This is a genomic window from uncultured Thermomonas sp. (genome assembly GCF_937872235.1).
In the GTDB taxonomy this organism is placed as follows: domain Bacteria; phylum Pseudomonadota; class Gammaproteobacteria; order Xanthomonadales; family Xanthomonadaceae; genus Thermomonas; species Thermomonas beijingensis.
Genome location: NZ_CALMPC010000108.1, coordinates 1 through 90,855, shown reverse-complemented (window position 1 = coordinate 90,855; position 90,855 = coordinate 1). Strand labels below are relative to the sequence as shown.

75 protein-coding genes, 2 tRNA genes, 1 pseudogene and 1 riboswitch are annotated in these 90,855 nt (G+C 60.5%); of the genes and pseudogenes, 36 read left to right on the top strand and 42 right to left on the bottom strand.

Annotated elements, in window-relative coordinates; translation table 11 throughout:
- The 5 genes from tssA to QWB57_RS09945 all read right to left on the bottom strand — a co-directional run.
- The coding region (tssA, locus tag QWB57_RS09965; protein WP_288969370.1) for a type VI secretion system protein TssA at positions 1 to 913 on the bottom strand (913 nt) is incomplete at its 3' end.
- 18 nt (positions 914 to 931) lie between these two features.
- Positions 932 to 4,540, bottom strand: coding sequence for a type VI secretion protein IcmF/TssM N-terminal domain-containing protein (locus QWB57_RS09960; protein ID WP_288969368.1), 3,609 nt, complete (start codon positions 4,538 to 4,540; stop codon positions 932 to 934).
- On the bottom strand, positions 4,537 to 5,952 hold the full coding sequence (locus QWB57_RS09955; protein WP_223628253.1) for a DotU family type IV/VI secretion system protein: 1,416 nt from the start codon (positions 5,950 to 5,952) through the stop codon (positions 4,537 to 4,539). Before QWB57_RS09955 ends, QWB57_RS09960 begins: the two co-directional genes overlap by 4 nt.
- A 3-nt stretch (positions 5,953 to 5,955) precedes the next feature.
- On the bottom strand, positions 5,956 to 7,374 hold the full coding sequence (gene tssK / locus QWB57_RS09950; RefSeq protein ID WP_288969367.1) for a type VI secretion system baseplate subunit TssK: 1,419 nt from the start codon (positions 7,372 to 7,374) through the stop codon (positions 5,956 to 5,958).
- Between the two features lie 86 nt (positions 7,375 to 7,460).
- The gene (locus QWB57_RS09945) at positions 7,461 to 8,597 is read right to left on the bottom strand and encodes a TraB/GumN family protein (RefSeq protein ID WP_288969365.1); all 1,137 of its coding nucleotides are present in this window, start codon (positions 8,595 to 8,597) and stop codon (positions 7,461 to 7,463) included.
- A gap of 259 nt (positions 8,598 to 8,856) precedes the next feature.
- On the opposite strand from QWB57_RS09945, the gene QWB57_RS09940 reads away from it, so the two are divergent.
- The 9 genes from QWB57_RS09940 to QWB57_RS09900 all read left to right on the top strand — a co-directional run bounded on the left by QWB57_RS09940 (position 8,857) and on the right by QWB57_RS09900 (position 22,302).
- Positions 8,857 to 9,588, top strand: coding sequence for a response regulator transcription factor (locus tag QWB57_RS09940; RefSeq protein WP_223628246.1), 732 nt, complete (start codon positions 8,857 to 8,859; stop codon positions 9,586 to 9,588).
- A 118-nt stretch (positions 9,589 to 9,706) separates the two neighbouring features.
- Entirely contained in the window at positions 9,707 to 11,554 is a 1,848-nt protein-coding gene (locus QWB57_RS09935; RefSeq protein WP_288969364.1) for an MltA domain-containing protein, read from the top strand.
- 127 nt (positions 11,555 to 11,681) lie between these two features.
- A complete protein-coding gene (gene tssF, locus QWB57_RS09930; protein ID WP_288969363.1) occupies positions 11,682 to 13,517 on the top strand; it encodes a type VI secretion system baseplate subunit TssF in 1,836 nt (611 codons plus the stop codon).
- Positions 13,514 to 14,611 carry a type VI secretion system baseplate subunit TssG gene (gene tssG / locus QWB57_RS09925; protein WP_288969361.1) on the top strand — a complete coding sequence of 366 codons (1,098 nt, stop codon included), beginning with the start codon at positions 13,514 to 13,516 and terminating at the stop codon, positions 14,609 to 14,611. The genes tssF and tssG overlap by 4 nt, the downstream gene beginning before the upstream one ends.
- Entirely contained in the window at positions 14,602 to 17,265 is a 2,664-nt protein-coding gene (tssH, locus tag QWB57_RS09920; protein ID WP_223628236.1) for a type VI secretion system ATPase TssH, read from the top strand. The genes tssG and tssH overlap by 10 nt, the downstream gene beginning before the upstream one ends.
- Before the next feature lie 185 nt (positions 17,266 to 17,450).
- The gene (gene tssI / locus QWB57_RS09915) at positions 17,451 to 19,691 is read left to right on the top strand and encodes a type VI secretion system tip protein TssI/VgrG (protein ID WP_223628233.1); all 2,241 of its coding nucleotides are present in this window, start codon (positions 17,451 to 17,453) and stop codon (positions 19,689 to 19,691) included.
- Positions 19,692 to 19,830: 139 nt separating this feature from the next.
- Positions 19,831 to 20,373 (top strand): DUF4123 domain-containing protein, encoded by a 543-nt coding sequence (locus QWB57_RS09910; RefSeq protein ID WP_288969359.1) that lies wholly within the window; start codon positions 19,831 to 19,833, stop codon positions 20,371 to 20,373.
- A gap of 13 nt (positions 20,374 to 20,386) precedes the next feature.
- Positions 20,387 to 20,743: a hypothetical protein gene (locus QWB57_RS09905; RefSeq protein ID WP_223628229.1), complete on the top strand. Its 357-nt coding sequence runs from the start codon at positions 20,387 to 20,389 to the stop codon at positions 20,741 to 20,743.
- A 2-nt stretch (positions 20,744 to 20,745) separates the two neighbouring features.
- A complete protein-coding gene (locus tag QWB57_RS09900; RefSeq protein WP_223628227.1) occupies positions 20,746 to 22,302 on the top strand; it encodes a hypothetical protein in 1,557 nt (518 codons plus the stop codon).
- Positions 22,303 to 22,425: 123 nt separating this feature from the next.
- Here the strand turns inward: QWB57_RS09900 and QWB57_RS09895 are convergent, their stop codons facing one another.
- From QWB57_RS09895 to QWB57_RS09830, 14 genes are all read right to left on the bottom strand, one after another.
- Positions 22,426 to 22,755 (bottom strand): DUF4280 domain-containing protein, encoded by a 330-nt coding sequence (locus tag QWB57_RS09895; protein WP_263296741.1) that lies wholly within the window; start codon positions 22,753 to 22,755, stop codon positions 22,426 to 22,428.
- Between the two features lie 93 nt (positions 22,756 to 22,848).
- The gene (locus QWB57_RS09890) at positions 22,849 to 23,439 is read right to left on the bottom strand and encodes an OmpA family protein (RefSeq protein WP_223628222.1); all 591 of its coding nucleotides are present in this window, start codon (positions 23,437 to 23,439) and stop codon (positions 22,849 to 22,851) included.
- 214 nt (positions 23,440 to 23,653) lie between these two features.
- Positions 23,654 to 29,449, bottom strand: a complete 5,796-nt coding sequence (locus QWB57_RS09885) for an MBG domain-containing protein (RefSeq protein WP_288969356.1) — start codon at positions 29,447 to 29,449, stop codon at positions 23,654 to 23,656.
- An 18-nt stretch (positions 29,450 to 29,467) separates the two neighbouring features.
- On the bottom strand, positions 29,468 to 31,111 hold the full coding sequence (locus QWB57_RS09880; protein ID WP_288969355.1) for a ShlB/FhaC/HecB family hemolysin secretion/activation protein: 1,644 nt from the start codon (positions 31,109 to 31,111) through the stop codon (positions 29,468 to 29,470).
- Positions 31,112 to 31,158: 47 nt separating this feature from the next.
- Positions 31,159 to 33,348, bottom strand: a complete 2,190-nt coding sequence (locus QWB57_RS09875) for a CHAT domain-containing protein (protein ID WP_288969353.1) — start codon at positions 33,346 to 33,348, stop codon at positions 31,159 to 31,161.
- A gap of 375 nt (positions 33,349 to 33,723) precedes the next feature.
- Positions 33,724 to 35,001: a glutamate-5-semialdehyde dehydrogenase gene (locus QWB57_RS09870; protein WP_223628213.1), complete on the bottom strand. Its 1,278-nt coding sequence runs from the start codon at positions 34,999 to 35,001 to the stop codon at positions 33,724 to 33,726.
- A complete protein-coding gene (gene proB, locus QWB57_RS09865; RefSeq protein ID WP_223628211.1) occupies positions 34,998 to 36,131 on the bottom strand; it encodes a glutamate 5-kinase in 1,134 nt (377 codons plus the stop codon). Before proB ends, QWB57_RS09870 begins: the two co-directional genes overlap by 4 nt.
- A 3-nt stretch (positions 36,132 to 36,134) precedes the next feature.
- The gene (argH, locus tag QWB57_RS09860; RefSeq protein ID WP_223628208.1) at positions 36,135 to 37,430 is read right to left on the bottom strand and encodes an argininosuccinate lyase; all 1,296 of its coding nucleotides are present in this window, start codon (positions 37,428 to 37,430) and stop codon (positions 36,135 to 36,137) included.
- On the bottom strand, positions 37,427 to 38,386 hold the full coding sequence (gene argC, locus QWB57_RS09855; RefSeq protein WP_288969351.1) for an N-acetyl-gamma-glutamyl-phosphate reductase: 960 nt from the start codon (positions 38,384 to 38,386) through the stop codon (positions 37,427 to 37,429). The genes argH and argC overlap by 4 nt, the downstream gene beginning before the upstream one ends.
- A complete protein-coding gene (locus QWB57_RS09850) occupies positions 38,383 to 39,702 on the bottom strand; it encodes an acetylglutamate kinase (protein ID WP_288969373.1) in 1,320 nt (439 codons plus the stop codon). The genes argC and QWB57_RS09850 overlap by 4 nt, the downstream gene beginning before the upstream one ends.
- Before the next feature lie 52 nt (positions 39,703 to 39,754).
- The gene (locus QWB57_RS09845) at positions 39,755 to 40,834 is read right to left on the bottom strand and encodes an acetylornithine deacetylase (protein ID WP_288969350.1); all 1,080 of its coding nucleotides are present in this window, start codon (positions 40,832 to 40,834) and stop codon (positions 39,755 to 39,757) included.
- 3 nt (positions 40,835 to 40,837) lie between these two features.
- Positions 40,838 to 42,046, bottom strand: coding sequence for an argininosuccinate synthase (locus tag QWB57_RS09840; RefSeq protein ID WP_288969349.1), 1,209 nt, complete (start codon positions 42,044 to 42,046; stop codon positions 40,838 to 40,840).
- A 67-nt stretch (positions 42,047 to 42,113) separates the two neighbouring features.
- Positions 42,114 to 43,115, bottom strand: a complete 1,002-nt coding sequence (locus tag QWB57_RS09835; protein ID WP_223628200.1) for an N-acetylornithine carbamoyltransferase — start codon at positions 43,113 to 43,115, stop codon at positions 42,114 to 42,116.
- 251 nt (positions 43,116 to 43,366) lie between these two features.
- On the bottom strand, positions 43,367 to 43,828 hold the full coding sequence (locus tag QWB57_RS09830; protein WP_223628199.1) for a hypothetical protein: 462 nt from the start codon (positions 43,826 to 43,828) through the stop codon (positions 43,367 to 43,369).
- A gap of 113 nt (positions 43,829 to 43,941) precedes the next feature.
- Here QWB57_RS09830 and cysS point away from each other — a divergent pair, with 113 nt between their 5' ends.
- The 3 genes from cysS to QWB57_RS09815 are packed head-to-tail and all read left to right on the top strand — an operon-like array spanning position 43,942 to position 46,990.
- Complete coding sequence (gene cysS / locus QWB57_RS09825) at positions 43,942 to 45,318, top strand: cysteine--tRNA ligase (protein WP_288969347.1); 1,377 nt, start codon at positions 43,942 to 43,944, stop codon at positions 45,316 to 45,318.
- Positions 45,315 to 45,761, top strand: a complete 447-nt coding sequence (locus QWB57_RS09820) for a SufE family protein (RefSeq protein ID WP_223628194.1) — start codon at positions 45,315 to 45,317, stop codon at positions 45,759 to 45,761. Before cysS ends, QWB57_RS09820 begins: the two co-directional genes overlap by 4 nt.
- Positions 45,758 to 46,990 (top strand): MFS transporter, encoded by a 1,233-nt coding sequence (locus QWB57_RS09815; RefSeq protein ID WP_223628192.1) that lies wholly within the window; start codon positions 45,758 to 45,760, stop codon positions 46,988 to 46,990. The genes QWB57_RS09820 and QWB57_RS09815 overlap by 4 nt, the downstream gene beginning before the upstream one ends.
- A gap of 52 nt (positions 46,991 to 47,042) precedes the next feature.
- Here QWB57_RS09815 and dksA read toward each other — a convergent pair whose 3' ends face one another.
- Positions 47,043 to 48,224 (bottom strand): RNA polymerase-binding protein DksA, encoded by a 1,182-nt coding sequence (gene dksA / locus QWB57_RS09810; protein WP_288969346.1) that lies wholly within the window; start codon positions 48,222 to 48,224, stop codon positions 47,043 to 47,045.
- A 111-nt stretch (positions 48,225 to 48,335) separates the two neighbouring features.
- Between dksA and yidD the strand changes: the two genes are divergently transcribed.
- Positions 48,336 to 48,554 carry a membrane protein insertion efficiency factor YidD gene (gene yidD, locus QWB57_RS09805; RefSeq protein WP_223628187.1) on the top strand — a complete coding sequence of 73 codons (219 nt, stop codon included), beginning with the start codon at positions 48,336 to 48,338 and terminating at the stop codon, positions 48,552 to 48,554.
- Between the two features lie 161 nt (positions 48,555 to 48,715).
- Positions 48,716 to 49,462: pseudogene (locus QWB57_RS09800) on the top strand (M23 family metallopeptidase); the annotation flags it as partial.
- 47 nt (positions 49,463 to 49,509) lie between these two features.
- Here QWB57_RS09800 and folE2 read toward each other — a convergent pair.
- From folE2 to efp, 6 genes are all read right to left on the bottom strand, one after another.
- Positions 49,510 to 50,433: a GTP cyclohydrolase FolE2 gene (gene folE2 / locus QWB57_RS09795; RefSeq protein ID WP_223628184.1), complete on the bottom strand. Its 924-nt coding sequence runs from the start codon at positions 50,431 to 50,433 to the stop codon at positions 49,510 to 49,512.
- A 76-nt stretch (positions 50,434 to 50,509) separates the two neighbouring features.
- On the bottom strand, positions 50,510 to 51,178 hold the full coding sequence (locus tag QWB57_RS09790; RefSeq protein ID WP_288969344.1) for a phytoene/squalene synthase family protein: 669 nt from the start codon (positions 51,176 to 51,178) through the stop codon (positions 50,510 to 50,512).
- Entirely contained in the window at positions 51,175 to 51,852 is a 678-nt protein-coding gene (gene gph, locus QWB57_RS09785; RefSeq protein ID WP_288969342.1) for a phosphoglycolate phosphatase, read from the bottom strand. Before gph ends, QWB57_RS09790 begins: the two co-directional genes overlap by 4 nt.
- Positions 51,849 to 52,559: a bifunctional 2-polyprenyl-6-hydroxyphenol methylase/3-demethylubiquinol 3-O-methyltransferase UbiG gene (gene ubiG, locus QWB57_RS09780; protein ID WP_288969340.1), complete on the bottom strand. Its 711-nt coding sequence runs from the start codon at positions 52,557 to 52,559 to the stop codon at positions 51,849 to 51,851. The genes gph and ubiG overlap by 4 nt, the downstream gene beginning before the upstream one ends.
- On the bottom strand, positions 52,556 to 53,893 hold the full coding sequence (locus QWB57_RS09775) for a TRZ/ATZ family hydrolase (RefSeq protein WP_288969339.1): 1,338 nt from the start codon (positions 53,891 to 53,893) through the stop codon (positions 52,556 to 52,558). Before QWB57_RS09775 ends, ubiG begins: the two co-directional genes overlap by 4 nt.
- 3 nt (positions 53,894 to 53,896) lie before the next feature.
- On the bottom strand, positions 53,897 to 54,463 hold the full coding sequence (gene efp / locus QWB57_RS09770; protein ID WP_223628173.1) for an elongation factor P: 567 nt from the start codon (positions 54,461 to 54,463) through the stop codon (positions 53,897 to 53,899).
- Positions 54,464 to 54,554: 91 nt separating this feature from the next.
- On the opposite strand from efp, the gene epmB reads away from it, so the two are divergent.
- Together epmB and QWB57_RS09760 are read left to right on the top strand one after the other, a co-directional pair.
- Positions 54,555 to 55,601 carry an EF-P beta-lysylation protein EpmB gene (gene epmB, locus QWB57_RS09765; RefSeq protein ID WP_223628765.1) on the top strand — a complete coding sequence of 349 codons (1,047 nt, stop codon included), beginning with the start codon at positions 54,555 to 54,557 and terminating at the stop codon, positions 55,599 to 55,601.
- Between the two features lie 40 nt (positions 55,602 to 55,641).
- Positions 55,642 to 57,738 (top strand): EAL domain-containing protein, encoded by a 2,097-nt coding sequence (locus tag QWB57_RS09760; protein ID WP_223628171.1) that lies wholly within the window; start codon positions 55,642 to 55,644, stop codon positions 57,736 to 57,738.
- 60 nt (positions 57,739 to 57,798) lie between these two features.
- Here QWB57_RS09760 and htpX read toward each other — a convergent pair whose 3' ends face one another.
- Entirely contained in the window at positions 57,799 to 58,656 is an 858-nt protein-coding gene (gene htpX, locus QWB57_RS09755) for a protease HtpX (protein WP_223628169.1), read from the bottom strand.
- A 90-nt stretch (positions 58,657 to 58,746) separates the two neighbouring features.
- On the opposite strand from htpX, the gene gluQRS reads away from it, so the two are divergent.
- The 5 genes from gluQRS (at position 58,747) to QWB57_RS09730 (ending at position 62,594) form a co-directional block, all read left to right on the top strand.
- A complete protein-coding gene (gluQRS, locus tag QWB57_RS09750) occupies positions 58,747 to 59,655 on the top strand; it encodes a tRNA glutamyl-Q(34) synthetase GluQRS (protein ID WP_288969338.1) in 909 nt (302 codons plus the stop codon).
- 40 nt (positions 59,656 to 59,695) lie between these two features.
- Positions 59,696 to 60,436 carry an acetoacetyl-CoA reductase gene (gene phbB / locus QWB57_RS09745; protein WP_223628165.1) on the top strand — a complete coding sequence of 247 codons (741 nt, stop codon included), beginning with the start codon at positions 59,696 to 59,698 and terminating at the stop codon, positions 60,434 to 60,436.
- A gap of 70 nt (positions 60,437 to 60,506) precedes the next feature.
- A complete protein-coding gene (locus tag QWB57_RS09740) occupies positions 60,507 to 60,947 on the top strand; it encodes a cytochrome c (protein WP_223628163.1) in 441 nt (146 codons plus the stop codon).
- Positions 60,948 to 61,027: 80 nt separating this feature from the next.
- The gene (locus tag QWB57_RS09735; RefSeq protein ID WP_288969337.1) at positions 61,028 to 61,528 is read left to right on the top strand and encodes a DUF456 domain-containing protein; all 501 of its coding nucleotides are present in this window, start codon (positions 61,028 to 61,030) and stop codon (positions 61,526 to 61,528) included.
- A 37-nt stretch (positions 61,529 to 61,565) separates the two neighbouring features.
- On the top strand, positions 61,566 to 62,594 hold the full coding sequence (locus QWB57_RS09730) for a mechanosensitive ion channel domain-containing protein (RefSeq protein ID WP_288969336.1): 1,029 nt from the start codon (positions 61,566 to 61,568) through the stop codon (positions 62,592 to 62,594).
- Here the strand turns inward: QWB57_RS09730 and QWB57_RS09725 are convergent.
- Positions 62,582 to 62,977, bottom strand: coding sequence for a hypothetical protein (locus QWB57_RS09725; RefSeq protein WP_223628156.1), 396 nt, complete (start codon positions 62,975 to 62,977; stop codon positions 62,582 to 62,584). The genes QWB57_RS09730 and QWB57_RS09725 overlap by 13 nt on opposite strands.
- Positions 62,974 to 64,494 carry a fumarate hydratase gene (locus tag QWB57_RS09720; RefSeq protein WP_288969334.1) on the bottom strand — a complete coding sequence of 507 codons (1,521 nt, stop codon included), beginning with the start codon at positions 64,492 to 64,494 and terminating at the stop codon, positions 62,974 to 62,976. Before QWB57_RS09720 ends, QWB57_RS09725 begins: the two co-directional genes overlap by 4 nt.
- Before the next feature lie 77 nt (positions 64,495 to 64,571).
- Here QWB57_RS09720 and QWB57_RS09715 point away from each other — a divergent pair, with 77 nt between their 5' ends.
- The 3 genes from QWB57_RS09715 (at position 64,572) to QWB57_RS09705 (ending at position 67,268) form a co-directional block, all read left to right on the top strand.
- On the top strand, positions 64,572 to 65,738 hold the full coding sequence (locus QWB57_RS09715) for a PQQ-dependent sugar dehydrogenase (RefSeq protein ID WP_288969332.1): 1,167 nt from the start codon (positions 64,572 to 64,574) through the stop codon (positions 65,736 to 65,738).
- A gap of 64 nt (positions 65,739 to 65,802) precedes the next feature.
- Positions 65,803 to 66,303 (top strand): TerB family tellurite resistance protein, encoded by a 501-nt coding sequence (locus QWB57_RS09710; RefSeq protein ID WP_223628150.1) that lies wholly within the window; start codon positions 65,803 to 65,805, stop codon positions 66,301 to 66,303.
- A gap of 155 nt (positions 66,304 to 66,458) precedes the next feature.
- The gene (locus QWB57_RS09705; RefSeq protein ID WP_223628148.1) at positions 66,459 to 67,268 is read left to right on the top strand and encodes a ferredoxin--NADP reductase; all 810 of its coding nucleotides are present in this window, start codon (positions 66,459 to 66,461) and stop codon (positions 67,266 to 67,268) included.
- Positions 67,269 to 67,285: 17 nt separating this feature from the next.
- Here the strand turns inward: QWB57_RS09705 and QWB57_RS09700 are convergent, their stop codons facing one another.
- Together QWB57_RS09700 and QWB57_RS09695 are read right to left on the bottom strand one after the other, a co-directional pair.
- Complete coding sequence (locus tag QWB57_RS09700; protein WP_223628146.1) at positions 67,286 to 67,690, bottom strand: hypothetical protein; 405 nt, start codon at positions 67,688 to 67,690, stop codon at positions 67,286 to 67,288.
- Complete coding sequence (locus tag QWB57_RS09695; protein WP_288969325.1) at positions 67,687 to 68,172, bottom strand: glutathione peroxidase; 486 nt, start codon at positions 68,170 to 68,172, stop codon at positions 67,687 to 67,689. The genes QWB57_RS09700 and QWB57_RS09695 overlap by 4 nt, the downstream gene beginning before the upstream one ends.
- 254 nt (positions 68,173 to 68,426) lie before the next feature.
- Here QWB57_RS09695 and QWB57_RS09690 point away from each other — a divergent pair, with 254 nt between their 5' ends.
- Positions 68,427 to 70,502 carry a M3 family metallopeptidase gene (locus QWB57_RS09690; protein WP_223628761.1) on the top strand — a complete coding sequence of 692 codons (2,076 nt, stop codon included), beginning with the start codon at positions 68,427 to 68,429 and terminating at the stop codon, positions 70,500 to 70,502.
- A 62-nt stretch (positions 70,503 to 70,564) separates the two neighbouring features.
- Here the strand turns inward: QWB57_RS09690 and QWB57_RS09685 are convergent, their stop codons facing one another.
- From QWB57_RS09685 to QWB57_RS09660, 6 genes are all read right to left on the bottom strand, one after another.
- On the bottom strand, positions 70,565 to 71,365 hold the full coding sequence (locus QWB57_RS09685) for a DUF3298 and DUF4163 domain-containing protein (RefSeq protein ID WP_223628143.1): 801 nt from the start codon (positions 71,363 to 71,365) through the stop codon (positions 70,565 to 70,567).
- A 194-nt stretch (positions 71,366 to 71,559) separates the two neighbouring features.
- Positions 71,560 to 71,636: transfer RNA gene (locus QWB57_RS09680), tRNA-Arg, on the bottom strand.
- 79 nt (positions 71,637 to 71,715) lie between these two features.
- Positions 71,716 to 71,808 (bottom strand) — tRNA-Ser (locus QWB57_RS09675).
- Between the two features lie 56 nt (positions 71,809 to 71,864).
- Positions 71,865 to 72,062 (bottom strand): carbon storage regulator CsrA, encoded by a 198-nt coding sequence (gene csrA, locus QWB57_RS09670; RefSeq protein WP_223628759.1) that lies wholly within the window; start codon positions 72,060 to 72,062, stop codon positions 71,865 to 71,867.
- A gap of 129 nt (positions 72,063 to 72,191) precedes the next feature.
- Complete coding sequence (gene alaS / locus QWB57_RS09665; RefSeq protein WP_223628140.1) at positions 72,192 to 74,837, bottom strand: alanine--tRNA ligase; 2,646 nt, start codon at positions 74,835 to 74,837, stop codon at positions 72,192 to 72,194.
- Positions 74,838 to 75,029: 192 nt separating this feature from the next.
- The gene (locus QWB57_RS09660) at positions 75,030 to 76,067 is read right to left on the bottom strand and encodes a TraB/GumN family protein (protein ID WP_288969324.1); all 1,038 of its coding nucleotides are present in this window, start codon (positions 76,065 to 76,067) and stop codon (positions 75,030 to 75,032) included.
- A 151-nt stretch (positions 76,068 to 76,218) separates the two neighbouring features.
- Between QWB57_RS09660 and QWB57_RS09655 the strand changes: the two genes are divergently transcribed.
- Positions 76,219 to 76,632, top strand: a complete 414-nt coding sequence (locus tag QWB57_RS09655) for a DUF488 family protein (RefSeq protein ID WP_288969323.1) — start codon at positions 76,219 to 76,221, stop codon at positions 76,630 to 76,632.
- On the opposite strand, the gene QWB57_RS09650 is transcribed toward QWB57_RS09655, so the two are convergent.
- The 5 genes from QWB57_RS09650 to QWB57_RS09630 all read right to left on the bottom strand — a co-directional run bounded on the left by QWB57_RS09650 (position 76,613) and on the right by QWB57_RS09630 (position 80,770).
- Positions 76,613 to 77,287 (bottom strand): DNA-3-methyladenine glycosylase, encoded by a 675-nt coding sequence (locus QWB57_RS09650; protein WP_223628134.1) that lies wholly within the window; start codon positions 77,285 to 77,287, stop codon positions 76,613 to 76,615. The two genes, QWB57_RS09655 and QWB57_RS09650, sit on opposite strands and share 20 nt — an antisense overlap.
- Before the next feature lie 3 nt (positions 77,288 to 77,290).
- Positions 77,291 to 77,665, bottom strand: a complete 375-nt coding sequence (locus QWB57_RS09645) for a DUF423 domain-containing protein (RefSeq protein WP_288969322.1) — start codon at positions 77,663 to 77,665, stop codon at positions 77,291 to 77,293.
- An 84-nt stretch (positions 77,666 to 77,749) separates the two neighbouring features.
- Positions 77,750 to 78,808, bottom strand: a complete 1,059-nt coding sequence (locus QWB57_RS09640) for a GyrI-like domain-containing protein (protein WP_223628129.1) — start codon at positions 78,806 to 78,808, stop codon at positions 77,750 to 77,752.
- A 133-nt stretch (positions 78,809 to 78,941) separates the two neighbouring features.
- A complete protein-coding gene (locus tag QWB57_RS09635) occupies positions 78,942 to 79,583 on the bottom strand; it encodes a response regulator transcription factor (protein WP_223628127.1) in 642 nt (213 codons plus the stop codon).
- Complete coding sequence (locus QWB57_RS09630) at positions 79,580 to 80,770, bottom strand: sensor histidine kinase (protein WP_288969319.1); 1,191 nt, start codon at positions 80,768 to 80,770, stop codon at positions 79,580 to 79,582. The genes QWB57_RS09635 and QWB57_RS09630 overlap by 4 nt, the downstream gene beginning before the upstream one ends.
- A gap of 132 nt (positions 80,771 to 80,902) precedes the next feature.
- Here QWB57_RS09630 and QWB57_RS09625 point away from each other — a divergent pair, with 132 nt between their 5' ends.
- The 10 genes from QWB57_RS09625 to gcvPA all read left to right on the top strand — a co-directional run.
- Positions 80,903 to 81,502, top strand: a complete 600-nt coding sequence (locus QWB57_RS09625; protein ID WP_223628123.1) for a GNAT family N-acetyltransferase — start codon at positions 80,903 to 80,905, stop codon at positions 81,500 to 81,502.
- Complete coding sequence (minC, locus tag QWB57_RS09620) at positions 81,499 to 82,272, top strand: septum site-determining protein MinC (protein WP_223628121.1); 774 nt, start codon at positions 81,499 to 81,501, stop codon at positions 82,270 to 82,272. The genes QWB57_RS09625 and minC overlap by 4 nt, the downstream gene beginning before the upstream one ends.
- 88 nt (positions 82,273 to 82,360) lie before the next feature.
- The gene (gene minD / locus QWB57_RS09615) at positions 82,361 to 83,173 is read left to right on the top strand and encodes a septum site-determining protein MinD (RefSeq protein ID WP_288969317.1); all 813 of its coding nucleotides are present in this window, start codon (positions 82,361 to 82,363) and stop codon (positions 83,171 to 83,173) included.
- A gap of 3 nt (positions 83,174 to 83,176) precedes the next feature.
- Positions 83,177 to 83,440: a cell division topological specificity factor MinE gene (gene minE, locus QWB57_RS09610; RefSeq protein ID WP_223628117.1), complete on the top strand. Its 264-nt coding sequence runs from the start codon at positions 83,177 to 83,179 to the stop codon at positions 83,438 to 83,440.
- Between the two features lie 73 nt (positions 83,441 to 83,513).
- Entirely contained in the window at positions 83,514 to 84,047 is a 534-nt protein-coding gene (locus QWB57_RS09605; RefSeq protein WP_288969371.1) for a hypothetical protein, read from the top strand.
- Between the two features lie 65 nt (positions 84,048 to 84,112).
- Entirely contained in the window at positions 84,113 to 86,095 is a 1,983-nt protein-coding gene (locus tag QWB57_RS09600; RefSeq protein WP_288969315.1) for a M2 family metallopeptidase, read from the top strand.
- Positions 86,096 to 86,189: 94 nt separating this feature from the next.
- Entirely contained in the window at positions 86,190 to 86,531 is a 342-nt protein-coding gene (locus QWB57_RS09595) for a carboxypeptidase-like regulatory domain-containing protein (protein ID WP_223628113.1), read from the top strand.
- Between the two features lie 74 nt (positions 86,532 to 86,605).
- Positions 86,606 to 87,715, top strand: coding sequence for an aromatic ring-hydroxylating dioxygenase subunit alpha (locus QWB57_RS09590; protein WP_288969313.1), 1,110 nt, complete (start codon positions 86,606 to 86,608; stop codon positions 87,713 to 87,715).
- Entirely contained in the window at positions 87,702 to 89,021 is a 1,320-nt protein-coding gene (locus QWB57_RS09585) for an amino acid permease (RefSeq protein ID WP_288969311.1), read from the top strand. The genes QWB57_RS09590 and QWB57_RS09585 overlap by 14 nt, the downstream gene beginning before the upstream one ends.
- A 394-nt stretch (positions 89,022 to 89,415) precedes the next feature.
- Positions 89,416 to 89,550, top strand: a riboswitch (glycine riboswitch).
- Between the two features lie 33 nt (positions 89,551 to 89,583).
- On the top strand, positions 89,584 to 90,855 hold a 1,272-nt coding region (gcvPA, locus tag QWB57_RS09580), incomplete at its 3' end, for an aminomethyl-transferring glycine dehydrogenase subunit GcvPA (protein WP_288969309.1).

Here is a 90,855-nt window from a genome sequence, read left to right as displayed (position 1 = left end):
CGATATCGCCCAGCGCACGCAACGCAGACTCCTTGGAGGCAAGATTGACCGAGCCAAGATTCAACGCAGCGCCACTACCGCCGCTTGCCATCAATGCGGGCGCTACTGCGCCATCTGTTGCTGCCGCGTCATCCTCCGCCGTGACGCCGACCATGCCCTTGGCAGTGGCAAGCCGGGAATAGATGGTTTGGATTTTCTTCAGCGCATCGTCAATCGCTGCAAGACTGGGCGCTTCCCGTCCGAGCCTGGAATCGGACATTGCGCTGAAGCGAGCAAACGCGTCGCGAGCAGCTTGCGCTTGATCCATGCGCTCGCGCACCACCGCGTCAGGTGTTGCAAGCATGCGACTGTCATAGGCGTCCCCACTGATGCGACCGCTATCCAGCGCAGCCTGATAAGCCTCTGCGTTCTGCCGCCCCATATTGTCCACTTCACGCGAATCAATCCATTTGGCGAGGGTCAACGCACCCTGCGGATCATCATTGAGCATCATCGTCTGCAACGCACGACTACCCCAACTGGCAAACCACGCCAACTTGCCAGCGCGCTCCTCCAGATCACCGTCATCGGCACGGGGGTGCAGGCCTTCCCAGTAGGTATCCAGCAACCCGGTGAGCAGGTCGAAACTATCTTTGGCGCCCTCCAGGCCATACCGTGAAATCACGGCTTCGCCCAACCACACCGCAGCCTGCAGGTCTTTGCTGGTACGTTGCAAAATATCCTCGGATAGCTTTTGCGCTTCGCGCCAATCCGCCACTTTCAGCTCGGTCTGCCAGTCGCCCTGGGTCAGATTGGGGTCGTCCGCACGCCGTGCCTCGCGGATACGATCAAACTGGTCAGAAAAGCTGGCATCACTGCCAGCAGGATCGCTACCCGGAATGGGAGCTAGTAGTTCGTTGACATCGATGGCCATAAAGTCTCCACAACAGGCTTATTCAAGGATTTCACTTGGCACTTCAGCATGCGCCGTGCTGGCGCCCAGGTACCGTTTCATTTCGTCCGACAAATCCACCTTCAGGAACACCCGCACCCCACGGAACCCGGCGGCATCAAGCTTGGGACGCAGTTGCGTCCATTGCGCCGGGCTGTAGCTATCACGGAAATCCTCAACACCAAACGCATGCGCGCCATTGGCGAAATCCTTGATCAGTGCAGCAAAACCATCGACCCCAGCATAAGTCCGCACCAGGCTCAGCTCGGGTACTGCGGCAATCGGTGCTGCCGGCTGCATCTGACTGGTGGCAGGATCGAACTCCTGCACCGGGGCAGCCTCGGGTTGCTTCGGCGCCGGGGCCGCCACGCTGATGCGAATCCGCGCCTGCATGCAGCTGGACGGGGACCAGAACACCTGTGCAGTGGCCTCTGCCAATGACGCGCCTGCCGAACTTGCGCGATACACGCGTTCGCGGCACTCGACTTCCAGCACCGTGCCCTCGGCCCCTTCATCCAACGCCCCCAATTGACTGGGCTGGGTCAGAGTGAAACTGCCGGCTTGGAACGGTGCCACATCTCCTAACACTGGCTGAAATTTGCGCTCGGCAGCCACCATGCCCTGATAGGCAGCACTCAGCGGGATAGCCACGCCATCCACCTTGACCGGCAGACGTTCTTTTTCAGTGATGAAGGGCTTTAGCCAATCGTTGACGAAGGCCGACAACTTCCCTTGCGGCCCATACAGCGCATCCACTTGTTGCTCAGGCGGTAATGTCGAAAGCGGTTTGACCACACTTTCGCGCCAGCGCTGCTGCACATAGGTTCCGGCTTTGTGCACCGTTAAAAACAACAATAATTTGGATGGCCCCTGCACTATCGACCATGCGGCAAGATCATCGCCTTTGAAGCTTGTTGCGTATTTTTCGGCGGGTTTGTCCACCGCATCAATCAATTTGGTGTAGTCACTGGCTGGCGGTTTGTCAGCCTTGCCTTTGCTGGTAAACAGATCGGAAGCCAGTTGATAGACATCCTCACCCGAACCTTCGGCCTGCAGACGCAAATAGGCACGTGCGTAGTCGGCATCCTGTCGATTCAAGACCACCGCTTGGCTATCGTGCATGGCGAGCAACCACACAGGTGGGGTTACCTTCTCACCACCAAACCGGAACGAATCGGCAATGAACCGCCCAAACGGCCGCCATGACGACAGCCATTTTGATTTCATCTGCGCCCAGGTGGCAGCCCAGCGCGACGCAAGCGGCCAGTCAAACGGCAACTCGTACAGATTGCGCTGGGCTGCGACGAAAAAACGGGCATACGGGTTATCCGCGCCACCGGCACGTGCCAGCAGCTCCTCATACCGGCCACGCCACAGCGTGATGCCATCACCGAAGCGTGCCTGGAATTTCTCCCACTGCGTGAAATAATCTTGGAAATAGGCATTGCGCAAGTCATCAATCCGCGAAGCACGCTCTGGCGCTTGCTTGCGCAAGGTCGCCAACATGGGTTCTATCGCGCCTTCCCAAGTGTCACGCGTATAGGCACTTGAAATAGTGGCAAGCTGCCCGGTTTCGGTCCCCACGACAGCACCTTGCGGCAACCAGAAACTGCCCAGATCCATGCCAACGCCGCGTGCATCAGCCCATTGTTTCAGGTCAGCGGCACGTGGCGTGTAATTGGCAAGCAAGCGTGTCAACAAGCCTTCGAGACGGGCATGTTCGGCTTCACGTATGTTTTTTTTTTGCCACCTCAGGTAACCCAGATAGGTGGCAAACAGGGCATCGGCATTATTGCGATCTCGCCGCGTATCGTTGTCGGCACTGACGAAGGGAGCGAACAATCGCGAGCGGGCATCGAAGCTGACGTTGTTCTTCAATTCGCGATTACGACATACCGGATTGCTGCTATCGCAGTCTTCCAGCAGCCGCAGGCGTTGGGTGATCGCCAGCACATGCTCGATACCAGCACGCCGCTGGTCGATGTCGGTTGCCAGCATCTGATCCTCGGGGGCAAGGATCAAATTGGCGAAGTCATCGACCACACGCTGCCGCAACTTGGCGATATCCGAATCCGCACGGCGAATACCGAAACTGAGCATCGTATCGCCCTGCGCGGCTTCCAGCTCCTCGATGGTGCGGCCACAACTGGCCACCCACTCGATGCGTCCAGTCGACGTGCTATGCGCAACTTCAGAGCAGGCACTGCGGGTCTGTTGCAACAACGCGGCATCATCACGATGTGCCGACTTCAAGCCATAGGCAAACGAGGCCGACAGACCCAGCATCGCCAACACCCCCGCACCCGCAATCGCCATGCGCCCGGCATTGCCACGGAAGCTGGTTCCGGCCAATGGCTGGTCACTGGGCAAAAAGCGGGTGAACAAGTCGGCAACAAACGCCCCGCTACGATGCGCCGCATCGGCGGCACCGGCAAAGTACAAGCCACGCCAGCGCGGCGTGCGTTGGAACGGGTTGTCCTCCAGCATCAAGCTGACAAACATGGCCAACCCAGGGCGTGCTTGCCGCAGCGATTCGATGAAGTCGAATACCGCACGCCGCTGTTGCGGACCATGCTGCGCACGCAAGGCCGTCATCCGCAGGGCATGCAGGCGATCTTCGATCGGCTGAATCACCTCGTCGATGCGCCGGCTGGCGGCGGCATTGGTATTTTCGCTTTCAGTAAAGCGATGCCCCAAGGCCTGCGCGAAGGCTTCATCCGGCAAGGTAGCGCGCATTTGCGCATAGCCGGGCAGGCGCTCCAGGCCACTGACCACGAAGTACACCGGCATCTGCACCTGCAGATGCTCCATTGCTTCATCGACAAGTCGACGCAGGCGCGTGGCGGTCTCCTTCAGTGCATCGGCAGGCCCCAGCAAGCTCTGCACGGACACCGCAACCACAAGTCCGTTGAGCGGCAACTTTTCGCGCTCATCGGCCAGCTTCATCAAGCCCTGGTACCACAAGCCACGATCCAATCGCGCGCTGGAGTCACACACCACACGCGGGTGCATTTCAATCGCGATCATCGATTTGTGAAACCACCAGCGCCAGACATCATCGGCGTCCATGGCTGGTTTGTCGGATGCGGGGAATGGTGACACTTCGCTACCGGCACGCAGCAATCCATCGACATTGGCGCTGCCATCTCCGATAAACAGGAACCACGGGATGCGATACAACGGGGTGCGCCCCTGCGCCATCTCAGGTGCGCGGGCAATGGTGCGTTTGGCCTCAGTAATGGCGGCCGTCATGCGTGCGACGGGGGCCCGCTCTTCCTCGTCACTGGCAGGCCCCAAGTCACCAATACGCTTGCGTGTACGCCCTTTCAGCGAAGCCTTGCGCTGGCCAGCCATGAACCACCACAGCACCACCGCCACCACCACGCACAAGCCCAATACTTGCCAGAAACGCATTGGCAATTGCGGCAACACGGCCAAGGCAAGAAACACCAAGCCGACCACAATCGCCAATAACACCAAAGTCACCACGATGCGACGCAGCCAAGGCTTCTTGGCCGTATCCGACCCCTGTTGGTACAAGTAGGCAATACGCGTGAAGATGCTGCCGATATTCGAGAACAGCGTTTCAATCATGCTCAGCGGGCTCATTGCGCGGCCTCCGGTTGCGGCGCTGCGGCCTCGGGTGCTGAGCAGGCGGTCAGTGCAGCCTGCTTTTTGGCGGGATCGGTTTCGGGTTCGGTTTGCATGAACAAATGTGCGGCCAGCAACTGGGCATTGCCACGGTTGGCCTCCAACATCTGTCGCAGCTTCGGCAGATAGTCCTTGGCATCAAACTGGACCTCTGGCAGAGCTTCTTGATAGAGCGGTTTCGGTGACGAAATCACCGTGATCAGCTCCTGCCCGAACGGCGCACAGACTGTCCACGTCTTACTGGGGGTGGCCCCAACTTCAAACTGCTCCAGCGCCTTCAACAGCCGACCGCTATTGGGTTCACCCGTATTGGGGTAGATGTGCGCCACTGCGCCATTGACGGTGTAGTAATCGACATACAGGTAACCGTCGTAATTGGGCTGCTGCAATTTCACGATCACGTTTTCACCTTCGATGAAGCGATCGGAATGCCCGGTACTCGGTGTGATCGCCAAATGCTGGCCACTATCATCGTTACGCGCCTTGAACGGCTCCAGCAGCTTCACCACCTCGCAATGCGGCCAGATACGCAATTGCAATTGCGCATCCACCGACTTCACACCCTCAATCGCGGCGATCTGTTGCCGAGCCGTCGACATATCATCCGGGCGCGACACATAGCCGCTGAGTTTGACGGTGCCTTTGTCTTCATCCACCGTGGCCTTGATGTCCGCACACTCGAATTTGGCCACCACCTGCTGTACCGGCACGGTGATTGACGGCTTGGGCGCGGCCAACAAGATATAAATCAGGTAGACCACTGGAATCAGCAGGGCCAACAATGCACCAATCGCCAACAGCGCGCGATCCCATTGCCGCGGCAATTTGGGGCCGGACGGATCGGTTACGCCATAGGGCTGCGGGGTAATTTTCTCTTCGCGCAGCGTATGGATGGGCGCAGGGGCAATTGGCAGTTGCCGACCGTGCAATTCCTTGAGTTTGCCGAGCTCGCCGGTATCGCCATTTTCGTAGTAATACTGACCCACGAATCCGCATAACAGCGCGTGGTAATAGACTTCGCGCACCTCATCCTGATCCTGTTTGAGGATCGACAGGTGGGTAAAAAACTCGTTCCCGGCATTGTTGGTGGTGAACATCGATACTTGCAGCGGTGTGGCCCCGCTGGTCAGCCAGGCTGGATTGCGCGCCATGATTTCGTCAATCCAAGCCACCACCGCAAACGCGGCATCATCAGCCTGTTCCGGGCGCTTGCCATCGGCCAGTGCAGCGGACTTCGCACGCTCGATCAACTCACGCGCACGGGTCGCTACCGATATCGCCGTATCGCTGGCCTGATTGGCGCTGACCTTTTCATCCAACGCCAAGCCAAAGGTGAAAACCGGTGAAAAATGCTGGAGCAGTCTGGCCATGGCTTACTCCTGGCCCGCGACCGGGAACAGCTTGATGACGGTGGAATCCGGTGGCAGATCCGAGAACACCGCAATGTTGCGGCCGTTTTTGATCATCTGCCAGAACGGATGCGTGGTGTCGACCAGGAAATACGTGGTGTTGGGGCTCTTCTGCGGCAGCTCTTCGGGCGGCACTGGCAGCAGATCGATTTTCAACCCGAACAACGCCGCCGACAGCAGGCGTGGCATTTCGTCCATCGATGCGATCTTGCCGGTACGCGATAGTCGTGCGAACAAATCAGCCCCCTTCTGCTCGGATTCAAACGCCAGATAGAAGCGGGTCTTGTCGCTCTCAAACAGGTTCACTGGCAAATCGGCGCGATAGAAGCGGCCGTCGTACGCTAGCGTGATGCCGACCTCGGCCCCCACAGTCAGCGCCTTGATCAGGACCTCGGCGCGGTCAAACCCAATCCGGAAGCAGCGCCGCAAATCGTCGTGATCGTAATCTGGCAGCTCGGTGTCACGCGGATTGCCCGCCATCTCGCCGAAATAGCCGATGTCTTCGGAAAATACCGAAAACTCCGCTACCAATTGCCGCAAATCCTGATACATCGCGTAGGCAGATACCGTGTTCAGCCGTGCATGCTCCTGGAACATCGGGATGAAGCGGGCAAAGGTCTGCATCATCAGGACGCGCATCACCTCTTGCGCCGAGGTGGATGCGGCACGAATTCCGCGCTGACGCTTGATTGCAGCAAAATCCTGCCCACGCGACACCAGCAGGTCCCGCAGTGCGCGCGTCCAACGCGCCAAATTGCTTGCCGCTAAAATCGCGGTGGCGGGTGGAATGTAGTCGTTCGAAAGCTTGTATTTGCCTGGCCCGGCGGGCATCAGTTCGGCGATTTTGTAGCTATCGGAACCACGCACGATGGCTTCGGCATTTTCATCCGCGCCGGTGATCAGATTGGCTTGATACAGCAGAAAATCCACTGCTGCCTCTGGTGCCTGCGGGTCGTGTGGGTCAGCAAGATTATCGGTCGCCAAAGTGTGACGCGCGGTAAGCCGCTCCGATTCACGCTGCGACAGTCCCTGCAATGTACGCTCGGCGTTGAAGACCAAAAACAGCGGGATCGGGTCGCTGCTATTGACCCGGATATCAGCAATATTGCGTTGCGGCACGCGGGTGTTGCCGCCGGCGGTGTCCAGGCTGCCACCGCGCAAGCGCTCACCACTTCGGGTGACCAGTGTGAACTGCTCGACATCGACCATGCCACTGGCCAGGGCGTCCTCACGGATACGCAACGACTCAAAGCCCCACGGAAACGGTGTTACTCGCAAATGCAACGCGTGCCGGCACGCCTGCGCCCACGCATCTTGTGCCTGCAAATGTTGCGGGCTCAGGAATGCACCCTGCCCCCAATGCACCTGCCTGTCTCCGCTCATGCCAAAAGCCATGCCATTGATCCTTTACTTTTGCAAACCAACATTCAACAACACATGCACCCAACTGACATTACGTAATTCATGCATCAAAACGGTACGGCTTCTACCGTATAACCATCCCGACGTAGCCGTGCGACCAAGCCATCGGCACCAACCAGGTGAATGGCACCTACTGCCACGAAACTGGGCGCATCCTGAAACACCGTCTCCAGCGGCCCAATCCAGCGCGCGTTGCGATCTTCCAGCAAGCAAATGCGTGACCGTTGCTCAATGGCACGTGCCGAATCACTGAGCCCGTCCATCCGGTCAACACTTGCCAACCATGCATCCAAATTGCGACTGTGGTAGTAGGCCATCGCCTCAGCCGACTCAATCCGCAATATCCACGACTTCTGCAGGCGTTCATTCAGTACCGCGGCATGTTCAGCCGCCGGCACGCAATCCAACGCCTGCAACTGTTGCTCCAGTGTTTCCAGATGCACCAGATGCTTGCCTGCTGCACCTGCTACCTGTTGCAAGCGTGCATCCATGCTGGTCTCCCCGGCACTTTCACCGCGTGCCTCCAGCAGCGCCAACACCGCCCACGGCTTCATTCGCTGCAAGTCCTGCGGCCGCACTGCGGGTAACAGGGCCTGCGCCTTCAGCATGGCATCCTTGCCGATCATCCCTCCCAATGGGGTTGCCGCGGGCAGCCAGCGATAGGCATCGAATTCCGGCTTCCAGGCTGAATTCACATCGGCCTCGTTGACGAAGTTGTCTGTCGCATCGATCAACTTGCCCAACACGTCGTAGTCGATGGCTTGCTCTTGCGGTGTTCCAAAATGGATGGTCCCCAACACATAGCTGGCACCCACCGGCGCAACCGCTGCAGGCACCACGGGTGCTGCGGGTTTGTTGCCAGCGTCCGTTGCCACGGGCTCCGCAGGCAACGGCACCGATGGCGGCGGGGTGACTTTGAACAGCACACCGCGATCACGCATCGCCTGCGCCATGCTGGGTACAGGCTGCGCCACCGGCGCAGTCGCTGGCTCAACCACTGGTGCAGTCATGGTTACCGGCGACGCTGCCTCTATGGCGACAGCAGGTACGTCTTGTGCTGGTCGCAATTGCTCGGTGGCAGCCTCACTGGCCGCATGTGCAGAGATGCCACGGGTCTGTGGCAGCGGCACCGATGCTGTCTGCGCGTGTGCTCCCACCAACACACCACTCAACAACAGAGCCAATGCACAGCCTCCCAACCCGCGGGCAGGCAGCAACACGACATATTTTGCAGGGTCAGCAGGCATTGGGATGATTGCAGCAAGACTCGCGGCACCTGACATGGCGCGCACCTTGAGCATTCTTCGGTGTGCATGTGGTTTGCAACCATATGTCGTTGGGCCTATCCCATAGGAACGGCACAAGCTGCTTGCCCTGCACTCCCTGTGCCGACTATCGTGCAAAGTGCTGGCGGGCGTCTGCAGCGCCTCCTGCAGCTAGGTTATGGAACGCGTCCCCACTGGACGCAGCCTGTTGGGGATTTGCGTGAAAGTACTGTTGGCAGACGACCATCGCCTGATCATCGAAGGTGTGAAACTCAAACTGGCCGAACTCGACCCGGCTGTCGAAACTGTGGTCGCCATGAATCTCGAGGAACTGGAAAGCCTCATCCAGACCCACGGCGACAGCTTGGATCTGGCCCTGATCGATATCACCATGCCCGGTACACATGGGCACGAACATGTTGCAAAGTTGCGCAGCGCAGTCCCCAAACTACCGGTCATCGTGCTGTCGGGATTGGAAGATGTGGAGTTGATGCGCGCGCTGATGGACCTGGGCGTGCTGGGCTTCATCCCCAAGGCCTATTCGCCGGATGTGATGTTGTCGGCAATCCGGTTGGTCTTGGCCGGTGGCGTGTATATCCCTCCGCTTTTACTATCCAATGCACAGGCACAAGGCTGGCACCCCGGCGACACGCGTGCGCTCTCCAGTCATCCAGCCAGTGCTGTAAGTGGCCCCTCGCATTCGATTGACGGCCTGCGAAAATTACTGACCGAACGGCAGATCGACGTGATGCGCCTGCTTTCACAAGGCAAGCCCAACAAGCTGATTGCGCGTGACCTTGGGATTAGCGAAGGCACGGTCAAAATCCATCTGGCGGCCATCTTTCGCGCCTTGAACGTGCGCAATCGAGTTGAAGCAGTCGTGGCATCCCGCAAGTTGCAAGGACTATAGCCACCCGGGCGCATGGACTCGCCTGCGGCCATAGTGCATCTGCCGTATTGTCCGCATCAAAGGGACGGCGCAGTCTGGCGCTAACCGGCACGGCCATCTTGGCTGTGGAGAATGGCTCATGACGCGCAGCAAATCCACCCCGCACCACTTCTCTCTGTTTGCACGCTTGCGCAGCCCCGTGCTGATGCTTGGCATCGCAATCAGCACGATTGCTGCAGCGCAAAGCGCGCAAGACGTGCCCCCACAAATACCCGCCAATCCCGATTTAGGGCCGGCATTCTCCACCCGTAATGCGGCCTATGTCCCGATCTTGCTGGATGAAATCCCGGGCTGGGAGGATGAGAGCCTAGGCGACATGTACTCCAATTTCAGTACCAACTGCAAAGCGATGAAGCGGCGCAGTGCGTGGGCTCCGCTGTGTGCAAAGCTGGCGCGATTGCCACGTGAAGACGCCGCAATGCGCCAATTCATGCACGACGAGTTCTATGCCTACCAGATGCTGACACCCACGCGCAGCGCCACCGGCAAGTTGACTGGCTATTTCGAGCCGATGATCTCCGGGTCATTGACCCAACAGGGCGCCTATCGCTATCCGATCTACGGCATCCCCAGCGACATGTACATGATTGATTCGCGCACCGTGGCCGGCCAGCAAACCCGCTGGCTGAAAGCCGATCAGGGGCAATTGAGTGGCGCAGAGAACGGCGAAGCCGGCGCACGCGAATACCGCATTGACCTGGCTGGTGGTGCACCCAACCCGCGCGACAAACGCTACCGCGTGCGCATTGATGGCAGCACCATTCGCCCCTACTACACCCGTCAGCAGATCGATGCCAGCGGGATCAACGCACCGGTACTGGCTTGGGTGGCCGATCCGTACAAGCTGTATTCGATGCAAATTCAAGGCTCGGGCAAAATCCAACTCAAGGATGGCGGCTTGATTCGCTTGGCCTACGCCGAACAAAACGGCCACCCGTTCATGCCCAATGCCACTCGCGGCGATACCGATGCGATGTTGCTGGCGATCAAGGCGCGCGGGCTGGATGAACCCTTGGAAATCGACATTCCCGGCGGCACCCGTGGCATGAAAAAGCCCGGTGGCAATAGTGCGGTGGATGCCGAAGTGGCGCGTATCGTGGCTGCGCTGCAAGGCGGTGGCACCGCATCAGCCGGCAACACCCCGGTTGCGCATGCCAAGCCCCGCCCACAAGGCAAGTCCAAGTTATCCCGCCCAGTGACGCACATCGCCTCGAGTGGGCAGAGCGGCGGACAGGGGAAAGTGGATTCCAGCTCCGTGGAGGCCATGATCCAGCTGCTGCTGACTGCACCCGTGGCCAATGAAAATTACAGTGCAGCCGACGATGCCAGTGCCGTTGCCGATGCATTGAGCGCCCCGAAACCCGCAACCTCCAAATCATCGGCAGCCACCGGCAGCGACAAATCCGCACCACGTATAGACATGTCGCAATACGAGGGTGTTGCGGGCGCCAAAGCCGCTGGCCAGGCGGTGGGTAGTGGCGTGGCGGTACCCAGTACCGGTATTCCCGACCCAAGTTATGTCTTCTTCCGTCGCATCGGTGATGGCCCGGAAGGCCCGATTGGTGCGCTAGGCGTGCCCCTGAGTGCTGGCCGGTCGATGGCGGTGGATCCGCGCGCAACGCCGTTGGGTGCACCCGTATTCATCTCCGGCACCCAGCCGGGCAGCAGTGCGCCGATGCGGCGCTTGATGTTCGCGCAGGATACTGGCGGCGCGATCCGCGGTAGCGTGCGTGGCGACTTCTTCTGGGGCTTTGGCGATAAGGCCGGCAAGATGGCATTGGCGACCAACCAACCCGTGCAAATGTGGCTGTTGCTGCCAAAATCGGTTGCGGGCAGTGCGGCCGCCAGTGGCATCAAGACCCGTGGTGCACCGATGGGCCTGCGTGATTGCGCCGTTCCTGATGATGAGTTGTGCGTCGAGGAATAACCCGATGACGCCATTTGCCGGCATGGCATACACCTTCCGGCAAATGGCCGTCTTGTCGATGGCTATTTAGCCTGTGCTATCGCCGGGGGCGCATGCCGCGCTGCCCGGTCCTTGCTGCAGGAACGCCATGCTCGACGATCTGCTGCCGTATTACGAAAACGAACTGACCTACCTGCGGCGTTTGTCGAAGGAGTTCGCGGCCAAGTACCCGAAAATCGCCTCGCGCTTGCAGATGGAAGGTGAGGTCTGCGAAGACCCGCACGTTGAGCGGATGATCGAGTCGTTTTCATTCCTGACTGCGCGCATCCACAAAAAGCTCGACGACGAGTTCCCGCAGATCACCGAAGCGATGTTGTCGGTGCTGTACCCGCATTTTTTGCGTCCGGTTCCCTCGATGTCAGTGGCCCAACTGCAACTCGCCCCGGGCACCGACATCAGCGAGATGCAGGAGCTACCGCGCCATAGCCAATTGCTCAGCCGCCCGGTGCAAGGCATGCAGATACGTTATCGCACCGCATATGCGGTGGATGTATGGCCCATCCGAATTGCACAAGCGCAGCTGGAGGCCGCCGAACGCTCGGCGTTTGCAGTGACTCGCAATGACACCGTTGCAACCTTGCGCTTGCGCATCGAAACCACCGGCCAGCAACCACTCTCGCAACTGCCCATTCAACGCCTGCGCCTGTATTTGGAAGGCGAAAGCCCGCTAGTGCATGCCCTGCACGAATTGCTGCTCAACTCTGCTGCCAGCATTACCCTGCGCGCGCCCGAGGGCGAGCCACAGGTCGCACCGGTGCGCCTGCCGGCATCGGCCTTGCAGCCTGTAGGCTTTGCCGAAGACGAAGCACTGCTGGACTACGACCCACGCTCATTCCTGGGTTATCGGCTGCTGCAGGAATATTTCGTCCTGCCCGAGAAATTCTTGTTCGTTGATCTTGTCGGCCTGGATTTTTCGCGGTTCAAACAAGCAGTTGAAATTGCCATCGAGTTCAACTCATTTGGTCGCCCGGAACGCCTGCAACGGCTGGAACAAACGGTCTCTGCCGATACCTTCCGGTTGTTTTGCACGCCGGTGGTCAACCTATTCAAACAACAAGGCGAGCCCATCCGGTTGGCGCACGAGCGTCACGAGTATCAGATTGTCCCGGACGTACGTCGACCATTGGGGCTGGAGGTGTATTCGGTGGATTGGGTGCGCAAATTCAGCCGCAGCCCCACCGGCAATGATTCGGTGGAATTCCACCCGGCGTATTCGGTACAGCATGCCCTGCATGACGATGGCGAAGGCCACTATTGGTATCTGCAGCGACGGCCCTCGCTGCTGCCCAATGATGACGGAACCGATGTGATGCTGAGCTTGGTGGATCGCGACATGAACCCCAATACTCCGTCGGTCGATACGCTTTCAGTCAGCCTGACCTGCACCAATCGTGACCTGCCTTCACAATTGCCATTTGGCGGCGAAGACAGCCTGCTGCAACCCGAACAAGGTGGCGTCATTTCAGGTGCGCGCATGCTCAAGAAGCCTAGTGCCACTTGGCGCGCGCCTATGCGCCAAGCCAATCAGTGGCGACTCATCTCGCACCTCTCGCTCAACCATCTATCCATCGTCGATGGTGGTCGTGAGGCTTTGCTTGAAATCTTGAACCTCTACAATTTCTCCGAATCGGGCACTTTGCGCAAACAGATTGCCGGCATCGTCAATGTCGCAGGCCACCCATCGGTAACGCGCATCGGGCGCGCACCGCGGCAAGCATTTGTACGCGGCACCGAAATCGAATTGACCTTCGATGAAAATCAATACGTCGGTTCTGGCGTATATCTCATGGCGTGTGTCCTGGATCGCTTCTTCGCCCTGTATTGCACCGCCAATTCATACACACGCCTGAGTGTGCGTACCGAGCAGCGCGAAGATTGGATGGTGCAGTTCGCACCACGCAGTGGGAGTCTGCCGCTGATATGAGCAGCGAATACACCACTCTGACTGCGCATGCGCATCAGGACTATGTCGATCTGGATCCGATGCGGCCGGCAATGGAGCGCTTGCAAGCACAACCTGGACGCTTCGGCTTTTTCCAAGCTGTGCGCCTGCTGTATAGCGCCAATGGGTTTGATGGTCGTGGCAGCGGCGCACGCCCGGGCCCGTTGCGCTTCATCACCCCGGCGTCACTGGCATTTCCGCCCTCGGAACTGCATTCCATCCAGGTGGGTGACAACAACACCCGCCTGTGCGTTAATTTCATTGGCCTGACCGGGCCATCGGGTGTATTGCCGCGCAGCTATACCGAATTGCTGATTGCCCGCCGCGTTGGCCGCGACAACAGCGCGCAGGAGTTCCTGGATCTATTCAACCATCGCATCGTGGCCTTGTTCTGGTTGGCCTGGGCCAAACATCGCCCTGAAATTGGCCGCCAATTCGGCTTCCAGAATTCGGTACTGCGCTATCTGGAACACGTCGTCGGCCTGGGCACCCCTGCCTTGCAGGCACGATTGCACCCGAATCGCCGTACGGCCAACACAACCAAGCCATTGCCGGGGGCGGCGATGGTGTATTTCTCCGGCCTGATCGCACAACGCCCGCATGGCGAACGCGCGATTGCGCAAGTCCTCTCCGCCGTGGTGGGTGCGCCTGTGCAGACCACCGGCTGCCTAGGCACTTGGCAACCCATTACCAGCGAGGCGCGCACCCGGCTTGGCGTGCGTGGCCACCAGCTGGGTGATGGCTGCGTGCTGGGCAGCCACTACTGGGATCGACAAACCACTTTACGACTGAGCATTGGCCCCCTGACACGCAGCAAATTCAATGCGCTGCTGCCGCGTGGGTCGCGTTTGTCCGATGTGATGGAGCTCACCCGTTTCCTCACTGGGTTGGCGCTGGATCTACGTGTGCAGCTCTCGCTGACGGCCGATCAAGTGCCGCCGCTGCGGCTGGGTACGCTTGGCGACGACCGCCCGCAATTGGGCTGGAACACATGGCTGCGTGGGCGTCAAAACCCGCTGCCGGCCAACGACTGCGAATTTCACTTTTCTGCAATGGGAGGTCAATCATGGCACTGAACCTGCGTGCGCTAATCGCGCGACTGAACACCACTGTGCGCGGCGCGATGGAGGGCGCAGCAGGCCTGTGCATGTCGCGCGGGCATTACGAAGTGGAAGTCGAACATGTGCTGGTGAAATTGATGGAGGTGGAAAATACCGACATCCGCCGCATCCTGCGTCAATTCGAAATAGCGCCCGAAGCCTTGGAGCGCGAGCTGGGCAAAGCACTCGACGGGTTCAAGACCGGCAACCAGCGCACGCCGGCGCTGTCTGCCATGTTGCCAAAATTGTTTGAAGCCGCTTGGGGCTGGGCATCCATCGAATTTGGTGAGGCCAAGATCCGCAGTGGACACATCCTGGTGGCGCTACTGGCGGATGCCGAATTGCGACGTTTGGTGAGTGTCAGCGCACGCTCGCTGGAAAAAATAAACTTGGAAACCCTGACCAAGAACTTCCACGCACTTACCGAAGCATCCTCTGAGGCACGTGATGCTCGCGCCCTGGGCGATGCCGGCACCGCAATGAGTGGTGGTGATGCCAGCATGCCGGGTGCAGCACCCAGCGGTGGCCGCCCCAGCAAGACCCCCAATCTGGATCAGTACTGCGTCAACCTGACCCAGCGTGCGCGCGAAGGCAAACTCGACCCGGTGCTGGGGCGCGATTCTGAAATTCGCCTGATGATCGACGTGCTCACCCGCCGTCGGCAAAACAACCCGATTCTCACCGGTGAAGCCGGCGTCGGCAAAACCGCAGTCGTAGAAGGCTTGGCGCTGCGCATTACCGCCAACGATGTGCCACCACAATTGCAGGGCGTGGAACTGCTGTCGCTGGACCTGGGCCTGTTGCAAGCCGGCGCGTCGGTAAAGGGCGAATTCGAAAATCGCCTGAAAGGCGTGATTGATGAAGTCAAATCCAGCACCACGCCGATCATCATGTTCATCGACGAAGCGCACACCTTGATTGGTGCCGGCGGTGCAGCTGGCCAGAACGACGCCGCCAATCTGCTGAAACCTGCATTGGCACGCGGCGAAATGCGCACGATTGCGGCCACCACGTGGAGCGAATACAAGAAATATTTCGAAAAAGACCCGGCCCTGACCCGTCGTTTCCAAGTGGTCAAGGTGGATGAACCGGACGATGCCAAGGCGATATCGATGCTGCGCGGGGTGGGCCAGGCGATGGCGGCGCATCACAAGGTGCGTATCCTCGATGAAGCCATCACCGAAGCGGTCAAGCTCAGCTCGCGCTTTATCCCGGGCCGCCAATTGCCGGACAAGGCGGTCAGTGTGCTGGATACTGCCTGCGCCAAAATCGCCATCGGGCAAAACGCAACGCCGGCCAAAATCGAAGATGCCCGCCGGCACTTGGATGTACTGGCGGCTGAGCGCGCCCAGCTTGAAAAAGAAGCCGCAGGTGGTACCGACCACAGCAAGCGGCTTGCCGAAATCAGTGAAGAAAGCACCCGGCTCAGCGCCACACTGGCTGCAGACGAAGCCCGCTTTGCACAAGAAAAAGAGCTGGTTGCAAAGATCCACGCCGAACTGGACAAGGTGGAGGCACTGGCTGCCGATGACCCCACCCGCGCCGATGCGGTGGCCACACTCAATGCAGTGCGCAGTGATCTCAAAGCCCTGCAGGGTTTTGAGCCGATGATCTTGCCGGTGGTGGATTCCGGTGCCGTCGCGCAGATCATCGCGGGCTGGACCGGAATTCCTGTCGGCCGCATGGTCGCCGACGAAATCCAGACTGTGCTCAAACTCAAGGAATCGCTGGAAGAACGTGTCATCGGCCAAAGCCATGCGCTGGACGCCATTGCCCAGCGGGTGCGCACCTCACGCGCCAACTTGGAAGACCCGGACAAGCCCAAGGGCGTGTTCCTGCTGGTCGGCACTTCCGGCGTCGGCAAGACCGAGACGGCGATCGCGCTGGCCGATGCGCTGTACGGTGGCGAGCGCAGCATGATCACCATTGCAATGTCCGAATATCAGGAAGCGCATACCGTCTCCAGTCTCAAGGGCAGCCCGCCCGGCTATGTGGGCTACGGCGAAGGTGGCGTGCTGACCGAAGCCGTGCGGCGTCGGCCGTATTCGGTGGTATTGCTGGATGAAATCGAAAAAGCCCATCCGGACGTTCTGGAGCTGTTCTTCCAAGTGTTCGACAAGGGCCGCATGGAAGACGGCGAAGGCCGCGAAATCGACTTCCGCAATACCCTGATCATCCTCACTTCCAACGCCGGCACCGACTTGGTGATGCAGGCCTGCAACGAGTCCGAGGAGTTGCCGACGGTTGACTATCTCAACGAACTGCTCAAGCCCGAACTCAACCGGACTTTCAAACCGGCGTTCCTGGGCCGTACCGCGGTGGTGCCCTACTACCCGCTGCGTGATGACAACATGCGCAAGATCGTGCGCCTGAAGCTCAACAAGATCGGCAAGCGGATCAAAGCCAATCACGGTGCCGCGTTCCAATACGACGATGCGGTGGTAGATGCCATCGCCCAGCGCTGTACCGAGGTGGATTCGGGCGCCCGCAATATCGACAACATCCTGACCGGCACCGTGCTGCCCGAAGTCTCCGGATATGTTCTCGAGCGCATGGCCGAAGGTAGCGGCATCGCCAGTATCCAAATTGGCGTCGGTGAGGACGGCCACTTCAGCTATGCGGTGACCTGACCGGATGCGTCCCATGCCCGCGTCGCCATGGATGGCAGCGTGGGTACCAAGCACCCGCTCACCGGAGGCCTACGCCCTTCGCCCTATGCACTGCACCGTTTGCGCCCGCTTGCATAGCACTTCGGACGAATGTTGCAACGCGTGAAATGCAACGACGATAGTCGTTGACAACGGTCGATCCTGCCATGCCTAAAATCACCACCAGCAACCGCATGTTTTTTCTGACCCCCAAGGAATACGGGGAGGATGACTTGCTGATTGAAGAAATGTCCGGGCAGGAAGGGGTCTCCAAGCTCTTCGAGTTCCGCCTCAAGCTGTTGTCTGAGCGGGATGACATCAAGCCGGAAAACATCATCGGCAAAAGTGCGATCTTGCGTATCGAGACCTTTGACTCCCACCACAACGATGGCCAGCGCCACTGGAACGGTTATGTGTCGCGGTTCGCCATCACCGGCACGCTGCCCGCCTCCGGCACCAAAGACCAAGACATCTACTGCTACGAGTGCGACATCGTGCCGTGGTTCTGGTTCCTGACCCAGAACGAGGACTGCCGAATCTTCCAGAACCTGTCGGTGCCCGAAATCATCGACACCATCTTCGGTGAATTCGGATATGACGACTACAAGTTGGAGTTGAACGAAAGCTATCCTTCGCTTGAGTTTTGCACGCAGTACAACGAGACCTCATTCGATTTCATTTCCCGCCTGATTGAACGCGAGGGCATCTATTACTATTTCCGTCACAACGAGGATGCAGATTCGCGGCACATCCTGGTGTTTACCGACAATAAAAGCGCCAATCCGAAGCTGATCCCTTCGCGCATTCCATACCATCATTCTGGCCATGCGGCAGGTGCCGATGCAATCCGCAAACTGCTGTCCGACCAACAGATCCGCACCCGCAAGGCCACGCTATCCGATTGGGACTACAAGAACAAAGCCGTACTTAGCGAAAACACGCCCACCCTGCTCAAAATAGGCAGCGATGTAGATACCGAGCGCTACCGCTACTACGGCGGCTTTGACGCGCAAGGCAAATCGCCGTCTGGCAAGCACTTGGCAAAAATCCTGATGGAGTCGGAAGAAGCCAGCCATATGAGCTACTCCGGCGAAAGCCAAGTGCGCGAGCTCACCCCCGGCCATGTATTCGAACTTGAAGATCATACGCGCGATGAATTCAACATCGAGTACATGGTGCTGACGGTGCAGCATCGTGGCAATAACAACTTGATGGGCAATTTCGACGGCGCCAAATACCGCAACACATTCACCTTACAAAAGCATGATCATGTGTATCGTGCGCCAATCACAACTCCGCGCGGTCTGGTGCGCGGCCCGCAAACAGCGATCGTGGTGGGCCCGTCTGGCAACGAGATCTACACCGACGAAGCCGGGCGTATCAAGGTGCGCTTTCACTGGGATCGCAAGGTCAGCGGCCGAGCCAACAACACCACTGACGACAAGGCCTCGTGCTGGGTTCGGGTAGCACAACTGTGGGCCGGCAACGGCTACGGCACTATGTTCATGCCACGCATCGGCATGGAAGTGGTAGTGGACTTCCTGGAGGGCAACCCCGACCTCCCACTGGTAGTGGGCTGTGTCTACAACGGCAAGAACCCCCCCCCTCTCAACTTCCCAACCGATGCCACCCGCTCCACCATCAAGACGCTGTCCTCCAAGGGCGGTGGCGGTTTCAACGAGCTGCGCTTCGAGGACAAAAAGGACAGCGAAGAGATTTTTGTGCATGCGCAAAAAGATTTGCAACTGCGCACCGGCAATAACCGCACTGAAAACATCGGCGTGGATTGCAATCTCACCATTGGCAAGAACCGCATCGAATCGATTGGTGAAAACGCTGATCTGGACGTCGGTAAAAACCAAACCCACTCCATCGGCCTGAATCAGGCTGTCACCGTGGGGCAAGAGCACTACCTCACCGTTGGCACAAACCATCACACTGATGCTGGCATGAATATGGCGCTTACGGCCGGCATGAACGTAGACATGACCGCAGGTGTCAACACTGCCGTGTCGGCGGGCGTGAATATCGACGTCAAAGCAGGCGTAAACCTGGTACTCGAGGCGGGTGCTGTCCTCAGCCTGAAGGCCGGTGGCAGTTCGATCATGCTCAGTGCCGCCGGAGTGATGATCACCGGCACGATGGTGATGATCAACTCGGGTGGTAGCGGCTTGTCAGCCCAGAAAGCCAAGAAAGCCGAGAAAGCCGACAAGCCGAAAAAGGCCATTGAGGCCATCAAGAACACAGCCGGCAAGATCAACGACCCCGTGCAGCAACTTCAGGCGCAGGGCCTGCGCAACGCACACCGCGAGAAACAGCCGTTCTGTGCCGTATGTGAAGCCGCACGCCATGCACTGGAAGCGCTTGAATCGGCGACCGAATCCATTGGCTACTCAAGCCCGTTCTGAAGTTAATGGAGTGTGCATGTCCGGATTCGGCACAACCTTGCGTATTCAACAGGAGTATCCCGGAAGCGTCGCACCCTGGGGGAGGGGCGATGACAACTCGGGCACCTTCCGCACAACAGCGCACAACGGAAACGTCTTCGTGATTGGTCAGGGACAGTTTGAACTACTGCAACGCGCAATCTTCGGGCAAGGGCGCCCCGCCTTTGCGGTGCTGGATGGTGCTGGCATTGATGACCTGCCAGCTCTGTTGCAACAACACGCCCCAGAGGCCATGTGCCTGTTTTCCGGTGAGCTGGATCCCATGTTGGCAGCTGCCGCGCCCTATCTGGTTCCACTACGGAATGGTTCGCCAGGTACCCAGCTTGTCCTGCGCGATGGCTGGAACTCGCACTGGGGGATCATCTTGGTAACTGATGCCGATACCACCATGCTTTCGCTACGCTCGCATTTGCGCCGCATCTTGCGGGTCGCCGCACCCGGTGGCGAATCCATGTTGTTCAGATTCTATGATCCACGTGCGTTCCGCACAGTGGTTCCCACCTTCGACAAACAGCAGCACAAAGTATTTTTCGGCCCCATCCACGGCTGCTACGTGGAGTCACGCGATACCAATCAAGCGTTGTACTTCGCACGTGACAACCAGCAGGCCTCCGCCCCCCTGCCGCTCTCTGCCGCAGCCTAGGAGCGCAAGCATCATGCTCGAGCTTGACCGCAAGCAACTGTCAACGATCGGCCATACCCAGCTGCGCAATAATCTGGCGGATTTCCTCAACCGTCACCTTGGTGGCAAAGCTCCGCTGCAGCTTGATCAATTGGATGCCGAATTGGATGCCGTAATTGCCCACTGCCAAAAAGAAGGCCTGAAAACGCAACGTGCGATCGCATCCTACGCCCTTGCCTGCTCGCTGTTTGGCAATGATCGAGTAGCGGGTGACCCCTCGATTGTTGGCATCCTTGCAGATCGCAGCAGCTCCCAGATGGATCGCGCCTTGCTGATTGAAATGTGGACTGCCGCTGCCTACAGTGATTTCCGACGCGCGCAGGGAGGCTGAACATGTTCGAATCCTTGTCCGAAGGTTTATCCAGTATCGGTGCGGCTGCAAGCGGAGCCGTGCAACAAGCGCAGCAAGCCGCCAATACCGCTGCGCAGCAGGCGGCCAACGCAGCAAAAGGCGCGATTGGTGAAGCTCAGACTGCCGTCTCCAATGCAGCCACTGCCGCCGCAGGTGCCGCCAATGGCGCGGTTGCCGAAGCACAAAAAGCTGCGCAACAAGCAATTGCCCAAGCCGGTAATGCAGCACAAGGGGCACTGCAGCAAGCAAATTCCGCACTGGACAATGCTCGCAATGCCGCCAACGACATGGCGAACAATGCGTTGAGGCAAGCCAATACGGCATTGACCCAAGCACGCGAGCAGGCCGGGGCCGCGGCACAAAATGCTCTGAAGCAAGCACATGCGGCTGTGGATGCGGCACAACAGCAAGCCAAGACGATGGTCAAAGGCGCGCTGGATACCGCCAATCAAGCTCTAGATAGCGCCATGAATACGGCCGAACAAGCCGCTCAGGAGCAAATTGGCCGCGCCATGGATATGGTCGACAGGGCCAGCGATTTGATCGAAAACGGCGTCAACCAGGCACTGGATACCGCCAACGGTGCCATCGACAATGCGCAGGAAATCCTCCGCAATGCCGCCACCAATGCCTTGCAGAAAGCCCGTAGCGAAGTACTCGATCGCGCACACGACGCATTGGGGGAGGTGCGCGGTGCGCTGGATGCGTTGCCGGCTTCATTCCCCAACCTGCCGATTGATCTACCTTCGTCCAGTTGTCCGTATGTCAATGCGCTACGCGATGCACTTGCTCGCCGTGCAGCACAAGCAAATAGCGCTTTGGGTAATGCGGTCAACGCACTCAACAATGTTGCTGGCCCACTACTGGATCAGGCCGATGACATGCTGGACCAAGCCGACGCCTTGGCCGATCAAGCCTTGGATGCGATGGATCAAGCAATGACTGCGCTGGACGACGCGCAAGCCACCGCCAACCAAGCCGCGCACCAAGCGATTGACACCGCCAAGGGGGCGGTGCAACAAGCACAGCAAACTGTGCGTGACACCGCCAAGACCGCCATCGATCAAGCCAAGTCCACCGTGAATTCGGTGCGGGATCAAGTCAACAACACCGTTAATGATGGCGTTGACAAAGCGATGGCGGTGGTAGATACCGTGCAACAGCAGGCTGGCGATGCCGCACAACAAGCTCTGGATACCGCTCAGCACGCTGCGGAACAGGCGCAACAGCAAGCCAATCAGATGGCCCAACAAGCGCTTGCCCAAGCTAACCAGGCTGCACAGCAGGCCCAACAAGCCCTCAATGGTGCTGCACAAAGTGCCCTCAATTCAGCGCAGGGCGCCGCGCAGGAAGCGGTTACCAGTGCCGGCCAGGCAGCACAGGGGGCAATCTCCAATGCTCAGGCTGCTGTCACACAGGCATCCTCTGCGGCCGCAGCTGCCGCCAACCAGGCCGTTGCCGGCGCGCAAGCAGCCATCGCCGGGGCAACTCAGGCCGTCGGCAACGCCGCCAAATCATTGGGCAATCTCAACGGCTGACATTGTGAGCCCCAGAAACTGCTGCGATTCAATGCCGTTGCAGACACAAAAAAGGCGATCCAAGATCGCCTTTTTTATTGCATATCCAGCACCCCCGAACACACTAGCCCCGCTTTCACAGGCTCATGGAATCATTTCCGTTGCCTGCCCGGGGTTGGTGATCGTGATGAGCCCACCCCACGTACACAGATTGGTGCTGATGTTATCCAATGCAGGCATTCCGCCGATCAACACAGTGGGTGCCCCCACCTTCCAAGGTGATACCACCACCGGAATACACGGCTGCGGTGTCAACACCCCCATGGCAGCGGTAGTTGCCGCGGCCACCATGGGATTACTGGGGGTGGTGCACATCCCAAACGGCATGATGTTCTTCATGGGAATGAAGTCCATGATGTTGGCTGCCGGCTGCATCCCAGACAGTACCCGTTTCTCCGGAGTTACCACCAACATCGAGGGTGCCATACCAAAGACACAGGTCAATGTCGCTAGATTGACAACCTGAATTGGCACCTACCACACTCCTCGCCCGAGAACTGACAGTGATCAGCCGCCGGTTGCCAGAATTTCGACGCGGCGATTCTCCGCGGCAAACGGATCATCCTTGTTCAACAGCTCGCTCTTGCCTTTGCCTACTGCACGCAGACGTGCAGAGGCAACGCCGTGATCGACCAGATAGCGGCGCACCGCATTGGCGCGGCGGTCGGACAAGGCCTTGTTGTATTCCGCTGAGCCCTTGCCATCGGTATGCCCAATCACCGTGAACTTGCGATCTTGCAGCTGCGGCGAGGCCAACGCGGCGGCCAGGTTGGCCATGGTGTTTTCCGAGCTGCCGGAGATCCTGTCTGAATTGAACTCGAAATTGATCTGCATATTGATCGATGCAGGCTTGGCCGGCTTGGTCGCTACCGGAGCGGGTGCTGGGGCCGTAGTCGCCATCGAAGCGGCACCCGGGCGCAATGCCCGCGTTTGCCCTGCAGATTGCTCGGCATTGTCGGTCTTCAACGTGCCGATGATGGAGTCCACCGACGGCGCTTCTTGCGCCTGCGGGGGCGTCTTCTGTGCTTCCTGAGCCAAGAGCGTACCGCAACTTGCAAACAAGGCCGCCACCAAGGCGCCATGCAAAACTGTCTTCATGATCATCGTCGCATCCTCGTCAAATTGCGGCCTGATGGCCGGATTGGTTGCGCGCATAGAGCGCACGCCAGGCAGCTGCCTGCATGAAAGCAGTTTGCACCAGGAAACCCCGGATTTCGATACCACGTTCGGCCTAGACCTGATTGTCCAAGCCACACTTAGATCAACAATACCAGCGCAAACCCCCGAGGTCATCGGGGGTTGCCGGCTGGATTCAGAAGTCACCGCAGCTACTGCGCTTCTCACTATCGAAGCAATTAGTGAGATTCGGGCGCGAGCGCACTTTGGACCATTCATTGGCCAAGGCATCCCCTGTAGAGGCCAAGACTTGATCATCCAATGTTGCGTTCACCGCACACACCGGGGCCGCACCGAAATTGCGGTCATACACATAGGTGTCGACCGTTTCGCGAATGAAATCCACCGGCGTGGAAGAAAGCTGTGGCAGCGGTATGATCTGGAATGCCGCGGCATTGCCTGGCGCTTGGACAAATTTGTAGTTCTTGGCAATCGTGCCACCGACGATCGGGTAGAACCCAACCGGTGACAGCGGCCCGGCCGGGGACGACCAGATATTGCCGCTGCCAAATACGCTCTGCTGGGTATCGCCATTGCGGAAGCCGGCCACGGTACCAGTGAAATCAGGATTTGCGCCGCCCAAATACCGCACGAAGGGATCTGCCGTGAACACCAACGTCGCTTGGGTAATGCTCAAGGTGCCAGGCATCAGCTGGAATTTATAGCCAGCCGCAGAGGTAAAGTTGCCTGTAATCGCATAATTGCCAACATCACTCGCGATAGTGGCACTGGTTGACGCCGATCCGCTGGCAACATTGGCTGCCGTATCACCCAAAATGGCACCCGTCACGGTATAGCTGAACAGGGGGTTCTCCAAGCCGTATTCACGCGTGGCGTTGTCAAAGGTGATGGTGGCAATCGGTTGCTGCACATAGATGAAGTGATTGTCGCCACCCGTCACTGTTACGCCGCAAGCACCCAAATAGGCACATCCGTACAGGTTCGGCAAATTGCCATCCCCGGCAAGACCGCCGCGAGCTTCACCCGTCCAAGTACTGGCCCATACGTGCCAATCGCCGGATGCCGTCAGCGCCGCACCCGAGACGTTCTGCAAGCGCCCCGCGGTGACCAAATCGATGTTGGTAGCGGTCACACCGGCATTGAGGGTCATGTCACCGGCCAAATTGCGAATCAGTGCATCGCCACCCGCAGTGACACCTGTCGACCCCATGCTGGACAACTGACCCGAGCTGGCATTGAAGCCCAGCGCGGAGACGCTACCAATTGCAAGGTCGTTGGCATCCTGGAACTGGAAGTTGCCACCGGCAGACCCGGCCAACGTGGTGCTGGCCACATCATTTTGTGCGAGGCCCAATTGCACGTTGCCACTCGCGTTCGCCAGCAAACTATGCGCAAGGATCGCAGCACTTGCGGTTTGCGTGATATCGCCACCACTGGCCAAGGCCAGTGTGTAATTGCCGACATTCACACCCGCCTGCAAATCAATTCCGCCACCACCACTGTTCTGCAAGGTCAAATTGCCATTACGGGTGATCGCTTCCTGCACATGAATTGCACCCGCATGCTGGCTGCTGCCAATCACCACCTCGGGTGCACTGATTCGGCCCAGCTCATCATTGCTGATGGCAAAACCATCGCCATGCCCGAGCAAAATCTGGTCAGTGATGCGATCGTAAACACCGCCGTTCGCATCCACGCCACCTGGGCGCAGGTTGACGCCAACACTGCTGTGAAGGCTGCCATCCAATACGAGGGCATCGCCACTCCCGCCGTTCGCCGCACGAATGACGATCAGGCTGTTGCCTGCATCCACCACAGCACCGGCCCCCAACCGCAGGCCAGCCGCAGTGCCTTCACCGCTCAATTCAATTCCACCGCCATTACTGGAAATGCTGACCCCATTGGCAATCGCCAGCCCATCCGAGCTTGGCGCGGTGCTACGACCACGCAGATCCACATGCCCGCTATTGGTTGCGATGGTGCCACCACCGATGCTCAGACCACTGCTAGCCCCAACCCCCGCCAGCGTAATGCTGCCAGTCGTCGTGTTGATGCCAGAAGCTGCACCCAGTTGAATGCCGCGCCCGGATGCTGCGATGCCTTGCACATTTACCTGGCCTGCCACTGTGCTGAGGGTCGCGTCAAGATTGACACCCACCCCACCTGCCGCTGAAGCGTCGCCGTTCACATCGACATTGCCACCGGCGCTATCCACGCCGCCATTGGTCAGCGAGACACCCAGTGCCGCACCGCTGCCGGTAATCGCCACCGCGCCGCCGCCACTGGTTACCTGATTATTTTGCATCAGCACGCCAGCATCGACGCCCACGCCATGAATGGTGATCGCGCCACCACTGCTGCCGACTGCAAACGGATTGCTGCCATCACCCAACTGCACACCCACGCCACCTGCACTGTTGCCGGTCACCACAATTGTGCCGCCATTGGTCGCCAGGCCCGTGCCCGTAACCCGCACACCGGCGGTGGCATTGGCCGCAGTCGCGGTGCCGTCCAGCGTGATATTGCCGCTGTTAGTCGTGATTGCCCCATTGCCCACATCCAAACCGAATGTGGCACCGGTGCCGTACAAGCCAATGGCACCCGTCGTGGTGGTGACACCTGCGCCATTGGCGAACTGAATACCCACGCCCTGCGCCGCATCGCCATGCACGATAACGTGCCCCGCACCACTACTCAGCGGTGCGGCAGACAACACCACACCCACCCCACCTGCCGCTGAAGCGTCGCCGTTCACATCGACATTGCCACCGGCGCTATCCACGCCGCCATTGGTCAGCGAGACACCCAGTGCCGCACCGCTGCCGGTAATCGCCACCGCGCCGCCGCCACTGGTTACCTGATTATTTTGCATCAGCACGCCAGCATCGACGCCCACGCCATGAATGGTGATCGCGCCACCACTGCTGCCGACTGCAAACGGATTGCTGCCATCACCCAACTGCACACCCACGCCACCTGCACTGTTGCCGGTCACCACAATTGTGCCGCCATTGGTCGCCAGGCCCGTGCCCGTAACCCGCACACCGGCGGTGGCATTGGCCGCAGTCGCGGTGCCGTCCAGCGTGATATTGCCGCTGTTAGTCGTGATTGCCCCATTGCCCACATCCAAACCGAATGTGGCACCGGTGCCGTACAAGCCAATGGCACCCGTCGTGGTGGTGACACCTGCGCCATTGGCGAACTGAATACCCACGCCCTGCGCCGCATCGCCTATCACCGTCAACGCACCAGCACCCGACGTCAGATCCACGCCGTCGGCATAGACACCGATCGCACCCGCTGCACTGGCATGACCAGTGATACTGAGCGCGCCACCACTACTATCGATAGCGTTGCCAAGTGTTCCAGGGTGCAGCACAACACCACCTGTCGCACCTTCACCGTACAACACAATATCGCCACCAGCACTGCTGACTGCGTAGTAACCAACACCACCCAACACCAAGCCCGTGGCTGCAGTGCTTGAACCGAACACATCAATCAAGCCACCGGCGCTATCAATGCCACCCGTAATGGTTGTGCCATCCGCGCTACCACCTTCGCCATGCACACGGATGTTGCCACCATTGCTGTACAGGTCACCTGCAAAATACACCCCATGTGCGGCACCAATACCTGACAGATCGATGTCACCACCGCTGATCGTCAGCGTAGTAAATGACGCAAACAAACCATCGGCATCAGTACTCTGCCCATGGATGAGCACACCGTCGGCACCTGCCGTGATGCTGCCTCCGTTGAGACTGACCCCACTGGCTGCTCCCGATCCGGTGCCATAAATGGCGACCCCCCCACTCCCCGCATCGATTGAGCTTTCACCCATCGAGACACCAGCACCGGAGCCTGTGCTGGTACCACGCAGCAATACATTACCGCCATCAGTGGTGATCGTCATTCCTGACAGGGAAATTCCAGAAACGGCACTACTGGCATAGCCATTCAGTGGATCCGACTGGCCATACATCGAGATATTGCCGCCCATGCTGAGCAAGCTTGCGCTGCCAAAATCAATGCCGCCCGAGTATGGTGAACCACCCGCCGAGTTGGCGTTGAACACCATATCCAACGGACCATTCGAAGCCGCGATGGAGAACGCGTTACCAAAAATGCTGCCGGCTGCATTCACATCGAACGACAGGCGTGCGGCGTTGTCCGAATAGATCTGCGCATCATCGAACTGCACATCCGCATTCGAGTTCAGTACTACGCTGGTTCCGTTATAGAACGCGTAATTGATTTCGGCATCCTGCACCGTGGTGCCGTACTGTGGTGCGTCTTGATTGCCCACGGCACTGCCATTGATCACGGTCAGATCAGGCGCATCCAACGTCCAACGCCCTGCGCTGCCGGAAGACCCCGCATCGACCTGCAAACCACGCAAATCAAATAGACTGTCACTGGAGGTCAGGATCGCCCCGCCCGTCGTTCCACCTCGCGCGATCAAGCTGCCAAAGGCAGCAAGATAATTGGATGCTGAAAGCGAAATCGAGCCTCCCGCTCCACTGTTTCCTTGTGCATTGATCATGCGACCCTGCGGCAGCATCACATCGAAACCGCTGCCCGTGATCTGCCCGCCATTGGTGCCGCCCGATGCCAGCACATCGACACCAAGCAATAGCGCACCAGCCCCAGCATCCAGCAGAATGCTGCCTCCGTTGCCGGCTTTCGCACTGGCACTTATTTCCGCGTAACTGGCAATACCGTTTCCGGCATTGATTTGTATGCTGCCTGCGGTCCCGGTCACGCTATTGGCGTTCAACCAAGACAGGGAATCGAAATTGACGGCGCCAGACGCTTCGATCTGGATTTGCCCGCCACCAGCAGCGCCGCTGGCATCAATGTGGCTGCCATAGCTGGCAGGATACCCATTGACGGTGTCTGCATCGTTGTGAAGGGTGACTGTGTCACCACGAATCACCACCGCACCACCCGCGTAGGCACCACCCGAGACATCAATGCTGCCGGGGATGAAATCGGTGCTGGCGTCGGTCAGAATTCCAGGTGACCCAACCATTACATCGCCATCGGTCGTCAGCTCCACCCGGCCACCTCGAGTGCTAACACCGCGTGCACGCAATGTGCCTCCGGCAATGATGAGGCCACCGGTCGCACTCGCAGTCATCGCCGTACGCATCTGGATCTGCCCACCATCGGCAGTGATATTCCCGGTATTGGCCACCATCGGAAGCACTGGCCCGGGGCAAGGCAAAGATGGGCATCCAAATGATCCCGGTTTCGCAATTCCTGGGCCAGTGATGGTCAGCATCGTCAGACCGTCGCCTTGAAAATCCAAGGTCACGCTTTCTGCCGAGCCAAATAGCACACTGCCACCGGGAGTGGTGATATCGCCTTGATTGAGTATCTGTCGCCCCAACAGCGCCACGGTTCCCTTAGCTGAAGTGTTGATCTGAGCACCGTAATCAACCATGACAGATTGATCGCCCACATTGGTCATCGGCTCAAACTGATAGTGCCCGCTGTCCACGCCAGTGAGGAAATTGGCATCGCTGATGTCCATGGTGGATGCCACCAGCCCACCGACGTTGACCACCGAACCACTACCGAAGGTAATGCCTGACGGATTGATCAGGAACACATTGCCGTTTGAGGACAACGTGCCATCGATGAACGACTGGGAGATACCGTAGCCGCCACCAACAACGCGATTCAATGTCACGCTGTTGGCACCGAACTGCTGGTCAAAATTGACCGTGAAGCCGTAGGCGATACTGAATGAATCCCAGTTGATGATTGCGCCCTTGGTGGTCTGGGTCACCGTCATGACGATATCGCTGTTGTTGATTGTTGCAGCACCAGAAACGACGTTGCCATTTTCAGGCAGGCTCTGTGCCATGGCGGGTAGTACTGGCATCGCCATTGCAGCCACCAGCGCCGCGGCCAACTTCCGACGCCGCAGACTCTGCAATTGTTCGCGATGTGTCTTGTTCATGCGCATTGCCAGTTCTCCTCAAAATGCTTTTTGGATCGACCAAAACACGCGAGGATTACGATCCCCGCCATCGGTCAGGCCCGGCCCGGTTTCGCGCCAGGCGATACTCAAATTGATCGTGACCTTGTCGGGCTTACTCCAATTGAAGCCCAGGCCATAGCCGCGCAGACTGCGTGAAACATCACCATCGAGTGGCCGTGGCGTATGGAATTGATCGCCATGTGCGGCGTCATAAAATGCGAACAAGGTCGATTCTGGCTTCAGCGCAAAACGCAGCTCTACCGTCCCCAGCCAACCATCGTCGACCAGCACCTCACCCGTGGCATATGCGCGTACCGCCTTGGGCCCGCTCAAGGACAGCTTTTCGTAGGTATCCAGATTCTTGCTGGCGCGCTGCATGCCGCCACCCACGAACAAACTGAACTTGGGTGCGAGATATTGCAGCCGCGCAAATTGCAATGTGAACTTGCTGAAGCCACCCTCGGTGTCATAACCGAACGGAGGCTTGTCGAAGGCTTGGCTCATGGCATCGCGCAAGTTCAGAGTGCCGTGATAGGCCATTGCGTTCAGACTGGTATAGCCGCCGCCGCCAAGCCGATCGCGATTTTCCAGCGAAATGCCAAGGCCGCCGCCGTTGATGCGTTTGCGGGTTTCATACCCGACGGCCTCAAACCGATCGGTCAGTGACTTGCTATCCAGCACTCCACGCAAAAACAGGTTGGTACTGCGCTGGCGAATGATCGGATAGCTGAAAGAAAGGTCTGCCACATTACCCACGCCGGTGGGCTTGAGCGGCGCAAATGGCCCACCCAATTCGTATTGCACGCGCGCCAAACCGCCACCAATGCGCAAGCCGGAGTAACCCACTGGCGATTCGTAGGAAATGCGCCCGAATGCGGTGTGCATGCCTTGCGCGGCCATGATGCGCAGATCGAGATTATCGCCGCGCTCGAACGGGCTGGCCCAACGCATGCTGCCGGTCAAGCGGTAGCGACCGGAATCGCGGGTGCCGTAATCATCCAGTTCAAGACCAAACTTGAGCCGGTCACGCTCACTCACCACGACCTTCAAATCGGTGGCTCCCGAGGTGGTGCCTGCCGAGATGGCTGACTGCGGTTTGATCCCTGGCAGATCCGACAGCAACAACATGGCGCGCTCGTAATTGCGGCTATTGAGCGGCTTGCCAGGTTCCAGGATGGCCAAGGTCTTGGCAACGCGCTCTTTATGCAGTGGCGTTCCGGGGGCAAGTTCAATATTCACATCGCCCAGCTGGCCTTCCACCACTTGCAGCTTGACGCGCCCGTCCTTGACCTCCTGCACCGGCACGAATACTTGCACCAGCGCCAAGCCGTGCTTGCGATAGACATCGGTGGCTTTGGCCGCAATTCTTTCCAGATCCTGGAAGGTTACATTCTGGCCAATCATGCCTGCCGCTGCTGCTTGCAGTTCGCTTTCGGGAACGCCGGTAGCGCCGGCAAACTCCACCCCTTGCAGGACGAAGCTAGCCTGTGTCTGCGCAGCCATTTGCGGCTCTGCCAGTGCTTGTGCTTGCTGCGGCGTGGAGACAGCGGTTTGTTGCGGTCCCGCCTCGCTTCCTTCTGCAGCCTGCGCCAACGGCATACAAGCCAACAACAGCGCTGCAGTCAGCAGATTCCTGTGCATGTTCTGGGTATCCATGGTGTTCGTCCTGTGCCCCTGCCCGAACCGCTTCACTTGACCACCTGCAAGCGCCAGTTGCCGATCAAATTGAACGGTGCCCAGTAGTAGGGGTGCGTGGTTTCCGGGTTGGCCATCACTGCAAGCTGCGCCTGCTGCATGGCGTCTTGCACCTCCAAGCCTTTGGCAAGGTCGGTATAGAGGGTGGTCATCAATTCTTCGGTGGCAGCATCGGACACCGGCCACAACGACACCAACAAGGTTGATGTCCCGGCTGACAAGAACGAGCGGGTGAAGCCCAGCACTTCGTCGCCATTTTCAACGCGCCCCAATCCGGATTCGCAGGCAGACAGTGCCACCATCGCCACGTTGTTCAATTTCATGCCCAACACATCTTTTGCTTCCAAGTAGTTGGCTTGGCCATTTTCATCGGCCAGCAACACTTTGGAATGCAAGGGATCCAAGGTGTCCGCCATGGCATGGGCAGCGATGTGCACCAACTTGGCGTTCGGTGCATTGGCTTCGAAATTATCTTTGCTGGCCTGCTCGCGGAAGAACAACTTGGCACCCGGAAATTCCTTTGCCAACTCGTGCACTTCTTTTTCTGCACCGGGCAGTGGGTTGGCCACCTCCGGGTTAACCGCCGGATTGCCGAATGCCAGCAATTGCGCGCTGGTGGTAGGGGTGCGCTGCGCCAAGCGCGCCGCCACGCTGATCGAGGGCGCAATCGACATCGGATTGCGTTGGATCAGGTACTTGCCATCCAAGCGCAGGGCTTGGAATGGCAAGTAATGCAGCGGCCCATGCGGCACGATGATGATGCGCTTGCCCGCTGGCACACCCAAGGGTGCCAGCAACAGCTGGCCGATCTTGTCGCTGACCGTTTGCGCGCTGGGGCTCAAACGAATCAGCGCATCCCGATAGGCGTCGACCAAGCGCACCAAATCCTTGCGTGGCAAGGTCACCGGAAACTTCACCTCGCGTACGCCGTCCTTGGACAACACCCATGCCACCAAGCGATCCGGCAAGGTGTGATAGGCCACCACCACTTCGTCAGGCTTGAGCATCGCCTGCAAGGTCTGGGCATCGAGTGCGGTTGCCTCACCACGGTCGAGATCGGCACGCCCCGCCACCGCATCCAGCAGCGCACGCGAACGGCTGCGCTCACTGATATCGAACGCCTGATCGGCCTGCCCCAACTTGCTGTGCAGCGAGATCGCACGCTCGAATACTGCCTGCAAATCAGAGAACAAGCCCATCTTGAACTCATCACTGCGGAACTGCGAGCGCGCCTTGTCGAATACGCCAATCGCCTGATCCAGGGATTGTGCGGCATCGGTATCCTGCCCCAAGGCAGCCTGGCTCTTGGACATGCCATCCAATGCCCATGCACGATAGAAATCTTCATCGCCATCGGCCGGCGCATTGGCCAATTGCTGGTACAACGCCAAGGCTTCGGCCGGTTTCTGCTCGGCTAGCAGCAGACGCCCGCGGGTACGCTGCAGTTGTGCACGCTGCCTTGCATCGGCCGGCTCCTTGATGGCATCCAAGGTACTGCGCGCGCGCGCCAAATCTCCTGACAAGATCAGGGCATTGCTAAGTGAGGCATCGACCAGCGGGCGGAAGCGATCAGAGCTTTCACCCTGTGCCTGTTCGTACAACGCGATTGCCTCGGCGTAGTTGGCTTGGCGTGTGCGCACATCGCCTAGAATCTTGCGCGCCGGCCCATTGACCTGGGTGGGGTCTTGGCCGGGGTACTTCAGCGCCAGATTGGCGAATTGTTCGGCGCGCTCCAGCTGGCCGCCGTAACTGAACGCGATGGCCAGATCGCGATACGCCTTGCCCAGCAAATCTTTATTTCCGGTTTGCAGTGCCACATGCAAAGCCTTGCTGGCGGCCTGGGCACTTTCGCGGAACTCGCCTTTTTCCGCCAACTCCACGGCTTGACTGCAATAGGCGTAACCGTCCAGTTTGACCTTCTCGCGATCATAGAGTGCGGCACCATCGGCCGCCATCGACAACGCGGTATCCGCATCTTCCAGCTTGCCCAATGCAAGTAGCGCAGTCCTGGTGTCGTTTTCAGCAACATCCGAAACTGCTGACGCCGCCGAGACTTGCGGATCCTGCAGTGCAAGTGGCGAGGCAGCAGGGCCTTGCTGCCGCGTACTGATTTCAATATTCCGTGCCCCCGCATCCGGCGCACACCCAGCGTGCACGATGGGACTGGCAAGTGCCAAGCTCAACACGGTGAGAATGAGGCTCGAAGCAGAATTCGCTGCGCGTACCATGCGATAAACTCCCAACAGACGATGCAGGCGCAACCTGCGAATGTGATGGAGTCTAAAATTCCGGCATCGGCCTATCCTATTCGCGATAAGGCATAGCACCAATTGCGTATGCTCATCTGTCCGGATAGGGTAAAAATGCCGTTGGCACTGCAGATGCCTGCACCAAGCCACCTCAATCGTGGTCAGTACACGCTCCCCGTACACAACTTTCAGACCCGTTCGTCTGATCTATACGTTGTTACAGGATGAATCCGGCCAACAGGGCTCATTGCAGCCCAACTAGGATGATCTGGTTGGCAACAAAAGGCACGATCCTTTCGATTGTCCTGACTACTGAATCGGGCTGGACAGCAAGTTCGGATGCCGTACCTGGCCGCTGCCATGCACTACAAAACGCTCAATGGTCAGAGACTCCACGCCCATCGGCCCGTAGGCGTGCAGGCGCGTGGTGGAAATGCCGATTTCCGCACCCAAGCCCAGCTGCCCGCCGTCATTGAAGCGCGAGCTGGCATTGACCATCACAGCCGAGCTGCGAATGGCGCGCACGAAGGCATCCGCAGCGGCGGCATCGTCGGTGACGATGACTTCGGTGTGGTCGGAGGTGTATTGCTGGATATGCGCGATGGCCGCATCCAGGCTATCCACGACCCGCACCGCAATGATGAGATCCAGAAACTCGGCGGCGTAATCGGCGTCGCTGGCCGCCACCACACTGGCATCGAAGGCTTGCGTGACTGCATCGCCACGCACTTGCACGCCACGCTGCTTGAGTGCGGCCAATGCAGCCGGCAAGAAAGCATCGGCAATATCGCGATGCACCAACAAGGTTTCCAGCGCATTGCACACCCCCGGGCGCGAGGTCTTGCCATCCAGCAGCAAGGCCAGTGCGTTGTCGCTATTGGCAGCGCGATCCACGTACAAATGGCAGACGCCCTGGTAGTGCTTGATCACTGGCACGCGGGCATGTTCGGCCACGAAGCGGATCAGGCTTTCGCCGCCGCGTGGAATGGCCAGGTCAACCAGGTCGGTGAGCTGCAACAACTCCAGGACATGTTCGCGCGCGGTATCGGTAATCAGCGAGACCGCCGCCGTGGGCAATCCCGCATTGCGCAGCGCCGCATGCAGGCAGGTGGCAATTGCGGCATTGCTGTGCGCGGCTTCCGACCCACCGCGCAACAGCACCGCATTGCCAGCTTTCAGGCATAGCGCTGCGGCTTCGGCCGTCACATTGGGGCGCGCTTCAAAAATCATCGCAATCAGGCCCAGCGGGATGCGCTGGCGTTGTACTTGCACGCCATTGGGGCGGGTGTCACTGCGTGTGATTTGGCCGAATGGATCAGGCTGCGCCGCCACTTCACGCAGGGCGGTCGCCATACCCTGCACGCGCACCGCATCCAACAGCAGCCGGTCCAAGGTTGCGTTGCTGGCACCCCCTTCGCGGGCTGCCTGCATGTCCAACGCATTGGCGCTGAGGATGCTGACGTGCCCTTCCAGCAACTGCGCGGCCATGTCTTCCAGCAAGGCGCGGCGCTGCGCGCCACTACAAGCGGCGATCACACTCTGCGCCTGCCGCGCGGCCACGGCCAGATTGCGCACATATCCACTCATGCGGTTGCGTCCTGTTGCAGCAAAACCAGATCATCGCGATGGATCATCGCCTCGTCATAGCGGAACCCCAGCACACGCTCGATGTCGCGGCTGTGTTGGCCGGTGATGCGCGCACTGTCTTGCGCGTTGTATTGCGCCAACCCGTGGGCCAATGCATCCCCCGCCTCGTTGCACACCAGAACCACATCGCCGCGGCGGAAATCACCCGCCACGCGGCGCACACCACCGGGCAACAATGACGCGCCACGCAGCAGTGCCGCCTGCGCACCGGCATCCACGGTCAATGTGCCGGATACCGGCGCATGCCGCAGCCATTGTTTGCGCGATGACAAACGGTTGCCTTGCGCCGCGAACAAGCTGCCGTGCAATACGCCCTGCGCCAGGGCGGCCACGGTAGCGGCATCGCGGCCACAAAACAGTGCGGTGGCGATACCGGCCATCGCCGCCTTGTCGGCAGCCTCCACTTTGGTGCGCATGCCGCCGGTGCCCAATGCGCCCGCCGCGCCCGCCATCGCCAACACGTCTGGCGTGATGGTGCGAATGTAAGTGAGCGGGACGGCGTCGGGGTGGTGTTGCGGATGCGCGCTGTACAAACCGCCGATATCGGTGGCGATCAACAACACATCGGCATCCACCAGTGAGGCCACCGCCGCCGCAAGGTTATCGTTGTCGCCCAACTTCAATTCATCCACCGCCACCGTGTCGTTTTCATTCACTACCGGCACTGCCCCCAGCCGCAGCAACTCCAGCAACGCGCTGCGGGCATTGAGATAACGGCGGCGGTTGCGCAGGTCATCGTGGGTCAACAACACTTGCGCCACCGGTGCCTCGAAGAAGCGTTGCCACAGTGCAATCAACTGCGCCTGCCCGAGTGCCGCCAAGGCTTGTTTCGCCGCAATCGTGGCCGCTGCATCCTTGCCATTGGCCAGCAGCGCACGCCCGGCGGCGACTGCGCCGGACGACACAATCACCACTTCGCGTCCGGCTTGCCGGCTGGTCAACACAAACTGCGCCAAGCCCAACGCAAAGCGCGGGCTCAAGCCACCGCCATCGGCAGCAAGCAGGCTGCTGCCCACCTTCAGCACCGCACGTTTCCATGCGGGAAGAGGCTGCGATGCAAAGGTGCTCATGATTCAGGCCAGCGCCTCCCAGCGCATGTGCAAGGTATCCAACCGCAGATCGGCCGCCGCACCGGGAGAGGTGCGCACTTGCAGGGAACCCTCCGGCGTGCGCCCCAAGCCCGCGCTGTCGGCCGCGGCCGCCGCGGCTTGGTAGGCTTCGCGAAACGGCACACCGGCAATGGCGGCTTCCACCGCCACGTCGGTGGCGTACATGCCCGAATCCATCGCGGCACGCAGCTTGTCCGGGCGCCATTCCAGATTGGCCAATAACGCCGGCAACAATTCCAATGCCGCCAAGCCCCGCGCAAAGCCGTGCACGATGGCGGGCTTGCTGTTTTGCAGGTCGCGGTGATAGCCCGATGGCAGCGACAACAATTGTTCGATTTCGGTCCGCGCCGCCGCCACGCTGGCATGGGTGGCGCGCATCAATTCGATCACGTCGGGATTGCGCTTGTTGGGCATGATCGAGCTGCCGGTGGTGTACTGCGCCGGCAACGCCACGAAGGCATATTCGCCACTGGTGAACAGCGACAGATCCCACGCGATGCGACGCAAATCCAAAGTCGCGCTACCCAGTGCTTCCAAGGCCGCCAGCTCGAATTTGCCACGCGAAAGTTGCGCGTAGACCGGTGAGATCTGCATGCGCGCAAAACCCAGCGCCTGCGTGGTGTGTTCGCGATCCAATGTCAAGTTGACGCCGTAGCCGGCCGCCGTGCCCAGCGGGTTGCAGTCAACCAAGGCAAACGTGCTGTGTGCGCGAATGGCGTTATCGATGAACGCCTCTGCCCAGCCCGCCCACCACATGCCAGCGGATGACACCACCGCACGCTGGATATGGGTATAGCCGGGGATCGGCAACATCGCTTCGGCAGATGCGCGGTCCAATGCCACCTTGGCGATATCACGCGACAATTCGGCAACACGCGCCAATTTTTCTTTCAGCCACAGCCGTGTGGCCACCAGAATCTGGTCGTTGCGGCTGCGCCCGGTGTGGATCTTGCGGCCGGCATCGCCCAAGCGTTCGGTGAGCCGCGCTTCGATGGCGGAATGGCAATCTTCGTACTGTGCATCCAGCACGAATGCACCGGTACTGAAGTCCTCGGTGAGCTGCGCCAGTTCACGCTTGAGCGCCGCCAACTCGTCTGCGCTGAGGATGCCGACGTGCTGCAAGCCTTCGGCATGCGCGGTGCTGGCAGTGATGTCGTGCAGGAAGAATTCGCGATCCAGGATCACATCGTCGCCCGCAAGAAAACGCTGGATTTGTGCGTCCACCGCCACACCGGGTTTTTGCCAAAGCAGGGTTGTCATGCGGCGTGCTCCAAAGGGATTCCTGTCATCTCATCCAACCCGCACGCAAGATTGATGTTCTGCACCGCTTGCGTGGCCGCGCCTTTCAACAAATTGTCTTCGGTGGCCACCACCACCAAACGCCGGCCATCGCCACTCAAGGTAAAGCCGCCAATTTCGACATGGTGACGGCCTGCAATCCGGCTGACCCACGGCGCTGCCTCTTGCACATGCACCAAGGGCTCGCCCGCATAGCGATTGCGATAGCGCGCCAGCACTTCATCCAAATCAAACGCGATCGACAGATGCAAATTCGCAGTCAACGTGATGCCGCGAAAATGCGGTGCCACATGCGGCATGAACTCCACCGCATGCCCCAACTGCCGGGATACTTCGCGCTCGTGGACATGCTCGGTGAGTGCATACGGCATCAGGTTGTCGCGCAGCAATTCCACATTGTTCTTGTCGCTGGGCGTGGTGCCGGCACCGGAATAGCCGGACACGCCAAAACACTGCACCGGGCCATCCAGCACAGTGCGCATCGGTGCGATAGCCAACTGCATCGCGGTGGCATAGCAGCCCGGATTGCTGATCCGGCGCTGGCCTGCGTAGTGATGGCGGGTCAACTCCGGCAGACCGTAATACCAGCCGGGGTCGAAACGGTAGTCGGCCGACAGATCAATGAGGATCGGGTCCACGCCCGCCGCGTCGAATGCCTGCACGATGGCGGAGGCCTTGCCATTGGGCAGCGCCAGGAGCACCACATCGGCGCCGAGGGTTGGCAAGTCTTCGTGCGCTGGATTGCAGTAGCGCAATTGCCCCGAGTAGGCAACGTTGTGGTCCGCCAAGCGCTGACCGTCCCATTCGCGCGAGGTGACAAACGCCAGTTCCAAGCGCGGGTGTGCGGCAATCAAGCGAATCAATTCCGCGCCGGTATGGCCGCGCGCACCGACCAGGCCAACTTGCAACGCGCTCATACGGGTTCTTCCAAGGTGGCCGGGCGTTTTGCGCATAGCTGCACATAGCGTTCGATCCGGTCAAACCCGACGCGGCCATACCAATACACCTTCCATTTGTCCTGTTTGATGCAGCCATCGGATTCCGCGTAATAGAACGGATTGACTGCATTGCCGTGGCGCGAACGCCAGAACAACATCGGGTTTTGCTCGCGCATCACCAACCACACCGCACGTCCTAGGCCTTCACCTTGTGCATCGTCCAGCACCGCAAATTTATCCAGATAAATGCCGGCATCCTCCTGGGTCAAAATGACCGCGGCACGGTAATTTTCACTGACGTAGGCACGGTGCAACTGCGTGCATTCGAAATAGTCCGGCAGCAATTTCCGGCCAAACGCCGAGTCAATCAATCCACGCAGACGTGGCAAGTCGAAATCCGCCCACGATGCGCCCTGCAGAACACGTTCACCGCGCCGCACCAGCGTGCCCGAGCCTTTGTGGGTGAACAATTCCTTGGCCAATTCCGATGGCTTGGTGATCGACACCGAGGAGGCCAACGGCAGGCCTTCCAGCAAGCCCTTGATTTGTTCGATCTTCACCCGCATACCGCCTTCAATCCACGGCTGCTGCATCAGGTGGTCGTATTCGGTGGACAGATTGATCGAATCAATGATGCGCCCTTGTGCATCCAGCAGCCCGCCGGTACCGGTCAGGAACACGATCTTGTACGGCTGCAAAACCTGTACCAATTCGTTGGCGGCAAAATCGGCATTGACGTTGAGAATCTGCCCGCCCACGGTCTCACCCAATGAGGCGATCACCGGGATCGAACCCGATTGCAGGCTGGCCTGGATAGGCGCCAAATCCACGCGCTTGACCTGGCCCACCAACCCCAGGCGCTCGCGGTCCAGGTAGTCGGCTTCAAACACGCCGCTGACAATGCTGGTCGCGCGGGCATCGGCCGCTTGTAGGGCTTCGACCAACTTCAAGTTCTGCGCATGGAACACGCGGCGCACGATGGCCAACGCTTCCGGCGAGGTCACGCGCAAACCATCGATGGTGTTCTTTTCGATACCGGCCGCCGACAGCTCCACATCCAATTGCGGGCCGGCGCCATGGATGACGATGGGCGTCAGGCCCACGTCCTGCAAAAACGCCAGCGATGAGACCAGCGCATCAAGGTCATCGCGCAACACTGCGCCGCCCACCTTGACCACCGCAAAGCGCGCGGCATCCAATTGCGAGAAACGCTTCAAGTACTGCGAAATTTCCTTGGCGCTGCCCATGCTGGACAGCAACCGCACAATGGTCTGGCGGGTTTGCGGGTCGTGCACGGCATGCGAATTGAGGATCGGGGTCACGGCAAATCCACTGTCAAGGTCATTGTCAAAGAATGCGGACGATGGCGTCGGCATAGCGCTGAAGTTGCGCCAGTGCCACCCATTCGTCGGCGGTGTGCGCCTGTGCAATATCGCCAGGGCCATACACGAATGCGGTCAAGCCGGCTTGCGAAAACAACGCGGCCTCGGTCCAGAAATCCACCGCGTTGCCCACCGGCAAGTACAGCGATTCGGCGAGTGATTGCGCGGCTTGCCGGCGCTGTTCGGCATACGTCGCATCGCCCGCAGGCAATGACGGGCCACGGAAGGTTTCTTGGTAGCGGTCCAGCGCGCCGGGGGCAGCACACGTGCCAAAGCGCGCATGCAGCGTGTCGATATCGTGGGAGGGCAAAGGCCGAAACCCGAAGCGCACTTCCGCGCTGGGTGCGATCACATTGGCCTTGATCCCCCCTTCCACCCTGCCAATATTGAAGCGCAAGCCCTGCAAGCCAGCGAAGCAGTGATTGGCTTCGCTGGCTACAAAATCCAGCGCCCCGCCGCCCCAGCGCATGGCCTGATGCAGCGCATTGGCATGCAGCGCATTCGCGCCGGACGCATGCCCCGCCTCGCCTTTGAATTTCAGCAAGACCGAGCTGATCCCGCGATGCGCCAATACCGCTTCGCAGCGCGTGGGCTCAGCGATAATGGCTTCAGAAAAGCCGTGATCGCTACCCAGGAATGCAGCAATGCAACGCGGATCATTGGCTTCCTCATCGGAGGAAAACAAAAACGCCGCATCCCCCTGCGTGGCATTGGCTGCGGCAATCAGCCCGGCTGCCGCGCCCTTGATATCGCAAGCACCAAGGCCAATGGCGCGATCGGCGCTGACCCGCAACGTAAACGGGTCGGCACTCCAGCCCTCCGACGAGGGCACCGTATCCAGATGCACATTGAAGACACGCCGCGGATTGCCACGCACCGCCAGCAGCGACACTGCGCCGTCACCGTGGTCAGTCACCTCACAACGATACCCCGGCAACTGCGCGCGGATGTAGTCGAAGATCCCGCCGCTACCAATCAGGCGCGGCGGGTTGCGGGTGTCGAAGGACACCAAGGATTCGAGATGCTGAAGAATGGTATTGAGCATGGCTTAGCGCTGCGCGTTGACCCCGGCCCACAACGTGCTGCTCATCCCGAACAACTTGATGAAACCCTCGGCTTCCTCCACGCCCCAATCGGCCGATTGCGCATAGGTGGCGCCCTTGCTGTTGAGGATATGCGCGGAGCGCACCGCTACCGCGTCCACGCGACCGCCGTGGGTACGCAACACCACTTCGCCATTGACCATGCGCTGCGAGGACGCCAGGAAGGCTTCAAGATCGGCCTTGATGGGGTCGTGATAGAAGCCTTCGTACACCAGCTCCACCCACTTGCGCGCAACTTCGGGCTTGAAGCGGTTTTGCTGTTTGGACAGCACCGCTTCTTCCAGCGCGCGATGCGCGGTGAGCAGTGCGATCAGGCCCGGCGCTTCAAACACGATGCGACCTTTCAGTCCAATCGTGGTATCGCCGGTGTACATGCCGCGGCCCACGCCGTATTGCGCAAACATCGTATTGAGTTTGGCCAGGATTTTTTCGCCGGCGAGTACTTGCCCATCCAGCGCCACCGCCTGCCCTTGTGCAAACCGCAAGCTCACCTCCATTGCCTCGGCCGGCCACTGCTCGCGGCGCGCGCACCAACCACGCGCACCGTCGCCGGGGGCTTCCCAACTGTCAATTTCGCCACCGGACATGGTCAGGCCCAGCAGGTTTTCATTGATGGTGTACGCCTTCTGCTTGGCACGCACAGCAAAGCCGCGATCTTCCAGATACGCCTGCTCATAGGCGCGGGTTTGGGTGTGCTCTTTTTGGATTTCACGGATCGGCGCAACGATGCGGTACTGGCCCTGCGACTTCACTGCCAAGTCAAAGCGCACCTGGTCATTGCCCATGCCGGTGCAGCCATGCGCGATGGCATTGGTACCCAATGCTTTCGCCCGCGCCAGCGCGGCATCCACGATCAGATAGCGGTCCGACACCAATAGCGGATATTGCCCCTGATAGCCTTCGCCGGCCCACACGAAGGGTTTGACGAAATCATTCCACAGCGCCGCGCCGCCATCGATGGTGACATGCGATGCCACCCCCAGTTCGGCCGCACGTGCTTCGATGGTGGCGCGCTCCTCGGCACTCACGCCGCCGGTATCGGCAAACACGGTGTGCACCTGCCAACCCTGTTCTTGCAGATAGGGCACGCAAAAACTGGTGTCGAGGCCGCCGGAAAAGGCGAGAACGATGTCTTTGGAATCAGCAGCAGTCATGTGAGATCTCGGTGTCTATCCCCCCTGTTTGCAGGGGAGGGTTGGGGGGGGCTTGATCTTGGGAAATTCAGCGCAGCAGCGCCGCCATGATGGCTTTCTGCACATGCAGGCGATTTTCGGCTTCGTTGATGGCGATACAGCGCGGCGAATCCATCACCGCATCGGTGGCTTTGACATTGCGACGCAGCGGCAAGCAGTGACTGAACACACCGTCATTGGTCAGTGCCATCTTGGCTTCGTCCACGATGAAGTGCCGGTATTGGTCGCGGATCGGTTTTTCCGGTGCCCAGTTGCCGAAGTACGGCAGCGCGCCCCAGCTCTTGGCATACACCACATCCGCGCCGGCATACGCGCTTGCGATGTCGTGACTCACGGTCAGCGAGCCGCCGCTTTCCGCAACGTTGTCGCGTGCCCAGCCCATGTAGCGCTCATCCAATACATACTGTTCGGTGGGGCATAGCAACGTCACGTCCATTCCCATGCGCGTGGCAATGGTCAGCGCCGAATTGGCCACGGCGGTATTCAGCGGCTTGGGGTGGTAGGTCCAGGTCAGCACGTATTTCTTGCCGCGCAAATCACTGCTGCCAAAGTGCTCTTGCAGGGCCAGTGCGTGCGCCAATTCCTGGCAGGGGTGGGTGATGGTTTCCATATTGATCACCGGCACCGTGGCGTATTTGGCGAAACTCCTGAGTACGATGTCCTGGCGGTCGTACTGCCAATCCACAAACTTCGGAAACGCGCGCACGCCGATCAAATCCACATAGCGCGCCAATACCCGCGCCACTTCGGCGATGTGTTCCTCGGTGTCGCCGTCCATCACCGTGCCCAAATCGAATTCGATCGGCCACGCATCCTTGCCCGGCTGCAGCACGATGGCATGGCCACCCAGCTGGAATGCGCCCAACTCGAAACTGGTGCGGGTGCGCATTGACGGGTTGAAAAACACCAGCGCGATGGACTTGCCCTTCAGCGCATCCCCCAACTTGTTGCGCTTGAACTCGGCGGCCTGCATCAACAACGCGTTGAGGTCGGCGCGGCTCCAGTCTTGGGTATTGAGAAAGTGCTTCATGGGTTGGTTTTCGATATGGGCAGAAGGAAAGTGGAGGGCTGAAACGCAAAAACCCAGCCGCCAGGCTGGGTTTTCGGAAAAGTGACGCATGAACGCGATCCGGATTACCCAGCTGGAAATGGCGTTTCCGGTCGGCGCGCACGCGACGTCATGCCGGAGGCCATCCGGGCGGTGTCAGCGTAGCGCGTGGAAAGGTGGGCGTTCATTGCAGCGGGAATGGTCGCATGCCGCGTCTGATAGCACAAGCGCAATCAATCGAAAGGATGTGGTGTGATCGAAATGCGGATGCGCAAGCGATTACCGGGATCGCGGTCCATACGGGTGCGGAACTTGCTGCCGCGGTACATGTAATCCACGTCATAGGCAAGCGTGCGGCGAAATTCCTTTTCCACTGGCTCGACTCTGCAATTTTGCAAGCCAGCCGCCCGCTCTTCGGCATTGGTACCGGTACTGGAGAGGCGATCTTTGACTGAATTGACGATGCGCGCCAAGGTGGTGCCTTTGTCGGCATCCCTCACATCACAGACCCGTTCCATACTGGTGGTACGCAGCACCTGATACACCGGCCGCACCGACAAGACTTGCGCATAGTCGTAACGCACGTTTTCAAACGGCAATGTCACTTCACGCGGAGCGTCTTGCGCGCACACCGCACCGCCAACGAGCAACCCCGCAGACAGGCACAACACTGACATCCCATGGCGCAAGCTCATGACCCAAGTTTATCGGGCTGTCAGGGCAATCGAATGAATCGCCGCTGTCGCAGCGGCACGGCGGCGTTCGCCCAAGGCACCGTTACAATGGTGCATCCCACGCGCCTACTGCCATGAGCCTCTTTCTTTACAACACTCTGAGCCGCCGCCCCGAACTTTTCGTCCCGCTGGCTGCCAACTGCCCCACGATGTACGTCTGCGGCCCCACTGTTTACAACTACGTGCATATCGGCAATGCACGCGGACCGGTGGTGTTTGGCGTGCTGGCGGCGCTGCTGCGGCGGCGCTTCGGTGGCCTGCGCTATGCCCGCAACATCACCGACGTGGACGACAAGATCAACGCGGCGGCAAAAGCACTGGGCACGCCAATCAGCACGATCACCGACAAATACAGTGCGGCCTATCGTGACGACATGGCCGCGCTGGGCGTGAGCGGCGAATTTGCCCCCGATATCGAGCCGGAAGCCACAAGGCATATCGACCAGATCATTGCGATGATCGAACGCCTGATTGCCGATGGCCACGCCTACGCCGCCGAACATCACGTGTTGTTTGCAGTGGGTAGTTTCGCTGGCTACGGCAAGCTCTCGCGCCGCGATACCGACGACATGCTGGCCGGCGCTCGCATCGACGTGGCTCCCTACAAACACGACCCCGGTGATTTCGTGCTGTGGAAACCCTCCAGCGACGATCTGCCCGGCTGGGACTCTCCGTGGGGCCGTGGCCGCCCGGGTTGGCATATCGAATGCTCGGCGATGGCGGCGGCGCATCTGGGGCCTACCATCGACATCCATGCCGGTGGCATCGACTTGCAGTTCCCGCATCACGAAAACGAAGTGGCGCAAAGCGAGTGCGCGCACGGCGGCGCACCGTTCGCACGCTGGTGGCTGCACAACGGCATGCTCAATTTCGGCGGCGCCAAGATGGCCAAGTCGGTGGGCAATATCCAGCGTGTGCATGATCTGGTGCGGCAGCACCCGCCGGAAGCACTGCGCTATGCGCTGCTGTCGGCGCACTACCGGCAGCCGCTGGAGTGGTCGGATACGCTGATCGAACAATGCGTGCGCACACTGGACCGCCTGTACGGGACACTGCGGGACTTGGCCGATGTGCAGGCCACTGCCGTGATCCCCGCCAGCATTGACGCGGCGCTGGACGACGACCTCAACACCCCGGCGGCGCTGGCGGAAATCGCGCGGCTTGCCGGTGAGGCACGCAAGGCCACCTCGCGTGAGGATCGGACCACGCTGAAAGCGCAATTGCTGGGCGCAGGCAAGGTGCTGGGCTTGTTGCAGCAAGCACCTGCCGAATGGTTCGCGCGCGGCGTGTCGGGGGATGACGATGCGCGTATCCAAGCATTGGTGGACGAACGCGCCGCTGCCAAGCAAGCCCGCGATTTCGCCCGTGCCGATGCGCTCCGCGGCCAGCTCGCCGCCGAAGGTATTCTGCTGGAGGACACGCCGCAAGGTGTGCGCTGGAAGCGAGCATGAACACTTCCCCCTTCCCTCTCGAACCCACTGCTGCCGACGCCCAAGCCGCAATTGCAGATGAATTCGGCTTCTTCGGTGATTGGTCGGAACGCTACCAGTACCTGATCGACTTGGGTCACAAGCTGCCGGAGTTTCCGGAAGACTGGAAAACCGACGCGCACCGTCTGCACGGCTGCACCTCGCTGGTGTGGATCGTTGGCGAAGGCGATGCCGACAAACTGACCTTCCATTCGATCAGCGACTCGGTGATCGTCTCCGGCCTGATTTATCTGGCACTGCGCGTGTATTCCGGCCGCAGTGCACAGGAGATTCTGGCCACCACGCCGGACTACATCACACACATTGGCCTTGCCAAGCACCTGTCCCCTACCCGCAGCAATGGCCTGGCCGCACTGCTGGCTTTTATCCGCAATCGTGCAGAGCTTGCCCTGGGCGGCGGATGAACCCATCACTGCCATCGCCGCTGCGCAGCGTCGGGTTCCGCTGGCTGTTGCTGTATCGCATATGCACCTTGTTGTCGTACCAGATCGTGGCGGTGACGGTGGGCTGGCATATCTACGAGGTGACCCACAACACCTTGTCGCTGGGCTTGGTGGGCTTGGCCGAAGTCATCCCGTATTTTTGCGTGGCCCCGTTCGCCGGGCATCTGGTAGATCACTTGCCGCGCCGCAAGATGGGCGCCGCCGCCTGCACCTTGCTGGCCATCAATGCCGGCGTATTGGCCTTGGTGGCCGGCAACATTGCCTTGCACACCCAGGGCACTTGGCCCATCTATCTGGCGGTGGCCGTGGGCGGTATCGGCCGTTCGGTGCTCGGCCCTGTCTATAACGCTCTGTTCGCGCGCGTCCTGCAACGCGACCAATTTGCCACTGGCGCCAGTCTGGGCAGCGTGGTCTTTCAGGCGGGACTGGTATTGGGGCCAGCCTTGGGTGGCGTGCTGGTGGGCCTCTTTGGAAAATCCATGTCGTATGCAGTGGGGACAGGTTTTGCACTGATGGCAGCCGCCACCTTGCTGGCGATGCCGGTCACCGAGCCGGCCAAACTGCAGCAACCCGGCCCCATTTTTGCCAGCATTGCCGAGGGGGCACGCTTCGTGGCCGGCAACCAGATCATGCTGGGCGCGATGGCCTTGGACATGTTTTCGGTGTTGCTGGGTGGTGCTGTCTCCATGCTGCCGGCGTTCATCAAGGACATCCTGCTCGCCGGCCCGGAGGCGTTGGGCCTGCTGCGCGCAGCCCCCGCGATCGGCTCGATTGCGGTAGCGCTGTGGCTCACCCGGCATCCCCTGCAACGCCATGCCGGGCGCATTTTGCTGCTGGCGGTGGCGGCGTTCGGAATCAGTACGATCGCCTTTGCACTCTCGCGCAACCTGTGGTTATCCGCCGTGATTCTGGTGTTGTATGGGGCCTGCGATGGGGTGTCGGTGGTGCTGCGCTCCACCATCATGCAATTGGTGACACCCGACGAAATGCGCGGGCGGGTGTCATCGATCAACGGCATCTTCGTCAGCTCATCCAACGAACTGGGCGCGTTTTACGATGGCGTGATGGCACGGCTGTTGGGACTCGTGCCGGCGATTATCATGGGCGGCTGTGTGACCTTGGGCGTGGTGGCTATTACCGCCAAACGCGCCCCACGCCTGCGCACACTGGACATTCGCCAACTCCACTAAGCCAAAACCCCGCCGTGGCGGGGTTTTGTGGCAGCACGCTCAACCGCAGGGGTCAATCGCCCATCAATTTCTGCGAATGCTCCCAGCGCTCTTGGGCGTCGATGGTGCGCTCGGCCTGTGGGCGTGCAATCAATCGATCTAGGCCAATCTCTTCACCAGTATCCACGCAATAGCCGTATTCACCACTGTCCACACGCTTGAGCGTGCTATCGATCTTGCCGATCAACTTGCGATAGCGGTCACGGGTGCGCAACTCCAGTGCATTTTCGGTCTCGCGGCTGGCGCGCTCGGCCTCATCGCCGACATCACGCACTTCATCCTTGAGATTTTCAATCGTCTGCTTGGATTCCTCAACTAATTCGGCGCGCCGGCTCAGTAACATCTGGCGGAAAAACTCAAGCTGCAGCGGGCTCATGTATTCCTCATCCGCCGACGGCCTATAGCCTGCCGGCAACAGAGGCCGCCCAGTCACTTCATCCATCTGGTAAGCCACTGCTTTTTTCTGGGTGCCCTTGGGCGCAACTTGCGCTTCGGGCGTCTTTTTCACCGCCACCATCACCTTCCCTTTCGATTTCTCTGTTTTGGGCGCCAGCGAAACCGGCGGCGCCACAACTTTTTTGGTGTCCTGCTTGGGTGCAGCAGGCGTTGCCTTGCTGGCTGATTGCGACGCCGGTTTGACCGGTGCAGCAGGCTTCGTCTCCTTCGCCTTGACAGCTCTGTCAGACGGCTTGGCAACCGGTACTCGTGCAGTCGGTTTGCTGGCCGCTGCGGAGGTCGGCTTGCTCACCACTTTTGCCGCAGCCTTGGTCGCCACCTTGGCTACGGGTTTGGCCACAGGCTTACTTACCGGCTTCGATACCGGCTTGGAGGCAGGCTTGGCAACCACCTTCGATACCGGCTTGGAGTGCGCCTTGGCAGCTGGCACGGGCTTCTTTGCCAATGCTTTCGCGGGCGTCGCCTTCGCCACTGCCGTTTTTTTCGCCGGGGCGGCCTTCTGTGCAGCCGCCTTTTGGGCCGGCACTGACTTTTTCAGCGCAACCGCCTTTTTAGCCACCGGTTTGGCAGGCGGCTTTTTTAGCGTCACTGGCTTCTTCGCAATAGCAGCCTTCTTCGCTGGTACCACTTTCTTGGCCAATGACTTGCTTGCAGCCTTCTTGGCAGGGGCCGGCTTTTTCGCCGGGGCGACTTTTTTGGCCGATTTGGCGGCCTGTTTTGCGGGTTTTTTCGCAGCCACGTCGTGGATTTCCTCAGTCTTCCCTTGAGAGGGGAAGGCGCGCTGTTATACCCTGCCCAGCGCAAGGCGGCAACCGCATCCATCTGACCGCCGTCGTTCGTACCGGCCAACGTGATCTCAAAACTCCTTATTTTCTTGCTGCGCGGCTACAAACGCTTCATCAGCCCCCTGCTCGGCCCACGCTGCCGCTTCGTGCCTACCTGCTCGGAATATGCGATGGAAGCGATTGGCCGGTTTGGCCCCATCAAAGGCAGCTGGTTGGCGGCGCGCCGCATCGCCCGCTGCCACCCGCTTCACCCCGGTGGGCACGACCCGGTGCCGCCCGCATGAGCAGCAGACTGGCCATCCACTTGGGCGGTATCCGCATCAATGCCACGGGCAAGCACCTGTGGATCGGCCTCGCCTGCCTGCTGCTGCCCCCCCTCAGCGTGGCAACACCGTGCGCGGGTGCAGCTTCGCCTCATATGCAAAGTGGCGCTGCCGGCCAAGTGGACAGTGTCTTTCCGCCCTCGGCATCGCAAGGTGCCATGGTCATCGGCAAGGTGCCGCCCGGCAGCCGCGTCACCTATGCCGGACGCACACTGCGGGCCACCGCCTACGGCAGCGTGGTGTTTGGTATTGGCCGCGATGAAGCCGGCCCGCTGCAACTTGACGTCCAGCCGCCAAACGCCGCAACCCGGCACATCACCCTCAACGTGACGCCGCGTGACTGGCCGATCGAGCACGTCAACGGCGCGCCGCCGGCCACCGTCAATCCACCGCCCGCCATTGCCGCACGCATCGAGCAAGAGCAGGCCCAGGTCACTGCCGTACGCACCCGCGACGGCGATGAACTCGGCTTTGCCCAACATTTCATCTGGCCAGTCCAAGGCCGCATCAGTGGCCGCTTCGGCAACCAGCGCGTGTACGACGGCACGCCCAAAGCGCCGCACTCCGGCATGGACATCGCTGCCGCAACCGGCACGCCGGTCAAAGCCCCTGCCGATGGAGTGGTGACCTTCGTCAATCCCGACCTCTATCTCACCGGCGGCACCGTAGTGCTGGACCACGGTCACGGCATCAGCAGCAATTTCCTGCACCTGTCGCGCATCGACGTGAAGGTGGGGGATGTGGTGAAACAGGGTGACAGCATCGCGACGGTCGGTGCCACCGGCCGTGCCACCGGCCCGCACCTGCACTGGGGCATGAATTGGTTCGATGTCCGGATCGATCCCCTGCTGGTGCTGGAGCGGAAATAATGCTGCGCCGCCTCTCGTTGCCAGAACACGTGAGCAACCCGGGCTGATTAACTATTGCGCCCGCTCACGCTGGCCACCGCATCGTGCGGGTGCAGGCTTTCGAAGTGAGCGACGCGGGCGCTCCATGCCACCACGCGAGGATTGGCCGCCAGCACCGCTGCCAGCCGGCGGGCGGCGTCTTCGCAGAACATCAGATTGGCGGCATTGGCCAGTGCAAAGGCTTGTTCGTCTTCGCGCTTGACTGCGGTTTGTACCGGCGTGCCTAACGCGGCCTCCAGTACGTCCACCAGCGCCACCAGTGGCAGCTCATCGAATGCGGGCTTCAGCTCTACCCGGATCTGTGCACGGCTGCGCTGGGCGTGCGGGGTGGCCGCCATGCCACGCGTGCTGTGCAGCCAGTCGCGCACGGCATCATTCGACAAGCTGCGCGCATCCGCAAAGTCTTCGGCAAACCGTTGCGCGTTGGCTTGCCGCGACAATGCGGCAGAGGCGGGGCAAGTGCTCGAGTATTCAATCGAAAAGGCCAGCGCAAGGCGCAGATGACCGTCGGCCAGCTCGGCTTCCACTTCGACGGGATAACGCTTCCAGCCCGCGTTATCACTCAATAACGCCTTGCGCAGCAGCAACTGATCGAAGCGCAGATGCAAGCGTGCGCGGGTGGCCACACCGTTTTGGCTGCCGATGCAGGCTTCCAGCAGACGCCGCAGCGACGGCGCGCCCAGGCTTTCGTTGGCCAAGCCTTGCTGCAGCTGCAAATACAAGCGCGACATATGGATGCCGCGTGCGTCGGGATCGTGCAGATTCACCGCCACATCCACCGTAGCCGGCACCAGCATGGGCTGGCCGGTCTCCGCGCCCAGGCGGATCGGCAACGCCATACCGTCCATCCCCACCCAGTCCAACGGACGTGCCAAGGCGACCGCGTCGAAGGCGACATCGGGCAAAGGCTGCGGTTGGGTGTTCTTGTGCATCGCGTCATTGTAGCGGCTACTGGGTGAGCGCCGCTGCAACGCTGCGATGCGCCAGCGTGCTTATAGCCGCGTGCGCCTAGCCGCGTGCAGCGCGCCAAGCAGCCAGCAGCGCGGCGATCCGTGACGATGCGCCGTCGCGTCCGCTGCGCCGCCGCTGCAGGCGGCGGCGCAGCAGTGCCGCGTGGATGCGCTCCACGCGGCTGCCGTCGGTAAACCGTGGCAAGGCCAACAACCCGGCAGCCCCCAGTGCCCCTTGCACGCCGCTGGGCGGCATCCGCAGGGCGCGCTCACCCAATAATGTGACGGCCACATCCTGTGCTTCGGCTGGCAGTGGTGCGGCAAACAGGCCCGCTGCGGTGGCCGCCAACGCCTGCGCCACCGGTTCCAACCCGCGCAATGCGTTGCCCAGATCGCCTTGTTGCACGCGGCTGGCAGCCAGTGCGGGTAACGCCTGCGCTAGCGTGGCCCAGTCCACCGGCTGCTTTTGCAGCACTTGCCCCAGCGGGTGACGGTAGGCATTGCGCGCCCAGCCCTGCAATTCTTCCTGCCACCATCCCAATTTGGCTGCGCCGGGGACAGGATCAACGCCTGCCCACGCGGCATCGGCCCATTCGCCACGCAAGGCCAACCACGCGCGCGCCTGCTCGCGCTGCGGTGCCGGCACAAACACTTCCGCCAGTACCCATTCCGGCCACTGCGTTTGCGCTTTGTCGAGGAAGGCCAGCAGCGCGTCGCGGTCACTCATCGCAGTGCATCCCACAACGCTGGCGTCAACAAGTCCGGGGCCGATGCCGCCAGCACACTCCCCCCCCAGGTTGCCGGATCATCGCCCTCGGGCCGATAGCCCCAGAGTGCGACCACACTGCGCATGCCGGCGGCGCGTGCGGCATCGATATCGCGCTGGTCATCGCCCACATAGACGCAATCACCTATCGCAACCCCCAACACCTGTGCGGCATGCAGCAGCGGCAGCGGGTGCGGCTTGCGCTGGGCCAGGGTATCGCCGCCAATCAAAATTGCACTGCGTGACGCCCAACCCAAGGCCGGCAGGATTTTCCTGGCCAGATACTCGGGCTTGTTGGTGACGATGCCCCAGCGACTGCCGACGGCTTCGATGGCATCCAGCAATTCCGCCACGCCTGCAAACAACTGCGCATGTTGGCCGAGTTCTTGCTCGTAGATATCCAGAAATTCGCGGATCATCTCGGCTGGCACGTCACCACCCAATCCCGGGAATGCCGCCGCACTCATCGCGCGTGAGCCTTTGGAGACCTGCGGGCGCAGCTCGGCCAGTGCCATCGGCCCCTGCCCGCGCGCCGTGCGCATGCGGTTGACAGTGGCCAGCATGTCCGGCGCGCTATCGAGCAAGGTGCCATCCAGATCGAACAGCACCAGCTTGGGAAACATCGGCATCGTCATTCCGGTTTGCGTGCACAGGCCAAATAATTGACCTCGGTGCGCTTGCTCAACCGTGCGCCGTTGCGCCACGGCTGGTACAGCAAACCACTGATATCTTCCAGTTCCAGCCCGGCATCGCGCAGCATCCGTGCCAGCTCGGCCGGTTTGATGAAATCGCGATACAGATGGGTGCCCTTGGGCAACAGGCGGGCCACGTATTCGGCCCCCACAATCGCCAGCGCGAACGCCGCCGGGGTGCGGTTCAAGGTGGACAGGAACAAACGCCCACCCGGTTTCAACAAGCGCGCACAGGCTTCGACAATCGCACCCGGATCGGGCACGTGTTCCAACATTTCCATGCAGGTGATGACATCGAAACCGGCTGGCAGCTCGTCAGCCAGGACGTCCACCGCCACTTGCCGATAGCCGACCTTGATGCCCGATTCCAAGCCATGCAGGCGCGCCACTTTCAGCAAATTCGGGGCCAAATCAATCGCAGTGACATTGGCACCTGCCTTGGCCAAAGCTTCGCTCAGCAAGCCACCACCACAGCCCACGTCCAGCGCCGCCACACCCATCAGCGGCACGCGCTGGGCCACATAGCCCAGCCGCACCGGGTTCAATGCGTGCAGGGCCTTTTGCGGGCCGTTGGCGTCCCACCAGCGCTGCGCCAGTTCGTCGAATTTATCAAGCTCTGCTTGCGAAAAATTATTGGCTGCTGCCGTCATGCCCGCACCTGTGCAATTTTCTGCCGCCACTGCCGCGCATTGGCGACGATGGCCGCGCTGTCCATGTCCACCAATTCGCGCTGCCGCAGTTTTTGCACACCGGCAATCCACACATCGCTGACCTGTTGACGGCTGGTTGCATAGATCAATTGTGACACCACGTGGTGCAGCGGTTGGGTTTCCAGCGCGGACAGATCCACGCACACCAAGTCCGCGTCCTTGCCCGCTTCAATCGAGCCGATCCTGTCTTCAAACCCCAATGCCTTGGCACCGCCCAACGTGGCTGCATGCAGCGCTTCGAATGCGTTGAAGCCGGCCGCATCGTTGGCCACGGCCTTGGCCAGCAGCGCGGCACTGCGGGTTTCGCCAAACATGTCCAGATCGTTGTTGCTGGCGCAGCCATCGGTGCCGATCGCCAGATTCACGCCGGCGCTCAGTAGCGCGCACGCCGGGCAAAAGCCCGAGGCCAGCTTGAGGTTGGATTCCGCGCAATGCACCACGCTGACGCCACGTTCGGCGCACAAGTGGATGTCTGCCTCGGTGAGTTGGGTCATATGCACCGCGATCAACCGATCATTCAGCAATCCCAGGCGGTCGATGCGCGCAATCGGGCGCTGGCCGTGCAACTTCAGTGACTCGCTGACCTCATGCGCGGTTTCGTGCAGGTGCAGATGCACCGGCAGATCCAGTTGATCGGCCAGCATGCGGATGCGTTCGAAATTGGCGTCATTGACCGTGTACGGCGCATGCGGCGCAAATGCGGTGCCAATCAGCGCATCACCACGCCAAGTATCGTGCAGCTGGCAGGCGCGGTCGAAATATTCGTCATCGCTGGCCGCCCACGCACTGGGGAAATCAATGATCACCGCCCCCACCCGTGCGCGGAAGCCGTACTTCTTGTACACCCCGGCTTGCACATCGGGGAAGAAATAATTTTCGTTGGCACAGGTGGTGCCGCCGCGCAGCATTTCCGCAATGGCAAGCGTAGTGCCGTCGGCCACGAAATCCGGGCCGATCACCGCTGCTTCCACCGGCCAGATGTGCTGCTGCAACCACGTCATCAACGGCAAGTCGTCGGCGATCCCGCGCAGCAGAGTCATCGGGTTGTGGGTATGCGCGTTGACCAAGCCGGGGAGCAGCACCGCTTCCGGGCGCGCCACCGTGTCCTTTGCGGCGTACTGCATGCGCGCCTGCGCAATCGGCAGGATAGCTTGGATGCGCCCGCCGGAGACAGCAACGGCGTGATCGGTCAAGACCACGCCGTGCGGCACCACAGGCACCACCCAGCCGGCTTCGATCAACAGATCGCAGGGCTGTGGGGTGAGGTTGGTCATTGCTTACTTCACTCGGCTGACGTATTCGCCGCTGCGGGTATCAACCTTGATCACTTCGTCCTGGCCCACGAACAGCGGCACGCGCACCACTGCGCCGGTTTCCAGCGTGGCTGGTTTGCCGCCGCCGCCGGAGGTATCCCCGCGCACGCCGGGGTCGGTTTCGATGATTTTCAATTCCACAAAATTCGGCGGGGTCACTTGGATTGGACTACCGTTGAACAAGGTGACCACACAATCCTCTTCACCCTTCAACCACTTGGCGGCATCGCCAACGCCGGCCTTGTCGGCCTGCACCTGCTCGAAAGACTCCTGGTTCATGAAATGCCAGTACTCGCCATCGGAATACAGATACTGCATGTCGGTATCCACCACGTCGGCGGCTTCCACCGAGTCGGTGGACTTCATGGTGATTTCCTGCACGCGGCCGGTGCGGATCTGGCGATAGCGCACGCGGGTGAACGCCTGACCTTTGCCCGGCTTCACGTAATCGGTTTCAAAAATGACCGAAGGTTCGTTGTTGACCAGGATTTTCTGGCCGGATTTGACGTCGTTCATGCCGAGGGTGGCCATGGGTGCTCCTTGGGGCCACCCGGCAGGGCGGCTAAACTGTGGGTTTGACGAGGATTCCGGCCGCGCCGGAATGATGTTTTTACAGCCCGACATGATACCCGCAGCCCCCACCCCATTGCAGCAACCCCTAGCCCACCGCTGGCAAACCCACTGGCGGCAGGCCGTACGCGACCCACGTGAGCTGTTGACACTGCTGGGGCTGGAAGCACAGGCGGCGCAGTTTTCCGACGCCGCCGCGCAGCAATTCCCGCTGCGGGTACCGCGCAGCTTTATCGCCCGCATGCGCCACGGCGACCCGGCGGATCCGTTGCTGCGACAGGTGCTGCCGGTGCTGAACGAGGAACGCATCGTGCCCGGCTTCGGGCTGGATGCGGTGGGCGATCACGCCGCCCGCAGCGGCCACGGCGTCATCCAGAAATACAACGGACGCGCCCTGCTGATTGCCACCGGCAGCTGCGCGGTGAACTGCCGCTACTGCTTCCGCCGCCACTACCCGTATGCCGATGACAGCGCCGCCAGCGGCGGCTGGCGCGACGCGGTGGGCGTGATCGCTGGCGATGCGTCGGTTCACGAGGTGATTCTGTCCGGCGGCGATCCGCTGGCGCTGGTCGACCACAAACTGGCCGAGCTGACCCACGCCCTGCGCGCCATTCCGCACATTCGCCGCCTGCGCATCCACACTCGCCTGCCCATCGTGCTGCCCGAGCGCGTGGACACCGGCCTGCTGGACTGGCTGCGCGGCCTGCCGTGGCCGGTGGCCATGGTGGTGCATGCCAACCATGCCAACGAGTTCGACCCCGCAGTCGATGCCGCGATGGCTCGCCTGCGTGGTATCGGCATCACCTTGCTGAATCAAGCAGTGCTGTTGCGCGGGGTCAATGATGCAGTCGATGCACTGGCCGGCCTGTGCGAGCGTGGCTATCGCGCCGGTGTGCTGCCGTATTACCTGCACCAACTCGACCGCGTGGCCGGCGCGGCCCATTTTGAAGTGGCCGATGACAAGGCACTGGCTCTGCACGCGGCACTGGCCGCGCGCCTGCCCGGCTATCTGGTGCCCAAACTGGTGCGCGAAATCGCGGGACAACCCGGCAAGACCCCGCTCACAAGCCCGCAGAGCGGCATTCTGACCGCTGGATGATGTAGCCTTGCAGTAACTTCCACCACGACCCCCGACGTGTATGGCTACTGGAAAGGACACCGCTCTGCGTTTGCTGCTCGTTGCCGATTTGGTCAACGAGGCCGAAGCCATGGTCAGTCGCTTGCGCAATGCCGGCACCGCAGTGCGCCCGCTGCGTGCGGAATCGCTGGACGAACTGGTATCGATACTGGCGCAGCAACCGGTGGATATGGTGTTGGCCGACTACACCGCCGTGGTCATTCCGTTTGATCACGTCGCCAAGGCCGTGATGGGCTGCGGCAAGGACGTGCCGTTGCTGGCCGTGCTGGACGGCATAACCGACGACATCCTGGAAAACGTGCAGGGCCTTGGCGCACAGGCAGTGGCCTTGCATAGCCGCAACCAGCAGTTCCTGAAGAACGTGCTGACCGAATGGAATGATCTGGAGGCGCGTCGCTCGCAGCGCCGGCTGGAAGCGCAAATGCGCGAAACCCAACGCCGCTGCGACATGCTGATCGACTCCTCGCGCGAGCCCATTGCCTATATCCACGAAGGCATGCACATCCGCGCCAATCAGGCTTATCTGGACATGTTTGGTTACGAGTCGTTTGACGATATCGAAGGCATGTCGCTGCTGGATCTGGTCGCCACTCCCGACGTGGAGGCGTTCAAGGCCTTGCTCAAGCGCTTGTCCAAGGGCGAAGACCCGCCACCGCGTTACGAGCTGACCGCACACGACAGCAATGGCGAAGAATTTCCGGCGGTCATGGAGTTTGTGGCCGCCGAATATCAAGGCGAGCATTGCCAGCAAATCATTTTCCGCCATCAGGCCACCGAATCCGACCCCGAGCTGGTGCAGGAGCTGGAAGAGCTGCGCAAACGCGACCAAACCACCGGCCTACTCAATCGCCCCACATTCCTGCGCAAGCTTGAAGATGCGGTGGTCGATGCCGGCCAGAATCAAGCCCAGTACGGTCTGTTGCTCCTCGAGCCGGACAACTACCAGCGCATCCTGCACGAGATCGGCCTGAGCGGTGCGGATGCGCTGCTGGTGGCGATTGCAAAATGCATGAATGATGCGTTGGCCGCAGAACTCGCCAACGGCGCACAAATTGCCCGCTTCAGCGAGAATAGTTTTGCTGTGCTGACCCGTGGTGACTACCAAATCACAACAGCATTGGCAGAACAGCTGCGTGCCGCGTTTGCCGCATATGTGTTCGAGGTCGATGGCAAGTCCGGCTCACTGACCGCCAGCATCGGCGGTGTACAGATTGGTGAAAAAATCGCCAGCGTGTCGCAAGTCCTGGCAAAAGCCAGCCACGGCATCCAGTCGTCCTCCAGCATGGGGGGCAATCGCGCCGAAATTTTTGACCCGGGTGCGGTAGATCGCGCCGAGGAAGAACGCATCCAGGCCTGGGTACTGCGGATCAAAGATGCGCTGCTCAACGATCATTTTGCTTTGATCTACCAACCCATCATTTCCCTGCTGGGCAGCCCCAGCCCGATGTACGAAACCTATCTGCGGCTGGAGGGCAACAGCGGGGAGTCGGTGGCACCCAAGCATTTCCTGCCGATCGCGGAAGAACATGGCTTGCTGGGGCAGATTGATCGCTGGGTCATCCTCAATGCGATCAAATCAATTGCTGCCCGTGCACGCGCCGGCAAACCGGTCACGCTATTAGTCAAAATTTCACAAGCCTCGCTGTTGGATGAGGCCATGCCGGTATTCATTGCCGAGCAGCTGGCCGAACACAACGCAAGTGGAGCTTCGCTGTTGTTGCAGGTGCCGGAATCCAAAGTCTTCATCAACCTGCGGGCAGCACAGGTGTTCGCAGCGGCGGTTGGCAAATTGGACTGCAAAATGGTGCTGGAACAATTTGGCGCCGGTCTGGACTCGTTCCAATTGCTGGCGCATTTCGTCCCTGGCTTCGTCAAGATCGACCGCAGCTTCATCGACGAGTTGCCAAAAAACAGCGCCAACCAACAGCGCGTGCGGGAGTTGGCACAAAAAGCACGCGAGCACCACATCCAGAGTATTGCGGAGTTCGTGCAAGACGCGGCCAGCATGAGCGTGCTGTTTTCGTGCGGGGTGGACTATGCCGAGGGTGACTTCCTGGCAATGGCCGGGCCGGACATGAACTACGACTTCGACAATTGACCCAGCACGGCGACCCAAAACAAAGCCCGCGCATTGCGCGGGCTTTGTTTTTACCTGTACTCAAGCTGCCTTTTGCAACGCGGCAATCCGCACCTCCAGCGGCGGGTGGCTCATCAACAGCCGCTGCACGCTGCCGCCATTGATGCCGAAGGCTGCCACCTGCTTGGGCAGGGTGCTTTCGCCGTGGGTCTGCGCCAGACGCTCCAGCGCCGCGATCATTTTCTGGCGGCCGGCCAACTGGGCGCCGCCGGCATCGGCGCGAAATTCACGATGGCGCGAGAACCACATCGCAATCATCGAAGCGAAGAAGCCAAACACCATCTCCAGCACAAACACGATGATGTAATAGCCAAAGCCCGGGCCACGGTCACGGTCGCCACTGATCGCGCCATCCACCACCCGGCCCACAATGCGCGCCAACACGATCACGAAGGTGTTCAACACGCCCTGCAGCAGCGCCATCGTCACCATGTCACCGTTGGCCACATGACTGACCTCATGGCCCAGCACCGCCTCGGCCTCGTCACGGCTCATTGCCCGCAGCAAGCCAGTGGACACCGCCACCAGTGCGTTGTTGCGGTTCGCGCCAGTGGCGAACGCATTGATTTCCGGCGCGTCGTAGATGGCCACTTCCGGCATCCCGATGCCCGCCGCCTGCGCCTGCCGCTGCACGGTGGCCACCAGCCAACGCTCGGCCTCGTTGCGCGGCTGCTCAATCACTTGTGCACCAGTGGCGCGCTTGGCCATCCATTTCGACAGCAGCAGCGAAATGATCGAGCCACCAAAACCGAACAATGCCGCCATGATCAGCAAGCCGCCAAACTGTTGCGAATTCACGCCCAACACGGACATGACGATGCTGACCAGTGCCAGCACGGCAAGATTGGTTGCCAGAAACAGGAAAATGCGGTTGAACATGGATAATTCGCCTCGTCTGCACCGGATGCACGGTTTGAACTTGAAAGTGTGGCCCACTCTCCCCCAATTCAATCTCGCATCCTGAACGCCATGTTTAACTCCACCCCCTGCGGCCGGTTTGCGCCCTCGCCCACTGGCCCCCTGCATGCCGGCTCGCTGCTGGCAGCCCTGGGCAGTTGGTTGCAGGCCCGCCAGCGTGGCGGGCAATGGCGGGTTCGGGTGGAAGATGTGGATCTGACCCGCGAAGTAGCCGGTGCTGCGCAAGACCAACTGCGCACGCTGGCAGCGTTTGGCTTGCAGCACGATGGCGAGATTGCCTACCAAAGCCGGCGCAGCGGGTTGTATCAGGCTGCGCTGGATCAGCTGCTGGGGCGCGGGCTGGCGTTCGAGTGCCATTGCAGCCGCAGTGAACTGGCGGCAGTGGGTGGCATCCATCGGCACTGCGTGGCGACCCAGCCGCGTCCAGATCCCGCCATGCGCCTGCGGGCGCCGGCCGATTGCGAAATTGCGTTCATCGATGGTGTGCACGGCGTAATTCACCAGCGCGTGGACTTGGAGGTGGGTGATTTTGTTTTGCGTCGCAGTGATGGCCTGTGGGCCTATCAACTGGCGGTGGTGGTGGACGATGCCGCACAAGGCATCACCGATGTCGTCCGCGGCTCGGATTTGCTGGAGTCCACCCCAAGGCAAATTCTGCTGCAACGCGCCCTGGGGCTACCCACGCCAAACTACGCGCATTTGCCATTACTGCTGGATACCGATGGCCATAAGTTGTCCAAATCCAGTGCCGCACTGCCTGTGGATACCCGCAACCCACTCGTCACACTGACCCGCTTGTGGGCCTGCCTGGGGCAGGTCGCGCTGCCACCATCGGCCACAACGTCCGTGGCCGAATTTTTGCACACGGCAACCGCGTGCTTCGATCTGAACGCCGTGCCCAGACAGTCGATCACGGTGTCCGCCGCAATGCACAACACAATTTCAACACCTTGTGCCTAGAATCAACATCGACACGACCTCTTTCACAAGGAGCAGCACCATGACTTCACGAGTTGCATTGGTTACCGGCGGCACTGGCGGCATCGGTACTGCCATCGTCAAGCGCCTGGCCGACATGGGCCACAAAGTGGCCACCAACTACCGCAATGAGGAAAAAGCGCGCGCGTGGCAAGAAAAAATGAAAGCCGATGGCTACGACGTGTTCATGGCCAAGGGCGATGTGACCTCGCCACAGGAAGCCGAAGCCATGGTGCGCGAAGTGGAAGCAAAGCTGGGCCCGGTCGAAATTCTGGTCAATAACGCCGGTATCACCCGCGACGGCACCTTCCACAAGATGAAGGCCGAGCAGTGGACCGACGTGATCAACACCAACCTCAACTCCTGCTTCAACGTCACCCGCCCGGTCATTGACGGCATGCGTGAGCGCAAATGGGGCCGGGTGATTCAGATCAGCTCGATCAATGGTCTCAAGGGCCAATACGGGCAAGCCAACTATGCGGCAGCCAAAGCCGGGATGCACGGGTTTACCATTTCGCTGGCGCGCGAGAACGCCCGCAACGGGGTGACCGTCAATACCATTTCGCCCGGCTATATCGCCACCGACATGGTGATGGCGGTGCCGGAAGACGTGCGCGCCAAGATCGTGGCCGATATCCCCACTGGCCGCCTCGGCACCCCCGAAGAAATCGCTTACGGGGTGGCCTTCCTTGCCGATGAACAAGCCAGCTGGATTACTGGCTCCAACCTCGACATCAACGGCGGCCATCACATGGGCTGGTAATGGCCTCGCCTCTGGCATATCTGCGCAACCGCAAGGCACAATCCACAGACATCCTCGACAAGGTGATCGCATGTCCACACCCGATCCTGCTACCCAAAAAAGCAACGCTGGCCGCTATTTGTTTTTGCTCATCCTTGGCCTAGTGGTGGGTGTGATTGCCACGGTGATGGCGCTACGTGCACTGGAAGCCCGCAAGGATCACTTCCCGGGAGCACTGATGGAGGTCCAGGGGTGGCATATGGGCCAGCTCAAGTCTGCTATGGAGCAAAACCGTTGCAGTGCCAGTGATGTGGTGCCCCATCTGCAAGCACTGCGGATGACCGCCAACGATCTGGAGCCGGCCTTCCCGGATCTGCGCGATGATGAACGCTTCAAGACTGCCGCTGCTGCCATGCGCGGTGCGGTGGATAAAGCGATCAATGCACCGCCGCTGAGTTGTGAAAGTCTGGCTGGCACCATGAAAGCCGTGGGAGATACCTGCAAAGGCTGCCATCGGGATTTCAAAAACTAAGCCTGGCCTAACAATGCTGGCAAAGGCCGCCCTCGCTGGCGGCCTTTGTTTTTGCCATCCCCACCCTCACCTTGACCCCCATGCACTGGACCCTCCTGCTGTACCTTTTCGCCGCCTTGCTGGTCCTCGCTGGGCTGGCCGGCACGTTGCTGCCGGTACTACCGGGTGCGCCACTGGTCCTTGCGGGCCTGCTATTAGCCGCATGGGTGGATGGCTTTGTGCATATTGGCGGCTGGACGCTGGCCATCCTGGCGGTATTGACGATCATCAGTCTGATTGTGGATTTTTGGGCCACCGCACATGGGGCCAAACGGGTGGGGGCCAGCAAACTGGCCATGCTGGGCGCGACCATTGGCACCCTCATCGGGTTGTTCTTTGCGCTGCCCGGGCTGATTCTGGGCCCCTTCCTCGGCGCGATCGCGGGTGAACTTCTGCATCAGCGCAGCCTGCACCCGAACACCCTCGGCCATGCCGGCAAGGTGGGCGCAGGCACGTGGTTGGGTATCCTGCTGGGCACCGCACTCAAGTTAGCCTTGGCGTTCACTATGCTGGGTGTATTTGCCTTGGCGTGGTGGCTGTGACCCTCCCTTTTGGCTTCAACCCTTGCCCATGTTGATGATGCGTATTCCTGCCCCCACACCGCACACTCTTCACGATCGCTTCATTGCAGCGCTGGAACAAGTGCAAGACAAGCTTTTGCACTTGTTGGCCAACTCCCCCTTACTGCTGGTTGCCGTCTTGATTGTGCTGGGCGCGATCTGGCTGGGCGGCGTAATCAGCCGTCGCATGCATGTACTGGATCGGATCAGCCGCAGCAACCCGTATATGGACGGGCTATTGCGCAATACCGTGAAGGTGTTGGTGGGACTGGCTGGCGTCCTGGTGGCACTGGATTTACTTAACGCCACATCACTGGTCGGTGCGGTACTGGGCTCGGCCGGTGTGGTTGGGTTGGTTCTCGGCTTTGCCTTCAAGGATATCGCTGAAAACTACATTGCCGGCGTGCTGCTCAGCCTGCGGCAACCGTTTTCACCCGGCGACAGTGTGCGTATTGATAGCTATGAAGGCAAAGTGATTGCACTCAATTCACGCGCCACCTTCCTGATGACCGCCGAAGGCCATCACCTGCAATTGCCCAATAGCGTGGTGTTCAAATCCGTGCTGTTGAATTACTCGCGCAACCCGCAGCGGCGCTTTGATTTTCAAATCAATGTGGGCAGCCGCACTTCACTGCATCAGGCCATGGATCTGGGGATTGCTACTCTGATATCCACCGGCGGCGTGCTGGCCAAGCCGGCACCCAATGCATTGATCCTGAACTTGACCAACGATGGCGTGACCCTGCAATTTACCGGCTGGATCGATCAGACCCACAACGACCTCTCACGTACCCGCAGCGAAGCCATGCGGCACTTGCGCAGGGCGCTGCGGCAGGCCGGAATCAGTTCGCCGGAAACCGTGCAACGTGTGCAACTGATGCGCAGTGACGGCGAAAATCCTCCGCTACCTGAGAATGGGCATGCCCGGGATACATCTGTCGATCACGCGTTGGATCAGCAACTCGGGCACGCGCAGCAGCAAGAAGGTGACCGCAACTTGCTAGACGCAACTACGCGTGCAGCCTCCTCGCCATCTCAATTTCCGTAGAGCAACCAACGCCTAGCCTCCCCCTCATCGCTGAAGGAATGCACGGCCATTCCCCGCTCGAGACACAGAATCTCGCCGAATTCGCTGCCTTCAATGTCGTCCTGCAGTTCAACAAAGGCGACACGCACCGTCGCCAGCCCCGCGTTCTGCATGGCATCGATAATCGGCACGATCTCGCCGACTTCGACGGTTTCCTGCAACTCTTCCAGCACCAGCAGACGGCTTGCCCCCGTCAATTGGCATTGCTCACCCAGCAACGTCCACATCGCAATCGACACCTGTTGCGAATCGGTGCCATCAAACACATGTGCGCGCAGATAGCCGTCTTCGTTGCTGAAGCGGACCCTGAAGCCGGGCCCATCGATGAGGCGGGAAGCACTCACGTGAGCACCGCCAGTGGAATCTTGCCGATCTTCGCCTGCCACTCACGCGGGCCGGTCTGGTGCACCGAGGTGCCGGTGCTGTCCACCGCCACCGTCACCGGCATGTCCTTGACCTCGAACTCGTAGATTGCCTCCATGCCAAGGTCGGCAAAGCCCACCACCTTGGCGGCCTTGATCGCCTTCGATACCAGATAAGCTGAGCCGCCCACCGCCATCAAATACACCGATTGGTGGTTCTTGATCGCCTCCAGCGCGGCCGGGCCGCGCTCGGCCTTGCCGATCATGCCGAGCAGGCCGGTTTGCGCCAGTACCTGTTCGGTGAACTTGTCCATGCGGGTGGCAGTGGTGGGGCCAGCCGGGCCCACCACTTCATCGCGTACCGGGTCCACCGGGCCCACGTAATAGATGAAACGCCCGCGCAAATCCACCGGCAGCGGCTCGCCCTTGTTCAGCATATCCACCATGCGCTTGTGCGCGGCGTCGCGACCAGTCAGCATCTTGCCGGACAACAGCAACACCTCGCCCGGCTGGAGCGTTTGCACTTCGTCCCGAGTGATCGTGTCCAGATTCACGCGGCGTGCGTTCTGCGGGCTGTAGGTGAGCTTGGGCCAGTCTTCCAGCGACGGCGGCTCCAGTGCCACCGGGCCGCTGCCGTCCAGGGTGAAGTGCGCATGGCGGGTAGCCGCGCAATTGGGGATCAGCGCCACCGGCAGGTTGGCGGCGTGGGTCGGGAAATCCTTGATCTTGACGTCCAGCACCGTGGTCAGCCCGCCCAGGCCCTGCGCACCGATGCCCAGCGCGTTGACCTTCTCGAACAGCTCGATGCGCAATTCCTCGACGCGATTGGACGGCCCGCGCGCAATGAGCTCCTGGATGTCGATCTCCTCCATCAGCGACTCCTTGGCCAGCAGCATCGCCTTCTCGGCGGTGCCGCCGATGCCGATGCCCAGCATGCCCGGCGGGCACCAGCCCGCGCCCATCGTCGGCACGGTCTTGAGCACCCAGTCGACGATGGAATCGGACGGGTTGAGCATCGCGAACTTGCTCTTGGCCTCGCTGCCGCCGCCCTTGGCCGCCACGATCACGTCGAGCTTGTCGCCGGCGACGATCTTGACGTTGATGACGCAGGGCGTGTTGTCCTTCGTATTGATGCGCTTGCCGGCTGGATCGGCCAGCACGCTGGCACGCAGCTTGTTGTCGGGGTCCAGATAGGCACGGCGTACGCCCTCGTTGACGGCGTCCTCCAGCGAGCCGGTGAACCCTTCCCAGCGCACGTCCATGCCCACTTCCAGGAACACGGTGACGATGCCGGTGTCCTGGCAGATCGGGCGGTGGCCTTCGGCGCACATCCGCGAATTGATCAGGATCTGCGCCATCGCATCCTTGGCCGCCGGCGACTGCTCGCGCTCATAGGCGGCCGTCACCGCCTTGATGAAGTCCACCGGGTGGTAATAGCTGATGTATTGCAGTGCGTCCTGGACGGACTGGATCAGATGATCTTGCTGGATAACGGTCACGAGGGCATGTTCTGGCGGGGGAGACTGGGGGTATTTTAGGGCCAACCCCACTTCCGGCAGCATGTATGAGGCCCACGATGCCAAGTTCACTGTTCCGTGCCCAAACCGCACTGTGCTGCATGTTGCCCTTGGCACTGAATGCCTGCGCGCAGCCGCCAACGGCTGTGCGCCAGCAACAACAAGAACTCACCGCCGAAGGTGAGTTGCGCATCGACAGGCTCGCCCACGGTTTGCACCACCCGTGGGCGGTGGCCCTGCTCCCGGATGGGAGCTTTTTGGTCAGCGAACGCCCCGGCCGGTTGCGCAGGATTTCCGCAACCGGGCAACTCTCGGCAGCGCTTGCCGGGGTGCCCAAGGTCTTCGCCGAAGGCCAGGGCGGGTTGCTGGATGTGGTGCTGGATCCGGCCTTCGCCAGCAATCAACGTATTTGGCTGAGCTATGCCGAGCCGGGACCCGATGACACCGCCGGCACGGCGGTAGCCACCGCGACATTGGGCAAAGCTGCGCTTTCCAATATGCGTGTGGTGTATCGGCAAGAACCCAAACTCGAAGGGCCCAATCACTTTGGTTCGCGCATCGCGTTTGATGGCAAGGGCCATGTATTTATCAGTCAGGGCGAGCGCAACCAGAAGGAGCTGGCACAACAACTGGACAAGTTACAGGGCAAGCTGGTGCGGCTCAATTTGGACGGCAGTATTCCTACCGACAATCCTTTCGTGGGCCGCGCCAACGCACGCCCGGAAATCTGGAGCTACGGCCACCGCAATATGCAAGGATTGGCGGTGGATCCGCGCAGCGGCCGGCTCTGGCAGAGCGAACACGGCCCGCGCGGCGGGGATGAAATCAACCTGCCCGAAGCCGGCAAAAACTACGGCTGGCCGGTGATCAGCGACGGCATGAACTATCTGACCAATCTCCCGTATTCGGAAACTATTGGCCGCCAGGCACCCGGCATGGAGCGCCCGTACCATGTCTGGGCCAAATCACCGGCACTGTCAGGCATGGCCTTTTTTGTCGGCCACCCCGAGAGTGCCTGGAACAACAGCCTGCTGCTGGGCGCGTTGGCCGGACAAAGCTTGATCCGGTTGCGCTTGAATGGCGATCGCATCGTTGCCGAAGAACGATTGCTTGGCACATTGCGCAGCCGTATTCGCGATGTGCGGGCAAGCGCCGATGGCCACATCTACGTGCTGACTGACGAGGACGACGGCCAATTGCTGCGATTGACCCCTCCAAAGCGCTAGCCCCCCTTTTCAGCGGCGCAGATCTGGCGCAGGATGTTGCGGGGACATTCATGGGGGAGCAGGCATGACCGACAGTACTTCTGCGAGTGGCAAGTTCGAAGGCATCCGCGGCGTCATCAATGATATTCGTCTGCTATTGGGCGATCTGTTGGGGCTGGGCAAGCCCGATGAAGACACGCAGATGGTGATCGAAGTGATCTTCGGGCTGATGGGCTATATGGCCAAGGCCGATCGTCTGGTGAGTAGCCATGAATCCAATCTGGCCAACCAGATCATGGACGAAACCGACCTGTCGATGACGGCACGCCGTATCGCCATGGAGGCCTTTGAACGCGGCATGCTACGCAACATCAACGTGCACGCGGAGCTGCTGCGCTTTGTGGATGCCCACCCCGCTGGCTCTGAACCCGCCGAACGCCTGTACAACGCACTGCTGCGTTTGGCCACTTCGGATGGCCGGCTGGATCCACGCGAGTACGAGACAATGGTGCAAGTCACCCGTGACTTGGGCTTGCCCGCGGTGACCTTGGACAATCGCTTGGCAATGTTCAACGTCAAGCGTTGAATTGGCGGGACGATCGCGCCCACCTGCTCAAGCAAGTTTCCTTGTCCGGTACGGGACTCCTGTATCCCGGCCTGCCGTGGACTTGCGCCAGATCAACCGGAATGCTGCGTTGCGGCGTAAAATGATCGCCTGCCTCATCTTCCCTACTTGCCCGCATGGCCGCTCCCTACGGCACCGAAACGGTGCTTGACGTTCGTCACTGGACGGACGCCTACTTCAGCTTCACCACCACCCGTGATGACGGCTTCCGTTTCGACAACGGCCAGTTCGTGATGATTGGGCTGGAGGTCGAGCAAGCCGATGGTTCGCGCAAGCCGCTCATGCGCGCCTATTCCATCGCCAGTGCCAATTGGGAGGAGCAACTGGAGTTCTTCAGCATCAAGGTGCAGGACGGGCCATTGACCTCGCGCCTGCAACACATCCAACCGGGTGACACCATTCTGATCGGCCGCAAACCCACCGGCACGCTGTTGATTTCGGATCTGCATCCTGGCCGCAACCTGTATTTGCTGGCCACCGGCACCGGGCTTGCTCCGTGGATGTCGGTAATCAAGGACCCCGAGACCTACCAGCGCTTTGGGCGCGTGGTTTTGTGTCATGGCGTGCGCGGCAGCGAAGACCTTGCCTACCGCGACTATATCGAACGCGAACTCCCTAACCACGAGCTGCTGGGCGATGTCATCCGCGACCGCCTGCTGTACTACCCGGCGGTGTCACGCGAGGAATTCGAATACAACGGCCACCCCCAACACGGCCGTATCACTGACCATTTGGAGCAAGGCCGCATTGCCCAAGTGCTGGGGATCGAGCCGCTGGATGCTACCCATGACCGCGCCATGATTTGTGGCAGCCCGCAGATGCTGGCCGATTTTCGCCGGATTCTCGACAACAGCGGCATGCGTGCATCACCGCGCATTGGTACTGCCGGGGAATACGTGTTCGAGCGTGCGTTCGTCGAAAAATAAAGCCCGCGATCAATCACTCAAGCGCTCCCATAACGCAGCCAGATCCTGGCATCCGCTTCATTTCCGAACATGCGAATCTTGTAGCCACGCTCCATCGCCATGATTTCGGCTTCTTGAATCCGGGGCATTTGGTCTGCCCGCCCCTCCACATAGGCAATCTTGGCCTGTTCCAGCCCCAAGCCTGCGATGGCCGCGAAGAAGCGTTCCAGATCTTCACTCGACATCACATCGCTTTCCTTGGCATCCAGCACCAATAATTGACTGGCCCCCAGCGCACGCAAACGCCGGATGATGGTGATCCAATATTCACTGGTCACCGGCAGGCTACTGTCCTCATTGCCAAATACTTGCACGCAAAGCAACGGCGGCTGGTAGTCCAACACCAACTGATAGCCACTGCCATGCACTTCCTCGTGGCTCATGCCAATGCCGCTTCGATGTCACTGCGCATCGATTCGGGTGTGTCGGTGGGCGCATAACGGCGTAACGCATTGCCATCGCGCCCCACCAGGAACTTGGTGAAATTCCACTTGATGGCGTCGATCCCCAACAACCCGCCCTTTTGCTGCTTCAACCATTTCCACAATGGATGCGCATTGCTGCCATTGACTTCCACCTTGGCAAACATCGGGAAGCTGACGTCATAACTGAGTGAGCAAAAATTGCGGATTTCCTCCGCGTCACCCGGCTCCTGATGGCCGAACTGATCGCAGGGAAAACCCAGCACCACCAAGCCTTGCGCGGCATAGTCACGCCACAGCGTTTCCAGGCCGGCATACTGCGGCGTGAAGCCGCATTTACTGGCCACATTCACGACCAACAACACGTGACCACGATATTGCGACAGCCGTTGTTGGCTGCCATCCAACGCCATCGCATCGAAATCAAACGCGTTCATATCCATGCCTGCCTTTGATTTGCCATTTCCGATGATTCTCGTTCCGGCACTTCCGTTTGGCAACTGCCCATCGGCGTAGGCCATGTTGCATGGCTTACCACAACCGCCAACTCGGCGATGCGCTAACCTTAGCGATTGTCTTGTCCCGTTTGCGAGTTGCCATGAAACGACCCGTCGTCTGCACCCTAGCCATTGCCATTGCCACCGTTATCAGCGGCTGCGCCACCTCCACGCCGCTAGCCCACAAGCAGGAAGCGTCCATGCCCGCCGCCCCCACCTATAACGGCATCTTCGCCGCAGCCAGTCCGCTGGAGCTGAACTACCCGCAATTTGACAAGATCGCCGATCGTGATTTTGCACCGGCGTTCGATGCCGGCATGGCGCAGCAGTTGCGCGAGATCGACGCCATTGCCAACAACCCTGAGCCCGCAAGCTTCCAGAACACCGTCGTGGCAATGGAAAAAAGTGGACAGCTGCTCAATCGCGCCAGCAACGTGTTTTTCAATTTGGTCGGCACCGACAAGAATGATGCGCGCGAAAAACTCGAAACCGAGTACGCACCAAAATTCTCAGCGCACAGCGACGCGATTTCGCTCAATCCAAAATTGTTTGCCCGCATCAAGTCGCTGTATGACGCTCGCGACACGCTGGGACTGGACGCCGTTGACAAGCGCTTGCTGGAAAAGCGCTACCAGGATTTTGTACGGGCCGGCGCCGCGTTGAGCGAAGCACAGCAAGCCCGCATTCGCGAAATCAATACGCAGATGTCCAAACTGGGCACCCAGTTCAACCAAAACGTATTGGCCGAAGTGAACGCCTCTGCAGTTGTGGTGGACAGCCGTGAAGAACTCAAGGGCATGAGTGATGAGCAGATTGCCGCCGCCGCAGAAGCTGCCAAGACGCGCAACCTGCCCGGCAAATACGTGATTGCGCTGCTTAACACCACCGGCCAGCCAGCCGAAACACAGCTGGAAAGCCGCGTACTGCGTCAGCGCCTGCACGAAGCTTCGGTGGCGCGCGGCAGCCGGGGCAACCAATGGGACAATACCGGCATCGTCTCGCAAATCCTCAAGCTGCGTGCAGAGCGTGCGCGCATGTTGGGTTACGACACGTCGGCCAATTTTGTGCTGGCCGATGAGACCGCCGCTAATCAAGACAACGTCAACAAAATGCTGCGCGCGCTGGCCCCGAAAGCGGTGACCAATGCCCGCCGTGAAGGTGGCGAGCTGCAGGCCATGATCGACGCACAGCAAAAAGCCGCGCATCAGGCCAGCTTCCAGCTGCAACCGTGGGACTGGTCGTACTACAGCGAAAAAGTACGTGCGGAGAAATTCAGCTTCGACGAAGCGCAACTCAAGCCCTACTTCGAAATGAAGAACGTGCTGGAAAATGGCGTGTTCTATGCCGCCAACCGGCTGTACGGGATCAGCTTCAAGGAACGCACTGATCTGCCCAAATATCGCGCCGATACCTTCACCTATGAAGTGTTCGACAAGGACGGCAGCCCTCTGGCGATCTTCATCTTCGATCCGTATGCGCGCGCATCCAAGCGCGGTGGCGCATGGATGAACACCTACGTGTCGCAGTCCGCATTGCTGGGCGAAAAACCCGTGGTCGCCAATCACCTGAACATCCCGAAACCTTCCGAGGGCAAGCCCACCTTGCTGACGTGGGATGAAGTGACCACCGCCTTCCACGAATTTGGCCACGCGTTGCACGGCTTCTTCCAGGATGTGCGCTACCCGTATTTTTCGATGAATGTACCGCGTGACTTTGTCGAATATCCGTCGCAGGTCAATGAAATGTGGGCTGACTGGCCGGAAGTGCTGGGCCACTACGCGAGGCACTATCAGACTGGTGCTGCGATGCCCAAGCCGCTCTTGGACAAAGTGATTGCGGCATCCAAGTTCAATCAGGGCTTTGCCACCACCGAATATCTGGAGGCAGCCATGCTGGACCAACGCTGGCACCAGCTCCCGCTGGAACAGATTCCGGATGCCCCCGGGGTGATGGCGTTCGAAGCCAAGGCGTTGAAGGCCGATGGCTTTGATTACGCACCGGTGCCGCCACGCTACCGCACGCCTTATTTCAGCCATATCATGGGCGGCTACGCGGCCGGCTATTACGCCTACATCTGGTCGGAAGTGCTGGCCGCCAACACCACCCAATGGATCCGCCAACACGGCGGCTTGACACAAGAAAACGGGGCACGCGTGCGCGCCACTGTGCTTGCTCCCGGCGGCCAAATTGAAGCTGGCAAGCTGTTCCCGAACTTGTCCGGTTACGAGGCCAGGATTGAACCACTGCTGGAAGCGCGCGGCCTCAATAGCAAGTAATCCTTCGCTATTCCGGTGCGACAGCGCCGCCTTCGGGCGGCGTTGTCGTATGCATCTGCTGATTACTCTGCGTGGAACAGCGACTGATACTGCGCTGCCACCAGTGGCAGCAATACTTTTGCCGGTACTTCGGCAGTGCGCGTGCCATCTTCATAAGCTGCCACCTGTTCGGGCGGGAACACGAAGCGCAGCGCGCGAATGCTGCCATCGGCGTTCATCACCGGCTCGAAGCGGGAAAAATGTTTCGGCTCTGGCGTGGTGCCCGCGTCGATCCATTTGCTGCCGCGCTTGAGTTGTTGCGTACGCAAATCGGCTTCACCACCATCATCATCCAGCTGCTGCGATAGACCAGTCATCAGCTGCTCACGCACATACGCAGCCACCGGCACCCAATTGGCGGCATCCGGAATCAATTGCTCGGCGGCCAGCATTTGCTGTCGCTGCGGCAGCCACACAAACCGCTCTACCAGTGGGTTGCCATGCGCTCCACCAATGAAGCTGCTGCCCTCTGCTGCTACCGCCACCACGCGCGAGGTCTCCACCACCTGTGTGAAGGACAAACTGAGGTCATACGGCACTTCCGGCTTTCGTCCGTGCAGGCCGGCCACTGCGCGCATCAGTTGTCCCCGCGTGGCCTCGGCATAGGCATGTACCGCTTGCGCGAGCGCAGGGTATTTGGACGCCACCTGCGGGTAGCTAATGCCCACGATATAAGTCGGTGTGGTTTCAATCACATCCTGCAACACCACCGGTGCAGGCGCGGCAGGGGCTGGTGGTGGCGCACTTGCTGCCGCCTCACTGCCCGCATGCGTGCCAGTGCCGCGATCGCAACCTGCCAGCACAAACGCAGGTACAAGCAGCACAACGGCAATGGTTTGCAAACGCGGGGGCAGGCAAATGCACATGGGCAAAAAAAAACCGGTGGGGGAAAATCGGCTGCGGTGCAGTCGCCGCCACTGAAGTTTGCCATGCGGGTGGCACGGTCGGCTATGTGTAGCCTTCATTCACTACTGCGCCGGCATAAAAAAAAACCGACCCAAAGGTCGGTTTTTTAAGATGGTGCGCCCGGAGCGATTCGAACGCCCGACCCCCAAGTTCGTAGCCTGGTGCTCTATCCAACTGAGCTACGGGCGCATGGGCGGAATTATGCAGTTTGATCTGCAATGCGTCAATACATGTTGACGCTCACCGCTGAATCACAATTTCGACAAACTGGCGGAGACTGAGGGATTCGAACCCTCGATGGAGCTTTTGACCCCATACTCCCTTAGCAGGGGAGCCCCTTCGGCCTCTCGGGCAAGTCTCCGTAAGGCGAAATCGTGAGCCGGCAAGGATACAGGCAATTATACAATCCGGCAAACTTCAGGACGATTTTTCTTCATCTTCGCCGTTTTGCGAACTACCCTGGATCCGTTGATAAATTTCTTCGCGATGCACCGACACATCTTTCGGTGCGGTGATGCCAATTCGCACCTGATTGCCCTTGACACCGAGCACAGTCACGGTAATTGCATCACCAATCATCAAGGTCTCGCCAACTCTTCTTGTCAAAATCAACATCGCAACTCCCCTGTCGCTGCGGCCCATATCCACGCATGCACTTGCAAGCATGGCTCTCTCCAGTGTAGTCCATCATACTGAATGATTCGCATGCTGCAATCAGCACGGGATCACACTACCGCCAAAATTTCAAGCGCGCTGCCCCACCCAGCCGGCCACGCCCGCCAACGCAGCAGCCAGTGCCGGGCCATCATCACCGCCGCCCTGCGCCATATCCGGCCGGCCGCCCCCCTTGCCATTGGCCTGCTTGGCCACATCACCCAGCACGTCGCCGGCCTTGATCTTGCCCAGTGCCGCACCACTGACGCCCGCCACCAGTGCGGCTTTGCCGTGTTCTACGCCTGCCAGCACGATGACGGCATCACCCAGTTGTTGCTTGAGCCGGTCCATCGCATCGCGCAAGGCTTTGGCGTCAAAGCCTTCCAACCGTGCGGCCAACACCTTGATCCCGGCCACGTCTTGCGCCTGCCCGGCCAAATCGCCGGTCGCGTTGGAAGCGGCCTGCGCCTTGAGCGTGTCCAGCTCGCGCTCCAGCTTTTTCTTTTGCTCCAGCAAATGACGCAACTTGTCGCCCAGCTCGGACACGTGCCCGCCCAGCAACTGCGCGGCATCGTGCAGGTGTTGTTCTTCTTCGATCACGAAGTCCAGCGCAGCCTGCCCCGTGACGGCCTCGATCCGGCGCACACCCGCCGACACGCCGCCTTCGCTGACCAGTTTGAACAGGCCAATATCGCCGGTGCGGCTGGCATGGGTGCCGCCGCAGAGTTCGGTCGAGGTCGGGCCAAAGCGCAGCACGCGCACATGCTCGCCGTATTTCTCGCCGAATAATGCCATTGCGCCAAAATCCAGCGCGTCCTGCATGGCCATGTTGCGCACTTCACCTTGATGATTTGCACGCACCTCGACATTGACCCGGCGTTCGACCTCGGCCAGTTCCGCTGCCGTCATCGGCTGGAAATGCGAGAAGTCGAAGCGCAACCGATCCGGTGCCACCAGCGAGCCTTTCTGCTGCACATGGGTACCCAGCACGTTGCGCAAAGCGGCGTGCAGCAAATGGGTGGCACTGTGGTTGATCACGATGGCGGCGCGCCGTGCGGCGTTGACCTCCGCCGACAGACGGTCGCCCAGCTTCAGTGCGCCCTGCTTCAGGCTGCCGCGATGCCCGTGGAACTGGCCCGCCAACTTCAGCGTATCAGCCACTTCGAACGCTACACCGAAGGCCGATAACACGCCGGTATCGCCCACCTGCCCGCCGGACTCGGCATAGAACGGCGTGGCCGACAGGATGACGATAGCGGTATCGCCTGCCGCAATGGCATCCACCGGCTTGCCGTCTTTCAACAAGGCCAGCACATGCACGCCATCGGCCGTCAGGCTGTCATAACCCAGGAACTGCGTGGGTGTGAGCGTGGCCACCAAGTCGGCCGGCAATTGCACGCCCCCGCCAAACTTGCCAGCGGCGCGCGCGGTTTCTTTCTGCTGCGTCATCGCCGCGTCAAACCCCTGCACATCCACCGACATGCCGCGCTCGCGGGCCATGTCCTGGGTGAGATCCAGCGGGAAGCCGTAGGTGTCGTACAAGCGGAACGCAGCAGCGCCGGGGATGACGTTGTCGCTGACGCGGGCCGCCACCTCTTCGAAAATCTTCATGCCCGAATCCAGCGTTTCGGCGAAGCGCTCTTCTTCGGCCAGCAAGGCACGCTCGGCGGTGGCGCGGCCTTCGCGCAAGACCGGATAGGCTTCGCCCATCAAGTCATCCAGCGTGGCGACCAGTTTGTGGAAGAACGGCTGGCGCACGCCCAGCATCCAGCCGTGACGCAGCGCACGGCGGATAATCCGGCGCAGCACATAGCCGCGGCCTTCGTTCGAAGGCAGCACACCATCGACAATCAGGAAAGCGCAGGCGCGGATGTGGTCAGCAATCACGCGCAGGGATTTGTTTTCCAGATCGTCGGTGGCGGTGAGTTGGGACGCGTGCCGGATCAGGCGTTGGAACAGATCGATTTCATAATTGGAATGCACATGCTGCAAGATCGCGGTGATGCGCTCCAAGCCCATGCCGGTATCCACGCAGGGGGCAGGCAGCGGCGTCAACGTGCCGTCGGCCGCACGGTCGAACTGCATGAACACGTTGTTCCAGATTTCGATGAAACGATCGCCATCTTCATCCGGCGAACCGGGCGGGCCACCGAAGTGGTCCGGGCCGTGATCGTAGAAGATTTCACTGCACGGGCCGCAGGGACCGGTATCGGCCATCTGCCAGAAATTGTCGGACGCAAACGGCGCGCCCTTGTTGTCACCGATGCGGATGATGCGTTCCGGTGGCAGACCAATCTGATTCAGCCAGATGTCGTAGGCCTCGTCGTCGGTGTGATAGACCGTGGCCAGCAGGCGCTCTTTCGGCAGCTTCCAGACCTCGGTCAGCAGCTCCCAGGCCCAGGCGATGGCGTCCTTCTTGAAGTAGTCGCCGAACGACCAGTTGCCCAGCATCTCGAAGAAGGTGTGGTGGCGCGCGGTGTAACCCACCGAATCCAGATCGTTGTGTTTGCCACCCGCACGCAGGCAGCGCTGCACATCGGCGGCGCGCACATAGCTGCGCTTTTCCGCACCCAGGAACACGTCCTTGAACTGCACCATGCCGGAATTGGTGAACAGCAGGGTGGGGTCATTGCCCGGCACCAGCGGCGCCGACGGCACGATGGTATGGCCCTTGGAGGCGAAGAAGTCGAGAAAGTCGCGGCGGATATCAGAGGTGGTTTTGGCTGGCGTGTGCATACGGGCATCAAGAGGTGACGGGCAGCACTGCGCCCGCGAACCCAGCACGATGCGGGTACGGAACCGAGTTGGCAACCCAATATCGCCAGTTTACAGGGGATGGGCGCTCCATGGCCCTGTCGCACAACGCCTCAATGCTTCACGCCCGCAGAGTGGTCGATTGGCCGTGACGCTGCCTGGGTTTGCGCCCGCTTACTCATCCGGCGCGATGACGGTATAGCCCTTGGACTGCAATTGCGCCAGGTAACCATGGCTACCCAACATTTTGTTGAGTGGCAATGTGGCAAATGTCACCGCGTTCTTGCCCAACGCCGCCTCTGCCGCGGCCATCCATTTGGCCTCTACTTTCCTGCTGGCATCGCCAAAGCCCAGTCGCTTGCCGATACCCGCTTCACTGATCGCATTGCTGCATGCTTCCCACTGATAGGCCGGCGGCAACGCACGCAAGCCCGCGATATCACCGGTGGCCCAGGCATTGGCGCGGGCACGCATCGCATCGATGTCGGTTTCCAGCTGTGTCATCGTTTTATCGAAGCAAACCAGATCATCCAAGGTGGTTTTCGACCATTCCTTCAGTAATGGCTTGGGATCAGTGATGACGATTTCCTCCTTCACCACAGTCACCGCAGGATGATGGGTTTCGATGGCTTTGTTGATCACAGGGGCAAGGATATTGTTGCCATCCAATCCCTGCTTCTTCATTGCTTTGCCATATAACTCTTGCGCAGCAAAAATCGGTCGCCACTTTTCCACACTACTGTCGCTACCGATATAGCGGGATTTCAGCACTTGCCAGCGTGCGTACGAAGCCGGCGACACCACCTCTTGCAGTTTCTTGTCGTCCGGATTGTTGCGCGCACCTAGTAGCTTGGGTAACAGCAACATGCCCTTGAACCAGCCCACATCCACCTTGAAGCCAGCATATGGCGCACGGATTACTTCTTGTGCTTGCGCCAACACGCGATCGACCTGTGCGGATTGCCACTGCATCTTTGCAGGCAATGGACTGAGCGTCCCGAGGATATACAAATCGTGATTGTCCTTGCGTACGATCCACATGCCTGGGCCGGGTTGCTCGCCCTCTACCACCACGGTGGCTTCGGTGCGGATGCCGTCATTGGGCACCGACTGCGGCGCTGACGCTGATGGTGTTGGCTGCGCTTGTTGCGCGTGCAGCGGGGTCAAACTCAATGCCACCAGCAATGCCACAGCCAATCCGGAAACTCGCATTCTGCCTATCCTTGTGCAATGGGAAGGGCGCAGTGTGACGGCAGTCAATGATAGATTTCTCGCTGCCCGCTGAATAATGGAAATTGAACAAGCGCTTGCAGTGGTACGGCCTGCGCAGGATGCTAATCACCTCGCCTTTGGGAGAACAGCGATGGCCATCCGTATGGTGCGACTGGGAACGCCACGTGCAGCGGGCGAAGGTCTGCGGATCGGCACCGTACGCCGCCCGCCACGCGGGGTTCCCAAGGCCGAATTTTCCAAGCGCGATTTTTACGATACTTGGTTGCCCACGGTAGCCCCCAGTCAAGCGGTAATGGACATCGCGCACGCCGCCAAAACAGATAAGGACTGGGCCAATTTCTTCAAACACTACCGCAGCGAAATGAAGCGCCCGGACGCCGCGCATGCCATCGCGCTATTGGCAGCACTGTCGCACAGCACCAACTTCAGCGTGGGCTGCTATTGCGAACTGGAGGCACATTGCCACCGCCACGAGCTACGCAAACTGCTGCTGGAGGCGGGTGCGGAGATGATTGCGCAGGCGATCAATCCTGCGAACGCTTGACCGCCTGCTTGCTTGCACTGGCGGCATCTGCAATCCGCCACAAGTAAACACTGGCATAGCTGCGATACGGGCCCCAGCATTCGCCACGCGCGGCCAACGCTTTCGGGGTGGGCATCGCGTCCAGTTTGTCTATCGTTTGCGCACCTTTGCGTATACCCAAATCATCAATCGGCAATACGTCGGGCCGCCCCAACCGGAACATCAGCATCATTTCCACCGTCCAACGGCCGATACCACGAATGGGCAGCAAGGCCGCCACGATGGCGTCATCGTCCATGTGTCCCATTTGCCGCAGGGTGGGGATCTGACCCGCCTCTTCGCGCCTGGCCAGATCACGCAAGGCCAAGGCCTTGTTGCCGGAGACACCACAACCGCGCAGCGTTGCATCATCAATCCGCGCCAGCGTGTCGCAATGAAAACGATCGCTACTGATCGCGGTTTCCACGCGGCCCACAATCGTCGCAGCCGCCTTGCCACTCAGTTGCTGATACAAAATGGCGCGCGCCAGCGCATCCACTGGATCGAACGGTTGTTGCCAACGCGGATCGGCTTCAATCAATGGCAGTTTGCGCAGCCATGCACCCAATTTGCGGTCGCGCTTGCACAGGTGCGCAAACGCCGCCTCGGTGTCAAACCCACGCGCCTGCTTGGGCATCGGTCAGCCCCGCAGCCGGTCATAGGCGTGCAGCAACCAACCACTGATCACCAGCCCTCCGCCCAACGGCGCCAACGCCGGTGTCAGCCCCAGCAGCGCCGCCGCCAACAAGCTGCCGCCGAACAGCAACACGCCCAGCAGCAGCATGGCCAATGCCAACAAGCTGGTGGGGCGTTGCGCCAGCGGTGCCAGCGCGGTCAGCGCCAACCCATGCAGGAACGCAAACACCGCCGCCTGCAGCAGCCGCGCACTGGCAGCGGGGGCCGCCGCGTGAAAGGCATACGCGCACATGGCTACGGACAATCCCGCCATCAAGCTGCCGATGGCGGCAAGGTAGCGGCGATACACAACAAAACTGGGCGTCGAGAGGCTGTTCATGCCCGCATTGTGCCAAGTTCGGACACCGCACATGCAAACGCCGCGTCAATGCGCGGCGTTTGCGGGAACAATCGGCAGGTGAACTTACTTGACCGGCCAGTACACGTCGAACTGACCATTCTCGGTGAACGCGTTGGCAATCCCAGACTTGTAGTCTTCGTAGGCGCGATCCTTGACTTCATATCCATGCGTCGCCGCCCAAGCGCGCAGAGCATTCCGAGTGTTTTCCAGCTCGGCCATGTAGCCGGTGTACGAAGCCACGGCAACCTTGCCGGCCGGCGCCTGCACAAACTTCACCGGGCCTTGCACGACCACATTGCCGGTGCCCGACTTCTTGCGCACCACTTGCACCACGTCGAAGGTGTACTTCTCGCGTCCCATGTCAGTGGTGACGATACGTAGCGGGCCGACCGCCTCCACGCCGGAATTGGCTTCCAGGGTACGCTTGATCCACTCGGCGTTGGAGGTGATCGAGGCTTGGATCTGTGCGTTGCCGCGATCGACCTGACCTGCACTCACCACCAGCATGTCTTCAGCCGGGCGATCCACCACCTTCGGGGTGCCCATCTTGAAGCCGGGCGCTGCGTAGTCGATATTCGGCACCGAGGTCAGCACGCCGACCAAACGCGACAAGCCCATCTTCATGTCATCGCCGATATGGCGCGTCACGTACAGGCCCGCATAGCGACCCAGCAGGTTCCAACCGTAGTCCACGTCATACGTCTGGGTGATTTCGACGTTACGGTTGTTGCGGCCGGTCGGCTTGAAGAAAAACGCCGTGCGCTTGTTCTCGCCACGCTCGATGTTATTGATATTGATCGCAATCTTCTGCTTCGGCACGCTCTCCACGATTTCGTAGGAGCCGCTACCCAGGCGCGGTTCCTGCGAGGTGTAGTCGAGCTTCGCACCCACACCTTCAGCCGGGCCGGACAGCGACAATTGCATGCGCGGGTCGCGCAGCACCAGCGGGTTCCAATCCTTGAAACGGCGGAAGCTGTTCATCGTGTCAAACACGATGGTGAGCTTGCGATTGGTTTCGGTCTTCTCGGTCAAATGACGTGAGGAAGGCAACATCACCCCCACGATCAGAAACAGCGCAAAGACGATCGCAAGGGAAATCAGGATCTCGAGCAAACGAGTCATTCAGGAATCTCCGGGGAAAACCAAGTACGGCCTAATACCGCACAGACCCCCCATCCTAGCAAACTGAACCCCCGCTGGGCGAGAGGCTGATCAGCATAAATCGCGATGCACGGCACCAATTTGCGCTTTCACTCTAAACCAGCTGCAACTCAAACGCCTTGAGTACCGCCCGGGTACGGTCACGCACCCCCAATTTCGACAGGATATTGGAGACGTGATTTTTGATGGTGCCCTCGGCCACCCCCAGCGAATTGGCAATTTCCTTGTTGGAAAAGCCAGACGCCATCAGCCGCAGGATCTCGGTTTCACGGTCGGTCAGGGGGTCAGGCCGATCCAGGCTGACAAACTCGTTGCGCATATGCTCCAGCCCAGACAGCAGGCGCTGGGTCACCGCCGGCTGTACCAGTGAGCCACCGCCGGCGACGGCCTGGATGGCATCCACCAATTGCTCCAACGAGACATCCTTGAGCATGTAGCCTTTGGCACCCGCCTTGATCCCGGCCAGTACCAGCGCATCGTCATCGAAAGTGGTCAGGATAATCGTGGGTGGCAAGGCGCCCACCCGGCCGAGTGCCTGCAGCGCCTCCAGGCCCGACATTATCGGCATGCGCATATCCATCAACACCACATCAGGCTTGACTTGCGGAATCAGCTCCACAGCCTGCTGGCCATCAATGGCCTCGGCCACTACTTCGATACCGTCGGCCAGTGCCAGCAACGAGCGGATACCCTGACGCACCAAGGTCTGATCATCGACCAGAAAGACACGAATCATACGGTGACTCCTTCGGGTAGCCGGGTGGCGGCATTGGGAGCCACCGGCAAAGTGATGGTAAGTTGAAACCCGTGATTGCGCTGACTCACGATTTCAACCCGGCCACCGTGTTGACGCAAGCGCTCGCCCAGTCCGCGCAGCCCGTTGCCTGCTGTCACCTGATCGCAGCCGCGGCCATCATCGCGCACTTGCAAGATGACGTGGCTGCCTTCACGGCGCGCATTCAACCATAAACCACTGGCACCGGAGTGACGCACCGCATTGGTGATGGCCTCCTGTGCGCAGCGCAGCAGGACATGCGCGCATTCGGGATCATCTACGGTCAGCGGCTCATCAATCTGCATATGAATGTCCAATTTCGGCACATTTTCAGCCAGCAGACGGAGTGCCGATGCCAAGTCGATCGCGCCGCCTTCGCGCAACTGGCTAACCGCCTCGCGCACATCGGTCAACAGTAGACGGGCCAAGGTGTGCGCTTGCTGGACATGCTCCTTGGCCCGCCCTTCGGACAAATGCCCGGCGACTTCCAGATTCAGACTGAGCGCGGTCAGATGATGGCCCAGCAAGTCGTGCAATTCACGGGAGATACGGGTGCGCTCATTGACCCGCGCACTGTCGGCAAGCAATGCGCGGGTGGCACGCAGCTCGGCATTGAGCCGGCGCTGTTCTTCTCGCGCCTGCACTTGCTGCAATGCAACAAGACTGACGACGAATACAAACCCGGAAAACCCCGCATACAGCATCGATTGCATCAAGGCTTCCAACGGCGGGAAGCCCAGCCAGCGGATAAACACCGGCACCACCGCCAACTGACTGGCCAACAGCCATACCACACCCAGCGGCAATGGCAGCAGCCACGGCAGCACGCAGGCCGCCACCATCAACAGTACGCTGCCCATGCCCGTGCCGCTGAAGTAACTGACCCCCAGTGCGGCCACAGTCAGCACGAGCAGCAACAAATAGTCAGCCGGATTGCGGTGGCGCTCGCCCAGATTGCGGGTCAGCCAGATGTATCCGCCGCCAAATGCCAAATAGGCCGCCCAGCCCTGCCAGGGCATTGCCATATTCTCGCTGATGGCTGCAGGCTGCGGCCGCAGCCAGAAATACAGCAGCGGCAGGCCCACCATGGCCCAGGTGAATAAACCAGCGTAGCGCAGCAATCGGGTATGGGAGATTTTGACAAGCATGCCGTGTTATACCCGCTGCCAGCGCGTTCGGCTTGCTCCGAAGGTCATGCTCCGCGCGCCGGGGAGGCATGCGATAATGCCAACTTGCCCCGCGTTGCGGGTGCCTTGCAACAGTGACTGGAGTTTTCAGGAATGTCGATCGCCATCCGCGACGTGCGCGAGCACGAGCTGGATTCTGTCTTGGCCCTCAATAATGCGGCCGGCCCTGCGATCCTCCCCTTGGAGTCCGCCCGGCTGCGGCAGCTGTATGACCATGCCGAATACTTCCGCGTGGCCGAACGTGATGGCGCACTTGCCGGCTTCCTGATTGGTTTTGGTTCGCACGCGCAACACGACAGCCGCAACTTTGCGTGGTTTGCTGAGCGCTACCCGGATTTTTTCTATATCGATCGTGTCGCGGTGGCCAGTCGCCGACGTGGCGGCGGTGTCGGCCGGGCGCTGTATGCGGACGTCCAAAGCTATGCCGAATTACGCTACCCGCAGCTGGCCTGCGAAGTCTTTCTGGAGCATGGCGCCGATCATGCGCTGCTGTTCCACGGCAGCTTTGGGTTCCGCGAAATTGGCCAGCATGTGATGACGCAAGATGGTCTGCGCGCTGCGATGCTGATGAAGACCCTGTGCAGCTATCCTTGGGTGCGTGACACCTACGGCAACGTGCTGCCGGATGTCGCTTGGCTGCAACGCCCGCGCAAGCAGATCTTGGCGGTGCGCCCCACCGGAACCGATGCATGAGTACAGCGACCGATTACGCACAAGCAGGTGAATTGAAATTTGGCCAGGTAGGCATAGCCAATCTGCGCGTGCGTACGCTGGATGTGGCACAGCTGGTCACTGAAATGCGTGAGCGGATACAACGCGCACCCAACCTGTTTTCTCGCGCCGCGATAGTGCTGGATTTTGGCGGCCTCAGCCACCCACCCACGCACGCCTCCGCACAAGCACTGGTGGATGGCCTGCGCAGTGCTGGCGTGCTGCCGGTGGCAGTGGCATACGGCACCAAAGAGATCGACGCCTTGTCGCAACAGTTGGGCCTGCCACTGCTGGCCAAGTTCCGTGCCCAATATGAGCGCAGCGAACCCTCCGCACCGGCTGCAGGCCTGCAACCTGCCACGACGCAAGCAGCCGCCTCGCCGGCCGTCGCAACACCCGCCCCGGCAACCGCTGGCAGCAGCGCCCCCGGCCTGATTCAAACCACGCCGGTTCGCTCGGGGCAGCAGGTGTACGCCGAGCAGCGCGACCTCACCGTGTTGACCACCGTGGGTGCTGGCGCGGAGGTGCTTGCCGATGGCAGCATCCACATTTACGGTGCTCTACGCGGGCGAGCACTGGCAGGTGCCCAAGGCAATATGGAGGCACGGATTTTTTGCCGCGAATTTCACGCCGAACTGGTGTCCGTGGCAGGGCAATACAAAGTGTTGGAAGACATTCCGGCCGAGCTGCGTGGCAAACCCGTGCAAGTTTGGTTGGAACACGGGCAGATCAAACTCGTGGCAATGGATTAACGCAAGGTCGGGCGTTGCCCGGCTCCCATCAGATGCTTCAAGGCCAGCGCCCTTTGCAGACGCGCTGGCACGACAGGAGGAAGACAACTTGGCCGACATCATCGTAGTCACTTCGGGCAAGGGCGGCGTGGGCAAGACCACGACCAGCGCCAGCCTCGCCACCGGCCTTGCACGCAGCGGCAAGAAAGTTGCGGTCATCGACTTCGACGTCGGCCTGCGCAACCTTGACCTGATCATGGGCTGCGAACGCCGCGTGGTGTATGACTTTGTCAACGTCATCCATGGCGAGGCCACACTCAAGCAGGCGCTGATCAAGGACAAGCGTTTCGAAAACCTCTACGTGCTGGCCGCCAGCCAGACCCGCGACAAGGATGCGCTGAGCAAAGACGGCGTGGAAAAGGTGCTGAAAGACCTGGCCGCTGAAGGCTTTGAATTCATCATCTGCGACTCACCGGCCGGTATCGAGAAGGGCGCTTTCCTTGCCATGTATTTCGCCGACAAGGCGGTGGTGGTGGTGAACCCGGAAGTCTCCAGTGTGCGTGACTCCGATCGCGTGCTGGGCTTGCTGGCCTCCAAGACCCACCGCGCCGAACGTGGGGAGGGCGAAGTCTCTGCGCATTTGCTGCTGACACGTTACAACCCGCAACGGGTGGAAAACGGTGAAATGCTCTCCATCGCTGACGTCGAAGAAGTGCTGGGCCTGAAAACGATCGGTGTCATTCCCGAATCCGGTGACGTGCTCAATGCCTCCAACAAAGGCGAACCGGTGATCATGGATCCCGAATCCATCGCCGGCCAAGCGTATGCGGACGCGGTGGCGCGCCTGCTGGGCGAAAGCCGCCCGCTGCGCTTCACCACGGTTGAAAAGAAAGGCTTCTTCAGCAAGCTGTTCGGAGGCTGACGCATGTCCATTTTCGATTTCCTCAAGCCCAAGAAGAACACCGCGCAGACGGCCAAGAATCGCTTGCAGATCATCATTGCGCAGGAGCGCAGCTCGGCCGGCGCGCCGGACTATCTGCCGCTGATGCGACGCGAAATTCTGGAAGTGATCCGCAAGTACGTGAACGTGGATACCGATGCGGTCAAGGTCGATGTGGTGAAAGACGGCGAGCACGACGTGCTGGATATTTCGGTATCGCTGCCCGAACGCGGGGCCACGCCGGCCTGACTCCAACCTGTCATGCCATCCCGGCGCAAGCCGGGATCCGGCTATCGATCACAACATGCCAGAACAACCGGATATGCAGGTGCCAGGTGTGCGAATTGATGCCGGCCTGCACCGGAATGACGAGCACGGTGTACTGATCCTGTCAGACATTGGCTTCAACGCGCCAACCGCACTGTTGGCGCGCTACGGCTTGGTGCTGGAACACATCGCAGACGCCCAACCCATCCCCGGCAGCTACTGGGGCGATTGCGAGGCCGGCATCATCGGCAACACCGTGTATGCGCGCAGCGATACGCCGGTGCATTCGCTGCTGCATGAAGCCGGTCATCTGATCGTGCTGCCGCCCGACACACGCGCCGCCGTACACACCGACGCCACCGATTCGGTACCGGAAGAAGACGCCGTATGCGTTCTGCAAGCCTTGCTAGGCGAAGCGCTTGGCATCGACCGCACACGCATCTGGGCTGATATGGATGCTTGGGGTTACACCTTTCGTTTGGGTAGCGCCCGCGCCTATGCCGAGCACGATGCCGACACCGCATGGCAGTGGCTGCATACGCATGGCCTGACCGATGCCAAGCGTCAGCTGGCGTTGCCTGCGGCCTGACTTGCGGCCGCCCACCTTGGCCCACTAGCCTTGCAACTCCCGCGTCACCCAGAGTTGCCATCGTGATGTTACGCACCACCCTGCTCGCCGTTGCCATGCTCACCGTGCTGGGTGGCCTTGCTGCATGTCAACGCAAAGCACCCACACCGGCCCCGGCACCACCGCCCACGCCCGCTGCAAGCACCGGCGAAACCGCCGATCAATTCATCGCCCGCGTCAATCAAGAAGTGCGCCAGCACTACCCGGAATTGAATTCAGCGCAGTGGCTTTCCAATACCGATATCAATTCGGATAGTGAGCTGATTGCGGCCAAGGCCAATGAACGCTGGCTGGCGCACCTCACTGTGTGGCTTGCCGAAGCCAAGCGATTTGAAGGCCAGCCGATGGCACCGCAAACCGCCCGCGCACTCAAGCTGCTAACGCTGTGGACAGCGATGCCGGCACCGCAAGACCCCAAGCAACGGGAAGAGCTCACCCAAATCGCCAGCCGCATGGAAGGCATGTATGGCGCGGGCCGTGTTTGCAATAGTGAGGGCCGCCACAAAACCTGTCGCGACATCGGCCAGCTCAGCGACGTACTGGCCAAGAATCGTGATTACGATGCACAGCTGCAAGCATGGACCGGCTGGCATAGCATCAGCATCCCGATGCGCAAGGACTACACCCGCTTTGTCACACTGGTAAACATCGGTGCCCGGCAACTTGGCTACGCCGATACCGGCGAACTGTGGCGCGCCGGTTACGACATGCCACCGCCCGAGCTTGCCAAGGAAAGTGATCGTCTGTGGAATCAAGTCAAACCGCTGTACGAACAATTGCATTGCTATGCGCGCGGCAAGCTCGATGCACAGTACGGCAAAGACAAAGGCGAACTGCCAGGTGGTCTGTTACCCGCACATTTGCTGGGCAATTTATGGCAGCAAGACTGGAGCAACCTGTGGGATCTGCTGGCCCCATACCCGGCAGCCGTCAACTTGGACATCAGTGGCACCCTGCAACAGCGTGCACAAGCCGAATTGCTCTACGCGCAGGTCAGAAAGCAGGATGACACCATCGGCACTGCCGCCGCGCGTGCATTCAACATTGAACGCGCCGCGCAACTGGCCAGCGCCAAATTGATGACTCGTGATGCCGAGAGTTTTTATGTCTCGCTGGGCTTTCCAAAATTGCCGGGCAGCTATTGGCAGAAGTCACAATTCATCCGGCCACTGGATCGCGATGTCATGTGCCACGCCAGTGCCTGGGACATGAATATGCAAGGCGATCTGCGCACCAAGATGTGCATCACCCCCAGCGAAGAGGATTACACCACCATCTACCACGAGCTGGGCCACCTGTATTACGACATGGCCTACAACCCACTACCGCCGCTCTTTCAAAATGGCGCGCAGGATGGCTTCCACGAAGCCATCGGCGACACCATCGTGCTGGCGATGACGCCGCACTACTTGGCCTCGGTGGGGCTGCTGCAAGAAGCACCACAAAATTCGCAATCACAGATCAACGCACAGATGCGGATGGCGCTAAGCAAGGTTGCTTTCTTGCCATTTGGCTTGATGATCGACCGCTGGCGCTGGGGGGTGTTCGATGGCTCGATCAAGCCGGCCGATTACAACAAAGCATGGTGGGCACTGAAAGCCCAATACCAAGGCGTGGCCCCGGTGACAGCACGTGGCGAAGACTATTTTGATGCCGGCGCGAAATACCACGTTCCCGCCAACACACCCTACACACGCTACTTTCTGGCCAATATCCTGCAATTCCAGTTCTACAAGGCGCTGTGCGATGCGTCCGGCTACAAGGGCCGGTTGTCCGAATGCAGTTTTTACGGCAGCAAGGCCGCCGGCGACAAATACTGGGCCATGCTGCGCAAAGGCAGCAGCCAACCGTGGCAGCAAACCCTGCAAGAACTCACCGGCAGCGACCACATGGATGCCGCACCCCTGCTGGAGTACTTCGCCCCCCTGCACACTTGGCTGAAGCAGGAGAACGCCGGGCTGCAGTGTGGTTGGATCACTGGCAGCACGCCGAACCCTGACCGCAATTGATTCCCTCAAATTCCAGAGTGGCCATGTCAAAAGTCACTTGCATGGCACACATATCGGATGCCAGCCTGACAGGAACATCAGGAATATAGACACCATGACCAATCCCTGCAGGCTCACTGTTTTTTCGCTACTTCTCGCAATCACCGGCTCTGCTTTCACGCAAGCCACTTCTGGCAACATCATAGGCGATGGCAACCCAGGCGATACTGTCGTAATCAGCGGTGATAGCAATGGATTCAAGCGCGAGATTTCGATCAAAAGTGATGGCAAGTACAAGCTGCGCCATGTCCCGATCGGCAGTTATCACGTCACGTTCATTCAAGCAGACGGCAAAATAATTACCCTGCAGGATGTTCAAGTTCGCCCCGATGCTACTTCCCGAGCGTCTACTCCGGGCAAGGCCACTGAAGTCAGCGAAAACACAGGAAACCCCTGAAATTCAGCAAAACCCGACATAGGCCGTACCGACTGGTCTGTTTTTCTGGGGCATCCCAGCGCCATACTGCCCACATGCAAACCGACCTCGCTCCGCAGCCTGCCGCCACGGCTACCGCCTTACCTGCACGGTTTTATGTGGAACCCGCGATGGCCGATCTCGACCGGCGCGCGCTGTTTGGCCGTGCCTGGCAATGGGTGGCGCATGTCTCGCAATTGCGCGCCGCCGGCGACCACGTCATCGCCAATCTCGCTGGCCTGCCGGTCATTGCGGTGCGCGGCAGCGATGCTGTCATTCGGGTCATGCACAACGTCTGCCGGCATCGCGCCGGGCCGATTGCGCAATGCGATGGGCTGGCCGCGAAATCGCTGCGCTGCCGTTATCACGGGTGGACGTACACCTTGGAGGGGCAATTGCGCTCGGCACCGGAAATGAAGGACGCGCAAGACTTCGATGTGGCCGATGTGCAGCTGCCGCAGCTGGCGGTGAAGGTCTGGCAGGGTTTGGTGTTTGCCGCGATCGATGCCGCAAACGCACCTGATTTCGATGCCTTCGTTGCCGGTATCGACGCACGGCTGGGCGCAGATAGAGGCCTGGACGCCTACGGCGACCACCATCGTGCAAGTTATGACATCGCCTGCAACTGGAAGGTGTACATCGACAATTATCTGGAGGGCTACCACGTCCCGCACGTGCATCCCGGCCTGAACCGGTTGCTGGATTACCGCAGCTATCGCACCGAGTTGTCGGCATGGCATTCGCTGCAATGGAGCCCACTCGAAAGTGATGCCGCACTGTATGGCAACGGCGATGCGCTGTATTACTGGCTGTGGCCCAACACCATGCTCAATATCCTGCCAGGGCGCCTGCAAACCAATACCGTGGTGCCGTTGGGGGTGGATCATTGCCGGGTGATCTTTGACAGTTATTACGCCGAAAGTGATGACTCTGCCAAGCGCGATGCGGATCTTGCTTTCAGCGATGAAGTGCAGCACGAGGACATCGGCATCTGCGAGGACGTGCAGCGCGGGATGGCCTCCGGCAGCTACGTGCCGGGCCGGCTGAACCCGCTGCGCGAGACCGGCGTGCACCACTTCCACGAACTGCTGCGCGCGGCCTACCGCGGGCACGCCGCCGATGCCGCGACCGGTCAGGCCGGGGGCGCCGTCGATGCCCGCGCCTGAAATCGCCGGGGCAGAGGCCACCACGACGACGCCTGCACGTGCCCCGCTGGGCCTGTGGATGGCCACCGCGCTGGTGATCGGCAGCATGATCGGCAGCGGCGTGTTCCTGCTGCCGGCCGCGCTGGCGCCCTTCGGTGCGTCCAGCCTGCTGGGCTGGGCGATCGCGCTGGGCGGCGCACTGCTGCTGGCGGCCACCTTCGCGCGGCTGGCGGTGCACTGGCCGTGCACCGGCGGCCCCTACGCCTACGTGCGGCGCGCGTTCGGCGACACCGCGGGCTTCGCCATCGCGTGGAGCTACTGGGTCTCCATCTGGTCCGGCATGGCGGCGATCGCGGTGGCCTTCGCCGGCAGCCTGGGCGCGCTGTTCCCCGCGCTGACCGCCACCCCCGTGCGGGCGGCGCTGTGCGCGCTGGCGGCGCTGTGGACGTGCACGCTGGTGAACGTGGCCAGCCTGCGCGAGGCCGGCCGGCTGCAGGTCGCATTGACCACGCTGAAACTGCTGCCGCTGCTGCTGTTCGGGCTGGTGGCCCTGTGGTGGGTCGGCCCCGACCGCTACGTGCCGTTCAATCCCAGCGGGCAGTCGCTGCCGCAGGTGGCCAACGCCACGGTCATCCTCACCATGTGGGCGCTGTGCGGGCTGGAAGTGGCTACCGTGCCGGCCGGCGCGATCCGCGACCCCGCCCGCACCATCCCGCGCGCCACCCTGCTGGGCACGCTGCTGGCAGGCGTCGCCACCATCCTGGCCTGCACGGCGGTGATCGGGCTGGTGCCGGGCGAGGTGCTGAAGGCGTCCGGCGCGCCGATGGCGGAAGCCGCCGCGCGCACCTGGGGGCCAGGCGCCGGCATCGCGATCGCCGCGCTGGCCGCGGTGTCCACCTTCGGCGCCATCAACGGCTGGGTGATGGTCTGCGCGCAGGTGTCGCTGGCCGCGGCCGGCGACCGCCTGTTCCCGCGCGCCTTCGCCCGGCGCGACCGCCACGGCACGCCCGTGTTCGGCGTGCTGGTGGGGAGCAGCCTTGCCACCGTGCTGGTGATCGCCAGCTACAGCCGCTCGCTGGTGGACCTGTTCACTTTCATCCTGCTGATCTCCACCTCGGCCATCCTGCTGCCATATGCGGCCAGCAGCGCCGCCTGGCTGCGACGCGGCACCGGCGGCGGGCGCATCGTCGCCGCCCTGGCGCTGCTGTACAGCCTGTACGCGCTATCCGGTGCCGGCGCCGAAGCGCTGGGCTGGGGTGCGGTGCTGCTGCTGGCGGGGCTGCCGGTGTATGCGTGGATGCGCCGAAGCACACCTGCAACGCGATAGACTTGCGTGCTGCCGGAGCTTCTGGCACCCGCAGCGCGCGCCGATGGGCATGGGTTTCCCACCACCCGAACAGCCAGCCGGTCAGCGCAAAAGCCGCCATGCCCAAGGCCTGGTGCAGCCCCTATTGCTCAGCAGCGGCGGCAGCATGCCGGCAATCACGGCATTTGCCCAAGCCGGAAAACGCTTGCAGGGACAACGGGCGGAAGGCGGGGGCGGAAGGCGGATGACGCTGACCATGGCATCCACCCAGTTTGCGCAACACCGGGGCCAGTACCCGTGCCAGCCGGCAGGGTATAATCGCCCGGCACAGTGGGAGAAGCGCGCAGGCTTTCGGGTCTCGTCGCGCTGCCGAAGGCGCAACCGCCCGGAATCGCTCAGGCCCAAGACCGCTGTGTGACCACACTCTGGAGAGATTGGCCCGTCGTCCCCCCACAGACGCGGCCGGCGCCGAAGGGGCAAGAAGCTGCGCGGGATCCCCTCCCCATCCGCGCGCTTCCAAACTCTCAGGCAAAAGGACAGAGCGGGCATCCCTTTCACGCGCACTGCGCCCTCGGATGCCGCCATGACTCAGCCCTCGCTTCGCTCGCTCGAACACCACGACGCTTTCATCGAACGCCATATCGGCCCGAATGATGCCGAAATTGCCGCCATGCTTGCGCAGGTCGGCCACGCTTCGCTGGAAGCCTTCACCGATGCCATCGTGCCGGCCTCGATCAAGTCAGCCAACCCGCTGGCGTTGCCAGAGGCGATGACCGAGGTCGACGCGCTGGCCAGGATCCGCGCCATCGCGCAGAAGAACCAGCTGTTCAAGAGCTTCATCGGCCAGGGCTACTACGGCACCCACACGCCCAACGTCATCCTGCGCAACATCCTGGAAAACCCGGCGTGGTACACCGCGTACACACCGTATCAGGCCGAGATTTCGCAAGGCCGGATGGAGGCGCTGATCAATTTCCAGACCATGATTGCCGACCTGACCGGCATGGACATCGCCAGCGCTTCGTTGCTGGACGAAGCCTCTGCCGCAGCGGAGGCCATGACGCTGGCCAAGCGCAGTGCCAAGTCGAAATCCGACACGTTCCTGGTGGTGGGTGACACCCATCCGCAGACCATCGAAGTGTTGCAAACCCGTGCCGATCCGCTGGGCCTGAAGGTCAATGTGGTGCGCGGCACCGATGCCGTGCATGCCGCAATCGCCGAAGGTGATTATTTCGGCGTGCTGGTGCAGTACCCGGCGTCCAGCGGCTGGGTCGCCGACTGGGAGAAGGACGCCGAGGCCATCCACGCGCACAACGCATTGTTCGTGGTCGCTACCGACCTGCTGGCCCTGACCCTGCTGAAGTCGCCGGGCGAAATGGGCGCCGATATCGTGATCGGCAACAGCCAGCGCTTTGGTGTGCCGTTCGGCTTCGGCGGCCCGCACGCGGCGTTCATGGCCTGCCGCGATGCGTTCAAGCGCAGCATGCCCGGCCGCCTGATCGGCGTGTCCATCGACGCCGACGGCAACCCCGCCTACCGCCTCACCCTGCAGACCCGCGAGCAGCACATCCGCCGCGAAAAGGCCACCTCCAACATCTGCACCGCGCAGGTGCTGCTGGCGGTGATGGCCTCGATGTATGCCGTCTACCACGGCCCTGACGGCCTGAAGCGCATTGCGCAGCGCGTGGCGCGCTACACCGCGATTCTTGCTGCGGGCCTGAAGGAATTGGGCTTTGGCACCGTGCACGCGACCGCATTCGACACGCTGTGCATCGATGCCGGCGACAACAACGCTGCGATTGCCGAACGTGCGCGCAGTCTGGGTGCCAACTTGCGTGTGCGTGGCAATGGCTCG

What these genes read in the sequence shown, in the direction of transcription:
- QWB57_RS09960 (WP_288969368.1), bottom strand. Translation starts at nt 4,540, where the DNA reads ATGAGCCCGCTGAGCATGATTGAAACGCTGTTCTCGAATATCGGCAGC.
- QWB57_RS09955 (WP_223628253.1), bottom strand. Translation starts at nt 5,952, where the DNA reads ATGGCCAGACTGCTCCAGCATTTTTCACCGGTTTTCACCTTTGGCTTG.
- tssK (WP_288969367.1), bottom strand. Translation starts at nt 7,374, where the DNA reads ATGAGCGGAGACAGGCAGGTGCATTGGGGGCAGGGTGCATTCCTGAGC.
- QWB57_RS09940 (WP_223628246.1), top strand. Translation starts at nt 8,857, where the DNA reads ATGGAACGCGTCCCCACTGGACGCAGCCTGTTGGGGATTTGCGTGAAA.
- QWB57_RS09935 (WP_288969364.1), top strand. Translation starts at nt 9,707, where the DNA reads ATGACGCGCAGCAAATCCACCCCGCACCACTTCTCTCTGTTTGCACGC.
- tssF (WP_288969363.1), top strand. Translation starts at nt 11,682, where the DNA reads ATGCTCGACGATCTGCTGCCGTATTACGAAAACGAACTGACCTACCTG.
- tssG (WP_288969361.1), top strand. Translation starts at nt 13,514, where the DNA reads ATGAGCAGCGAATACACCACTCTGACTGCGCATGCGCATCAGGACTAT.
- tssH (WP_223628236.1), top strand. Translation starts at nt 14,602, where the DNA reads ATGGCACTGAACCTGCGTGCGCTAATCGCGCGACTGAACACCACTGTG.
- tssI (WP_223628233.1), top strand. Translation starts at nt 17,451, where the DNA reads ATGCCTAAAATCACCACCAGCAACCGCATGTTTTTTCTGACCCCCAAG.
- QWB57_RS09905 (WP_223628229.1), top strand. Translation starts at nt 20,387, where the DNA reads ATGCTCGAGCTTGACCGCAAGCAACTGTCAACGATCGGCCATACCCAG.
- QWB57_RS09900 (WP_223628227.1), top strand. Translation starts at nt 20,746, where the DNA reads ATGTTCGAATCCTTGTCCGAAGGTTTATCCAGTATCGGTGCGGCTGCA.
- QWB57_RS09895 (WP_263296741.1), bottom strand. Translation starts at nt 22,755, where the DNA reads ATGTTGGTGGTAACTCCGGAGAAACGGGTACTGTCTGGGATGCAGCCG.
- QWB57_RS09890 (WP_223628222.1), bottom strand. Translation starts at nt 23,439, where the DNA reads ATGAAGACAGTTTTGCATGGCGCCTTGGTGGCGGCCTTGTTTGCAAGT.
- QWB57_RS09885 (WP_288969356.1), bottom strand. Translation starts at nt 29,449, where the DNA reads ATGAACAAGACACATCGCGAACAATTGCAGAGTCTGCGGCGTCGGAAG.
- QWB57_RS09880 (WP_288969355.1), bottom strand. Translation starts at nt 31,111, where the DNA reads ATGCACAGGAATCTGCTGACTGCAGCGCTGTTGTTGGCTTGTATGCCG.
- QWB57_RS09870 (WP_223628213.1), bottom strand. Translation starts at nt 35,001, where the DNA reads ATGAGTGGATATGTGCGCAATCTGGCCGTGGCCGCGCGGCAGGCGCAG.
- proB (WP_223628211.1), bottom strand. Translation starts at nt 36,131, where the DNA reads ATGAGCACCTTTGCATCGCAGCCTCTTCCCGCATGGAAACGTGCGGTG.
- argH (WP_223628208.1), bottom strand. Translation starts at nt 37,430, where the DNA reads ATGACAACCCTGCTTTGGCAAAAACCCGGTGTGGCGGTGGACGCACAA.
- argC (WP_288969351.1), bottom strand. Translation starts at nt 38,386, where the DNA reads ATGAGCGCGTTGCAAGTTGGCCTGGTCGGTGCGCGCGGCCATACCGGC.
- QWB57_RS09845 (WP_288969350.1), bottom strand. Translation starts at nt 40,834, where the DNA reads ATGCTCAATACCATTCTTCAGCATCTCGAATCCTTGGTGTCCTTCGAC.
- QWB57_RS09840 (WP_288969349.1), bottom strand. Translation starts at nt 42,046, where the DNA reads ATGACTGCTGCTGATTCCAAAGACATCGTTCTCGCCTTTTCCGGCGGC.
- QWB57_RS09835 (WP_223628200.1), bottom strand. Translation starts at nt 43,115, where the DNA reads ATGAAGCACTTTCTCAATACCCAAGACTGGAGCCGCGCCGACCTCAAC.
- QWB57_RS09830 (WP_223628199.1), bottom strand. Translation starts at nt 43,828, where the DNA reads ATGAGCTTGCGCCATGGGATGTCAGTGTTGTGCCTGTCTGCGGGGTTG.
- cysS (WP_288969347.1), top strand. Translation starts at nt 43,942, where the DNA reads ATGAGCCTCTTTCTTTACAACACTCTGAGCCGCCGCCCCGAACTTTTC.
- QWB57_RS09820 (WP_223628194.1), top strand. Translation starts at nt 45,315, where the DNA reads ATGAACACTTCCCCCTTCCCTCTCGAACCCACTGCTGCCGACGCCCAA.
- QWB57_RS09815 (WP_223628192.1), top strand. Translation starts at nt 45,758, where the DNA reads ATGAACCCATCACTGCCATCGCCGCTGCGCAGCGTCGGGTTCCGCTGG.
- folE2 (WP_223628184.1), bottom strand. Translation starts at nt 50,433, where the DNA reads ATGCACAAGAACACCCAACCGCAGCCTTTGCCCGATGTCGCCTTCGAC.
- QWB57_RS09790 (WP_288969344.1), bottom strand. Translation starts at nt 51,178, where the DNA reads ATGAGTGACCGCGACGCGCTGCTGGCCTTCCTCGACAAAGCGCAAACG.
- gph (WP_288969342.1), bottom strand. Translation starts at nt 51,852, where the DNA reads ATGACGATGCCGATGTTTCCCAAGCTGGTGCTGTTCGATCTGGATGGC.
- ubiG (WP_288969340.1), bottom strand. Translation starts at nt 52,559, where the DNA reads ATGACGGCAGCAGCCAATAATTTTTCGCAAGCAGAGCTTGATAAATTC.
- QWB57_RS09775 (WP_288969339.1), bottom strand. Translation starts at nt 53,893, where the DNA reads ATGACCAACCTCACCCCACAGCCCTGCGATCTGTTGATCGAAGCCGGC.
- efp (WP_223628173.1), bottom strand. Translation starts at nt 54,463, where the DNA reads ATGGCCACCCTCGGCATGAACGACGTCAAATCCGGCCAGAAAATCCTG.
- epmB (WP_223628765.1), top strand. Translation starts at nt 54,555, where the DNA reads ATGATACCCGCAGCCCCCACCCCATTGCAGCAACCCCTAGCCCACCGC.
- QWB57_RS09760 (WP_223628171.1), top strand. Translation starts at nt 55,642, where the DNA reads ATGGCTACTGGAAAGGACACCGCTCTGCGTTTGCTGCTCGTTGCCGAT.
- htpX (WP_223628169.1), bottom strand. Translation starts at nt 58,656, where the DNA reads ATGTTCAACCGCATTTTCCTGTTTCTGGCAACCAATCTTGCCGTGCTG.
- gluQRS (WP_288969338.1), top strand. Translation starts at nt 58,747, where the DNA reads ATGTTTAACTCCACCCCCTGCGGCCGGTTTGCGCCCTCGCCCACTGGC.
- phbB (WP_223628165.1), top strand. Translation starts at nt 59,696, where the DNA reads ATGACTTCACGAGTTGCATTGGTTACCGGCGGCACTGGCGGCATCGGT.
- QWB57_RS09740 (WP_223628163.1), top strand. Translation starts at nt 60,507, where the DNA reads ATGTCCACACCCGATCCTGCTACCCAAAAAAGCAACGCTGGCCGCTAT.
- QWB57_RS09735 (WP_288969337.1), top strand. Translation starts at nt 61,028, where the DNA reads ATGCACTGGACCCTCCTGCTGTACCTTTTCGCCGCCTTGCTGGTCCTC.
- QWB57_RS09730 (WP_288969336.1), top strand. Translation starts at nt 61,566, where the DNA reads ATGCGTATTCCTGCCCCCACACCGCACACTCTTCACGATCGCTTCATT.
- QWB57_RS09715 (WP_288969332.1), top strand. Translation starts at nt 64,572, where the DNA reads ATGCCAAGTTCACTGTTCCGTGCCCAAACCGCACTGTGCTGCATGTTG.
- QWB57_RS09710 (WP_223628150.1), top strand. Translation starts at nt 65,803, where the DNA reads ATGACCGACAGTACTTCTGCGAGTGGCAAGTTCGAAGGCATCCGCGGC.
- QWB57_RS09705 (WP_223628148.1), top strand. Translation starts at nt 66,459, where the DNA reads ATGGCCGCTCCCTACGGCACCGAAACGGTGCTTGACGTTCGTCACTGG.
- QWB57_RS09700 (WP_223628146.1), bottom strand. Translation starts at nt 67,690, where the DNA reads ATGAGCCACGAGGAAGTGCATGGCAGTGGCTATCAGTTGGTGTTGGAC.
- QWB57_RS09695 (WP_288969325.1), bottom strand. Translation starts at nt 68,172, where the DNA reads ATGGATATGAACGCGTTTGATTTCGATGCGATGGCGTTGGATGGCAGC.
- QWB57_RS09690 (WP_223628761.1), top strand. Translation starts at nt 68,427, where the DNA reads ATGCCCGCCGCCCCCACCTATAACGGCATCTTCGCCGCAGCCAGTCCG.
- csrA (WP_223628759.1), bottom strand. Translation starts at nt 72,062, where the DNA reads ATGTTGATTTTGACAAGAAGAGTTGGCGAGACCTTGATGATTGGTGAT.
- alaS (WP_223628140.1), bottom strand. Translation starts at nt 74,837, where the DNA reads ATGCACACGCCAGCCAAAACCACCTCTGATATCCGCCGCGACTTTCTC.
- QWB57_RS09660 (WP_288969324.1), bottom strand. Translation starts at nt 76,067, where the DNA reads ATGCGAGTTTCCGGATTGGCTGTGGCATTGCTGGTGGCATTGAGTTTG.
- QWB57_RS09655 (WP_288969323.1), top strand. Translation starts at nt 76,219, where the DNA reads ATGGCCATCCGTATGGTGCGACTGGGAACGCCACGTGCAGCGGGCGAA.
- QWB57_RS09650 (WP_223628134.1), bottom strand. Translation starts at nt 77,287, where the DNA reads ATGCCCAAGCAGGCGCGTGGGTTTGACACCGAGGCGGCGTTTGCGCAC.
- QWB57_RS09645 (WP_288969322.1), bottom strand. Translation starts at nt 77,665, where the DNA reads ATGAACAGCCTCTCGACGCCCAGTTTTGTTGTGTATCGCCGCTACCTT.
- QWB57_RS09640 (WP_223628129.1), bottom strand. Translation starts at nt 78,808, where the DNA reads ATGACTCGTTTGCTCGAGATCCTGATTTCCCTTGCGATCGTCTTTGCG.
- QWB57_RS09635 (WP_223628127.1), bottom strand. Translation starts at nt 79,583, where the DNA reads ATGATTCGTGTCTTTCTGGTCGATGATCAGACCTTGGTGCGTCAGGGT.
- QWB57_RS09630 (WP_288969319.1), bottom strand. Translation starts at nt 80,770, where the DNA reads ATGCTTGTCAAAATCTCCCATACCCGATTGCTGCGCTACGCTGGTTTA.
- QWB57_RS09625 (WP_223628123.1), top strand. Translation starts at nt 80,903, where the DNA reads ATGTCGATCGCCATCCGCGACGTGCGCGAGCACGAGCTGGATTCTGTC.
- minC (WP_223628121.1), top strand. Translation starts at nt 81,499, where the DNA reads ATGAGTACAGCGACCGATTACGCACAAGCAGGTGAATTGAAATTTGGC.
- minE (WP_223628117.1), top strand. Translation starts at nt 83,177, where the DNA reads ATGTCCATTTTCGATTTCCTCAAGCCCAAGAAGAACACCGCGCAGACG.
- QWB57_RS09605 (WP_288969371.1), top strand. Translation starts at nt 83,514, where the DNA reads ATGCAGGTGCCAGGTGTGCGAATTGATGCCGGCCTGCACCGGAATGAC.
- QWB57_RS09600 (WP_288969315.1), top strand. Translation starts at nt 84,113, where the DNA reads ATGTTACGCACCACCCTGCTCGCCGTTGCCATGCTCACCGTGCTGGGT.
- QWB57_RS09595 (WP_223628113.1), top strand. Translation starts at nt 86,190, where the DNA reads ATGACCAATCCCTGCAGGCTCACTGTTTTTTCGCTACTTCTCGCAATC.
- QWB57_RS09590 (WP_288969313.1), top strand. Translation starts at nt 86,606, where the DNA reads ATGCAAACCGACCTCGCTCCGCAGCCTGCCGCCACGGCTACCGCCTTA.
- QWB57_RS09585 (WP_288969311.1), top strand. Translation starts at nt 87,702, where the DNA reads ATGCCCGCGCCTGAAATCGCCGGGGCAGAGGCCACCACGACGACGCCT.